Annotated in this window: 106 protein-coding genes and 2 tRNA genes; 56 read left to right on the forward strand and 52 right to left on the reverse strand. The window is 71.5% G+C overall.

Features of this window, described 5'->3' with window-relative positions:
- Positions 1 to 292: 292 nt before the first annotated feature.
- Complete coding sequence (locus tag Acy02nite_RS20090) at positions 293 to 964, forward strand: MerR family transcriptional regulator (protein WP_203742697.1); 672 nt, start codon at positions 293 to 295, stop codon at positions 962 to 964.
- Here Acy02nite_RS20090 and Acy02nite_RS20095 read toward each other — a convergent pair whose 3' ends face one another.
- Positions 965 to 1,342, reverse strand: a complete 378-nt coding sequence (locus Acy02nite_RS20095) for an SgcJ/EcaC family oxidoreductase (protein WP_203742698.1) — start codon at positions 1,340 to 1,342, stop codon at positions 965 to 967.
- Positions 1,343 to 1,561: 219 nt separating this feature from the next.
- Here Acy02nite_RS20095 and Acy02nite_RS20100 point away from each other — a divergent pair, with 219 nt between their 5' ends.
- Positions 1,562 to 2,434, forward strand: coding sequence for a class I SAM-dependent methyltransferase (locus Acy02nite_RS20100; protein WP_203742700.1), 873 nt, complete (start codon positions 1,562 to 1,564; stop codon positions 2,432 to 2,434).
- 4 nt (positions 2,435 to 2,438) lie between these two features.
- On the forward strand, positions 2,439 to 3,200 hold the full coding sequence (locus Acy02nite_RS20105) for a sugar phosphate nucleotidyltransferase (RefSeq protein ID WP_203742702.1): 762 nt from the start codon (positions 2,439 to 2,441) through the stop codon (positions 3,198 to 3,200).
- Positions 3,201 to 3,219: 19 nt separating this feature from the next.
- Here the strand turns inward: Acy02nite_RS20105 and Acy02nite_RS20110 are convergent, their stop codons facing one another.
- The 11 genes from Acy02nite_RS20110 to Acy02nite_RS20160 form a co-directional block, all read right to left on the reverse strand.
- On the reverse strand, positions 3,220 to 3,657 hold the full coding sequence (locus Acy02nite_RS20110) for a MaoC family dehydratase (RefSeq protein ID WP_203742704.1): 438 nt from the start codon (positions 3,655 to 3,657) through the stop codon (positions 3,220 to 3,222).
- Complete coding sequence (locus tag Acy02nite_RS20115) at positions 3,654 to 4,556, reverse strand: transglutaminase domain-containing protein (protein WP_203742706.1); 903 nt, start codon at positions 4,554 to 4,556, stop codon at positions 3,654 to 3,656. Before Acy02nite_RS20115 ends, Acy02nite_RS20110 begins: the two co-directional genes overlap by 4 nt.
- Positions 4,547 to 6,355, reverse strand: a complete 1,809-nt coding sequence (locus Acy02nite_RS20120) for a beta-galactosidase trimerization domain-containing protein (RefSeq protein WP_203742708.1) — start codon at positions 6,353 to 6,355, stop codon at positions 4,547 to 4,549. Before Acy02nite_RS20120 ends, Acy02nite_RS20115 begins: the two co-directional genes overlap by 10 nt.
- Positions 6,352 to 7,308 carry an NAD-dependent epimerase/dehydratase family protein gene (locus tag Acy02nite_RS20125; RefSeq protein ID WP_203742711.1) on the reverse strand — a complete coding sequence of 319 codons (957 nt, stop codon included), beginning with the start codon at positions 7,306 to 7,308 and terminating at the stop codon, positions 6,352 to 6,354. Before Acy02nite_RS20125 ends, Acy02nite_RS20120 begins: the two co-directional genes overlap by 4 nt.
- The gene (locus tag Acy02nite_RS20130; protein ID WP_203742713.1) at positions 7,301 to 9,976 is read right to left on the reverse strand and encodes a nucleotide sugar dehydrogenase; all 2,676 of its coding nucleotides are present in this window, start codon (positions 9,974 to 9,976) and stop codon (positions 7,301 to 7,303) included. Before Acy02nite_RS20130 ends, Acy02nite_RS20125 begins: the two co-directional genes overlap by 8 nt.
- A complete protein-coding gene (locus Acy02nite_RS20135; RefSeq protein ID WP_203742715.1) occupies positions 9,969 to 10,247 on the reverse strand; it encodes a phosphopantetheine-binding protein in 279 nt (92 codons plus the stop codon). Before Acy02nite_RS20135 ends, Acy02nite_RS20130 begins: the two co-directional genes overlap by 8 nt.
- A gap of 95 nt (positions 10,248 to 10,342) precedes the next feature.
- Positions 10,343 to 11,023, reverse strand: a complete 681-nt coding sequence (locus Acy02nite_RS47220; protein ID WP_203742717.1) for a 4'-phosphopantetheinyl transferase family protein — start codon at positions 11,021 to 11,023, stop codon at positions 10,343 to 10,345.
- Positions 11,020 to 12,156 carry an acyl-CoA dehydrogenase family protein gene (locus Acy02nite_RS20145; RefSeq protein WP_203742719.1) on the reverse strand — a complete coding sequence of 379 codons (1,137 nt, stop codon included), beginning with the start codon at positions 12,154 to 12,156 and terminating at the stop codon, positions 11,020 to 11,022. Before Acy02nite_RS20145 ends, Acy02nite_RS47220 begins: the two co-directional genes overlap by 4 nt.
- Positions 12,149 to 12,733, reverse strand: a complete 585-nt coding sequence (locus Acy02nite_RS20150; RefSeq protein WP_203742721.1) for a hypothetical protein — start codon at positions 12,731 to 12,733, stop codon at positions 12,149 to 12,151. The genes Acy02nite_RS20145 and Acy02nite_RS20150 overlap by 8 nt, the downstream gene beginning before the upstream one ends.
- A complete protein-coding gene (locus Acy02nite_RS20155; RefSeq protein ID WP_203742723.1) occupies positions 12,730 to 13,575 on the reverse strand; it encodes a hypothetical protein in 846 nt (281 codons plus the stop codon). Before Acy02nite_RS20155 ends, Acy02nite_RS20150 begins: the two co-directional genes overlap by 4 nt.
- A 5-nt stretch (positions 13,576 to 13,580) precedes the next feature.
- Positions 13,581 to 13,853 carry an acyl carrier protein gene (locus Acy02nite_RS20160; protein WP_239175037.1) on the reverse strand — a complete coding sequence of 91 codons (273 nt, stop codon included), beginning with the start codon at positions 13,851 to 13,853 and terminating at the stop codon, positions 13,581 to 13,583.
- Between the two features lie 156 nt (positions 13,854 to 14,009).
- On the opposite strand from Acy02nite_RS20160, the gene Acy02nite_RS20165 reads away from it, so the two are divergent.
- Positions 14,010 to 15,365 carry an aldehyde dehydrogenase family protein gene (locus Acy02nite_RS20165; RefSeq protein ID WP_203742725.1) on the forward strand — a complete coding sequence of 452 codons (1,356 nt, stop codon included), beginning with the start codon at positions 14,010 to 14,012 and terminating at the stop codon, positions 15,363 to 15,365.
- Positions 15,366 to 15,370: 5 nt separating this feature from the next.
- Positions 15,371 to 16,876, forward strand: coding sequence for an aryl-sulfate sulfotransferase (locus tag Acy02nite_RS20170; RefSeq protein WP_203742726.1), 1,506 nt, complete (start codon positions 15,371 to 15,373; stop codon positions 16,874 to 16,876).
- Here the strand turns inward: Acy02nite_RS20170 and Acy02nite_RS20175 are convergent.
- Both Acy02nite_RS20175 and Acy02nite_RS20180 read right to left on the reverse strand, forming a co-directional pair.
- Complete coding sequence (locus Acy02nite_RS20175; RefSeq protein ID WP_203742727.1) at positions 16,857 to 18,167, reverse strand: preATP grasp domain-containing protein; 1,311 nt, start codon at positions 18,165 to 18,167, stop codon at positions 16,857 to 16,859. The two genes, Acy02nite_RS20170 and Acy02nite_RS20175, sit on opposite strands and share 20 nt — an antisense overlap.
- Positions 18,164 to 19,582, reverse strand: coding sequence for an amidase family protein (locus Acy02nite_RS20180; RefSeq protein ID WP_203742728.1), 1,419 nt, complete (start codon positions 19,580 to 19,582; stop codon positions 18,164 to 18,166). Before Acy02nite_RS20180 ends, Acy02nite_RS20175 begins: the two co-directional genes overlap by 4 nt.
- A gap of 123 nt (positions 19,583 to 19,705) precedes the next feature.
- On the opposite strand from Acy02nite_RS20180, the gene Acy02nite_RS20185 reads away from it, so the two are divergent.
- Together Acy02nite_RS20185 and Acy02nite_RS20190 are read left to right on the forward strand one after the other, a co-directional pair.
- A complete protein-coding gene (locus Acy02nite_RS20185; protein WP_203742729.1) occupies positions 19,706 to 20,734 on the forward strand; it encodes an alcohol dehydrogenase catalytic domain-containing protein in 1,029 nt (342 codons plus the stop codon).
- A gap of 158 nt (positions 20,735 to 20,892) precedes the next feature.
- On the forward strand, positions 20,893 to 21,384 hold the full coding sequence (locus Acy02nite_RS20190; protein ID WP_203742730.1) for a GyrI-like domain-containing protein: 492 nt from the start codon (positions 20,893 to 20,895) through the stop codon (positions 21,382 to 21,384).
- 176 nt (positions 21,385 to 21,560) lie between these two features.
- Here the strand turns inward: Acy02nite_RS20190 and Acy02nite_RS20195 are convergent.
- Both Acy02nite_RS20195 and Acy02nite_RS20200 read right to left on the reverse strand, forming a co-directional pair.
- A tRNA-Met gene (locus tag Acy02nite_RS20195) sits at positions 21,561 to 21,637 on the reverse strand.
- A 194-nt stretch (positions 21,638 to 21,831) separates the two neighbouring features.
- A complete protein-coding gene (locus Acy02nite_RS20200) occupies positions 21,832 to 23,292 on the reverse strand; it encodes an MFS transporter (RefSeq protein WP_239175038.1) in 1,461 nt (486 codons plus the stop codon).
- A gap of 102 nt (positions 23,293 to 23,394) precedes the next feature.
- Between Acy02nite_RS20200 and Acy02nite_RS20205 the strand changes: the two genes are divergently transcribed.
- On the forward strand, positions 23,395 to 23,775 hold the full coding sequence (locus tag Acy02nite_RS20205) for a MarR family winged helix-turn-helix transcriptional regulator (RefSeq protein ID WP_203742732.1): 381 nt from the start codon (positions 23,395 to 23,397) through the stop codon (positions 23,773 to 23,775).
- An 85-nt stretch (positions 23,776 to 23,860) separates the two neighbouring features.
- Here the strand turns inward: Acy02nite_RS20205 and Acy02nite_RS20210 are convergent, their stop codons facing one another.
- From Acy02nite_RS20210 to Acy02nite_RS20230, 5 genes are all read right to left on the reverse strand, one after another.
- Entirely contained in the window at positions 23,861 to 25,972 is a 2,112-nt protein-coding gene (locus Acy02nite_RS20210) for a galactose oxidase-like domain-containing protein (RefSeq protein ID WP_239175039.1), read from the reverse strand.
- A gap of 448 nt (positions 25,973 to 26,420) precedes the next feature.
- Positions 26,421 to 27,623: a thioester domain-containing protein gene (locus Acy02nite_RS20215; RefSeq protein ID WP_203742734.1), complete on the reverse strand. Its 1,203-nt coding sequence runs from the start codon at positions 27,621 to 27,623 to the stop codon at positions 26,421 to 26,423.
- A 1,252-nt stretch (positions 27,624 to 28,875) separates the two neighbouring features.
- Positions 28,876 to 28,949 (reverse strand) — tRNA-Met (locus Acy02nite_RS20220).
- A 73-nt stretch (positions 28,950 to 29,022) separates the two neighbouring features.
- The gene (locus Acy02nite_RS20225; RefSeq protein ID WP_203742736.1) at positions 29,023 to 31,989 is read right to left on the reverse strand and encodes a UPF0182 family membrane protein; all 2,967 of its coding nucleotides are present in this window, start codon (positions 31,987 to 31,989) and stop codon (positions 29,023 to 29,025) included.
- 62 nt (positions 31,990 to 32,051) lie between these two features.
- Complete coding sequence (locus Acy02nite_RS20230; protein ID WP_203742738.1) at positions 32,052 to 33,083, reverse strand: YlbL family protein; 1,032 nt, start codon at positions 33,081 to 33,083, stop codon at positions 32,052 to 32,054.
- Positions 33,084 to 33,173: 90 nt separating this feature from the next.
- On the opposite strand from Acy02nite_RS20230, the gene Acy02nite_RS20235 reads away from it, so the two are divergent.
- Complete coding sequence (locus tag Acy02nite_RS20235; protein ID WP_203742740.1) at positions 33,174 to 34,427, forward strand: zinc-dependent metalloprotease; 1,254 nt, start codon at positions 33,174 to 33,176, stop codon at positions 34,425 to 34,427.
- Between the two features lie 204 nt (positions 34,428 to 34,631).
- Here Acy02nite_RS20235 and Acy02nite_RS20240 read toward each other — a convergent pair whose 3' ends face one another.
- Complete coding sequence (locus Acy02nite_RS20240) at positions 34,632 to 35,228, reverse strand: hypothetical protein (RefSeq protein ID WP_203742742.1); 597 nt, start codon at positions 35,226 to 35,228, stop codon at positions 34,632 to 34,634.
- Between the two features lie 459 nt (positions 35,229 to 35,687).
- A complete protein-coding gene (locus tag Acy02nite_RS20245) occupies positions 35,688 to 36,218 on the reverse strand; it encodes a M48 metallopeptidase family protein (RefSeq protein ID WP_203742744.1) in 531 nt (176 codons plus the stop codon).
- A 465-nt stretch (positions 36,219 to 36,683) separates the two neighbouring features.
- On the opposite strand from Acy02nite_RS20245, the gene Acy02nite_RS20250 reads away from it, so the two are divergent.
- From Acy02nite_RS20250 to Acy02nite_RS20260, 3 genes are all read left to right on the forward strand, one after another.
- Positions 36,684 to 36,842, forward strand: coding sequence for a DUF5679 domain-containing protein (locus tag Acy02nite_RS20250; RefSeq protein WP_203742746.1), 159 nt, complete (start codon positions 36,684 to 36,686; stop codon positions 36,840 to 36,842).
- 211 nt (positions 36,843 to 37,053) lie between these two features.
- Positions 37,054 to 38,133, forward strand: coding sequence for a hypothetical protein (locus Acy02nite_RS20255; protein WP_203742748.1), 1,080 nt, complete (start codon positions 37,054 to 37,056; stop codon positions 38,131 to 38,133).
- A 405-nt stretch (positions 38,134 to 38,538) separates the two neighbouring features.
- Complete coding sequence (locus Acy02nite_RS20260) at positions 38,539 to 39,885, forward strand: ABC1 kinase family protein (RefSeq protein ID WP_203742750.1); 1,347 nt, start codon at positions 38,539 to 38,541, stop codon at positions 39,883 to 39,885.
- 630 nt (positions 39,886 to 40,515) lie between these two features.
- On the opposite strand, the gene Acy02nite_RS20265 is transcribed toward Acy02nite_RS20260, so the two are convergent.
- From Acy02nite_RS20265 to Acy02nite_RS20275, 3 genes are all read right to left on the reverse strand, one after another.
- Positions 40,516 to 40,878: a WhiB family transcriptional regulator gene (locus Acy02nite_RS20265; protein WP_203742752.1), complete on the reverse strand. Its 363-nt coding sequence runs from the start codon at positions 40,876 to 40,878 to the stop codon at positions 40,516 to 40,518.
- Between the two features lie 145 nt (positions 40,879 to 41,023).
- The gene (locus Acy02nite_RS20270; protein ID WP_203742753.1) at positions 41,024 to 41,326 is read right to left on the reverse strand and encodes a hypothetical protein; all 303 of its coding nucleotides are present in this window, start codon (positions 41,324 to 41,326) and stop codon (positions 41,024 to 41,026) included.
- A gap of 117 nt (positions 41,327 to 41,443) precedes the next feature.
- Entirely contained in the window at positions 41,444 to 43,585 is a 2,142-nt protein-coding gene (locus tag Acy02nite_RS20275; protein ID WP_203742755.1) for an ATP-dependent DNA helicase UvrD2, read from the reverse strand.
- Between the two features lie 83 nt (positions 43,586 to 43,668).
- Here Acy02nite_RS20275 and Acy02nite_RS20280 point away from each other — a divergent pair, with 83 nt between their 5' ends.
- Complete coding sequence (locus Acy02nite_RS20280; protein WP_185037753.1) at positions 43,669 to 43,911, forward strand: mycoredoxin; 243 nt, start codon at positions 43,669 to 43,671, stop codon at positions 43,909 to 43,911.
- A gap of 58 nt (positions 43,912 to 43,969) precedes the next feature.
- Here Acy02nite_RS20280 and Acy02nite_RS20285 read toward each other — a convergent pair whose 3' ends face one another.
- From Acy02nite_RS20285 to Acy02nite_RS20300, 4 genes are all read right to left on the reverse strand, one after another.
- Complete coding sequence (locus Acy02nite_RS20285; RefSeq protein ID WP_203742757.1) at positions 43,970 to 44,851, reverse strand: phytanoyl-CoA dioxygenase family protein; 882 nt, start codon at positions 44,849 to 44,851, stop codon at positions 43,970 to 43,972.
- An 88-nt stretch (positions 44,852 to 44,939) separates the two neighbouring features.
- Positions 44,940 to 45,896 (reverse strand): NAD(+) diphosphatase, encoded by a 957-nt coding sequence (gene nudC, locus Acy02nite_RS20290; protein WP_203742996.1) that lies wholly within the window; start codon positions 45,894 to 45,896, stop codon positions 44,940 to 44,942.
- Between the two features lie 83 nt (positions 45,897 to 45,979).
- Positions 45,980 to 47,296, reverse strand: coding sequence for a M16 family metallopeptidase (locus Acy02nite_RS20295; RefSeq protein ID WP_203742759.1), 1,317 nt, complete (start codon positions 47,294 to 47,296; stop codon positions 45,980 to 45,982).
- Positions 47,297 to 47,357: 61 nt separating this feature from the next.
- Positions 47,358 to 48,665 (reverse strand): M16 family metallopeptidase, encoded by a 1,308-nt coding sequence (locus tag Acy02nite_RS20300; protein WP_203742761.1) that lies wholly within the window; start codon positions 48,663 to 48,665, stop codon positions 47,358 to 47,360.
- Between the two features lie 212 nt (positions 48,666 to 48,877).
- On the opposite strand from Acy02nite_RS20300, the gene Acy02nite_RS20305 reads away from it, so the two are divergent.
- The 4 genes from Acy02nite_RS20305 to Acy02nite_RS20320 are packed head-to-tail and all read left to right on the forward strand — an operon-like array spanning position 48,878 to position 52,134.
- The gene (locus Acy02nite_RS20305) at positions 48,878 to 49,291 is read left to right on the forward strand and encodes an RrF2 family transcriptional regulator (RefSeq protein ID WP_203742763.1); all 414 of its coding nucleotides are present in this window, start codon (positions 48,878 to 48,880) and stop codon (positions 49,289 to 49,291) included.
- Positions 49,292 to 49,303: 12 nt separating this feature from the next.
- A complete protein-coding gene (locus Acy02nite_RS20310) occupies positions 49,304 to 50,386 on the forward strand; it encodes an ABC transporter substrate-binding protein (RefSeq protein WP_203742766.1) in 1,083 nt (360 codons plus the stop codon).
- A 28-nt stretch (positions 50,387 to 50,414) separates the two neighbouring features.
- The gene (locus Acy02nite_RS20315; RefSeq protein WP_203742776.1) at positions 50,415 to 51,191 is read left to right on the forward strand and encodes an ABC transporter ATP-binding protein; all 777 of its coding nucleotides are present in this window, start codon (positions 50,415 to 50,417) and stop codon (positions 51,189 to 51,191) included.
- Positions 51,181 to 52,134, forward strand: coding sequence for an ABC transporter permease (locus Acy02nite_RS20320; protein ID WP_203742778.1), 954 nt, complete (start codon positions 51,181 to 51,183; stop codon positions 52,132 to 52,134). The genes Acy02nite_RS20315 and Acy02nite_RS20320 overlap by 11 nt, the downstream gene beginning before the upstream one ends.
- A 31-nt stretch (positions 52,135 to 52,165) precedes the next feature.
- On the opposite strand, the gene Acy02nite_RS20325 is transcribed toward Acy02nite_RS20320, so the two are convergent.
- Positions 52,166 to 53,044 (reverse strand): hypothetical protein, encoded by an 879-nt coding sequence (locus tag Acy02nite_RS20325; RefSeq protein ID WP_203742780.1) that lies wholly within the window; start codon positions 53,042 to 53,044, stop codon positions 52,166 to 52,168.
- A gap of 101 nt (positions 53,045 to 53,145) precedes the next feature.
- Between Acy02nite_RS20325 and Acy02nite_RS20330 the strand changes: the two genes are divergently transcribed.
- Positions 53,146 to 53,859 carry a lysophospholipid acyltransferase family protein gene (locus Acy02nite_RS20330; RefSeq protein ID WP_203742782.1) on the forward strand — a complete coding sequence of 238 codons (714 nt, stop codon included), beginning with the start codon at positions 53,146 to 53,148 and terminating at the stop codon, positions 53,857 to 53,859.
- A gap of 487 nt (positions 53,860 to 54,346) precedes the next feature.
- On the opposite strand, the gene cspE is transcribed toward Acy02nite_RS20330, so the two are convergent.
- Entirely contained in the window at positions 54,347 to 54,550 is a 204-nt protein-coding gene (cspE, locus tag Acy02nite_RS20335) for a transcription antiterminator/RNA stability regulator CspE (protein ID WP_014447450.1), read from the reverse strand.
- Positions 54,551 to 54,783: 233 nt separating this feature from the next.
- Here cspE and Acy02nite_RS20340 point away from each other — a divergent pair, with 233 nt between their 5' ends.
- Entirely contained in the window at positions 54,784 to 55,182 is a 399-nt protein-coding gene (locus tag Acy02nite_RS20340) for a pilus assembly protein CpaE (protein WP_239175040.1), read from the forward strand.
- A 69-nt stretch (positions 55,183 to 55,251) separates the two neighbouring features.
- On the opposite strand, the gene Acy02nite_RS20345 is transcribed toward Acy02nite_RS20340, so the two are convergent.
- From Acy02nite_RS20345 to Acy02nite_RS20360, 4 genes are all read right to left on the reverse strand, one after another.
- Positions 55,252 to 58,794: an ATP-dependent helicase gene (locus tag Acy02nite_RS20345; RefSeq protein ID WP_203742786.1), complete on the reverse strand. Its 3,543-nt coding sequence runs from the start codon at positions 58,792 to 58,794 to the stop codon at positions 55,252 to 55,254.
- The gene (locus tag Acy02nite_RS20350) at positions 58,791 to 62,774 is read right to left on the reverse strand and encodes an ATP-dependent helicase (RefSeq protein WP_239175049.1); all 3,984 of its coding nucleotides are present in this window, start codon (positions 62,772 to 62,774) and stop codon (positions 58,791 to 58,793) included. Before Acy02nite_RS20350 ends, Acy02nite_RS20345 begins: the two co-directional genes overlap by 4 nt.
- 154 nt (positions 62,775 to 62,928) lie before the next feature.
- Positions 62,929 to 63,477: an LOG family protein gene (locus Acy02nite_RS20355; protein WP_203742790.1), complete on the reverse strand. Its 549-nt coding sequence runs from the start codon at positions 63,475 to 63,477 to the stop codon at positions 62,929 to 62,931.
- Entirely contained in the window at positions 63,477 to 64,256 is a 780-nt protein-coding gene (locus tag Acy02nite_RS20360) for an LOG family protein (RefSeq protein ID WP_203742792.1), read from the reverse strand. The genes Acy02nite_RS20355 and Acy02nite_RS20360 overlap by 1 nt, the downstream gene beginning before the upstream one ends.
- 198 nt (positions 64,257 to 64,454) lie before the next feature.
- Here Acy02nite_RS20360 and Acy02nite_RS20365 point away from each other — a divergent pair, with 198 nt between their 5' ends.
- On the forward strand, positions 64,455 to 64,640 hold the full coding sequence (locus Acy02nite_RS20365; RefSeq protein ID WP_203742794.1) for a hypothetical protein: 186 nt from the start codon (positions 64,455 to 64,457) through the stop codon (positions 64,638 to 64,640).
- A 15-nt stretch (positions 64,641 to 64,655) separates the two neighbouring features.
- Here the strand turns inward: Acy02nite_RS20365 and dapE are convergent, their stop codons facing one another.
- Positions 64,656 to 65,726 carry a succinyl-diaminopimelate desuccinylase gene (gene dapE / locus Acy02nite_RS20370; RefSeq protein WP_203742796.1) on the reverse strand — a complete coding sequence of 357 codons (1,071 nt, stop codon included), beginning with the start codon at positions 65,724 to 65,726 and terminating at the stop codon, positions 64,656 to 64,658.
- Between the two features lie 76 nt (positions 65,727 to 65,802).
- Here dapE and dapD point away from each other — a divergent pair, with 76 nt between their 5' ends.
- A complete protein-coding gene (gene dapD, locus Acy02nite_RS20375; protein ID WP_203742798.1) occupies positions 65,803 to 66,750 on the forward strand; it encodes a 2,3,4,5-tetrahydropyridine-2,6-dicarboxylate N-succinyltransferase in 948 nt (315 codons plus the stop codon).
- A 1-nt stretch (position 66,751) separates the two neighbouring features.
- Here the strand turns inward: dapD and Acy02nite_RS20380 are convergent, their stop codons facing one another.
- The gene (locus Acy02nite_RS20380; RefSeq protein WP_203742998.1) at positions 66,752 to 67,576 is read right to left on the reverse strand and encodes a LysR family transcriptional regulator ArgP; all 825 of its coding nucleotides are present in this window, start codon (positions 67,574 to 67,576) and stop codon (positions 66,752 to 66,754) included.
- A gap of 70 nt (positions 67,577 to 67,646) precedes the next feature.
- On the opposite strand from Acy02nite_RS20380, the gene Acy02nite_RS20385 reads away from it, so the two are divergent.
- From Acy02nite_RS20385 to Acy02nite_RS20420, 8 genes are all read left to right on the forward strand, one after another.
- Positions 67,647 to 68,249 carry a LysE/ArgO family amino acid transporter gene (locus Acy02nite_RS20385; protein WP_203742800.1) on the forward strand — a complete coding sequence of 201 codons (603 nt, stop codon included), beginning with the start codon at positions 67,647 to 67,649 and terminating at the stop codon, positions 68,247 to 68,249.
- Positions 68,250 to 68,350: 101 nt separating this feature from the next.
- Positions 68,351 to 69,400, forward strand: a complete 1,050-nt coding sequence (locus Acy02nite_RS20390; RefSeq protein ID WP_203742802.1) for a DNA polymerase III subunit beta family protein — start codon at positions 68,351 to 68,353, stop codon at positions 69,398 to 69,400.
- A gap of 106 nt (positions 69,401 to 69,506) precedes the next feature.
- A complete protein-coding gene (locus Acy02nite_RS20395) occupies positions 69,507 to 70,256 on the forward strand; it encodes a class I SAM-dependent methyltransferase (protein ID WP_203742804.1) in 750 nt (249 codons plus the stop codon).
- 431 nt (positions 70,257 to 70,687) lie between these two features.
- Positions 70,688 to 71,170 (forward strand): hypothetical protein, encoded by a 483-nt coding sequence (locus Acy02nite_RS20400; RefSeq protein ID WP_203742806.1) that lies wholly within the window; start codon positions 70,688 to 70,690, stop codon positions 71,168 to 71,170.
- Between the two features lie 60 nt (positions 71,171 to 71,230).
- Positions 71,231 to 71,710: a hypothetical protein gene (locus Acy02nite_RS20405; RefSeq protein ID WP_203742808.1), complete on the forward strand. Its 480-nt coding sequence runs from the start codon at positions 71,231 to 71,233 to the stop codon at positions 71,708 to 71,710.
- Entirely contained in the window at positions 71,707 to 72,375 is a 669-nt protein-coding gene (locus Acy02nite_RS20410; RefSeq protein WP_203742810.1) for a hypothetical protein, read from the forward strand. Before Acy02nite_RS20405 ends, Acy02nite_RS20410 begins: the two co-directional genes overlap by 4 nt.
- A gap of 386 nt (positions 72,376 to 72,761) precedes the next feature.
- Positions 72,762 to 73,364, forward strand: a complete 603-nt coding sequence (locus Acy02nite_RS20415) for a hypothetical protein (RefSeq protein ID WP_203742812.1) — start codon at positions 72,762 to 72,764, stop codon at positions 73,362 to 73,364.
- A 36-nt stretch (positions 73,365 to 73,400) separates the two neighbouring features.
- The gene (locus Acy02nite_RS20420; protein WP_203742814.1) at positions 73,401 to 74,402 is read left to right on the forward strand and encodes an SDR family oxidoreductase; all 1,002 of its coding nucleotides are present in this window, start codon (positions 73,401 to 73,403) and stop codon (positions 74,400 to 74,402) included.
- 460 nt (positions 74,403 to 74,862) lie between these two features.
- On the opposite strand, the gene Acy02nite_RS20425 is transcribed toward Acy02nite_RS20420, so the two are convergent.
- Genes Acy02nite_RS20425 through fdxA form a run of 4 tightly spaced genes read right to left on the reverse strand, consistent with a single transcriptional unit; the run spans position 74,863 to position 78,230 of the window.
- A complete protein-coding gene (locus Acy02nite_RS20425; RefSeq protein ID WP_203742816.1) occupies positions 74,863 to 76,110 on the reverse strand; it encodes a DUF4407 domain-containing protein in 1,248 nt (415 codons plus the stop codon).
- Between the two features lie 50 nt (positions 76,111 to 76,160).
- Positions 76,161 to 76,808, reverse strand: a complete 648-nt coding sequence (locus Acy02nite_RS20430; protein WP_203742818.1) for an SIMPL domain-containing protein — start codon at positions 76,806 to 76,808, stop codon at positions 76,161 to 76,163.
- 1 nt (position 76,809) lies between these two features.
- Complete coding sequence (gene dapC, locus Acy02nite_RS20435) at positions 76,810 to 77,907, reverse strand: succinyldiaminopimelate transaminase (protein ID WP_239175050.1); 1,098 nt, start codon at positions 77,905 to 77,907, stop codon at positions 76,810 to 76,812.
- Positions 77,904 to 78,230, reverse strand: a complete 327-nt coding sequence (gene fdxA, locus Acy02nite_RS20440) for a ferredoxin (RefSeq protein ID WP_071804777.1) — start codon at positions 78,228 to 78,230, stop codon at positions 77,904 to 77,906. The genes dapC and fdxA overlap by 4 nt, the downstream gene beginning before the upstream one ends.
- A gap of 82 nt (positions 78,231 to 78,312) precedes the next feature.
- Here fdxA and Acy02nite_RS20445 point away from each other — a divergent pair, with 82 nt between their 5' ends.
- The gene (locus Acy02nite_RS20445; protein ID WP_203742822.1) at positions 78,313 to 79,272 is read left to right on the forward strand and encodes a GNAT family N-acetyltransferase; all 960 of its coding nucleotides are present in this window, start codon (positions 78,313 to 78,315) and stop codon (positions 79,270 to 79,272) included.
- A gap of 7 nt (positions 79,273 to 79,279) precedes the next feature.
- On the opposite strand, the gene Acy02nite_RS20450 is transcribed toward Acy02nite_RS20445, so the two are convergent.
- From Acy02nite_RS20450 to mshB, 3 genes are all read right to left on the reverse strand, one after another.
- The gene (locus tag Acy02nite_RS20450; RefSeq protein WP_203742824.1) at positions 79,280 to 79,747 is read right to left on the reverse strand and encodes a hypothetical protein; all 468 of its coding nucleotides are present in this window, start codon (positions 79,745 to 79,747) and stop codon (positions 79,280 to 79,282) included.
- A 155-nt stretch (positions 79,748 to 79,902) separates the two neighbouring features.
- Positions 79,903 to 80,379 carry a hypothetical protein gene (locus Acy02nite_RS20455; protein WP_425548152.1) on the reverse strand — a complete coding sequence of 159 codons (477 nt, stop codon included), beginning with the start codon at positions 80,377 to 80,379 and terminating at the stop codon, positions 79,903 to 79,905.
- 2 nt (positions 80,380 to 80,381) lie between these two features.
- Complete coding sequence (gene mshB, locus Acy02nite_RS20460) at positions 80,382 to 81,278, reverse strand: N-acetyl-1-D-myo-inositol-2-amino-2-deoxy-alpha-D-glucopyranoside deacetylase (protein WP_203742826.1); 897 nt, start codon at positions 81,276 to 81,278, stop codon at positions 80,382 to 80,384.
- 153 nt (positions 81,279 to 81,431) lie between these two features.
- Between mshB and Acy02nite_RS20465 the strand changes: the two genes are divergently transcribed.
- From Acy02nite_RS20465 to Acy02nite_RS20495, 7 genes are all read left to right on the forward strand, one after another.
- The gene (locus Acy02nite_RS20465; RefSeq protein ID WP_425548155.1) at positions 81,432 to 83,186 is read left to right on the forward strand and encodes a S9 family peptidase; all 1,755 of its coding nucleotides are present in this window, start codon (positions 81,432 to 81,434) and stop codon (positions 83,184 to 83,186) included.
- A 37-nt stretch (positions 83,187 to 83,223) separates the two neighbouring features.
- Complete coding sequence (locus Acy02nite_RS20470; protein WP_203742830.1) at positions 83,224 to 84,651, forward strand: TldD/PmbA family protein; 1,428 nt, start codon at positions 83,224 to 83,226, stop codon at positions 84,649 to 84,651.
- On the forward strand, positions 84,648 to 86,102 hold the full coding sequence (locus Acy02nite_RS20475; protein ID WP_203742832.1) for a TldD/PmbA family protein: 1,455 nt from the start codon (positions 84,648 to 84,650) through the stop codon (positions 86,100 to 86,102). The genes Acy02nite_RS20470 and Acy02nite_RS20475 overlap by 4 nt, the downstream gene beginning before the upstream one ends.
- A 206-nt stretch (positions 86,103 to 86,308) precedes the next feature.
- Positions 86,309 to 87,100: a succinate dehydrogenase subunit SdhC gene (sdhC, locus tag Acy02nite_RS20480; RefSeq protein WP_203742834.1), complete on the forward strand. Its 792-nt coding sequence runs from the start codon at positions 86,309 to 86,311 to the stop codon at positions 87,098 to 87,100.
- Between the two features lie 11 nt (positions 87,101 to 87,111).
- On the forward strand, positions 87,112 to 89,001 hold the full coding sequence (locus Acy02nite_RS20485) for a fumarate reductase/succinate dehydrogenase flavoprotein subunit (protein WP_203742836.1): 1,890 nt from the start codon (positions 87,112 to 87,114) through the stop codon (positions 88,999 to 89,001).
- Positions 88,998 to 90,002: a succinate dehydrogenase/fumarate reductase iron-sulfur subunit gene (locus tag Acy02nite_RS20490; protein ID WP_203742838.1), complete on the forward strand. Its 1,005-nt coding sequence runs from the start codon at positions 88,998 to 89,000 to the stop codon at positions 90,000 to 90,002. The genes Acy02nite_RS20485 and Acy02nite_RS20490 overlap by 4 nt, the downstream gene beginning before the upstream one ends.
- Before the next feature lie 185 nt (positions 90,003 to 90,187).
- Positions 90,188 to 90,874 carry a GNAT family N-acetyltransferase gene (locus Acy02nite_RS20495; RefSeq protein WP_203742840.1) on the forward strand — a complete coding sequence of 229 codons (687 nt, stop codon included), beginning with the start codon at positions 90,188 to 90,190 and terminating at the stop codon, positions 90,872 to 90,874.
- Positions 90,875 to 90,886: 12 nt separating this feature from the next.
- On the opposite strand, the gene Acy02nite_RS20500 is transcribed toward Acy02nite_RS20495, so the two are convergent.
- A complete protein-coding gene (locus Acy02nite_RS20500) occupies positions 90,887 to 91,411 on the reverse strand; it encodes a GNAT family N-acetyltransferase (protein WP_203742842.1) in 525 nt (174 codons plus the stop codon).
- 41 nt (positions 91,412 to 91,452) lie between these two features.
- Here Acy02nite_RS20500 and Acy02nite_RS20505 point away from each other — a divergent pair, with 41 nt between their 5' ends.
- Positions 91,453 to 92,019, forward strand: coding sequence for a helix-turn-helix domain-containing protein (locus tag Acy02nite_RS20505; protein ID WP_203742844.1), 567 nt, complete (start codon positions 91,453 to 91,455; stop codon positions 92,017 to 92,019).
- A 9-nt stretch (positions 92,020 to 92,028) separates the two neighbouring features.
- Here the strand turns inward: Acy02nite_RS20505 and Acy02nite_RS20510 are convergent, their stop codons facing one another.
- Positions 92,029 to 92,772 carry a TetR/AcrR family transcriptional regulator gene (locus Acy02nite_RS20510; protein ID WP_203742845.1) on the reverse strand — a complete coding sequence of 248 codons (744 nt, stop codon included), beginning with the start codon at positions 92,770 to 92,772 and terminating at the stop codon, positions 92,029 to 92,031.
- 122 nt (positions 92,773 to 92,894) lie between these two features.
- Between Acy02nite_RS20510 and Acy02nite_RS20515 the strand changes: the two genes are divergently transcribed.
- Both Acy02nite_RS20515 and Acy02nite_RS20520 read left to right on the forward strand, forming a co-directional pair.
- Positions 92,895 to 94,391, forward strand: a complete 1,497-nt coding sequence (locus Acy02nite_RS20515) for an MFS transporter (RefSeq protein ID WP_203742846.1) — start codon at positions 92,895 to 92,897, stop codon at positions 94,389 to 94,391.
- Positions 94,388 to 95,020 (forward strand): alpha-ketoglutarate-dependent dioxygenase AlkB, encoded by a 633-nt coding sequence (locus tag Acy02nite_RS20520; protein ID WP_203742847.1) that lies wholly within the window; start codon positions 94,388 to 94,390, stop codon positions 95,018 to 95,020. The genes Acy02nite_RS20515 and Acy02nite_RS20520 overlap by 4 nt, the downstream gene beginning before the upstream one ends.
- A 23-nt stretch (positions 95,021 to 95,043) precedes the next feature.
- On the opposite strand, the gene Acy02nite_RS20525 is transcribed toward Acy02nite_RS20520, so the two are convergent.
- Positions 95,044 to 96,150: a DUF4328 domain-containing protein gene (locus Acy02nite_RS20525; RefSeq protein ID WP_203742848.1), complete on the reverse strand. Its 1,107-nt coding sequence runs from the start codon at positions 96,148 to 96,150 to the stop codon at positions 95,044 to 95,046.
- 211 nt (positions 96,151 to 96,361) lie between these two features.
- Here Acy02nite_RS20525 and Acy02nite_RS20530 point away from each other — a divergent pair, with 211 nt between their 5' ends.
- From Acy02nite_RS20530 to Acy02nite_RS20590, 13 genes are all read left to right on the forward strand, one after another.
- Positions 96,362 to 97,201, forward strand: coding sequence for an ABC transporter ATP-binding protein (locus Acy02nite_RS20530; RefSeq protein ID WP_203742850.1), 840 nt, complete (start codon positions 96,362 to 96,364; stop codon positions 97,199 to 97,201).
- The gene (locus Acy02nite_RS20535) at positions 97,198 to 97,968 is read left to right on the forward strand and encodes an ABC transporter ATP-binding protein (protein ID WP_203742852.1); all 771 of its coding nucleotides are present in this window, start codon (positions 97,198 to 97,200) and stop codon (positions 97,966 to 97,968) included. The genes Acy02nite_RS20530 and Acy02nite_RS20535 overlap by 4 nt, the downstream gene beginning before the upstream one ends.
- A gap of 10 nt (positions 97,969 to 97,978) precedes the next feature.
- Positions 97,979 to 98,857, forward strand: coding sequence for a branched-chain amino acid ABC transporter permease (locus Acy02nite_RS20540; RefSeq protein ID WP_203742854.1), 879 nt, complete (start codon positions 97,979 to 97,981; stop codon positions 98,855 to 98,857).
- Complete coding sequence (locus tag Acy02nite_RS20545) at positions 98,854 to 99,873, forward strand: branched-chain amino acid ABC transporter permease (protein WP_203742856.1); 1,020 nt, start codon at positions 98,854 to 98,856, stop codon at positions 99,871 to 99,873. Before Acy02nite_RS20540 ends, Acy02nite_RS20545 begins: the two co-directional genes overlap by 4 nt.
- Positions 99,870 to 101,129, forward strand: coding sequence for an ABC transporter substrate-binding protein (locus tag Acy02nite_RS20550; RefSeq protein ID WP_203742858.1), 1,260 nt, complete (start codon positions 99,870 to 99,872; stop codon positions 101,127 to 101,129). Before Acy02nite_RS20545 ends, Acy02nite_RS20550 begins: the two co-directional genes overlap by 4 nt.
- Positions 101,130 to 101,172: 43 nt before the next feature.
- On the forward strand, positions 101,173 to 101,916 hold the full coding sequence (locus Acy02nite_RS20555) for an SDR family oxidoreductase (RefSeq protein ID WP_203742860.1): 744 nt from the start codon (positions 101,173 to 101,175) through the stop codon (positions 101,914 to 101,916).
- Positions 101,913 to 102,692 carry an SDR family oxidoreductase gene (locus Acy02nite_RS20560; protein WP_203742862.1) on the forward strand — a complete coding sequence of 260 codons (780 nt, stop codon included), beginning with the start codon at positions 101,913 to 101,915 and terminating at the stop codon, positions 102,690 to 102,692. Before Acy02nite_RS20555 ends, Acy02nite_RS20560 begins: the two co-directional genes overlap by 4 nt.
- Positions 102,689 to 103,669, forward strand: coding sequence for a phosphotransferase family protein (locus tag Acy02nite_RS20565; RefSeq protein ID WP_203742864.1), 981 nt, complete (start codon positions 102,689 to 102,691; stop codon positions 103,667 to 103,669). The genes Acy02nite_RS20560 and Acy02nite_RS20565 overlap by 4 nt, the downstream gene beginning before the upstream one ends.
- Complete coding sequence (locus Acy02nite_RS20570; RefSeq protein WP_203742866.1) at positions 103,669 to 104,874, forward strand: acyl-CoA dehydrogenase family protein; 1,206 nt, start codon at positions 103,669 to 103,671, stop codon at positions 104,872 to 104,874. Before Acy02nite_RS20565 ends, Acy02nite_RS20570 begins: the two co-directional genes overlap by 1 nt.
- Complete coding sequence (locus Acy02nite_RS20575) at positions 104,871 to 105,446, forward strand: TetR/AcrR family transcriptional regulator (RefSeq protein WP_203742868.1); 576 nt, start codon at positions 104,871 to 104,873, stop codon at positions 105,444 to 105,446. The genes Acy02nite_RS20570 and Acy02nite_RS20575 overlap by 4 nt, the downstream gene beginning before the upstream one ends.
- A gap of 544 nt (positions 105,447 to 105,990) precedes the next feature.
- Positions 105,991 to 106,797: a hypothetical protein gene (locus Acy02nite_RS20580; protein ID WP_203742870.1), complete on the forward strand. Its 807-nt coding sequence runs from the start codon at positions 105,991 to 105,993 to the stop codon at positions 106,795 to 106,797.
- Between the two features lie 78 nt (positions 106,798 to 106,875).
- Complete coding sequence (locus tag Acy02nite_RS20585; protein ID WP_239175042.1) at positions 106,876 to 107,454, forward strand: phosphoesterase PA-phosphatase; 579 nt, start codon at positions 106,876 to 106,878, stop codon at positions 107,452 to 107,454.
- A 46-nt stretch (positions 107,455 to 107,500) separates the two neighbouring features.
- Positions 107,501 to 107,986 carry a GNAT family N-acetyltransferase gene (locus tag Acy02nite_RS20590; RefSeq protein ID WP_203742874.1) on the forward strand — a complete coding sequence of 162 codons (486 nt, stop codon included), beginning with the start codon at positions 107,501 to 107,503 and terminating at the stop codon, positions 107,984 to 107,986.
- Positions 107,987 to 108,057: 71 nt separating this feature from the next.
- Here Acy02nite_RS20590 and Acy02nite_RS20595 read toward each other — a convergent pair whose 3' ends face one another.
- Positions 108,058 to 108,516 (reverse strand): MarR family winged helix-turn-helix transcriptional regulator, encoded by a 459-nt coding sequence (locus tag Acy02nite_RS20595; protein WP_239175043.1) that lies wholly within the window; start codon positions 108,514 to 108,516, stop codon positions 108,058 to 108,060.
- Positions 108,517 to 108,769: 253 nt separating this feature from the next.
- On the opposite strand from Acy02nite_RS20595, the gene Acy02nite_RS20600 reads away from it, so the two are divergent.
- The 3 genes from Acy02nite_RS20600 to Acy02nite_RS20610 are packed head-to-tail and all read left to right on the forward strand — an operon-like array spanning position 108,770 to position 111,197.
- Positions 108,770 to 109,600 carry a G5 domain-containing protein gene (locus tag Acy02nite_RS20600; protein WP_203742876.1) on the forward strand — a complete coding sequence of 277 codons (831 nt, stop codon included), beginning with the start codon at positions 108,770 to 108,772 and terminating at the stop codon, positions 109,598 to 109,600.
- Between the two features lie 20 nt (positions 109,601 to 109,620).
- A complete protein-coding gene (locus Acy02nite_RS20605) occupies positions 109,621 to 110,454 on the forward strand; it encodes a DNA polymerase subunit beta (protein ID WP_203742878.1) in 834 nt (277 codons plus the stop codon).
- Positions 110,451 to 111,197: a Type 1 glutamine amidotransferase-like domain-containing protein gene (locus Acy02nite_RS20610; protein ID WP_203742880.1), complete on the forward strand. Its 747-nt coding sequence runs from the start codon at positions 110,451 to 110,453 to the stop codon at positions 111,195 to 111,197. The genes Acy02nite_RS20605 and Acy02nite_RS20610 overlap by 4 nt, the downstream gene beginning before the upstream one ends.
- 35 nt (positions 111,198 to 111,232) lie before the next feature.
- On the opposite strand, the gene Acy02nite_RS20615 is transcribed toward Acy02nite_RS20610, so the two are convergent.
- From Acy02nite_RS20615 to Acy02nite_RS20625, 3 genes are all read right to left on the reverse strand, one after another.
- Positions 111,233 to 111,436 (reverse strand): hypothetical protein, encoded by a 204-nt coding sequence (locus Acy02nite_RS20615; protein WP_203742882.1) that lies wholly within the window; start codon positions 111,434 to 111,436, stop codon positions 111,233 to 111,235.
- Between the two features lie 185 nt (positions 111,437 to 111,621).
- Positions 111,622 to 111,984: a PH domain-containing protein gene (locus Acy02nite_RS20620; protein WP_203742884.1), complete on the reverse strand. Its 363-nt coding sequence runs from the start codon at positions 111,982 to 111,984 to the stop codon at positions 111,622 to 111,624.
- 23 nt (positions 111,985 to 112,007) lie between these two features.
- A complete protein-coding gene (locus Acy02nite_RS20625) occupies positions 112,008 to 112,322 on the reverse strand; it encodes a pterin dehydratase (protein ID WP_203743004.1) in 315 nt (104 codons plus the stop codon).
- Positions 112,323 to 112,324: the final 2 nt, after the last annotated feature.

Below are 112,324 nucleotides of genomic sequence, written 5' to 3' on the forward strand. Positions count from 1 at the left end.
TCGTACGTCGGGATGATCACCGAACAGCGCGAGGTGTTGACCATGCCAAGCAGCGTCACAGGAGGACCGGCGCCCCGGCATCTCGCGAAATGCGCCGTTGTGGGCAAGCTGGGAGGCGAGGCCGGCCGCCCTCGCCCGCACACTGGAGAGGCTGTGGAGACAACGGTCCAGGCGGCGCGCACCGGCGTGCCGGTGCATCCGACTCACGCATCGAGCCGCGATTCCGCGGCAGGTTCGGGGGTAGGATCAGGTGATCGTCTGAACTATGTGGAGGGACGTTACGGGGGATTTCATGCGCATCTCCGATCTCAGCCGGGAAGCCGGAGTTCCGGTGCACACGATCAAGTTCTATCTGCGTCAGGGACTTCTGCCCCCGGGTGAGCGCACCAGCCGCAACCAGGCCATCTACGGCACGCCACACGTCCACCGGCTGCGGCTGATCCGTGCGCTGACCACCATCGGCCGCCTCGATCTGGCGTCGGTTCAGATCCTGCTCGCCGCGATGTCCGATCAGAGCCTGCCCCTGCCCGGCCTGTTCGATGTGATGAACCGCGTGATCGATCCGTTGGAGGAGGACGCGGCCGAGGACGACGAGGTCCTCGCCGAGGTGCGCCGCGATGTGAACGACTTCATCAGCGCGCGCGGCTGGAACGTGGCTCTCGACGCTCCGGCCCGGCATCGTTTCGAGGTCATCTGCACCACCCTTCGCCAGCTCGGTTGCGAGCACCCGATGGACTACTTCACGGCGTACGCCGAGGCTGCTGAGCTGCTCAGCCGCATGGAGCTCGACCTGCTGAACCCCGGAGCGGCCGACCGGGGTGCGACGGTCGCCCGCGACGTGCTGTTCGACGGCGCCTTCTCCGCCCTGCGCCGGATGGCTCAGGAGCACCAGCTCGTCTCCTACCACGACCCGGGCAAGGGCGCCGCCTATGACCCGGGCAACGGCACCACCGGCTGGGGTTGATCAGTCGCGCGCGCAGTTGTGATAGACCGCCACGCGCCAGCTCCCGTGTCCGCGCACCAGCGTCCACGACGCCCGCACCCTCCGCTCCGGCGCGGGCTCACTCTCGCCGGGCAGCAGCACCTCACCGGCGATCACCATCACCGCGGCCTCCGGCCCGAGACGCCGTACGCTCTCCGGCCGGCCACGTAACCGGGTCCCTCGCAGCGGCCCGGCGAACCGCGCGGCCATGAGGGCGCGGATCTCCGGACGCCCGATGACGTGGACGCCGGGCTGGATCAGCGTGCCGTCGGCGGTGAACAGGTCCGCGTAGCCGTCGGCGTCGCCGTCCGCCCAGCTCCTCGCCATGCTCGCCACCATCGCGGCGGGGTCTTCGGTCATCTCTCTCACCCCTGTTCCAGGCGGTTGTGTGTCGATTGTCGGTGGGCCGCCCGGCTGCGGGCCACTCCCGGCTTGCGCTACCCGGCGGATCGCCGAGTCCGGTTACCGGCCCTTCGGCGTGGCCCGACGGCTACCTCCGCACGGCGAGCTTTCCGCAGGTCGTACGGCGCCCCGAGAATCGGGGATCAGATAGCCGCGGCCGAGAACGGGAGTTGTCGCATGAGCCTCGACGTCGCATCTCAGGAAGCACCCCTGCACGGGGTGGCCCGGACCGCGCTGTGGACCGCCGCGGCACGGGCACGCGAGAGCCGGCGACCCGACCGGTTGTTCAGCGATCCGTTCGCCGCCGGCCTGGCCGGTGACGAGGGCGTGGCCTGCCTGTCGTACTTCCACACGCCGCGGGCGGCGGCGGACGGCAACCCCGTGCTGCCGATCCGTACCCGCTGGTTCGACGACTTCCTCGCCGCTGCCCACGGCACCCAGATGGTCGGCCTGGGCGTCGGCCTGGACACCCGGGCGCACCGCCTGAGCTGGCCCGCCGGCGCCGAGCTGTACGAGGTGGACCAGCCGCACGTGCTGGCCTACAAGGAGGAACGGCTGCGCCGGGCCGGGGCGCTGCCGCGCTGCCGCGTCCGCCCGGTGGCGGCCGACCTCCGGGACGACTGGGTCGCCGCGCTGCTCGCGGCCGGCTTCGACCCGGCCCGGCCGACCGTGTGGTTCGCCGAGGGCGTGCTGTTCTACCTCCCGGAGAAGCCGGCCGCCCGCATCCTGACCGAGGCGGCGCGGTTGTCCGCGCCGGCCAGCCGGATCGCGTTCGACCTGGTCGGCACCGGCGTGTTCCGCCTGCCCTACATGCGAACGCTGCTGGATCGGCTGGCGGCGGCGGGCAGCCCGTGGCGGTTCGGCACCGACGACCCGGCCGCCTTCACCGCCGGCACCGGCTGGCGGGTCGACCGGATCGTCGAGCCGGGCGCACCGGGCGCCGCGTACGGCCGCTGGCCGGCGCTTCCCCCGGCCGGCCCGGCCAACCTGCCGCGCAGCTATCTGGTCGCGGCGAGCCGGCCCGGCCCCGCCACCGCAGAACCGAGGTGACCCCGTGCACGCGATTCTCCTCGTCGGCGGGAAGGGCACCCGGCTCGCCGCGCTCCTGGACAACCTTCCCAAGGCGCTGATCCGGGTGGGCCCACACCCGATCCTCGAGATCGCGCTGCGCCGCCTGCGGGCCTGCGGCTTCGACCGGATCACGCTGTGCGTGTCGCATCTGCGGGAGATGATCGAGGCGGAGATCGGCGACGGCAGCCGGCTGGGCCTGAGCGTCGACTACGTCGTCGACCACAACTCCCTGGGCACCGCCGCGCCCCTGAGCCTCGTGCCCGACTGGACCGAGCCGGCCGTCGTCATGAACGGCGACGTGCTGTCCGTGGTGGACTTCGCCGCCCTGCACCGGTCGCACGTGGCCGACGGCAACGCGATGACCGTCGCCTATCTGCCCCGCGCGGCGCGCGTCTCGGTGGGGCTGCTGGAGATGGCCGGCGACCGGGCGGTCGCGCTTCGCGAGAAGCCGAGCTTCGACTGGAACGTGAGCTGCGGCATCTACGTGGCCGACCCGCTCGTGCGCAAGTATCTGCCCGAGGGCGAGCGGACGGACATGCCCGCGCTCATCAACACGCTGATCGACAAGGGTGAGCCGGTCCGCGGTTACCGGGTGCCGGGTGCCTGGCACGACGTCGGCACGCCGGACCGCTACCGCCGGGCCTGCACGGAGTTCGAGGCCGATCCGCAGTTGTACCTGGACCCGGCGGCCGGCCGGGCGGCGCCGCCGACGGGCCGCACGATCATCGATGTCGAGCTGACCTGATCGGGCGGCCCGGCCCGGGTCAGTCGTAGCAGCGGATCAGGAGCCGGGCCGCGCAGGCCGGGACCCGCTGGTCCTGGACGAGGACGGTGGTGGCCAGCTCGAGCCGGCTGCCACCCGGCGCCGGCTCCGCCACGTCCAGCGTGGCGCCGACCCGCAGCCGGGCCCCGACCGGCACGGGCGTGAGGAAGCGGACCCGGTCGGTGCCGTAGTTGACCCGCATGCCGCGCTTCGGCACCGGTCCGAGCAGCTCGGCCACCAGCGGGGAGACCAGCGACAGGATCAGGAAGCCGTGCGCGATCGGGGCGCCGAACCGCGTCCCGGCCGTACGGCGCTCGTCGAAATGGATCCACTGGTGGTCGCCGGTGGCGTCGGCGAACTGGGCCACCCGCTGCGGCGTGACCTCGAGCCAGCTGCTGTAGCCGAGGTGCTGCCCGGCTCGGGTCAGGAGGTCGCTCATTGGATGAACAGGTAGCCGGGACCCGAGCGCTGCGGCGTGGCCGGGACGGTCGTCAGGGCACCCACATGGGTGATGAGCTGCTCGCCCGGGGCCAGGTCGAGCCGCCAATAGGCCCCGAGCGGCGAGCGATGCGGCGGCCACTCCGCGGCGTCGAGCACCCCCCAGCGGGCGAGAGCCGTCAGGTAGAACGGGTCGGCCGGCCACCATCCGTCCTCGCGGCGCAACTCCACCCAGTGGTGCGTGGTCGCGAACGGCTTGGCCAGGAACAGGCCGGTGGCCGGGCGAATCGCCACGCCCAGCTCACGTCCCCGGGCCACGAGGAAGTTGGTGGCCAGCGTGCAGTCGGCCAGACCGGAGTCGGCCATGAAGCGCAGGCTGCGGTTCAGCTCGTACGGGACGTGGTGGAACTGGAACCGGCACACCTCGTCGAACAGCCGGCGCTCGGCCGGCGTCAGGTCGAAGAGCCGATGTCCACCGGCCAGCCGGATCTTGACCTCGTACGTGTCGGTGCCGGCCGGTCGCGCGCCCGCGGCGAACAGCGCCGGTGCGAGGGTGAAGGCGCAGCCTCCCGGGTGTCCCGGCTCCGGGCAGACGCCCTGAACGGTGAGGGTCCTGTTCACCTCGGCCCGGCCGCCGGCAGCGAGGGTCCGGGCCATCACGGTCAGCGCGGCCCGGTTCGGCGATGGCAGGCCCAGCATCAGCACGACCGTCTTGAGGTCCTCCCGGTCGAACAGCGGGCCGCCCGCGCCGCCGGTGTGCGGCAGCCCCAGCTCGAGCAGGTGTTTCAGCACGTCCCGCGGGACCCGGTACTTGTGCAGGGCGCCCGAAGCCGGTATCGCGAAGCGGCGATACCGGTCGGGTACCTTCGCCAGGCGCTCCATGACCGTCGTCAGCTCCACCCGTCGGCTCCTCTCGTCACGATCCGCCACTGCTTGGGTTCCAGCGGCACCGGGCGCTCCTCGCCGCCCCAGCGCAGGTCCGGCCGCACCGCTCCGGCGCCGTGGTTGATCAGCACGGCACGCCGCCCGGCGCCGCGATCAGGGACGATCTCCACGTCCGGATCCACGCAGTCGGGGTCCGGCACGATCCCGGCCAGCCCCGCAAGCTCGCGATACCACCACTCCCAGGGGTACGCGGCCAGGCGTCCCGGCCGGTCCAGCTGGCGTTCCACCGGTGCGGCACAGAAGAACACCCGGTCCCGGTTCTGGAAGACGGCGCCACTGCCGTCCGCCCAACGGCCCACCGTGCGCGCCGTGGTGGCCCGGACGTCGACCGGGCGGGCGGTGGCCGGCCACTCCAGCGGCCACTGGCGACCGGCCCAGTCCAGCGTCGTGCGGCCGTCCGGAAGGAGCGAGTAGTCCACCAGTTCCACGCCTGCGAGGTCAGCCCCGGGAAAGCCGTGCAGGTGGTCGCCGAGCGAGTACCAGAGCAGGCCACCGTCGTCCACGTGGCGGGTCAGCCGGTCCAGGTCGGCCGCGATGACCCGGGTGACCGACGGGCACACCACCATGCGGTATCCCGACAGGTCACCGGCCACCACGTCGAAGTCCAGGTGGGCCCGCTTGAGGAGCAGATAGGCGTAGAAGGTGGCGACCGTATCCGGTCCGCTGTCCAGGTAGGACGCGCCGGAGCCGCGCTGCCGCTCCGGCACGTACAACGCGATGGGGGCCCGAGCCCGGCCGGGGACCAGCCCGGAAGCGGCCGACGCCACGCGGCGCAGCGCGGTCATGGCGGGCTTGGGGCTGCCGTCGAGCCGGTGCAGCCCGACCTCGCGCTCCCCCGGCCGGTCCTGGTACGGCTCGTCTCGCGAAGCGATGTCCTGCCAGCACCACGGGACGATCCCGGCGGCGCCGTTGGCCAGCGCCGAGGCGGCGGCCGCGCCCAGATAGGCGGCTGCCGTCGCCTCGTCGACGCCGTAGCTGCCCAGCTCGTCGACGATCGGCACCCCGTAGGCGGCCGCGTAGCGCACCAGGAACGGCGCCAGGCTGGTCGCCTTGTAGGACAGGGTGCTCTCGATCGACCCCGCCGCCCAGGTCGGGAAGCCGTGCACGGCGACCAGATCGAGGCCGCCGGCGTTGTCCGGTCCGAACGGCGCCGGGCCGAGCACCCCCGACGCGTCGTTGGCCTGGACCACGAGGGTTCCCGGCCGCTCGTCCCGCAGCGCGCCGGCCAGACGGGCCTGCCACGCGGCGACCTGCTCCCGCGTCGGCGCCGGCCCGGTCCGCACGTTGCCGATCTCGTCGCCGAGGTCGATGGCGAGCAGTCCCGCCACGCCGTGCAGCGTGGTCGCGACGGCACGGGCGAACGCCTCCTGGCGATCCAGCATCTCCTCGTCCCGCCACAGGTCTCGGCCGTGCCGCCAGGGCAGATCGAGGAGCTGGCCGTTCATCCAGATGGTCAGCAGCGACACCACGCAGGACAGCCCTTCCTGCCCGGCCGTCTCGACGGCCTCCCGCAACCGATCCAGGGCCTTCTCGCGGTAGCGGCCGGGCTCCGGCTCGAAGTCGCGCCAGAACACGAAGAAGCGCACCGTGGTGAGCCCCGCACCGGCCATGCCGGCGAAGTCGCGGCGCAGGGCCACCGGATCCCAGTCGATCCAGAGGCGGCACCCGGCCCGCGAGGGGTGATAGTTCACCCCGATCGCGAGGAACGGCTGCCCGTCGCGCAGCAGCCGCCCCTGTTCCACGGTGAAGCTCATCGCGTCGCGTACCAGTCGAAGGTCGCCCGCAACCCGCGGTCCAGACCGACCTCCGGCTGGTATCCGGTCAGGGCGCCGATCGTGGTGAGGTCCGGCAGCCGCCGGTCCGGTGAGCCGGCCGGCGGCTCGTGCGCGACGAACACCGGGTCGTAGCCGGCCAGCCCGGCCACCTTCACCGCGAGGTGATCGATCTTGATCTCCTCCCGGTCGTTGCCGATGTTGGCCACCAGCGGATCGGCGGCCGGCAGGCGCAGCAGGTCCACGCTGGCCCGGACGGCGTCGTCCACGTGGCAGAACGCGCGGGTCTGGGTCGCCCCGTACAGCGGGAACGGGTCGGTGCGCGCGAGGGCACGCCGGATGAACTGCGGAATGACGTGATCCTCGCCCATGCGCGGGCCGTAGATGTTGTGGTAGCGGCCGATGCGCACCCGGAACTGGTCGCGGTGCGCGAGGACCAGCGCCTCGGACGCGGCCTTGCCCAGCGCGTAGGAGGCTCGCGGAGCGGCCAGGTCGGGCACCAGGAACGGCACCCGCTCGGCGATCGGGTACGAGGCCAGGCCCAGGCGGCCCGCGCCGTCGGCCACCTCGCTGGTGGAGCTGAGGAACAGCGCGCCGGGCCGCGCCGTGCGGCACCAGTCCAGCACGTGCAGGGTGGCCCGGACATTGGCGTCGAGCACCCGCGCCGGTTCGCTGTTGGCCCGCGCCACCCCCACCACGGCGGCCAGGTGGAAGACGCCGTCGAACGAGCCGCGCAGCGCTTCCGGCGGGATGGGAGTGGTCAGATCGTGCGTGATCAGCTCGATGTCGCCGGCCACCGCGGCCAGCTCCGGGTCGTGCCGTCCCCGGGAGAAGTCGTCGAGCACGACCACCCTGGCGCCCCGGCCGAGCAGATGCCGCACCAGGTGCAGCCCGATGAAGCCGGCGCCGCCGGTGATCAGGTACCGCTCAGCCACGACCGAGCCTCCGGTAGTCGACGCCGGGCTGACCGGACAGCGCGGTCTCCAGCGTGCCCCACATGTCGAACACCACCGCCGGGCGGCGCATCGCGCCCAGCACCACCGCCGCTGTCAGGTCGCGCTGGTAACCGGGGTGGTCGCTGAGCAGGATCAGCGCGTCCGCGTCGGCCAGCCCCGCGGCGAGCTCCACCGGGGCGTACCCGAGACCGGCGGTCCGGGCAGCGTCGACGATGTAGTCGTGCCCGGCCAGGACACCCACCCGCGGGCCCAGGGAGCGGGCGACGTCCACCGCGGCCGACCCGCGTACGTCGTCGGTCACCGGCTGCCCCTTGTAGGCCATGCCACACACGAGCACCTTGGCGTCGGCGGGCTGCCGGCCCACCGCGGCCAGGCCCTTGAGCACCCGGTCCACCGCGGCGAGCGGCACCCGCTCGTTGACCCTGCGGGCGGCGGCCACCATCTCCGGGTGGTAGCCGACCTGCTCGGCCGAGTGCAGCAGCAGGTACGGGTCCTTGGTGAGGCAACTGCCGCCGACGAACCCGGGCCGGGACAGGTCCGGGCGCGGATAGCGCAGGTTGGCCGCCGCGATCACCTCGTTGCCGTCGACGCCGAGCGCCTCGGCCAGCAACCCGAGCTCGTTGCCGAACCCGTAGATCAGGTCGGTGTGCGCGTTGCAGGCGAGCTTGACCAGCTCGGCGGACTCCAGCGTGCCGACCACCACCTGATCCGGCGCGAGCGGTGCGAACAGCTCCTGGGCACGGCGGGCCGACCGCTGGTCGACGCCACCGATGACCTGCGGCAGCGACGCCAGCTCGGCCAGCGCGCGGCCCTGGATGGTGCGCTCCGGGCACATGGCGAGCAGCGGTTCGGCGATGCGCTCGCGCAACTTGGCGTACACCACCTGGCGGGAGGTGCCCACCGGCACGGTGCTGCGCACCACGACCAGCGTCTCGTCGGCGATCCGCTCGGCCACCTGGTCCACCGCGGCGTGCAGGTCGCGCAGCCGCGGGCGGCCGGTGTCCGGCTCGACCGGGGTGCCCACGCAGATGACCACGGCCCGCAGCGGCGTCTCGGGCAAGCGCTCGGCGACGCTGAACCGATCGGCCGGCAACTCCCGCAACGCCTCGGCGACACCCGGCTCGAACAGCACGGTGCGGCGGGCCGCGAGCGCTTCCCGTACCCGCGGATCGGCGTCCACGCCGACGACCGGGACCCCGGCCCGGGCCAGCGCGACGGCAAGCGTCAGGCCCACATAGCCCAGGCCAACCACGGCGACCCGGTCCGGCGCCGCGGTGTCGTCGTTCCCGGCGGTCGCCTCGGCCACCCGGCGCCGGTCCACCTTGCCCATCGGGCCGCGCGGCAGCCGGTCGAGCACCTGGAACCGGTGAGGCACCTCGTACGGGCGCAGTCCTTGCCGCCGGCAGAAGGCCGCCACCTCGGCGACCGTCGTGCCGGGCGTGAGCACCACCGCGGCGACGACCCGCTGTTCGCCGTCCGTCTCGCTGCCGTAGACGTAGACGTCGGACACCCCGGGATGCTCGCCCAGCAGGCGCTCGACCCGCCGCGGGTTCACCTTGCGGCCGCCGACGTTGACGAAGGTGTCCTTGCGGCCGGTCAGGTAGATCCGGTGGGCCGCGTCGATCCGCGCCTCGTCGCCGGTCGGGTAGAAACCGTCCGCGGTGAGTTTCGGCGGCGGCCCGTCCAGATAGCCGCTGAAGAGCGTGGGCAAGCGCACGAGCAGTTGCCCCGACTCGTCGACCCGCACCTGGACGCCCGGCGCCGGCACCCCGGCCGACCCGCTGGGCCACGGCGTGGTGCTCTCCGGCTGGTAGGCGATCAACCCGGTCTCGGTGCTGCCGTAGATCTGCCGGACCGGGGTGCCGAGCCCGGTCAGCACGGTCGCTGCCACGTCGGCCGGCAGCGGGCCGCCGGAGGACAGCACGGTGCGCAACCGTGGATGGGCCGTGTTGCCGCGCACCACGGGCAGCAGCAGCCGGTAGACCAGCGGCGTGCCGAGCATCGCGGTGGCACCGTCGGCCAGCGCGGTCACCAGCGTCCGCAGGTTGAACCGCTGGCTGGTCCAGAGCGCCGCACCGGACACCAGCGCCGCGGCGAGCCCGCCGACCAGGCCGAAGGAGTGGGCCAGGGGCACCGCGGCCAGGATCGCGTCCTCCTCGCCCCAGCGGAACGCCTCGGCGTACGTACGTCCGCCGTGCCGGATGTTGGCCATCGGCTGGCGCACCAGGCGGGGCTCGCCGCTGGAGCCGGAGGTGAGTTGCAGAACGTCGCCGGTGCGCTGGGGCAGCTCCCCGATCGGGCCGCGGCAGCGCTCGTAGGGCAGACCCGAGCCGCCCACCACGACCGACACCCCGCTGCGCGAGACAGCGGACCGGGGATCGGCCAGGTACGAGCTGTCCGCCTCGAGGAGGACGGCGTCCACCCCGGCCAGCAGGCAGCCGAGCAGGGTGGCCAGGGCTGCCGCGCTGCCGTCGACGACCACCGCCATGCGCGGCCCGGGATCGAGCGCGCGGACCCCGGCCGCCGCCCGGAGCGTGTCGTCGTGGAACTCCGCCCACGTGGTCTCGATCCACCCGGTCGGGGTGCCCGTGCGAATGGCCACCGCGTCGGGGCGGGTGGCGCTGCGGTGGGCGAGCTCGTCAAGCACCGCGGACCTCCGAGGGGACGCGGCCGGCCGGGGCCAGCACGGCTTCCAGCGCCGCCGGGGACGCGTCGTCGAACAGCGCCTCGAGCAGTTCGGCGCGTTGCTCGTCGGTCGCGTCGATGCGCTCGGCGAGCAGTTGCAGCACCTCGATCGCGCGGACGGAGTCCCCGCCGCAGTCGAAGAAGTCCTCCTCGGCGCTCAGCGGGTCACGCACCAGCACGCGGCCCATCACCTCACCGATCACGGTGCGGAGGGCTACATCCGGGTTGGTCATGACACTCCTTCTTCCCCTCAGGCCGTGATCTCCCGGCACAGCGGTCGTCTCATCGTGGCGGTCGGCGCAGCGGCGGACATCTCACCGTGTGCGCACTACGCTCGGCTTCTGGCCGAGGCACGGGCCGGGTGCCAGTCGCGCATCCGTACCCGATAGGGGTCCGCTCCGGCCAGCGCGACCGCGGCCGCATATCCAGCCGGCGCGGGCAGGTCCCGCACGGTCCAGTGGCCCGTCAGCCGCCCCCGTGGATCGGCGACGACCGGGGTGCCGACCGGCAGCCGGAGGCCGTCGATCAGCCGGCCACCGGCCGCCTTGACGCACGCCTCCTTGCGTACCCACAGGCCGACGTAGGTGGCCGAGCCGCCGTCGCGCACGGCGGCGGCGTCGGCGGCCGACAGGAAGCGGCCGGCCAGCGTCGCGGCGGTGCTCCGGTACCGGTCGTGCTCGATGTCCACGCCGACCTCGCGGTTCCGGCAGAGGGCGAGCAGCGCGGCGTGCCGGGTGTGCGAGACGTTGAAGTGCACCGGCCGACCGTCGACCTCCGGTTTGCCGTACGGGCCGGCGACCAGCGGAACCCGGTCCGGCGGCACGGCCAGGTGCGCGCCGAGGACCAGCCGCGCGGCGGCGCGCACGACCAGGAAGGTTCGTCCCGCCACCGGGTCCCGGTAGGCGCCGGCGCGGTCGCGTTCGTCCGGGGTCAGCGCGGCCGCGAGCCGCGCGGCCGATCGGGACGGCAGGTCGAGGGGGATCCGCCAGATCCGGACGCCGTCCGTCACACCAGGCTCCGGAGGTACGCGGTGGCCAGGCTCAGCCGCTGGACGTTGCCAGTGCCCTCCATCAGATCCAGCGCGCGGGCGTCCCGGGCGAGCCGCTCCAGCCGCGGGTGCTCCACCCGGGCGCCGGGTCCGAGCCGGCCGAGGACGTCCCGGGTCACCTCCGCGGCCAGGTCCGCCGCGGTTAGCTTGGCGGCAGAGGCCTGTGCCCCGTTGCCGGGATCGCGGTCGACGGACTCGGCGGCCCGGACGGTCATCCGGTGCACGGCCTCGATCCGCCGGCGGGTCGGCTCCAGGGACTCCCGGCCGGCGTGCGAGAGGGCGTCCCGGTGCTCGCGCGCGTAGTCGTACGCCGCCCACGCCACCCCGACCGCCATGCCCGCCACCGTCGGGCGCAGCAGGTTGAAGGTGCGCAACCAGCCCCACATCCCGCGGCGTACCGGAGACCGATGCCGGCCCAGCACCCGGTCCGCCGGGATCCGGGCGGCGTCGAGGGTGATCGCCCCGAGCTGGGCGCCCCGCACGCCGATGGTCTCGATCGGTGCCACCCGCAGACCAGGAGTGCCCGCCTCGACGAGCGCCGCGCCGACGCTGAGCGGGCTGTCGCCCGAGCGGAAGAACACGACGCCCAGGGCTGCCCGGACAGCGTTGCTCACGTACCGCTTGGCGCCGGTGAGAACCACCTCGTCACCGCGGGTCACGCCCCGGGTCCGCAGGGCCGCCGCGTCCGATCCCCCGCCCGGTTCGGTCAGCCCGAAGAACGTCCAGGTCGGACGCTCCCGCAGGCGGCCGTAGAACCATGCCCGCTGCGCCTCGTCACCGATGACCGACACCAGCGTGCCCGCCATCGACGCGCCCGGCAGCGCGAGCATCATGCCGAGGTCGGCCCGGGCCACCTCGGCGCAGAACACGGTCCGCTCGGCGGAACCGGTCAGATAGAAGGTCTCGCCGCCGAGGACGAGCGGGTCGGGGTTGTAGGCGGCCGGGATCTGCAGCCGCGCCGACCAGGCCATGATCGGCAGGTGGAGCAGCCGTTCCACCACACCGGGGTCGCGGTCGAGCGCGTCGCCGTACGGGCGCAGGTCCTGGGCCCAGTCACGCACCTGGTCGCGCAGCAACCCCAGCCGGTCAGCCACGGCACACCCGCGCGTCCGGGAGGTAGACGTCGGCCAGCAGCTCGGACACGTGGGCGTCGAGGCCCGGACCGGGCACGGTGTAGCCGGCGGCGCCGGACAACCGCAGCAGGGCACGGTCGGCCACGGAAATCCGCTCGTGGGCGTCGATCAGGGCGTCCGCGGGGTCCGGCGCCGCGGCGTCGTCGAGGGCGGCCGCCACGGTCAGGTGCTCGGCGACCACCTCGGCCAGGGCGGCCCGGACGAGCTGGTGCCCGATGAGGCCACGCCCGGTCAGGAACCCGGTCGTCGCCTCCAGCAGGGCACGGCCGAGCCCGAGCCGCAGCCGGGCCAGATCGAGCAGCCAGCCCGGGTGGCGATCGACGGTGGGCGGGCCCAGACCGGCGACGACCCGGATCCCGGAGCCGGCCAGCCACGGCAGGTCCACGGGGCGGCCGGCTGACCGCCGGTCCTCAGGCGTCACCGCGTGCCCGCCGGGACCGACCACCACGCCGGCCGGGACCCGGCTCGCGTAGAGGGCCCGCACCGCGGCCGCCGCACCGGCCGGGCGGGCAGTGTCCTGCTGTACCGCCGTCGTCATGGCGCCAGCTCCACGGTGCAGGCGCCCAGCCGCTGCTGGTCGGCGTCGTAGTCGGCCAGCAGCACCCGGCGGCCACGCCAGGCGGTGGCGTGGGCGGCCAGCGTCAGCCAGGTCCCGGTGGCCGGTAGTCCGGGCACGGCGGCCGGCGAACCCTCGACGCGGTGCGCGGCCAGGCCGGGCCCGGCCACCACCACGTCGACGGCCAGCTCCCTCTCGATCGCGGCGAGCCGCGCGGCCTGTTCGCCGGCCGGCACCGCGACCGTGCCGAGCGGCCGGATCGTCCCCAGCTCGCCGTCGCCGCCGAGCACCACGGCCACGGCGCCGTCCCGATCCACCCGCAGCCGGCCGGGAACCGGCTCGCTGTGCAACAGCGTGGACTGGTCGAGCACGAACAGTGCGGCGTGCCGGGTGGTGTCGGCCGGGACGGTTCGGGCGAGCACGTCCAGCGCGGTGTACGGGCCGGCCAGTCCCTGGTCGAAGAGGGCGAACGCGAGCGACAGGCCCGGTACGAGGTCGGCCAGCCGCCCGCCGGGAAAGCCGGGCTGGACGTCCGGCGTGACGCCGCAGAACACCGCCAGCTCCAGGGACCGGGCCGCCGGGCCCAGCCGGGCCACCAGTGCCTCCACCATTTCGGTGAAGGAGTTGCGCGGCCGGTCGAACTGCTCCGGCGCCGGGGCGGGCAGGCCGTAGCTGGTCAGCAGATCGGTGAAGTAGATCCGGTCGTCCCCGCCGAACGGACCCCCCGGGCCGAAGATCGCGGGCTCGATCCGGGCCAGGGGCAGGACGACCGGCGGCGCCGCCGTCCCGGGCGCCGCCGGTGTGGGTGGAGTGGCCGTGTACATGGCGCTTACGCCGCCGCTTCCTTCGCCACGTAGGCGGCCAGTGCCCCGACCGTCTCGAAGTCGTTGGGCTCCAGCGTCTCCGCGTCGAACTCGACGTCCAGCTCCGCCTCCAGCTGCATCAGCAGCTCGAGCACGCCGGTGGAGTCGATCCCGAGGTCCTCGAACAACCGGGAGTTCGCGTCGATGGTCGCGGCGTCGCGGTTCAGCAGTTGGGCCAGAGCCGCGATCATGGTGGCGGTCACGTCCGTCCCGACCTGCTGACTTCCGTTCATCGTCATGCTCATCCTCCGTCGATGGCGGCACAGAACATCCATGAGCTTGGCGATCACGTCGCGGGCCAGGAAGGTGCAACGGCCCGACCGGTGCACCTGACGTCCCGGGCATGACCGAAGGAGGACTTCCGGCCCGGCGACGGACACCTCGATCATGGCGCGGTGACCACAGAGACGATCGCGGTGGAGAATCCGGCAACCGGCGCCGTCATCGATTGGATCCCGGCGACAACCCCCGCCGGCCTCGACGCCGCCGTCCGTGCGGCCGCCCGCGCCTGGCCCGGCTGGGCCGCCGGCGGTCCTGCCGCACGCCGGGACGCCCTGATCGCCGCCGGCGAGGCGCTCCGCGGCCGGGCCGGCGAGATCGCCGCGCTGCTCACCGCCGAGCAGGGCAAGCCGCTGCGCCAGGCGACCGCCGAGGTCGAGCTGGCGGCCGACTGGTTCGGGCACACCGCGGGGCTGTCCCTGGAACCGGAGCGCCCGGACGGGTCGGTGACCGTCGAGCGGGTTCCGCTGGGCCCGGTGGCCGCCATCGCCCCGTCGAACTTCCCGATCATCCTGGCCGTGGCCAAGCTCGCCCCGGCCCTGCTGGCCGGCAACACCGTGGTGCTCAAGCCCAATCCGCTCACCCCGCTGACCGCCCGGCGCCTCACCGAGGTGCTCGGTGCTGTCCTGCCCCCGGACGTCCTGATCACCGTCTACGGCGACGGCGCCCTGGGCGCGGCCCTCGTCGCGCACCCGGAGATCCGCATGGTGTCGTTCACCGGCTCGGTCCCCACCGGGCGGGCGATCGCCGCGGCCGCCGCCGAGCGGTTCCTTCCGGTGGTGCTGGAGCTGGGCGGCAACGACGCCGCAGTGGTGCTGCCCGGCGCCGACCTCGCCCGCGTGGCGGCCGGCCTGTTCGGCGGTGCCATGGTCAACAGTGGCCAGTTCTGCGCCGCGATCAAACGCGTCTACGTCGACCGCGGCCAGGCCGCCGAGCTGACCGAGGCGCTGGCCGCGGCGGCCCGCGCGACCGTGCTCGGTGACGGCGCCGACCCGGCCAGCGACCTGGGTCCGCTGGTCGACCGGGCCGGCCGGGACCGGGTGGACGACCTGGTTCGCGAGGCCGAGCGGGCCGGGGCCCGTACGGTCGCCGGCGGCCGTACTCCCCGGCGGGCCGGCTGGTTCTACCCGCCCACGGTGGTCACCGACCTCCCGCCCGGCACGCGGCTGGAGCAGGAGGAACAGTTCGGACCGGTCATCCCGGTCATCGCCTGCGACGACGTGGCCGAGGCGGTGACCCGGGCCAACGGCACCGGCTTCGGCCTGGGCGCGTCGGTCTGGGGCGACCCCGCCCGGGCGGCCGAGACGGGACGCCACCTGGACGCCGGCACCGTCTGGCTCAACACGCACGGCGAGCTGCGCCACGACGTGCCCTTCGGCGGGACGCGGTGCTCCTCCGTGGGCGTCGAGTACGGCTACTGGGGACTGCTGGAGTACACCCGGATCCGGGTGTCCCACGCGTCGCGGGCCTGACCGCAATGCCCGTGGTGATCGAGCCGAACCCGGGCAACGTGCTCAGCGCGCGGGTGTCAGTGCACAGCCAGGTCCCGGTGCCGGTCACGCTGACCGCCCGCGCTCCGGGGCACACCGTCACCGTGCCCTGCACCGGCGGCGCGCGCCGCGACCACCGGCTGGCGCTGGTGGGTCTGCGCGCGGACACCCGCTACGAGGTGTGCGCGCACCATGCCACGACCGGCCGCCCGCTGGGACCGGCGATGCCGTGGCGATCCGGCCCGCTGCCCGCGGACCTGCCCACCGTGACGGTCCGGCGTGATCCCGGGCGGGCCACACCCGGCCTCACGCTGTTCAACGTGCGCCGCTGGCACCGGGCCACCAAGCTGCGCCCGGCCCGCCCGGTCGAGCTCGCCACCCAGCCGATGCTGGGTTACCTGATCGCCGTCGACGAGGCCGGCCAGGTGGTCTGGTATCACCGCAGCGAGCTGGGGATCGAGGACGCCCGGCAGCTACCCGGCGGCGACCTCCTCTACAACTACGACTACTGCGCCGCCCGGCGCATCGACGTGCTCGGGCGGCCGGTGGCCGACTGGGCCGCCCGGGTGGCCACCGAGCTGTTCCCGCTCGACGAGCTCGGCCGGCCCCGGGTGCCGGCGGGCTCGGTGCCTCTCGACGCCGACACCGTCCATCACGATGTCACGCTGCTGCCCAACGGGAACCTGCTGTTCCTCGGCACCGAGCTGCGCGAGGCGGTCGATCCGGCGCTGAGCATGTGCGACGGCACCCTGCTCTACAACCTGATCGGCGACGTGATCGTCGAGGCCGACCCGGCCACCGGACGGACCGTGCGGGAGTGGCGCCTGCTGGACATGCTGGACCCGATCCGCCGGCCGGGCGGCCGGCTGCGCGACGGCGGCCTGGTCACCGCTCCCCCGGGCCGCTTCTACCGGCACCGCCGGCACCATCCGCGCGACTGGTCGCACGCCAACGCCGTGGTGCTCGACGCGGACCGCAACGCGTTGCTGGTCTCGCTGCGGCACCACGACGCGGTGCTGGCCGTCCGCTACCGCGAGGACGCGGGCGGCCCGGCCGGATCCCGGCTCTGGGAGCTGGGCCGGGAGGGCACGTTCGCGCTCGCGTCCGGCCGGTGGTTCAGCCACCAGCACGCGCCGGAGGTCCAGCCGGACGGCCGGATCCTGCTGTACGACAACGGCGTGGGGCAGCGCGAGCCGGTCAGCCGCGCCGTGGAGTACCGCCTGGAGGGCGACCGCGCCTGGCAGGTCTGGTCGCACGAGCTGCGCGACGGCGACCGTCCCGTCCACTGCAGCCGGCTCGGCGACGCCAACCGCCTGCCCGGCGGCAACGTGCTCGTCACCCACGGGAACATCCTGGACGACCGGGGCCGCCTGCACGCCCGGATCGTGGAGGTCACGCCGGGCGGGAACGTGGTGAGCGAGCTGCGGGTCGCCGACGAGCAGTGGGGCTGGTGCGTCTACCGGGCGCAGCGGATCAGCTCCCTCTACGGCTGAACGCGGCCACCGTCTCGGTCACGGTCGCCTCCGCCTCCTTGGCGGTGGGTGCGGCCACCAGCACGCCCAGGACCGGGGACGCCGCCCGCAGACCGCGCGTCGCCACGGGATAGACCGCGACGTCGCGCTCCCACAGCCGCCGGAACACCGGCCGTACGTCGCCGGCGTAGGACAGACCGGGGTCGACGGAGGCGGTGTCGTGCGCGGCCGCCGTGAGTCCCTCCCGGCCGGTCGTCGCGGCCAGATGGCGCAGCAGCGCGATGCCGTGCATGGCGCCGCTGCGCCGGGCGTTGATCTCGGTGACGTAGAGCTCGCCGTCGGCGCCCAGCACGAAGTCGATGGCCATCCAGCCGCGGTAGCCCAGCGCATGGGCCGCCTCACCGATGGCGAGCGCGACGCGCATCGTGCGCTCACCCTCGACCGGCGGCAACGAGCCCGGCCCGATGACCACGCTGCGGAACCGGGATCCCTCCACGGTCATGGCGGTGGGCACGGCCTCGGTCACCCCCTCGTCGGCCACGCACAGGTCGACGGCCGGGCAGCCGACGCCGGGCGCGTGCCGCACGTACTCCTGCACCAGCAGGGGGTAGCCGCGGAGGAAATCGTCGCGCTGCAGATCGAGCCAGAACGCGTCCAGCGCGCGCCCTCCGCCGAACCGGATCACGGACGAGCCCTCCCCGGACACGCCGTACGCGCCACGGACGATGACGTGCCGGTGCCGGCGCAACATGAGCTCCACGGCACCGCGCAGCTCGGGCAGGTTCGACACGGTCAGCCCGCGCGGCACCCGTACGCCCGGAATCTCCCGGGCCAGGTCCAGGCAGCTCGGCTTGGCATCGAGATAGAGACTCGTCCAGTAGCCCGCTTCTCCCAGCCCGTCGAGCTCGACGGTCAGGCCCCAGCCGGTCAGGGCCGCCGCGAGCTGATAGATCTCCGGCGTCGCCCCCCAGGACAGCAGCCGCACCGGTCCCCGGCCGGCGAGCAGGTCGCGCAGCCGGGCCAGGGCATGGCCGTCGTGCAGCAGGTCGCGCACCAGCAGCCCGGTGCGGGCATCCGGGCTGACCACCGGCGGGGGCGTCAGCCGCAGCGCTTGGTGCAGGTCGGCGAACCAGTCCGGGTCGGCTCCGGCGGGCAGGACGAGAACCCGGTCGCCGGTGCTCCACAGCGCGGCGCAGTCGGTCACGTGGTCAGCCCGCTCGACGGCGACCCGGCGGGTGACCGGACCCAGCTGGGCACCGGTGTTACGCAGGTTGAACTCGGCGATGTTGGGCACCACCAGGTCGACGCTCATCGTGCCACCCCGCCCGCCGTCAGCATCAGGTCCAGGTCCGGGTGGCCCGGCGGCTCGCTCACCCCGGCCAGCATCCGGGCCGCGGCCAGGGCGGTGCGGTCGAGCAGGTAGTCGGAGGCCACGGCGACCCCGATCGGCAGGCCGCGCGAGTCGTGACCCACCGGCACCACGGTGGACGGCAGGTGGCCGACTCCGGTCAGCCCGGCCCACACCAGTTGATCCCAGTAGGGACGGGCGACGCCGTCGATGAGCACCTGACGCTCGGCGAACGGACGCAGGTCGTGCGGGATGGTCACGTTCGGCGCCACCGGCAGCAGCAACGCGTCGTACTGGGCGAAGAACTGCTTCCAGTACTCGCGGAGCCGGGCCCGCCGGTCGTCGGCGTCCAGCCATTCCTGGTACGACTGCTCGACGAACTCGGCCGCGAACTGGGCGCCGGTGGCGCCGGCACGGGAGCCGGCCCCGGCGAGCAGGCGCCGGAAGACCTTGTCGCTCGCGGCCAGGCGGATCCCCGACGGGCGCGCCGGCTCCACCGTGACGCCCGCGGCGGCGAGCCGCGCACCGGCCGCCTCCACCGCCTCACGCACCTCCCGGTCGACCGGGCAGTACGGGTCGTCGGACCAGATCGCCACCCGCCGGATCGGCCGGGCCGGGGGCAGCGAGACCTGCCATCCCGGCCGATCCATCGGATGCGGGCCGGCCAGCACCCCCAACGTCAGTTCCAGGTCCTCCACACACCGCGCGATCGGACCGATCACGGCCAGGTCCGGCGGGGTGACCCGGTAGGGGAACGGGGGCACGTGACCGGTCATCGGCACCAGCCCGAAGCTCGGCTTGTGCCCGAGGACGCCGCAGAACGCGGCCGGTACCCGGATCGACCCGGCGACGTCGGATCCCAGCTCCAGCGGGGTGAAGCCGGCCGCGACGGCGCCGCAGGCCCCACCCGACGACCCGCCGGTGGTGTAGGCCGGGTTCCACGGATTGCGGGCCACCCCGAAAAGGTCGTTGTAGGACTGCAGGTCGGCCGAGCCCGCGGGCAGGTTCGTCTTGCCGAAGATGTTGGCCCCGGCCCGGCGCAGCGCCGCCACCGAGCCCGCATCGGCACGCGGGACGTAGCGCGCGAGCTGCTCCATCCCGCCCGTGGTCGTCAGCCCGGCGGTGGCGAGGCAGTCCTTGACGGTCATCGGCACCCCGTGCAGCGGTCCGAGCGGCTCCCCGCGCACCACGGCCTCGTCGGCCTCCCGAGCCCGGTCACGCGCACGTTCGTCGATCGTCACCACGAGGTTGAGCCGGTCGTTGTAACGGTCCACGCGCGCGAGCAGCTCGTCCAGGTACTCCCGGGCGGACATCGTGCGCGCGGCGATCGCGGCGGCCACCCGGTGGGCGGGCCACCAGATCGGATCATCACTCTGCATGGCACGAGTCTGGGGCGCCGGGCAGCCCGGCGGCAGACGGCTTCTCGGGCGCACCGTAGGGCCAGGCCCATCGGGCGCCCATCGGCACTGGGCTCACCGGTGGCCCGGCGGCATGGTGGTGCCATGCGTGGGATCACCTTCCAGGAACCGGGCCGGGTCAGCGTGACCGAGCTGCCGATGCCCCGGATCACGCACCCCCGCGACGCGATCGTGCGCGTCACCCGGACCGCGATCTGCGGCACCGACCTCCATCCCTATCGCGGCGAGATCCCCGGGTTCGCGGCGGGCACCGTGCTCGGCCACGAGTTCGCCGGCACCGTCCACGAGGCCGGCGACGAGGTGCCGTTCGCGCCCGGACAGCGGGTGTTCGCCTCGGACATCGTCGCCTGTGGACGATGTGCCAGGTGCGCCCGGGGATGGCACTACCACTGCCCGCAGGTCAGCCTCTTCGGGTACGACAAGGTCGTCGGCAGCTGCCTGCCCGGCGGCCAGGCCGAGTTCGTCAGGGTGCCGTTCGCGGACGTCGTGCTCGCCGCCACCCCGGACGCCGTCTCCGACGAGCAGGCGCTGTTCGTCGGGGACGTGCTCACGACCGGCTACACGGCGGTCCGCGCGGCCGGGGTGCGTGCCGGGGACACCGTGGCGGTGGTCGGCGCCGGGCCTGTCGGCCTGCTGGCGGCCCTCTGCGCGCGGGCGGCCGGCGCGACAACAGTCACCGTCGCCGATCCCGACTCCGGCCGCCGATCCCTGGCGCGTTCGCTGGACCTGCTCGCGGTCACCCCCGGGGAGCTGGTCGCGGCGGCTGACAGGGGCGGCGCGGCCCGGGTCGTCGAGGCGGTGGGCAGCGACGCGGCCCTGGACGCCGCGCTCCGGGCCGCGGCGCCCCGGGCGACCGTGGCCGTGGTGGGTGCCCACCAGTCGCCCGGCATGCCGTTCCCGACCGGCCTGGCCTTCGGCCGCGAGCTGACCGTGCGGTTCGCCGTCGGCAATCCGCTGAGCTCACGTGAGCCGGTGCTCGCGCTGGTGGCCGCGGGACGGGTCGACCCGTCGATCGTTGTTTCGCACCGGCTCCCGCTCAGCGAGGGCCCCCTCGCCTATCGGCTGTTCGACTCGCGGGAGGCGACCAAGGTCGTCCTGGACCCGCTGAGCTGACCCCGGACCACGGCGCCGTGACGACGCGCGGCCGGCTTCACCCCGAGCCGGGCGCGGCGCCAGGAGCAACTCGCCGTTCGCCACCGATGGCGACGTGACCGCACACCGTGGGAGACTGCCCATCTCACGGCCTGCTGTCGTCGCACTCGGAGGTGCCGGTGGAAGTCATCGATGGCCCCTCGACCAGGACGTGGCCCGATCGGCACAGCGTCGGCATCCGGCTGGTCACCCCGTTTCGCGGCATGTTCGCCGTGCGGGACCAGCTCATGGAGGAGCTCTACGCCTGGGTCGACGAGCGGAAGATCGTCCATGGCACCACCTTCTTCCGCCTCCATGTGGTCGACATGGAGGGTCCGATGGACATCGAGGTCGGCGTCCTCACCGACGAGCCGGTCAAGGGCGACGACCGGGTCGTCGCGGGCGTGCTGCCGGCCGGGCGCTACGCGGCGATGACATACGTCAACCACGGCCGCCGGGCGAACGGCATGCTGCGCGACTGGATGCAGGAGCAGGGTCTCGAGCTCGACCGCGTGGACAGCCCCGAGGGCGAGCGATTCGGCTGCCGTTACGAGGCCTACCTCACCGACCCGCGGTCGGAGCGCAGAAAGACTCGATGGCAGACCGAGTTGGCGTTCCGGCTGGCCGGCTGACTCCCGGGTCCCCCACGCCGGCGTCTGAGCCGCGACCGGTCCCACCGAAGCCGAGTCGTTGATCTCTTCGACCGTGTCGTGATGCTCGCGGTTGCCGCGTCTTCTGCCCGGACCGTGCGTGGCCGAAAAGCAAAAACGCGGTCCGTCACGAAGACGAACCGCGTTCTGACCTGCATTGGTAGCGGGGACAGGATTTGAACCTGCGACCTCTGGGTTATGAGCCCAGCGAGCTACCGAGCTGCTCCACCCCGCGTCGGTATGGGTAAAGCTTAGCCTGCCTTCCCGGAGGCCTTGCAGGGGGGTCCACCGGACCCTTCATCCGCAGGTCACCGGCCCTTCACCGCCCACCGCGCCCGGCCGGAGACGATCCGGCCGGGCGCGACTCTCACACGCCGGGAACAGTCCGGCCGAGAGGCGACGGCTGAAGCAGACCCGGAACGGCCCGGCTCAGAGGGCAGTGGCCGGAGCCGGGCGCCGCGAGCGAGCCCTGGCCGCGGCCAGCGCCACGAGATTCAGCACCAGCCCCGCCACGGCCACTCCGGTCACCAGGTTGACGCCGGGCCGGAAGGGGGTGAAGCCGCCGGAGGCAGCGGTCGTCGCCGACGCGATGAGGCCGGTGACCACGGCCAGCACCAGTGCGGTCCCGACCTGCCCGGACGACTGCACCAGCCCGGACGCCAGGCCCTGCTCCGAGTCGTCGATCCCGTCGGTCGCCTGGGCCATGATCGAGCTGAATCCGAACGCGAACCCGCCGCCCAGCAGCAGCATCGCCGGCAGCACCGTGATCAGGTAGCCGGGCCGGCTGCCCGCGGTGGCCAGGAACCAGAGGTATCCGGCGCTGAGCGAGGTCATGGCCGCCACGATCAGCGGCGCCGTGCCGTGCCGGTCGATGAGCCGACCCATGAACGGGGAGCTGAACGCGACGAGCAGCCCGGCGGGCAGCAGGGCGAGCGCCATCCGCAGCGGCGTCCAGTGCAGCACGTCCTGCAGGTAGAGCGTCATCATGAACTGGAAGCTGACGTACGACCCCATCAGCGCCACCATGCTGGCGTTGGCCCGCACGATCGACCCGATCCGGAAGATGCTCAATCGCACGAGCGGGTGCCGCACCCGGTTCTCGGCCAGCACGAACGTGACGAGCAGCAGCACCGCGAGCACCGTGATCCCGGCCGTGAACAGGTCGAATCCGCGCTGCGGGGCGGTGACCACGGCGTACACCGCAAGAAGCATCCCGCCGACGAGGGTGACCGCGCCGATCAGGTCGTGCCCGCCCTCGGCCGCGGCCTTGTCACGCGGGATGAGGAAGATGCCGGCGATCAGCGCGGCGAGCGCGAGCGGCACCGGGACCAGGAACGTCCAGCGCCAGCCGAGGCTGGTCAGCAGGCCGCCGAGGATGAGGCCGGAGGAGTATCCGCTGGCGCCGAAGACCGTGAAGATGGAGAGCGCCCGGTTGCGGGCCGGCCCCTCCGGGAACGTGGTGGTCAGGATGCTCATCGCGGTCGGCGCGGTGAACGCCGCCGCGAGCCCCTTGACGAATCGGGTGGCGATCAGCAGGGTGCCGTCGTCGACGAGGCCGCCGATCAGGGAGGCGACAGTGAAGACGCCGAGCGCGATCAGGAAGACGCGGCGGCGTCCGAGCAGGTCGGCGGTGCGCCCGCCGAGCAGCAGCAGACCGCCGTAACCGAGCACGTAGCCGTTGACGATCCACTGCAGCGAGGTGGTGGACAGGCCGAGCTCGGCGCCGATCGAGGGCAGCGCCACCCCGACCATCGAGACGTCCAGGCCGTCGAGGAAGAGGACGGCGCACAACACCGCGAGCACGCCCCAGAGCCGCGGAGTCCAGCGGTGCTCCGCGGCGGCGCGCTCGGCGGCCGCCGCGGACGGGGTCAGGGGTTCGGTGATAGTCACGAGCCAGACGTTATATGCGCACGCATCTAATGTCCATGCAACCCATGCTGGCGCATAAAATTCAGGTGCAACTACCCTGGCGTACGGCGTAGAATGCCCCGCATGGAGCCGGAAACTGATCTCGTCGATCGCTGGCGATCGCTCCTGAGCTGCTACAACGAGATCGCATGCCACCTCGAGCGGGCCCTCGGTGACGCCCACGACCTCACCCTCAGTGAGTACGAATCGCTGGACCGTCTCACCACCCAGGAGTGTGGCAAGCGCCGCATGCAGGACCTGGCCGAGACGATGTATCTGAGCCAGAGCGCGCTGTCCCGCACGGTGACCCGCCTGGTGAAGAGCGGCCTGGTCGAGCGCACCCACTGTGAGGATGATCGCCGCGGCGTCTTCGTCGAGATCACCGCGGCGGGACGGCAGCGCTGGGCCGAGGCGCGCAAGACCCACCTGGCCGTGCTGGCCGAGCATCTCACCCCGGCCGCCTGAACCACGCGCCGGCCAGGCCACGCGCCGCCGCCACCAGCGGCAACGCCGCGCAGCCCGTCGCCGGCGGGAACGCCACGCCGGCCGGTCACCAGCTCCACTTCGTGACCGCGGCGCCGTCGCACGCCGCGAGCCGGAGCTGGGCCTTGATGGCGGTCGATGCCGGGGCCAGGCACAACGTCGGCGCGAAGGTCGGCTTGATCGTGCCGTCCCGGTTGAACGTCCACCGCTGCGGATCGCTGCCGTTGCAGCCGTAGGTCCAGATCCGCTGCCCCGCGACGTAGTTCCCGAACGGCACATCGAGGCAGTTCCCCATGACCCGGATGCTCCGGTCGTCGAGCAGCCAGGTCAGCGCCTGGGCGTTGCCGCCGTTGCAGTCGTAGGTCCACAGGTAGGTCTGGGTCGTGATCGACGAGAACGGCACGTCGACGCACCGCCCGGTGCTGTTCTTCACCGCGTTCATCAGCGGGCGGATGTTCTTGCCGACGAGAACCATCTTGGCGACCGACGGAACGCCGTCGGCGCCGACGATGAACAGCATGTAGTAGCCGGGCGGCGCCACGCCCCCGGTCTGCGGGCCAGTGACCGTCAGCGTCGTGCCGGACTTCGAGAACCGCAGCGGGATGTAGCGCTGTCCCTGATCCTGGCTGTGCGTCACGTCACTGAGCCCGACCAGCGCGACCTTCGCCACGCTCGCCGCCTGGTCGGAGGTGACGGTGAACGGCGTGTTGATGCCGACCGAGGCCGGCGCAGCGGAGATCACCGGACGGGTGGCGAGCTCTCCGCTGCCGTCCTTCTTGTAGAGGTACGGCGGCGTGAAGTACTCGATGTTCTTCTCCAGGTAGCCCTGCGTGACACAGCCACCGCAGATGCCACCACCGCCGGTCATGACCCGCCCGTCCGGCAGCAGCACGGCCGTCGAGTGGTACTGCCGGATCCGGCTCGCACTGGCCAGCGTCGTCCACCCGCCGGTCACCGGATCCCAGACCTCGGCGGCCGTGACAGCGTGCTCCAGGTCGAACCCGCCGCCGTTGGCCTCCGTGCTCATCCCGCCGGTGACCAGCACCTTGCCGTCGGCGAGCAGGGTGGCGTTGGCCTGCCGCCGGCCCGTCGACATGGACGCCCCCGCCGTGTAGACGGGCGTGTTCCACGGGTTGGTGTCGATCACGACGGAGGTCTTGGTGGGTACGTTGCTCCGGCCGTCCTCGGTCACGGTGCCGCCCCCCACGACGAGCGTCTTGCCGACGTCGTACGTCGCGAAGCTGCCGTAGTCCCGGTTGATCGCGTCCCGCGTGGTGGTCGCGGTGATCACGCCCGTGCCCGAGGTGTTGATCGTGTACCCGGTCGCCGTCGGGCCGTAGAGCCCGACCTGGGTGTCCGGCCGTGAGCCCAGGAACGGATAGATCCGCGCGCTGTACTTCGTGAACCCGGTGAGTGACCGGAGCCTGTTGTCCGTTCCGAAGACCTCCGCCGTCGCCGGGCCACCGCCCACGATCACGCCCTCACCCAGGGCGTTCTCCGCGACCGACGGGTACCAGCGCCCGGCCGCCATCAACCGGCCGACGCTCCACCGCTCCTCCTGCCACACGAAGACGTACGTGGTGAGCGTGCCCTCCAGCTTGGAGTTGAGATTCCCGCCGGCCACCAGGATGTTGCCGTTCGACAGGTGCGCGAACCCGGCGCAGAAGATGTTGGTGCCCTGCAGGTCGACCCGCTTGGACGTGTTGTCGGCCGGATTCCAGAGCATCACCCGGGTGAAGTCGTGCTTCGGGTACGTCTCGGTGGCGTTGTCCCCGACCGAGTCCCAGATCAGCACCTTCCCGTTCGGCAGGACCGCCTGGAAGACCGGGACCACCGGCGTGTCCACCACCGGGCTCCACGTCCCCGCGACACCCGGATCGGCCGCCACCTTGGCCTTGGGCGGTGCCAGCCCTGGTCGCCGGCCGGTCGCCTTCTGGATCCGCGCCGCGTTCGCCCCGGTCTGCCGTTCGATCTCCGACATCGGCGTGCCGACCAGGTCGAACTCCATGTGCTCACGGGAGTCCTCGTCCAGCCCCTCGCCGTGCTCGTGCTCGTGCACCTGCTGCTCGGCGGCCACCGGCACGCTCCCGGCGGCGATCCCCGGATCGACCGCCGACGCCCCGAACAGAACCAGAATCGCCAGGACACCACAGGTGATGAATTCGCGTCCCCTACGCATGCCGATGCGCCCCTCCCCCGAAGTCGGCCACGATCGACCACGGCGGCGCACCAACCCATTCCACACCGGACGGCGAATTCATTTCTCGGCGCAGGCCGGCATCAATCACATGGGTTCCGCGCGATGACCTCCAACGCCGCTGATCTCCCGCGTCCAGTCCGGTCACCTTAACGCGCGCTTAGGCGATCTTCAATGTTTACCAGCTGTTAATCTGCACCCCGAACACCCAGCCGAGCCTCTGAGCAGGCAGGACGGGTGAACAAAACCCGACTCACCGTCCACTCTCGCCATTTGAAGATCAATTCCTGACGTACGGCGATGAAGGTTTTGGGGTCAATAACGACCCGTCCGCCAGTTTCGTTCCCGGAAACGGCAATGGCCAGAACCGCAATCGCGCGGTTCAGGCCATTGTCGTCAGATCGGCCGACCCCGGGTCAGCCGAAAGGCGTCAGCTGATGAAGCGGGTCCGACGGCGACGGACCATCAGCAGCAGGCCGGCGCCGACGACGAGCAGCAGCGCGCCGCCGCCGATGACCGGGCCGGTCGCCGAACCGGTCAGGGCCAGCGCCCCACCGGACGTCGGCGAGGTGCTCGCCACCGGAACGTCAGCGGACGAACTCTCCGACGCACTCTGCGACGGGCTCTGCGACGGGCCGCCGGTGGCCGGCGGGACCGAAGAGGACGAGCTGGCGGCCGGGGCCGACGACGAGGAGCTGGCAGCCGGAGTCGGCGTGAAGGTGGCCTCGGCACCGGCGGTCACGGTCTTGCCGATGCTGGAGCCCAGGATGATCTTCTGGTGCCGGTCCTTGCCACCGCTGTACAGGAAGACCCGGCCGAAGGAGACGGAGTCCTCGGCGGTGAGCTTGACGGCGACCTTGCCGGCCCCCGTCGCGGTCAGCCAGAACTGGCCGCCGTTGCTCGTCGTGGTGACCGGCTTGCCGGCCGCGTCGACGGCCGAGCCGCCGCTGACGACGACCTTGACGTCGCTCGCCGGGCCGGCAACCGTGAACGGACCGGCCTTGTCGCCGACCTTCGCGGTGGCGGCGGCCGGGGTGACGGCCAGCTGGGCGGCCGGCTCGGGCTGGTCGCTCGCGTGCGTCGTCAGGTAGTCGTAGAGACCCTTGATGACCGCGTAGTCCTTCTGGCTGCCCAGCCGGGCAGAGGCGTTCCAGTCGCCCAGCGTGATGTTGTCGCTGAAGTGCCAGATGGCCGTCTGGGTGCCGAAGTAGAGCAGCGCGTTCTGGCGCTTCTGGTCCACCTGGGGCATCTGCACACCGGCCGCCTTGAGCAGCGCGGCGGAGTCACCGTTCGGGTAGCTGTGGGCCAGGACCCACTGCACCTTGGCGAGGTTCTTGACCTCGGACTCGCCCCAGGTGCCCTCGGAGTACGGCTTGTTCGTGCCGAGTGGAGTGTGGAAGTCGATGCAGAAGGCCGGCACGGTGCCCTGGCCCTTGATCTCGAACGAGATCCCGGCGGTGTTAACGGTCTTGCCGTCCAGCAGCAGACTGACCGAGCTGTCCCGCGTGGTCTGCGGGATGCCCGTGGTCGCCTCGTCGGCGGCGGCCGGGGCGGCGGAGCCGATCAGCAGCGCGCCACCGGCGGCAGCAGCCAGCGCGGCATGCGCCCAGCGTCGTCCTCGTGATCCGAGCATGACGTAGTGCACCTCTTTCAGGTAACGGCCCGCTCCTGGCGGGTGGCAGAGGTCGATCTCCGAGGGGGCCGTTGACGCCCGCACGCAAAGAAGCCGACTCGGCATTCTGTGCAGACGGGTATCCATTTGTCATCCCGCAAACAGCAATTCCCCGAATCTAAGTCCCCACTTATACGCAGCGCAATGACATAGTCACCCATAGACCCACGAATGCTAACTGTAAGCAATCCTTAGAATCCGCACAGTAACCCCCAACGCCCCCGCCCCCAACCGGCCGCCAAACCCCGGCACCAACACACAGGATCGACAGACCACGATCGACACAGCGCTCAGGGAGCCCACGCAATCCACACCCACCGGCCCCTCCCCAGAGACCCCGGACAACCCTCAACACCACCCACCCGCTGGCACAACACACGAATTCCCGCCAACAGCCGCCCCCACCAACACCTCACCGCCCCGACCGCCCCCGACAGCCCACCCCACCCGCCCCACCGCAGACCCCAGCACCCCAACGCACATCACCTGAATGACGCGTTTCGCTTCTATCCGTCACGGACCCCCACACGGACATCCCCCAGACAGTTCCCGCCTCACCCCCACGCAATACACCAACAATCGAGCTTCACCCCCGACGAAAATGCCCCACCAAAGCCCACTCACCACCCCGAGTAACCACCCCTGAATTCACCAGATGCCGCCCCCGAAATGCCCCACCCAAATACCACCGAACACCCACCCCTCCCCGTTGACCTCGCCCCCCACAGCAAGAATCAACCAGCCAAGGTCCTGATATCGCCCCCCAAAACACCCCACCCACCCATTCCACACCCACCGCCCAATCCCCCCAAAGCCCGCCATCTTCCAAACCACAGCCAGCGATGGCGCCCACAACAGACACCACCCCACACACCAAAGAAAGAGCCGCCCCAGAACCAGCCCGCCCCAACGATCAACAGCCAGCGGTGTCCACCTGAACGCAGTCCGGAGTAACGCGGCGGCCCCGCCCGCCAGCGCATCAATCAGCAAGCAAACCGAAGCACCCACCCCAGCGAGCGAAGCGAAGCACACAGCCCAGCCCAGCGAGCGAAGCGAAGCACACAGCCCAGCCCAGCGAGCGAAGCGAAGCGCCCGCACCAGCCCGCAAGCGCCCACCGTAACGCGGGGTTTCAGGGGGCTCGGCCCCCTGAGCAAAATGCGAAGAGGGCCCCCTGTCCGCGCTTTCTGCGGACAGGGGGCCCTCAATCCCTCGTAGCGGGGACAGGATTTGAACCTGCGACCTCTGGGTTATGAGCCCAGCGAGCTACCGAGCTGCTCCACCCCGCGTCGGTATGTGTAAACCCTAGCGCACTGCCTCCGGATGCTGCAAAACGGCCTCCGGAGGCAGTGTTCGCGCTGGTCAGCCTCCTGCGCTCGGCGAGGGGGCAACGGAGGGCGCCGTGCTGGCGGTGGCGCCCTGGGCCTGCTGGAAGCGGTTCATGGCCTCGTCGAGCTGCTTGAGCGCCTCGCCGTAGGTCGCGAAGTCGCCGGACTTCTGGGCGTTGCGCACGTTCTCGATGGCCTTGTCCACGTCGGCGGCCGCCGTGGCCAGGTCACCGGGCAGTCCGGTGGGCGGCGTGGTGGGCTGGGTGGACGGTGGCGTGGTGCCGGGGTTGGTGGTGGTGCCCGGGTTCGTCGTGGTGCCGGTCTTGCCGAGTTCGGCGAGGGCTTTCAGGCCTTCGGTGAGGTTGTCCTCCAGGACGACCTTGGACCCGTCGCCGTACGACATCAGCACCTTCTGCAGCAACGGCGGCGCGTTGGCCTGGGTGCTCTTCACGTAGACCGGTTCGACGTACAGGATGTCCTTGTTCAGCGGCAGCGAGATGAGGTTGCCGTAGAGGACGGTGGCCTGCCCGTTGCGGCTGAGCAGGGTCAGGTCCTGCGAGATCCGCGCGTTGTTGACCATGAGCCGATGGACCTGGATCGGCCCTGGCACGACTGTCTGGTCGGGCAGTTCGAGGACTTCCAACTTCGGATTGCCCTTGTCGTACGACGCGGAGATCAGGGCGGACATGTTCTCCCGGTTGGCCGGCGTCACGCCCGAGGTGAGCTGGAACGAGGTGTCGGTCTGCGTCGGCAGTTTCACGTTCAGGTAGAACGGCGGCTGCTTGACGCCGCTCTGCGGAGCGTCCGGAGCGTTCGGCACCTGCCAGAAGTCGTCCCCGTTGAAGAACGTCTGCGCGTTGGTGACGTGGAACTTGGTGAGCAGGTTGCGCTGCACCTTGAACATGTCGGCCGGGTAGCGGAAGTGCTCCGTCAGCTCGGCGGGGATCTTCGACTTGGGCTGGATCAGGTTGCCGCCGAAGGCCTTGTTCCACGCCTTGAGGACCGGGTCCTGGTCGTCGAACTGGTAGAGCGTGACAGTGCCGTCGTACGCGTCGACGGTCGCCTTGACCGAATTGCGCATGTAGTTGACGTCGTCCCGGGCCAGCGGGAACGACCCGGTGCCGGTGAGCTCGTCACGGGTCTCGGTGGCCAGGTTGATCTTCTGCGAGTAGGGGTACGTCTGAGCGGTCGTGTACCCGTCGAGGATCCAGACGATCTTCCCGCCCACGACTGCCGGGTACGGGTCGCCGTCGATGGTGAGGAACGGCGCGACCTTCTGGACCCGCTCGCGCGGCTCACGGATGTACATCAGCCGCGAGTCGGAGTTCACCGCGTCGGAGAGCAGAAAGTTGCTCTCGGTGTTCTTGACCGCGAACACCAGCCGGCGGAAGAACGAGCCGATCTCGACGCCGCCCTTGCCGTCGTAGGTGTAGTTCACCGAGGCGTCGGCGTTCTGCTCCTGCGGGCGGTCGAACTCGACGGGGTTCTTGTTCTTGTCGGACTGGCCGACGATCGCGTACTCCGTGGACTGCTCGCCGTAGTAGATCCGCGGCTGGTCGGTCTTGATCTGGTCGCTCGCCGCGGAACAACTGCCGGCCGTGGTGCTCTTACCGAGGAAGCCGGAGACGAAGTACGGCAGGCCGGTGCCGCCGCACACCTCGTTCGCCGGGGCGGCCACCAGGCCGTACCCGTGGGTGTAGACGGTGTGGCGGTTCAGCCAGTTCCGCTGCTGCGCGGAGAGCTTGTCGTCGTTGATCTCCCGGGCGCCGACCACGTAGTCCTGGGTCTTGCCGTTGACCGTGTAGCGGTCGACGTCCAGCTTCTCGCCGAAGTCGTAGAAGCCGCGGGACTGCTGCGACTGGGTGAACGCCTGCGAGACGAGCTGCGGGTCGATCAGCCGCACGTTCTGCGCGCTGGTGTCGGCGGGCAGGTCGGCCGGTGGATTGCCACTGGTCGGCGTGTACTCGTTGACCTTGGTGCCGGCCAGCCCGAAAGCGTCCCGGGTGGCCGCGATGGACTTCTCGATGTATGGCCGTTCCTTGTCGAACAGGCTCGGCTTGACCTGGAAGTTCTGCACCGCCAGCGGGTAGATGCCGCCGATCGCCACGGCCGAGATGGCCAGCAGCGCCAGCGAGACGCCCGGCCACACCAGGTTCCGCATCACCGCGTTGGAGAAGACGATGATCGCGACGGCGACGACGATCGAGATGTAGGCCAGGATCTCCTTGGCCGGCAACAGCGCGTTGACGTCGGTGTACCCGGCGCCGTACAGCCCCGGGGAGACGTGCTGCTCGAGCAGCAGCGCCCGCCTGTCCAGCACGTACGCCACGGCCTTGAGCAGCACGAAGACCGCGACCAGCGTGGTCAGGTGAGCCCGCGCGGCGGTGGTCATCCGGTCGCCGACGCCCTGCAGGCGCACGCCGCCGAAGATGTAGTGCACGGCGAGCGCGCCGAGCACCGACAGCACCACAGCGGTGAAGGCGACGCCGAGCAGGTATCGAAGGAGCGGGAAGTCGAAGACGTAGAACCCGATGTCCACGTTGAACTGCGGGTCGGTCTGACCGAAGTCACCACCGTTGCGGAAGAGCATCCAGTCGCTCCACCGGCTCTGCGCGGAGAGGCCCGCGAAGAAGCCGATGATGATGCTGACCGCGGTGATCCAGGTGCCCAGCCGGGGCGCGAGGACCATCCGGTAGCGCTCCAGCGTGGCCTGTTCCTGCGAGTGCGGCCGCAGCAGCGGGCGCAGGCGGTAGGCCAGGTACAGGTTGGCGCCCACGATCAGGGCCATCGCCGCGCCGACCGCCAGGAACAGCAGCAGCTTGGTGACCAGCACCCCGGAGAAGACCTGGGTGAACTGGACCTCGGAGAACCACAGATAGTCCGTGTACGCGTCGATGCCCCAACCGAGCAGCGTGAAAAGTATGAAGACCCCGACCAGGACGCCGACGGTGACGCGACCGCGCCGGCTCATCCTCGGTAAGGGACTGTTACGCATTACCAACGTGGGCTCCACACTTCGTCGGGCCGGTGACTCACCTTACGATCTCCGGTCACTGCCAGTGGTCATGATGTCGAGCACGGCGTCGGGGTGCCACCCGACGTGAACGTCTTGAGAGCGGTGAGCGCGTCATCCACGGTGGCCACCCGCGCCATCGGCAGGCCGTCGACCGCGTTGCGCAGCGCTTCCGCGCAGTTGTCCTTCGGGACCAGGAAGAGCTTGGCGCCGGCCGCCTTCGCGCCGTTCAGCTTCTGCGGGATGCCACCGATCGGCCCCACGTTGCCGTCGTCGTCGATCGTGCCGGTGCCGGCGATGACCTTTCCGCCGGTCAGGTCCTCGTCGCGGAGCTTGTCGATGATGCCGAGCGAGAACATCAGGCCGGCACTCGGGCCGCCGATCTTGTCCAGGTCGATCTTGATGTCGAACGGGTGCGGCTGCTTGGTGTCGATCTCGATGCCGAGGCGCGGGGTCTTCTTCTCGTCGTCACCGGCCTTGGTGGTGACTTCCACGGTGCCGGCCTTGCCGTCGCGCGTGTAGCCGACCGCCATCGCGGTGCCCGCCGGTTTCGCCCGGACCAGCTCGGTGAGCTGGGTCGGCCCGGTCACCGCGGTGCCGCCGATCGAGGTGACGACGTCGTTCTCCTGGAGCTTGCCGACCGCGGCGCCACCGGGGGTGACCTTACGCACGTACGTCTGCACGGGGTAGCCCAGCTCGCGCAGCGCCACCGTCTCGGCGCTGGTCTGCGAGTCCTTCCACTCCTGCGCGTTCTGCTCCTGGACCTGCTGCTCGCTGCGGTCCGGCGGGTAGATCAACTCGCGCGGGACGACCGCGTCCTTGCCGCTCAGCCAGCCCTGCACGGCCTGCACCAGCTCGACCTTCGACTGCACGTTCACGGTGGTGAGGCGCAGCTCGCCCGTCGACGACGTGGTCTTGGCGCCGGTCACCTGGATCACCTCGGTGCCCTGCGCCGAGCCGAGCGTGTTCACCGTCGGGCCGGGCGTGAGAACCACGTACGGCAGGTCGGAGATCATGACACCGGCGGCCAGCAGGGCAGTTACCAGGGCGCCCAGGATGACGGTGACACCGCGTCGTCTCATGCGCGTGAGACTACCCACCCTGTCTGAGTTCTCTCTGAGCTGACACCTCCATCAGTCCGCTACGAGCGTTTCGCGCGTACCGTGGGGGTCGTGCCTGATATCCCGTTCGGCTTCTCCCTGCCGGGCGCGCAGCCGCCCGACCCCTCCGACCCGCAGCAGATGCAGCAGTTCATGGCGCAGCTGCAGCAGATGTTCGCTGCCCCTGGCAGTGGCCCGGTCAATTGGGACCTGGCCCGGCAGGTCGCCGCCAGCCAGCTCTCGGCCAGCGGCGACCCGGCGGTGAACATGCACGAGCGCCACCAGGTCGAGGAGGCTCTGCGTCTCGCCGACCTCTGGCTCGACCCGGTCTGCTCGCTGCCCACCGGCATCCACAAGGCGGTCGCCTGGAACCGCAACGAGTGGATCTACAACACCCTGGACGTCTGGAAGAAGCTGTGCGAGCCGATCGCCGGCCGCATGGTGGGCGCCATGGGCGACCTGGTGCCCGAGGAGGCCCGCGCCCAGCTCGGGCCGATGCAGTCGATGGTCGCGACGCTCGGCGGCGCGCTCTTCGGCGGCCAGCTCGGCCAGGCGTTCGGCCAGCTCGCGGCCGAGGTGCTCTCGGCCGGCGACATCGGCCTCCCGCTCGGCCCGGCCGGCACCGCCGCGTTGATCCCCGCCAACATCAAGGCGTATGGGGAGGGCCTCGAGCTCCCCGAGGACCAGGTCCGCCTCTACGTGGCCCTGCGCGAGGCCGCCCACCAGCGGCTCTTCGGGCATGTCCCGTGGCTGCGGGCCCACGTGCTGAACGCCGTCGAGACGTACGCCAACGGCATCACCGTCAATCGGGAGGCGATCGAGGAGGCGATGAGCCGCGTCGACCCGACCGATCCGGAGTCGATGCAGGCCATGGCCCTCGAAGGCATCTTCACGCCGGAGGACACCCCGCAGCAGAAGGCCAGCCTGGCCCGTCTGGAGACGGCGCTCGCGCTGGTCGAGGGCTGGGTCGGCCACGTGGTCGACGACGCGGCCGGTGACCGGCTGCCGTCGGTGGCCGCGCTGGGCGAGGCGTTCCGTCGCCGCCGTGCCGCCGGTGGCCCCGCCGAGCAGACGTTCGCCGCACTGGTCGGCCTGGAGCTGCGGCCTCGCCGCCTGCGCGAGGCCGGCGCGCTGTGGACCGCCGTCACCGAGCAGCGCGGGACAGCCGGGCGCGACGCCCTCTGGGACCACCCCGACCTGCTGCCGACCGACGACGACTTCGCACACCCGGAAGTCTTCGCCCGCAGCCAGTCCGACTGGGACATCAGTGAGCTGGACGGTCTCGAGGGCAACCCCGAGCCCGGCCCGGAGGACCAGCAGAAGTAAGTCCGCGTCCAGGTTGAAGGCGGTGCCACCCGGCGCCGCCTTCTCAGCCACGACCGGCGCTCGAGCTCGCCGACCCGAGAAATCGCATCCCCGCAGCGACGGCGTCGGGCCCACCGGCGCGCCAAGCCGCATGCCCGCAGCGACGATGCGCGGCGCCCAGCGCGAGAAACCGCATTGCAGCAAGCGACGGCGCCTCGTGCCGGATCAGCCGCCGAGCAACGCCCGAGTGTTGTCCCAGCCCTCCAGCGCGACGTCCAGCGTCGCCAGGTCGGCCGGGCCGCGCAGACGGCGCCACGGCGGCGTCGACGTGACGTCGCCTGGCGCCGGAGCGGTCCTGCGCAGCAGCTGCGCGGTGGCGCCGTCCAGGTCATGATCGGCAAGCCACCCGGGCGCCGGCAGGCTCGTCGCGACACCGAACACCCCACCGCCGGGACCTCCGGGCGCGACCGCCACCGCCTTGCTCTCCAGGGGCCGCAGAAGCTTTCCCAGGATCATTCCCGGTACGTCGGGAGCATCGCCCGCAATCACGGCGGCCTGGTCGAAGCCGTCCGCGGCGGCAGCGGCGAGCACCGGGAGCACGGTCGCCCGCGGCACCTCGTAGATCCGCATGCCCGGCCAGGCGATCTCCTCGGCGAGCGGGCGGTCCTCCGGTGTCGTGGCGATCGCGGCTTCCGCCTGGGCGAGGCGGGCGAGCAGGTCGACGACGTCCTCGGCGAGGGCGGCCCGCCAGGCAGCGAGCTCCACTCCTGGCGGACTCCACGGCACCGGCACCAGCATCGCCACCACCACACGCCGCGTCACGCCCAAACCCTACTCAAGTGCGGGGCGCCCCGGCCGGCTGGTGCTCACGGTCGCCTCCGAGCGCCGTCACAACCCTCACCACCAGCCCGAGCCGTCACACACGGGGCCGCCGCCGGGGCCCGGCCGACCGGCGCCGGGTCGGCCGGCTGGCGCTCACGGTCCTGTCCGAGCACCGTCACAAACCCTCACCACCAGCCGGAACCGTGGCACACGCCGCACAGCAGCCGGCTGGTGCTCACGGTCGTGTCCGAGGCTTGTTCACAACCCCTCAGCGCCAGCCGGGGGCGTGCGTCGCGGCTGAAGCCCGGGCCGGCGAGCACGTCGCGCGGGATCATCAGGGGCGGAATCCGGGGGCAGCACTGCCATCGCCGTACGGGGAAATCGCCGGAGGCGCGGGAGAGCAGTGACCGGACAGCGGATCTTGCACCGAGCGTAACCGGCGTGGCGCCGCCGCAGGCGTTATTCGGCCATCACCAGCGAGCCCGCGGCGGAGACGCCCTCCAGGTAGCCGCGGGCGCGCTCGGCTTTCGGGAAGCGGTCGACCAGTTCCCAGAAACGCGCGTTGTGGCTGGGCACGACGAGGTGGGCGAGCTCGTGCAGGAGCACGTAGTCGATCACCCAATCGGGCATCTCCTGGATCCGGTGCGAGATTCGGATGGTGGCGTCGTCCGGCGTGCACGAGCCCCAGCGGCCGTTCTGGTTCGTCACCCAGCGCACACTTGCCGGGGCCACCTGGTCGGCATGGTCGGCGAGGTAACGCGCGGTGAGCCGGCGGGCGCGGTTGAGCAACTCGGCATCGGTGCACCGGAGACGTTCCTCACGGGCAGCCAGCCGGGCCAGCATGCGCTCGACCCACTCGGTCTCCTCGGCGCGCGAGAACCGGTCCGGGATGAGCACGACCACGCGCTCTCCGTCGCGATACGCGGACACCGTCCTGCGCCGGCGCTGACTGCGCCGCACTTCCACGACAGGCTTGCGCACGCGGGCCATTACCGGCTCGCGTGGCCCAGATTCGGGTTCACGTTGAGACGCTAAACCGCGAGACCCTGGTCACCGCAAGAGTACGCCCAATGACTGTCACGGAATACGGCCGGTTCGTCCGCAAATACCCGAAAAAATTTTCCCCAGCCGCAACATCGGAGACAGCCGTCAACCTAGACCATCGTCGACTCAGTGGCTAACTCGGGCCGCACGTCCCTTTCGTGCCGTTATGGAGCCAATCGTCGGCGTGTCCCGGCAAATCTGTACGAAAAGGGCACTTCGGACCGGCACACTCACGTCGTCGGTGACACCGCCGACACTGCGCTGACATGGAAACGGCCTGACCTGGGTAAGTCCACGCCCCGGACGAGGGCCACGCCACATGGCGGCCCAGCGCCGCAGACAGGTTCGCGCCCGTCGCCGCGAACAGGCACGGGGCCCCAGCGGCCGACGACACGAACACGAGGAGGAACCGTGGCCGACAACACATACAACGGTTACTGCGTCAAGTGCAAGGAGAAGCGTGACTTCCAGGGCGAAGTGGCAGTCTCCAAGACCGGCATGAACATGGCCAAGGGCAAGTGCCCGGTGTGCGGGACGACGATGAACCGGATCCTGGGCAAGGCCAAGTAACGACACCGGCACTCCTGGGGAGGCCGGCCCGATGACCGCCCTCCCCAGGTGTTCCGTAAACGGTATCCGGATGACCACGTTGAGTCATCCGGATACCGGTGTACCGACCTGTGGATAACTCGCCTCAGCTTGTGGATAACGCTGCGGGGTGAGCCGCAGGCCTGTGGATAACGAACTCGCTCCGCAGCCCCGCAGTGACAACCTGTCACTCATGACTGCCGAGCCTCCTACGCCGCCACGCGCCCCGCTGCCCCGGCCCACCCTGATTCCGGGGCTTGCGCGCGTCTGGCGGGGGCCCGTCGAGCTGCAGCTCGGGCTCGATCCGGCCCGTGCCGTGCGCCTGGAGCTGCCCGACCCCCGCCTGGCCCGGGTCCTCGACCTGCTCGACGGCAACCGGCCCGAGCGCCAGGTCCTGCTGCACGCCGCCGAGCTGGGCGTGTCACCGGACGAGGCCCGGGAGTTGCTCGATCTGCTGCACCGCGCCGGTCTCGTGCTGCCCTCGTCGGCACTGCTGCCCGCCGGGCTGCCCAGCGCCGAGCGACGCCGCCTCACCGGTGAGGCCGCCGCCCTGGCCCTCGGCGCCCCGATCTCGTCCCCGGCCCGAGCCCTGCGCCGCCGGCGGGCCGCCCGGGTCGTCCTGGCCGGTCGTGGCCGGCTCGGCTCCTCCGTCGCGGTCGCCCTCGCCGAGGCCGGCGTCGGCCACGTCTTCCCGGACCTGTCCGGCATGGTCGGGCCCGGCGACCTGGCTGGCAGCGCGCTGCTGGCCACCGATCTGGGCAGCCCGCTGCGCACCGCGGTGGCCGCCGCCGTGGCCCGGGCCGTCCCCGGCACCGACGTGCGCGAGATCCGTCGCGGGCCGATCAGCCTGGTCGTCCAGCTCGCCCACGACGAGCCGGCCGCACTGATCGCCGCCGCGCACGCCGGTCGTCGCCAGCCGCACCTCGCGGTCCGGCTCCGGGACGGCGCGGCGGTCATCGGGCCGTTCGTGCCGGCCGCGGGCGGCCCCTGCCTCAACTGCATCGACCTGCATCGCCGCGATCGTGACCCGGACTGGCCCGGCGCGCCCGCGCCGCCGGGCCCGGACGCCGCGGAGCCGTGCGCGGTCGCGACCGTCCTGACCGCGACCGGGTTCGCGACAGCCGAGGTGCTGACGTTCCTGGACGGCGGGACGCCGGAGACGCTGGGGGTGGCGGTGGAGATCAGCGCGCCGGGGAAATCACGGCGGCGCACCTGGCAGCCGCATCCGGGGTGCTCATGCCAGCGCCGCTCCCGCCGCTCGCCCGGCCACTGATCCGTCCCGCAGCACCACACCCCGCCCGCCCGGCATGCCGCCTCCCAGCACCGTCCCCGGCCGCCCGGCAGCCACCTCGCATGCACCTCGCCGCCCGCCCGGCAAGCCGCTGACCCGCCCGCCCGGCAAGCCGCCCCGCAGCACCACGCCCAGCCGCCCCGCAGCACCACGCCCAGCCGCCTGCCGAGCCCGCTGACCCACCCGGCAGCGCCGCTGACCCACCCACCGAGCCACCGGACCCGCCTCACAGCGCCCGCCCGACATCCCCGACACCCCGCCGATAATGGGATTCCGGGCCTCAAGTGTGAAAGAAATGTGGATCCCTAATCGAACCTTTGTCGCATAACCTGGCAAACCGAGGCTCGACCGGCCGAGTTAGGCCCGGCCGTCGGTCACAATGATCTGGTGACGGACATACCGCGCCGCGCGGCCTCCCGGACAGCCAAGCTGGCCGCCCTGCCCCTCGGCTTCGCCGGCCGCACCGCGCTGGGCCTCGGCAAGCGTGCCGTCGGGATCGCCGCCGACGTCATTTCCGCAGACATTCAGCAACGCACCGCCGAGCAGCTGTTCAGCGTGCTGGGCCAGCTCAAGGGCGGCGCGATGAAGTTCGGCCAGGCGCTCTCGGTGTTCGAGGCCGCCCTGCCCGACGAGATGGCGGGGCCCTATCGGCAGGCGCTGACCAAGCTGCAGGAGGCCGCGCCGCCGATGCCGGTGGCCAACGTGCACAAGGCGCTCGCCGAGCAGCTCGGGCCGGATTGGCGGGACAGGTTCGCCGAGTTCGACGACAGTCCGGCTGCCGCGGCCAGCATCGGCCAGGTGCACCGCGCGGTGTGGAAACTGCCGCCGGCCCGGAAGAACGGCAAGCCCAAGCTGTTGCCGGTCGCGGTGAAGGTGCAATATCCGGGTGCCGGGGAGGCGCTGGTCTCGGACTTGAAGCAGCTCTCCCGACTGGCCGGCATGTTCAAGATCATCCAGCCGGGCATCGACGTGAAACCGCTCCTCGCCGAGTTGCACGAGCGGGTCGTCGAGGAGCTGGACTACGAGATGGAGGCGGAGACGCAGCGCGCCTTCGCCGCGGCGTACCAGAACGATGCGGACATCTTCGTGCCCCGCGTGGTGGCCTCCGCGCCGCGGGTGCTGGTCACCGAGTGGGTCGAGGGCACCCCGCTGGCGAGCGTGATCGCCGACGGCAGCGTCGCCGAGCGCGACGAGGCCGGCCGGCTCATGGCGACCCTGCACTTCTCCGCGCCGGGCCGGGCCGGGCTGCTGCACGCCGACCCGCATCCGGGCAACTTCCGGATCCTGCCGGACGGGCGGCTCGGTGTCATCGACTTCGGCGCGGTGGCCCGCCTCCCCGAGGGCCACCCGGAACCGATCGGGCGGCTGGTCAGGCTGGCTCTGGACGGTGACGCCGAGGGGGTCGCCGACGGGCTGCGTGACGAGGGCTTCATCCGCCGTGACGAGAAGATCGACGCGGAGGCGGTGCTCGGCTTCCTGCGCCCGATGATCGAGCCGGTGGCGGTCGAGCGGTTCCGCTTCACCCGCAGCTGGCTGCGCGGCGAGGCGACCCGGATCGCCAACCCGCGGTCTCCTGCCTACTCGCTGGGCCGCAAGCTGAACCTGCCCCCGTCGTACCTGATGATCCACCGGGTGACGCTGGGGTCGATCGGGGTGCTGTGCCAGTTGGAGGCCGAGGCGGCGTATCGGGAGATCCTGGAGGAATGGTTGCCGGGCTTCGCCCCGATCACCTAGACCGCCGTGCGCCGCGGCGCAGAAATGGTCACGCCGTCGATGAGCCGCCCCATTTCCGGCGGTTCTGCGCCCGGCCCTGGCCATGTCGGCAATCACGACGATGCACATCGCACGGAAGACACCTCCACCGCCGGGACATCCGCCGGTCCAGCTGTTCAGGCGGTCTCGCAGGAGCGTATAAGCAGTAGCCGCAGTGATGACAGAAAGCGGCCACTCGAGCAATGACAAAGACGTCCCCCAAGCGATCGCCAAAGGGTTCGCCCAGGTGACAGGCGCTGAAGCGGTCACTCACGGGACAGGCGAAAACGGTCGCCCCGGCGACGGATCAACCGCAACGGCGAAAGCCCGGCCGCGAGAACGGCCGGGCTTTCGTCATTTCCCGGGTAGCGGGTCTATTCGGGGATTCAGTAACGGCCGACGCCGAGTTCACGGGCGGCCTGTTTGCGGCCTTCCATCGCGATGCGGCGGGCGGATCGGTAAGCCTCAGGTGCACGGTCACTCTGAGGCCGACGCATTCGAGCCCGCGACAAGGCCTCTTGGATAAGTCTCACTTTGGTGGCTCCATTCGGATGTACGTTTTCGGTGCTCGGCATTCGGCTATCGGTTTCGGGGCGGGTCAGGACGGTCATCTCAGGCCGCCAGCCGCACGCTGTTGCGGGAGTCGAGACCGTTCGCGGCGAGCCGCTCCTCGACCTCGACGGCCAGCTCGGCGTCGCGAGCCACATCCGCCTTACGCGGACGGCCCCGCGGCCGCTTGCGCGGCACGACAGCGCCACGCTCGAAGATCTCGCCGCCCCAGACACCCCAGGGCTCGCTCCGCTCCACCGCGCCGGCGAGGCACTCGACGCGCAGCGGGCAGTCCCCGCAGAGCGACTTGGCCAGCTCCAGCTGGGCCGGGGAGTCGGAGAACCACAGGTCCGGGTCGAACTTCCGACAGGGCAGGTTCGCCTCGATGTCGACGGGAATGTCGATCGGGGCCAGCGCCAGACTCATAAAGCCCGGTCACCTCTCTCTTCTTCGCGATCTTCTGGATCGTCTTCCGGGTCGATACACCGGCCGGTGAGCCGGAAAAACAATTGAGGCCGCGGATCCCGGTTAGGGGTTCCGCGGCCTCGAGGTGAGCCGGAGGTCTGGTCTGTCAGACCGGCCTTCCTCGAGGCGGGGTGCCGCTGCCACCATCCGTGTAGCGCTTGCTGGAGATGGAGTCGTCGCCCTTGAAGCCAGTGGTGCCATTGATGCCAGTGATTCCGACGAGCACGCGCTCGGCAGCCCATGCGCCCCGCTCGGCCTGGGGCTGGCTGACGACCTGGTGCGCCTGCGGAACCAGAACCCGCGCGGCAGCCAGCAGCGCCGACGGAGCAGCGACAGGCAGCAGCGAGGACGGAGCACAGGCAGCGGACGGCAGCAACGGCGTGCGCATCAGCATGGTGTTGATCCTCATCGGTGCCACCTCCTCCAAACCTGCACTCGTAGTTCGATCTTGCCCGGGAAGGCTCCCGGCCAAGGTGTGTTCTGAGGCTATGCCTGCCCTACACGGGAGGGCAAACGAATTAACGGACTAGTTTTCAAAGTTTTTTCGGCCAAGGTCATCGGGGCTTGCGCCGCCCACCAGAGCGAAGACCGCGTCGCCGTACTGGCCCAGCTTGCGGGGGCCGATTCCGGCGATCGCCAGCAACTGGGCCGGATCGGTCGGACGGCGTTCCGCGACGGCGACCAAGGTGGCGTCGGTGAAGACGACGTACGCAGGAACTTTCAGCTCCGCGGCGGTCGTCGCCCGCCAGGTCTGGAGACGCTCGAAAAGGTCCTCGTCCATGTCCGACGGACAGGTCGGGCAGCGGCCCAGTTTGCGGTCGGCGCCGGCCAGCAGGGTCGACCCGCAGATCCGGCACGACGACACCTTCGGCGGGCGGCGGTCGGGTTTCCGACTCGGCTCGGCCGAGGGGCGCGAATAGCTCGCGCCGGAACGTTCGAGCTGCGGCAGGAAACGGCACGGCCGCCGGGCACGGCCGCCCGGCGCCCGCGACTGGCCGAACGAGAGCCACAGGAGCCGGCGCGCGCGAGTCACCCCGACATAGAGCAGTCTTCGCTCCTCCTCCAACTGCTCAGAGCTTTTCGCGTACGTCGTGGGCAGCGTCCCGTCCGCGAGCCCGACCAGGAACACCGCGTCCCACTCCAGGCCCTTCGCCGAGTGCAGCGACGCCAGGGTGACCCCGGCCACGGTCGGCGCGTGCTGCTGCTCGGCGCGACGGAGCAGCTCGTCGTTGAACGCCGAGAGGGTCACCTCCCGCTGGACCCGGCCGCCCTCGCCGATCGGCAGCACCTCCGGCTCGGCGGCGTACTCCTCGGCGAGTGTGACCAGCGCGGCCAGCGCCTCCCACTGCTCGCGGGCGGCGCCGCCGGTCGGTGGCTGCGACCTGCTCCACCCGGCCCGGGCCAGGCCCTCGACGACCGCGTCGACCAGCGGGGTCTCGCCCGGGATGGAGCGCACGGCGGCGCGCAGGGCGACCATCGCCTGCCGCACCTCGGCGCGCTCGAAGAACCGGTCGGCGCCCCTGACGACGTACGGCACCTGGGCTTCCGCCAGGGCTTCCTCGTACGCCTCGGATTGCGCGTTCGTCCGGAAGAGCACCGCGATCTCGCTGGCCGGGGTGCCCGCCGCGATCAGCTCACGGCACCGCCGCGCCACCGCGCCGGCCTCCCCCGGTTCATCCGGGAAGATCTTGAGCTCGGGCTCGGGGCCGGGTGGCCGCTGGCCCTCCAGTTCCAGCCGCAGTTTCGCCTCGGTGCCGCGGGCCTGCCGGATCACCGCGTTGGCCAGCCCGACCACCTGCGGGGTGGAGCGGTAGTCACGGACCAGGCGGACCACCGTGGCGCCGCGCCACTTGCGCGGGAACTCGATCAGGTGCGAGGAGCTGGCGCCGGTGAACGAGTAGATCGTCTGGCTGGCGTCCCCGACGACGGTCAGGTCGTCCCGGCCGCCCAGCCACGCCTCCAGCAGTCGCTGCTGCAGCGGGTTGACGTCCTGGTACTCGTCGACGACGAAGTGCCGGTACTGCGCACGGATCTGGTCGCCGACGTCCGGGTGCTCCTCGATGCCCCAGACCGCGGCGCGCAGCAGGTCCTCGAAGTCGATCACGCCCTGACGGCGTTTGAGCGACTCGTAGGCCGCGAACACCTCAGCCACCCGGTCCGCCTCGAACGGCGGCTCACGCAGCGCCTTGGCGGCGGCAACCGCGTACTCCGAGGGCTCGACGAGGGAGGACTTGGCCCACTCGATCTCGCTCGCCAGGTCACGGGCGATCGCACGGTCGGCGCGGACCCCGGCGCGGGCGGCGGCCAGGCCGACCACCCGGACCTTGCTCTCCATCAGCTCGGGCATGCCGCGCCCCTCGAGCAGACGGGCGGCGAAGTAGCGCACCTGGCGCAGCGCGGCCGCGTGGAACGTGCGTGCCTGGACCCCGCCGGCGCCGAGCGCGGTCAGTCGCGCGCGCATCTCGGCGGCGGCCCGGGCCGTGAACGTCACCGCCAGCACGTGCCGCGGGTTGATCTCGCCGGAGAGCGTCCGGTACGCGATCCGGTGGGTGATCGCCCGGGTCTTGCCGGTGCCGGCGCCGGCCAGGATGCAGACCGGGCCGGCCGGGGCCGTCACCGCTGTCCGCTGGTCCGGGTCGAGCCCGGCCAGCACCGCTTCAGTCCGCACGGTAGGGAATCATGACACCCCGCCGGGGCGTTGTGCTTTTCAGCCGCACCGCCGTGTGACCTGTCTCGAAGGAGCCCTGACCGATGCTGACCATGTACTCGACGTCCTGGTGTGGGTATTGCCACCGGCTGAAGAGCCAGCTCGACCGGGAAGGCATCGCCTACGACGTGGTGGACATCGAGCAGGACGAGGCCTCGGCCGCGTTCGTGCGCAGCGTGAACGGTGGCAACCAGACCGTTCCGACGCTGAAGTTCGACGACGGGTCGGCGCTGACCAACCCGTCGATCGTGCAGGTCAAGCAGCACTTGGCCGCTCTCTCCGCCTGACTCCCGCAGCGAAAAGGGGCCGTCCCGAAGGACGGCCCCTTTTTCGTCGTGACGATCCTTACGGGATCAGCGCCGGGATGCTGGAGTCGAGCAGGCCACGCTGCTTGAGCTCGCCGTAGAGCGGGGTCGTCTCCGGGTAGTGGCCCCACTGGTGGTCGCCGTCACCCTTGCCGAAGCCGCCGAGCAGCTGCTTCTGCACCTCGGTCTTGCCGTCCCACTCCGGCTTGCTCGGCAGGTCGGCGACCTCGTCGCGGATGGCGATCCACCGCGGCGTGTAGCCGAAGAACGCGCCGACCCGGGTGATGTCGGAGTAGTTGTCCGACCGGGCGTGCCAGATGCGGCGGTCGAACACGACCAGGTCACCCGCGTTCGCGGTGATCTGGACGGCGCCCTCGGGCTGCGGCCACGGAACGCCACGGCTCGGCGGGCCGGGCAGCCAGTTGGTCTTGTGGCTGCCGGGCAGGACGGTGAAGTTGCCCCGGCCGGTCTCGCTGACGTCGGAGAACCAGTAGGCCAGCTTCACGGACAGCATCGGACGGGGATCGGTCTCGATCTCCCGGTTCTGCCGGCCGCCGTCCTGGTGCCAGTGCCACCATTCCTTCTGCTTCTCGTGCAGCTGGGGGTGCACGTCGATGTGCGAGTGGTACACGTGGATGTTCCACCCGAGCAGCGACCAGATGTACTTGAAAGCCTTGGGGTGGTCGAGCAGGAAAGCCAGCTCGGGCACGTAGGCGATCGGCGAGAGCTGGTGCAGGGCGCCGGTCGCGCTCAGCTTGCCCTCGGCCTTGGCCTTCTCGTAATACCCCAGGATCGCGGCCCGACCGGCCTCGATCTCGCTCTCACTGAGCACCGACGGCACGACGATGTAACCGTCGCGGTCGAACGCCTCCCGCTCCTCCGCGGACATCGGCGTCCACGCCGGCGCTTCCACCTGGGTCATCGGATCCCCTCTCGTCTTTGTAAGTCTGACGCATCGGGACGGTACCCAGGTTGCCTCCTAAACGAGAAATTCTCTGATCAGACGTTTATCAGTGATCTTGGGCACGACTGTTCAGCCATTTGTCGATGAGGTAGAACGCGATCGAGGACCGCCCCGGCAGCGCCATCGGGACACCGGAATCGGGATGGACGAATCCGCCGGCGATCATCTTGGCGATCTGCTCCCTGGTGAACCAGTGCGCCTCGTCGATCTCCTCCGGATCCAGCCGGAGCGTCTGCGTCGGGTCGGCGGTGGCCAGGAAGCCGAGCATCAGGGAGCCCGGGTAGGGCCAGGACTGACTGCCCTCGTACCGCAAGGAACTGATCGTGATGCCGACCTCCTCGGCAACCTCCCGGCTGACCGCGGCCTCGGCCGACTCGCCCGGCTCGACGTAACCGGCCAGGCAGGAGAAACGGGTCAGCCCGTCCGGGCCCCGGCCCCAGCCCGAGTTGTGACCGAGCAGACAGCGACCGGCCGGGCCCGCGACGCCGTCGTGCACCACGACGATCATCGCCGGGTCGGTGCGCGGCCACATCAGCTTGCCGTCGGGGTCGGCGCGCGCCCAGCCGGCCTCGACCGTGACCGTGGGCTTGCCCGAGCGCGGCGAGAACTTGTGACTGGCGTGCCAGTTCGCCAGCGCCGCGGCGGCGGTGAAGATTCCCGCGTCGCGGTCGTCGAGCAGATGCCCGACCTCCCGCAGCGTCACCGCGCGAGCCCCCTCGACGGGTGGCGGGGTGGCGTCCATGGCCCAGAGCGGGGTGCCGTCGGCGTCCACGCCCAGGAACCAGCGCTCCGCCTCCGGCGCGTCGGCGGCGGGCACCAGGACCAGCTCGGCCCCGCCGTCGGGCTGCTCGACGACCTGGGCACGGCCGCCCGCGCCCAGGTCCACCACCAGGACCTGGCCGCGGGGCCAGGCCTCGGCCAGCCAGGCGTCGTCCTTACGCCGGTGGGCGGCGCGGTCCAGCGTGGTCCGCGCCAGCGGCGGGGTGCCCGGCTGTTCACCCAGATCGGGCTGCTCCGCCTGCTCCCGCGAGAAGCGCTGCTCCGGTTGACCGGCCTGCCCGGGCCGCTCCGGTTGATCGGTGCTTGTCACTGCGCGCTGCGCTCCACCACGGTCAGGGCGGTGAGCTGGGCCTCGATCTGCTCGGCATCGCCGAGGACCACTGTCACCGCGCGGGACGGGGCGAGGTGTCTCGCCGCGACGGCCGCGACCTCCTCGCGGGTGGCCGAGGCGAGCCTGGCCGAGTGCTCGCGCAGGTGGTCCAGCCGCAAGCCGAAACCGGCGTAGACGGTGGCCAGCCCGGCCAGCCCGGTCTGCGTGGACATGCCCAGGCGCAGGGTGCCCAGTGCGTACCTCCGGGCCTGTTCCAGCTCTTCCTCGCCGGGCGGGAGGCTGGCGATGCGGCCCAGCTCATACGTCGTCTCGAGCAGCGACGGCCCGGTCACGCCGGTCGCCACGTCGGCCGCCGCGATCAGCGCGGAACCGGCCGCGAAGTGCTCGATCACCGAATGCGAGCCGTACGTGTAGCCCTTGTCCTCCCGGATGTTCTCCACCCAGCGGGACGAGAAGTAACCACCGAAGACCAGGTTCGCCAGGGTCAGCGCGGCGTAGTCGGGGTCGGTACGGGTCAGCGCCGGCAGCGCGATCCGCAGCGAGGACTGCACCGAGCCGGGCCGGTCGACCAGCAGCAGCGAGCCGGGCGTCAGCGCCGGGGCAGGCGGGATGTCGCCGTCGCGGGCCGTGCCCGTCCAGCCGCCGAGCATCTTCTCCGCCACGTCGATGGCCTGGTCCGGGTCGATGTCGCCGACCAGGACCAGGATCGAGCCGTCCGGGCGGACCCGGTCGGCGTGCAGCTCGCGCAGGGCGGCCGGCTCGATCGCGCGGACCTCGTCCGGGGCGGGGGTCTGCACCGCGTACGGGTGGTCGGCGAACATCCGCTTCAGCAGCGCGACCCGGGCCAGGTGGCTCGGCTGGCTCAGGGCGACCTGGATGTTGTCGACCAGGCGTTCCCGCTCGGTGCGCACCTCCTCGGCCGGGTAGGTGGCGTCGGTCAGCACGCCGGCCAGGATCTCCAGCGTCCGGCCGAGGCCACCGGCCAGGGCGTTACCGCTGATCTGCAGCCTGTCCGGGTCCAGCCCGGCGCCCAGGCTGCCGCCGACGGCCTGCAGCTCGGCGGCGATGTCGATGCTCGACATCGAGCTGGTGCCGGTGAACAGGGCCTGCGACAGCAGGGTCGCCGCGGCCAGCGGGGCCCGGCCGAACGGGATGCGCAGCCGCACCTCGGCCAGCGGCACCGCGGCGCGGCGGATGGCGATCACGGTCAGCCCGTTCGGCAGTTTGCGCTCGGCCTGCGGGGGCAGCGTCAGCTCGGTGTCCGGAATGAGATCCGGCAGGGTTTTCGTCATGCTCCGGCTCCCGGGAGAACGTCGACAACGGCGCGGCGCTCGGGCCGCGGGAAGGGCTTCGTCATGCTCCGGCTCCGGGCAGGACCTCGACGACGGCGCGGCGCTCGGGCCGCAGGGTGGCGGCGGCGGTCACGATCTGCTCCGCGGTGACCTCGCTGATCAGCTTGGGCAGCTCGTTGAGCAGGCCCGGGCGGCCGCGCTGCAGCTCCAGCACGGCCATCGGCAGCGCCCGGCCGAGCACCTCGTCGGTGCCCTGCAGCAGGCGGGCCGACATGCGCGCCTGGGTGCGCTCCAGCTCACCGGGCTTGAGGCCGCCGGTGGTGAGGCGGTCCAGTTCCTCGTCGATCGTGCGCAGCACCTTGCCGGCGTCGCCGCCGGGCGGCATGTGGGCCTGCAGCAGCAGCGCGGTGGGGTTACGCACCTGGTACTCGTCACCCATGAAACCGAGGTAGCCCCCGACGTTGGTCACCGAGCGGTCGCGCTGGACCAGGCGCTCGACCAGGCGGGACGCGTCGCCGTCGGTCAGCACCTCGGCGAGGACCGAGAACGGCAGGTACGCCTCGAAGGCCGCGATCGGGTCGGGCACCCGGTAACCGGCGGCGACCGCCGGGAGCGGGGCGATGCGATCCGTGTACGACTCGCGGCGCTCACCGTCGATGTCCGGCTCGTCGAAGGCGGGCAGCACCGGCGCCGGCCGGGCCGGGACGTCCCCGAAGTGCCGCTCGATCATCGCGGTCGCCTCGGCCACGTCGAAGTCGCCGGCGACCGAGAGCACCGCGTTGCCGCAGGCGTAGTAGCGGTCGAAGAAGCCCTGCGCGTCCGCGACGGTGGCGCTCTCCAGGTCCTCGAACGAGCCGTAGCCGTCGTGGGCGTTGGGGAAGGTCTCGAACATCACCGGCGGCAGCTTCAGCCAGGGGAAGCCGCCGTAGGGCCGGTTCAGCACGTTGACCCGGATCTCCTCCTTGACCACGTCGACCTGGTTGCGCAGGTTCTCCTCGGTCAGGCGGGGGCCGCGCATCCGGTCGGCCTCGAGGAAGAGCGCCCGCTCCAGCGCGCCGGCCGGGAGCACCTCGAAGTAGTCCGTGTAGTCCAGGTGGGTGGAGCCGTTGAAGCTGCCGCCGGCGCCCTGCACGTGCCGGAAGTGGGCGAGCTTCTCGAGGTTCTCCGAGCCCTGGAACATCAGGTGCTCGAAGAGGTGGGCGAACCCTGTCCGCCCCTCGGGCTCGCTGCGGATGCCCACGTCGTAGACGACGGCCACGCCGACGACCGGAGCGCTGCGGTCCGGTGACAGGACCACGCGCAGGCCGTTGGCGAGCGTGAACCTTTCGACCGGGTATTTCGTCGCGGGGATCTGGATTCTGGACGCCACGAGGTGACATTAGCGCGCTCCGTGACCACCCGCGGGAGTACATGTCGCGGCCGGGTCGGCCCCGGGTCGCGGCGTGGCGCCGCTGCCGGGCCGGGCCGCGGCCACGTCCCGTCATCCGGTCGGGCGCTTGACGCACCAAACCCATCTGTTCCACTATTCCCATCCAGCAGATAGATTAAGCGAAGATTGATCCGCTGGGAGGGAGCACCGCTGTGTACGTATCGGCACGCACGGACTACGCCGTCCGCGCCATGCTCGCCGTCACCGCGGAGCAACCGCGTCTGGTCAAGGCCGCCGGTCTGGCGGCCGCGCAGGACATCCCGCTGAGCTTCCTGCAGGGCATCCTGCTCGATCTGCGCCGCGCCGGGCTGCTGCACAGCCACCGCGGTGTGGACGGCGGGTATGCCCTGGCCCGCCCGGCCGAGGAGATCACCGTCGGCGACGTCGTCCGCGCCGTCGGCGGAGCGCTCACCACGGTCCGCGGGCTGCCGACCGCCACCGCGACCTATCACGGGGCGGCGACCGCGCTGCACGACGTGTGGATCGCCGTCGAAGCGGCCATCGAGGGCGTGGTCGACCACCGGACCCTGGCCGAACTCTCCACCACCTCAATAAAAACCAACTAGGAGTTGTTGAGCATGCGCTCCCGCACCCTTCGTGCGCTCGCCCTTGCCACGGCCGCCGTCGCGGCCACGACTGCTCTGGCCGCCTGCGGATCCGACGACGACAGCAACAAGAAGACCGACACCGCGGCCGGGGCCGAGGCCGAGGCGAAGACCCTCAAGCTCGGTTACTTCCCGAACATCACCCACGCGCCGGCCCTGGTCGGCGTGAACAAGGGCCTGTTCAAGGACGCGCTGACCGGCACCGACCTGCAGACGCAGACCTTCAACGCCGGCCCGGCCGCCCTGGAGGCGCTGCTCTCCGGCGCGATCGACGCCACCTACATCGGCCCGAACCCGGCGATCAACGGCTGGGCGAAGTCCAACGGCCAGGCCCTCAAGGTCATCGCGGGCAGCACCTCCGGCGGCGCCGGCCTGGTCGTCAAGGACACCATCAACAGCCCGGCCGACCTCAAGGGCAAGAAGATCGCCACCCCGCAGCTGGGCAACACGCAGGACGTCGCGCTGCGCGCCTGGCTCAAGCAGAACGGGCTGAACGCCGACACCAACGGCGGCGGCGACGTCTCGATCCTGCCGCAGGACAACGCGACAGCGGTCCAGGCGTTCGCCCAGGGTGCGATCGACGGCGCCTGGGTGCCCGAGCCCAACCTGAGCAAGCTGGTGCTGGAGTCCAAGGGCAAGCTGCTGGTCGACGAGGCCACCCTCTGGCCGAACCAGCAGTTCGTCACCACGCACCTGATCGTCAGCCAGAAGTTCCTCAAGGAATACCCGGGCACGGTCAACAAGCTGCTCAAGGGCCACATCGCGGCGGTGAAGTACATCAACGACAACAACGCCGACGCGCAGAAGGCGGCCAACGCCCAGATCGAGTCGCTGACCGGCAAGGCCCTCAAGGACGACATCCTGGCGGCCGCGTTCAAGAACCTGAAGTTCACCAACGACCCGATCGCGTCGTCGCTGTACACCAGCGCGCAGCACGCGGAGGAGGTCGGTCTGCTCAAGAAGGTCGACCTGAAGGGCATCTACGACCTCGGCCCGCTGAACGAGCTGCTCAAGGCTGACGGTCAGCCCGCGGTCAGCGACGCCGCGGCTTCCTGACGCATCGAGAAGGAGGGCGGGTAAGAGCATGAGCATCCTCGAAACCAGCGGCGTGCGGACCGCCTCGGTCGTACGCATCGAGAACGTCTCCAAGACGTACGGATCGGGGAGCAATGCTCTGCTCGCCCTCGACCGTGTCTCCCTCGACGTCCAGCAGGGCGAGTTCGTCTGCCTGCTGGGCGCGTCCGGCTGCGGCAAGAGCACGCTGCTCTCGCTCGTCGCCGGCCTCGACAAGATCAGCAGCGGCACCCTGGACACCGGCGGGCGCAAGGTCGCGCTGATGTTCCAGGAGGCCGCCCTCTTCCCCTGGCTCTCCGTGATCGGCAACGTCGAGCTGCCGCTGCGGATGCAGGGCGTCGGCAAGGCCGAGCGGCGTCAGCGTGCCCTGGAGCTGCTCGAGGTCGTCCGGCTCGAAGGGTTCGGCGACAAGCGGCCGCACGAGCTCTCCGGCGGCATGCGGCAACGGGTCGCGCTGGCCCGGGCGCTCGCCCAGGACGCGGACATCCTGCTGATGGACGAGCCGTTCGGCGCGCTGGACGCGATGACCCGTGACATCCTGCACGACGAGCTGGAGCGGATCTGGCGCGAGCAGAACCTGACAGTGCTCTTCGTGACCCACAACGTGCGCGAGGCGGTCCGCCTCGGCGACCGGGTCATCCTGCTGAGCAGCCGGCCCGGCCGGGTCATCGAGGACTTCGCGATCAAGCACCCGCGCCCCCGTCGCATCGACTCCCCCGAGGTCTCCGGCCAGGCCGCCGAGATCACCGACCGGCTGCGCGCGGAGGTCGCCCGTCATGCCAACTGAACCCGCTCCGATGAAGTACGCGGGCGCCCGCGCCGGCCTGGAAGGCGCGCTGGGGGCCGAGGGCGGCCCCGGCCCGGAGCCACAGAAGATCAAGAAGCCGGGGTACGAGGAGGTCAGTGGCCTCGACGCGCTGGATCTCGCCCCGAAACAGGACAAGGACCGCCTCGGCCCGCGCATCTGGCGGAGTGCGTGGCCGAAGCTGCTGGCCATCCTCATCGTCCTGCTGGCCTGGGAGATCGCCTACCTGAGCGGGTGGAAGCCGTCGTACGTCTTCCCGTCGCCCGCGGAGACCTTCAAGACGCTCGGGGACCTCGTCACCACCGCGGACTTCTGGGGCGGCGTGCGCCTGACCATGACCCGCGCGATCACCGGCTTCGCCCTGGCCGTGGCGATCGGCACCGTGATCGGCGCGGCGGTCTCCCGCTTCGCGCCGCTGCGGGCCGCGATCGGCTCGCTGATCACCGGCCTGCAGACGATGCCGTCGATCATGTGGTTCCCGCTGGCGATCCTGCTGTTTCAGCTCGGCGAGCAGGCGATCATGTTCGTGGTCGTGATCGGCGCCGCGCCCTCGGTGGCGAACGGCCTGATCAGCGGCATCGACTACGTCCCCCGTACCTGGCTGCGGGTGGGCCAGGTGATGGGCATGAAGGGCTTCGCGCGCTACCGGCACCTGATCCTGCCGGCGTCGCTGCCCAGCTTCGTCTCCGGGCTCAAGCAGGGCTGGGCGTTCTCCTGGCGCAGCCTGATGGCCGGCGAGCTGCTGGTCATCGTGCCCGGGACGATCTCCGTCGGCGTCCGGATGCAGAACGCCCGGGACCTGTCGGACACCCCGCTGGTGATCAGCTACATCCTGGTGGTGCTGGTCATCGGCATCCTGATCGACCAGCTGTTCAACCTGGCCGACAACGCGCTGCGCAAGCGCTGGGGCCTCACCGGCAGCTGAGGCGCGTCTGCCGTCCGGCCGGAGGCGCGCCTCAGATCGGCCGGACCGACTCCAGCACCTCGTCGATCACGGCGTCCAGCTGCTGGTGCGTGCCCGGGATCGAGATGTAGAGGACGGCAGCCATCGGCTTGCCGACGTCGATGACCGCCACCGCGGACAACTCCGAGGTGGCGGTCAGCCCCGCTTCGTGGAAGTGCAGCCGGAACTTGTTCACGTAGGCCGGCCGCCCGCCGAGCGTGGTGACCTCGTCGCGGAGCACGTCGAGCGTGTTCGGCTGGGGGTAGTAGTTGGCGCGCACGTCCGCCGCGACCTGCCGGCCCACGCACTCCAGGTCGAGCGAGACCGCGTCGTTGTCGGCCGCCGGGACCGCCGCGGACAGGATCGAGGCGTGATACTCCCCGCCGCTGTAGAGCTCGGTGACGAAGTGCTGCCCCACCCGGTACGGCACCTGCAGCGTCCCCGCCTTCCACACCTCGTTCCAGGTGAGCCAGGGCGCCCCGTACTTCTTGTAGGAGATGCCGGCCTGCTCGTCCACCGTCCGGTCGCCGGTGACGGCCGGCGGCGCGGGAGCCCGGGTGGCCGCGCCGCTGGGCGAGTCGCTCGGTGGCGGGCAGGCCTGGGCCAGCGGCGGGCGGACATCGGTCGGCGCGGACGCCCGATCACCGAACGGGTTGCCGTCACTGCCGAAGAGGAGCACCAGCAGCACGATCAGGCCGCCGGCCAGGATCACGCCGGCCGCCCCGCCGAAGATCATCAGCTGCCGGCGGCGCTGCTGCCCGGGATCGACCCGCTTCGGTGGCTCGGGCGCCGGGGGCGGCGGCGTGAGCGGGGGAACGCCGGTCACCGCGCCCGACGACCACGGCCCGCCCGGCCGGGACCAGAGGGGCTCCTGCGGGTGCGGCTCGGACATGACCACCAGTGAACACCACAAGGCCGGCAACCGGCGAAACGCACCTGTGGAAAGTGCACCCGGCCCAGTCGTTTCCCAGAAATGTCCGCTACCGTGCTGCCATGGAGCTGGTGTATCCCCCGGTTGTCGCCCTGGCCAAGACAATGTTCCGCGTGCTCGACCTCAAGATCGAGATCGAGGGCGGCGAGCACATCCCGGCCACGGGCGGGGCAGTGCTGGCAAGCAACCACTCGAGCTACCTCGACTTCATCTTCTGCGGCCTCGGCACGCAGCCGGCCAAGCGCCTGGTCCGCTTCATGGCGAAGAAGCAGGTCTTCGACCACAAGGTGAGCGGTCCGCTGATGCGCGGCATGCGGCACATCCCGGTCGACCGCAAGGCCGGCACCGCGGCGTTCCGCGAGGCCATCACCTCGCTGAAGAACGGTGAGGTCGTCGGCGTCTTCCCGGAAGCGACGATCAGCGAGTCGTTCACCATCAAGGAGCTCAAGACCGGCGCCGCGCGGATGGCGCAGGAGGCGGGCGTCCCGCTGATCCCGATGGCCGTCTGGGGCCCGCACCGGCTCTGGACAAAGGGCCGCAAGAAGGAGCTCACCAAGCGGCACGTGCCGGTCCTCATCAAGATCGGCGAGGCGATCCACCTGCCCGAGGGGGCGACCCCCGAGGCGATCACCGCGACGCTCAAGGAGCGGCTGTCCGGGCTGCTCGACGCCGTCCAGCACGCCTACCCGGAGAAGCCGTCGAGCGACGACGACCGCTGGTGGCTCCCGGCGCACCTCGGTGGCACCGCACCGCTCCCCCAGTCGGCCACGGTCTGACCGAAAACGACCAGCAAGGCCCCGGGCGTGTCCCGGGGCCTTGTTCGCTTTCCGCTCACGGCCGCTCTCCAGGGCCTTCCCGATTTCGCCGTACGGCCGCAGCCCGCGACTCCGCAGAAGCGGAACGCCCGGCCGGTCTCGCGCGGCTCGCCGTCCCCCAGGCCCGCACGCGCTCGCCGGCTGGCTCTGACGGGTGCTTCAGACCCGTGAAGCACCCGTGAGAGTCAGCCCGACCCCCGCCGGCCACCGCTCGGCCCCGGAACCGAGCGCACCTCGCGCTGCCCGGCTGGTTGTCATGGTCGTTCTGAGACGCGAATAACGACCATGACAACCAGCCGGAACCGGGAGCGCGCTTCGGGTCTGACCGACGCGGACCTCGCGTCGCGGGGTGGGGACGGAAACGGCGCCGCACCCGGGTGGGTGCGACGCCGTGTCACAGTCACACGTTGTCAGCGGCCACCGCGAGGCGGCCGGTGATCAACGCGAATCAGACGGAACGGATGTTCGCGGCCTGCGGGCCCTTCTGGCCCTGGGTCACCTCGAACTCAACCCGCTGGTTCTCCTCCAGGCTGCGGTAGCCCGACATCTGGATCGCGGAGAAGTGGGCGAAGACGTCGGCGCCGCCGTCGTCCGGGGTGATGAACCCGAAGCCCTTGTCCGCGTTGAACCACTTCACAACGCCGGTAACCATGATCGTCTCCTCGACGGTCGATCGTTCCTGCCCATTATGGACGGGAACGAGGTAATAAGACCCGCAATTCACGGGACTCGTGTCGCCGTACTGATCGCCCGTACCGGAGAAACCCGGGTTACGACAAAGAGCGCCTGGGGCAGACTTCCCCACAGGCGCTCCTGAGTACTTGGGAACCAAACTGACAACGCCGATGACTCTATCACGGGTACGGAGGTCAAAAAGTGCTCGGCATGCACATGGCACGGCAGCTCAAGGCAGCCGGACTGACCTGGAAGCCCCGGCTCGGGGACCGGTTCGCCATCCCCGACCGGGACCTGGACGACGAGATGTTCGTGCTCAGCAACATGACGATCCAGGTGCACGACCGGCCGGAAGGGCGGATCATCGGGTTCAACGGCACGACCGAGTGGGCGCTCGACGATGTGGAGCTCGACGAGACCGTCTGGCTGCCGCGCGAGGATCAGCTGCGGGAACTCCTGGGCGGGACGTTCCACGCTCTGGATCGGGCCGGCGCGGGCTACCGGGTGCGGATCGTGCTGCTCGGCGAGACGCTCGCGTTTCCCGGGTCGTCCGCCGAGGAGGCGTACGCGGCGGCGCTGCTCCACCTGCTGGAGGCCGCGGGACTCTGAAGCGCTCCGAACGTGCTTGGAGGCCGCGGGACTCCAGAGCGCTCCGAATGTGCTGGAGGCCACGGGAGTCTAGAGCGCCTCCTCCGGGATCTCGGTGAGCAGGGCGGCCAGCGCGGTGGCGTCCATCAGGTCGGCGGGCCGGACGGTGACCTGCTCGCGGACATAGTGGAACCCGGCCCGGACCCGGTTGACCGGGACACCGGCCAGGGTGGCCCAGGCGATCCGGTACGCCGAGAGCTGAACCGCGGCAGCCTCGGCCTCCGCGCCGGTCGGGCGGCGGCCGGTCTTCCAGTCGATCACGTCGAAGCGGTCGTCCGGGTCGGCGAAGACCGCGTCCATCCGGCCACGAACCACCACGCCACCGATCGTGGTGGCGAACGGGACCTCGACGTCGAGCGGGGTGCGATCGGCCCACTCACCGGTCAGGAACGCCTGCTGCAGCTCGGCCAGTTCCTCGTCACCGGCCGCGCTGTCATCGGCGGCGCCGGGCAGCTCGTCGATGTCGATCAGCCGCGCGGCGCCGAACCGCTGCTCCAGCCACACGTGGAAGGCGGTGCCGCGGCGGGCGTGCGGGGCCGGGCGCTGCGGGAGCGGGCGGCGCAGCGAACGGGCCAGCACCTGCGGGTCACGGCGCAGCACCACGAGCTGGGAGACCGAGAGGTGCGGGGGCAGGGCGACCTCGATCGGGCCGTCCCGGCGGGTGCGCTCGGCACGCTCGGCCAGCAGGAGTTTCGCCTCCTTGCGCCAGCGGGCGATGTCCGGATCGGTCTCCGCTGCCACCCGGTCCACCGACGAGGCCGCGGCCAGGACCGACGCGCGGTCCAACGTTCCCGCTCCGGAAGGGGCAGGCTCATCGTCGTCCGCCGCTCCAGTCGGCTCCGCCCCGGCGCCTTCGGCTCGGGTCGGCTCCGCACCGGGGCGCTGGGCGGCCCCGGCGGCGTCCCGGTCGGCGGGCTCACGCCGTACGGGCAAATCTGGATCTTGGTTTTGGGCGAGACCGGCCAGGTCGGCGGCGAGACCGGCCCGCGCCGCGACCTCGGGGTCGGACGCCGCGAGATCGGCGAAGGCCTCGGCGGCGGACGCGTCCGGAGCGGCGATCATGCGCCGGATGAGGTCGGCGGCCGCGGCCATCGCGGGACGGCGCAGGCCCAGCGGATCGGCCGGCCACTCGGCGACCGACACCACCTCGTCGCTCGGATTCGTCTCGCCGGGCGCCGGCTCGGGCGCCCAGACGGCCACCACGCCGGCGCCTTCCGCGCAGGTCGCGCGCACCTCGTCGAGGAAGACCGACGGGCCGCGCGGGCGTTTCACCCCGTCGCCCCACCAGTAACCGGAGCAGAGCAGCAGGCGGCGCGGGCGGGTCATCGCCACGTAGGCGAGACGCCGCTCCTCCCGCTCGTCGTGCTCCCGCCAGGCGCGGCTGAACTCGCTGAGCGCGGCGTTCACGTCCTTCTGCTCGACCGCCTCGTCGAGGTTCAGCTCGGGCAGGCCGGACGCGTCGCCGCGCAGCGGGAACGGCAGCACGCCGATGCCGCCCAGGTAGTGGTCGGAGCCGCGAACCAGGCCCGGCCAGACGCCCCGGCACAGGCCCGCGACCGAGACGACGTCCCACTCCAGGCCCTTCGCGGCGTGCGCGGTGAGGATCTGCACCGCGCCCTCGGCCACGTCGACCTGGCCCGGCTCGAGCCCGCGCTCCTCCTCCTCGGCAGCCGCCAGGAACGCCAGGAAACCGCTGAGCGTGCCGGTCTCGTTCTCGCTGACATACCTGGTCGCGGCCTCGCCGAGAGCGTCCAGGTGAGCCCGGGCCAGGCCGGCGTCACCGGCCGCCCAGCCGCGGACCGCGACCTCGACGTCCAGCCCGACAGTCCGCTCGATGTCCGCGAGCAGGTCGGGAAGTGGCTGGTCCAGGCGCTGGCGGAGGGCGCCGAGTTCCCTGCTGTACGCCGCGAGCCGCTGGAAGCCCTCCACCGAGTACTGCTGAGGGCTGCCGAGGTCGGCCATCGCCTCGACCAGGGTCGCGTCGTCGAGCCGGTCGGCGACCGCGTCCTGGTCGTCGTCCTCGGTCCTGGTCGCCCGGGCCGCGGCGATCGCGCGTGATCTGCGGTGCAGGGCGACCAGGTCACGCGGGCCGATCCGCCAGCGGGCGCCGGTGAGCAGCCGCAGCAGCGACGCGCCGTCGGTCGGGTCGGCGAGCACCCGCAACGTGCAGATCACGTCCCGCACCTCGGGCGTGTCGAGCAGGCCGCCCAGCCCGACGACCTCGACCGGCAGGCCGCGGGCGCGCAGCTCCTCCTCGATCACCGGGATCTGGCTGCGGACCCGGACCAGCACCGCGCTGGTCGGGCGACGCTCCAGCGGGATCTCCTCCGGCAGCGCGCGGGGCATCCCGGCCGCGATCCGCCAGGCGGTCAGCATCGAATCGGCGATCCAGGAAGCCTCTTCGGCGTACGTCCTGAGCAGCGCACACGTCACGGTCCGCCCGCCGACCGCCTCGGCCACCCGGTCCGCCGGCCGCAACACGCCGACGCTGGCCCGCAGGGGCGCCGAGATCACGTTCGCCACCTGCAGGATCTCGGGGCGGTTCCGCCAGCTCCGGGTCAGGCTGTGCACCCAGGCCGGGCGGCCCTCCGCGTCCGGGAACTCGGACGGGAAGCGCTCCAGCGTGCCGGCCGACGCGCCGCGCCAGCCGTAGATCGACTGACACGGGTCACCGACCGCGGTCACCGGGTGGCCGCCGCCGAACAGGTTGTTCAGCATCGTCACCTGGGCGTGGCTGGTGTCCTGGTACTCGTCCAGCAGGACCACCTTGTAGCGCCCGCGCTCGGTCTCGCCGACCGCCGGATGGTCCCGGGCGACGATCGCGGCCCGAGCCATCTGGTCACCGAAGTCCATCGCCTCCAGATCGAGTTTGCGCTGCTCGTAGAGGCGGACCAGGGGCAGCAGGGTGAGCCGGTGCTGCTGACGGCGCAGCATCTCGGACACGTCCTTGTACATCCGCCCCGGGAACGACTGCACCTCGGCGAAGAACCGGCCGGTCCACGCGGCCAGGTCGTCCGGGGACTTCAGGTGCTCGGCCAGCTCGGCGGAGAGCGCGAGCACGTCGTCGGTGACCGTGCCCGGGGCGCGGTTCAGCCCGGTCATCTCCCCGGTGTACGCCCGGACCAGCGAGTCGACGATCTGCCAGCGGGCCGCCTCGGTGAGCAGCCGCGCCGACGGCTCGAAGCCGCCGCGCAGGCCGTGCTCGGTGACGACCCGGGCCGCGTACGAGTGATAGGTCGAGATCGTCGCCTCGCCGACCAGCGCGTCGTCCCGCCCGCCCAGCCGCCGGGCCAGCTGACCCAGCCTCGTCCGCACCCGGTGGGACAGCTCACCGGCCGCCTTCCGGGTGAACGTGAGGCCGAGGATCTCGCCGGGATGCGCATACCCGTTCGCGACCAGCCACACCACCCGGGACGCCATCGTCTCGGTCTTGCCGGAGCCGGCGCCGGCGACCACGAGCAGCGGCTTCACCGGGTGCGCGACGATCGCCGCCTGCTCGTCCGTGGGCGGCGGCAGCCGTAGCAGTCTCGCCAGCTCGACAGGGGTGTACCTGGGTCCGGCGTCGGCCCTCATCGTGGCGGCTCCACTACCTGCCGGCCCTTCCCCGAGATCGGGCAACTCGTGCGGACCGGGCAGACCCGGCAACGACTGTTCGCCACCGCGGAGAACGTCGAGGCCGCCATCGTCTCGGCGGTGCGGCGAACCATCGCGTACGCCCACTGCGGGTCGGTGGCCTCGGTCATCGGCACCTGCATCTGCTCGCGGGCGTCCTTGCCCGGGCCCAGCTGCACCAGGGCGGCGCCACCGGTGTCGGTTCCGAAATCCTCGAAAGCGCCCGCGTCGACCGCCGCCTGATAGCCGGCGAGCTGCGGATTCTCCGCCACCTCCGCGGACAGGGCGGTGGACTTGCCGGTCTTCAGGTCGATCACCACGAGCCGGCCGGCCTCGTCGACCTCCAGCCGGTCGACCCGGCCGGTGAGCTGGATCGGGTGCCGCTCGTCCTCCAGCCGGACGGTGAACTCGTGCTCGATCGCCAGCAGCCGGCGGGGATTCGCGGCCAGCCAGCGCAGCAACTTGTCGACCATCGCCTCGGCGCGCTCCTGCTCGGGGCCGGCCATCCAGCGGGCCGCCAGCTCGATCGAGTCGAACCGGGCCGACACGTACTCCACCAGCTTCTCCCGGTCGGCGTGCGCGTCCTCGGCCAGCATCGCGGCGGCGTGCACCAGGTTGCCGATGCCCTGCGCGGGGCCGGCCGGGGGCGCGCCACCGTGGCGTTCCAGCAGCCAGCGCAGGCTGCAGCGGAGCGCGGACTCCATCGCCGACGGGGTGACCTTGACCGGGTCGCCGTCGTCGACGAGGGGCCGCTCGTCGGAGAGCGCCCGCAGGCCCCACCACTCGTCCGGATGTGCCCCGGGCACACCGGCCGCGGCGAGCCCGGCGAGCTCGGCGGCCGCGGCGCGGCGCCGGCTGGGCGTTTCGCTTGCCGAGACCACGACAGTACGGAGTTCGGCCACGAGCGCCGCGAGCGTCAACGCCCGCGGCGCGCGGCCGACGAGCAACTCGCCGTCGCTCTCGTCGTCGACTGCCGCATGCTCGTCGCCGCGGTCGTCGGCTGGCGTCGGCTCTTCACCACCGTGGTCGGCTGTCGCCCGCTCTTCCACACCGGTGTCGGCTGTCGCCTGCTCCTCACCACTGCCGCCGAGCGCCGCCCGCTCGCCAGCGCCACGGCCGAGCGCCGCCCGCGCTTCGCTGCCGTCGTCGGATGCTGCCCGATCTTCGCCGCTGTCGCCGGGTGCCATCTGCTCACCGTCGACGTCCATGGGCTCGACGGGCGTGGCCACGGCCGGCTCAGCCGCCAGGATCTGTGCCGTGGCCTCCGCCTCCGACGGGTCGATCCCGGCAGGAGGCGGCGTGTCGTCCGGGGAGTCAGGCGAATCCGGGGAGTCCGGGGAGTCCGGGTCCCACGGGTCCTGATCCGGGGGCTCGTCCGGCGGCGGCGGATCATCCGGGGGCGGGACGTCCGCATACGGGTCGTCGCCCGGACCCGACCGGGCACGGGAGGCCAGCTCGCTCAGGAAACGGCTGGGCTGCTCCTCGACGGCCGCCCCGCCGGTGCTCGCCGAGGCGACCGCGGTGGCCACCAGGCGGCGTCGTGCCCGGGTGGCCGCCACGTAGAAGAGCCGCCGCTCCTCGTCGAGCAGCGCGGACGTCTCGGCGACGATCGCCTCCGAACCCGAGGCGGGACGGCCGGCGACCGCGTCGACCAGGCGTTCCGACCCGAGCAGGCTGCCCCGCAGGCGCAGGTCGGGCCAGATGCCCTCCTGCACGCCGGCCAGCACGACCACGTCCCACTCCAGGCCCTTCGCGGCGTGCGCGGTGAGCAGGCGGACGGCGTCACCCCGGTCGGCGCTGGGAGCGATCGTGTCAGCCGGGAGGTCCTGGCCGAGCACATGGTCCAGGAACACGCCGACGCCCGCGCCGGGCAACCGGTCGACGAACCGGGCCGCGGCGTCGAAGAGCACCACCATGGCGTCCAGGTCACGGTCGGCGGCCTCGGCGCGCCACTGCCGGGCACGGCCGGCCTGGGCCGGGTCGGTCACGCGCAGGTTGCCGGTGCTCATCGCATACCACCGGTCGGCCAGGCCGCTCGCGCGCCAGACCGTCCACAGCACGTCCTCCGCGGAGGCACCGGGCTCGGCGGCGGCCGTGCGGGCCACGGTGAGCAGGCGGGCGATGGTCTGCGCCGGGCGGGCCCAGCGGCGCTCGACCAGGTCGAGCCCGGCCGGGTCACGGACCGCGTCGACCAGCAACTCCCCGGAGGGCCGCCGATCACCGGCCGCCAGCGCGAGCGCCCGGAGGCCCTGCCGCAGCCGGCGCTCGGCCAGCGGGTCGGCCCCGCCCAGCGGCGAGTGCAGCAGCGCGACCGCGGCTTCCTCGTCGAGCGTCTCCGGATCCAGCGCGCAGCGCAGCAGCAGCAGGAACGGCGCGACCGCCGGCTGCAGGTGCAGTGGCAGATCCTCGGCGTGGATCACCGTCGGCACACCCGAGGCGGCGAGCGCCCGCTGCACCGAGGGCTGCTGCAGGGTGGCGGAACGCATCACCACCGCCATCCGTGACCAGGGCACGCCGTAGAGCAGATGCGCCTCCCGCAGCGCGTGCGCGATGAACGCGGTCTCCGCGGCCGGCGACCGGAACGTCCGCACCACCGCCCCCGCCACCGGCCCGGACGGCGAGATCTCCTCCCCGGTGACCACTCCCGTGCCCGCCCCGTCACCGCCCGCCGCAGGAACGGCAGCCTCGTCGCCGACCACCGCCGGAACAGCCGCGTGGCGCCTTGCCGGTGGAACGACGACAGCGTTGCCCCCGCTCCCGGCAGGAGGCAGCGCCGCGGCACTCGCTCCTCCAGCGACCGGTGCCGCGCCGCCTGGGGCGGCATCAACATCAGCAGCGCCGGCCGCGGCGGCATCAACCGCAGCGTCGGCCGGGACAGCGTCGACCGGGGGTGGCGGGACCATCAGGCGGCGGGTGATCGGCCCGCGCATCCGCCGGGCCACCCCGGAAGCGGCCGCCAGCAACGAGGGCGCCGACCGATAGTTCGTATGCAGGACGACCGTCTCGGCCAGCGCGCCCGACGGGCTCCGGAAGCGCTCCGGAAAGTCCGCGACCACTTCCGGGTCCGCCCCGCGGAAGCCGAAGATCGACGAATCCGGGTCGGCGAAGGCGACCAGCGGCTTTCCCCCGCCGGCGACCTGGGCCAGCAGGTCGACCTGGGCCGGGTCGGTCTCGGCGAGCTCGTCGACGAACACATACGCCAGGCGGCGTCGCTCGGCGGCCAGCAGGCCGGGCTCGTCGGCGAGCAGCCCGGAGGCGGCCCGGACCAGCTCGGCCGGGTCGTAGGCGACCGACCCGCGCGTGGTGGCGTCGCGGAGCGAGAGCACCTCCACGTATTCCCGGAGGAAGCGGGCGGCCGCCGCCCAGTCGCTGCGGCCCAGCCGGGCGGCGTGATCGGCCAGCTCGAACGGGCCGACGCCACGCTCGGCGGCACGCTGCATCAGGTCACGCAGCTGCTGGGCGAAGGCACGGGTGGGCAGCGCGGGGCGCAGCTCGTCGGGCCAGCCGACGGTGTCGGCGGAATCCGGATCCTCGACCACGGCCAGCAACTCGCGGATGATCAGATCCTGCTCGGGGCCGGTGAGCAGGCGCGGGGCGGGCTCGCCGCGCTCTGCCGCGGCTCGGCGGAGCAGGCCGAACGCGTACGCGTGGAAGGTCCTGACCAGCGGCTCGTGCACGATCCGCGCGGCATCGCCGGCGACGCGCGCCTCGATCCTGTCGCGCAGCGCGGCGGCGCCCCGGCGGCCGAAGGTGAGCACGAGGATCCGCTCCGGGTCGACGCCCTCGGCGATCCGCGCGGCGACCGACTCCACCAGCACGGTGGTCTTGCCGGTGCCGGGACCACCGACGACCAGCAGCGGCCCGGCGGTGTGCGCGGTCACCCGGGCTTGGATCGGGTCGGCGCGCAGCTCGGGCGCGGCCGGGCGGGGGCGCCGGACCAGGCGGTAGGCCGGCCGGCGCACCGGGGACGGGGGGGCCGGCGTGCTCACGGCATCTATGAGAGCACGCCGGTACGACGTTTCCGCCGCCTCACCCGTCCGGTGAAGGCGCGAGCGTAACCGGCGTCACCCGGCGCGGGCGGAAGCGGACAGGGCGTCACCCCGCGAGGGCGGCCTCGATCGTGTCCAGCGCCTCCGGCACCGACCGGGCCACGAGCACGGTGTCCATCACCGCGGGGCGGACGAACTTCGTCGCGACGAGCCCGTTCAGCCAGCTGATCAGGCCGTCGTAGAAGCCGTCCGGGTCGAGGACCACGATCGGTTTGCGGTGCACCTCGAGCGCCGACGTCGTCCACACCTCGAAGAGCTCGTCGAGCGTGCCGAGCCCGCCGGGCAGGGTGAGGAACGCGTCCGACCGGTCGATCATCAGGTTCTTCCGGGCGGCCATGTCATCGGTGACGACCAGCTCGTCCGACGAGGTGTCGGCGACCTCCCAGTCCACCAGGCACTGCGGGATGATGCCGAGGGTGTGCGCGCCACCGGCCCGGGCGCCGTCGGCGACCGCGCCCATCATGCCGACGCAGCCGCCACCGGAGACCAGGGTGTGCCCCCGCTCGCCGAGCGCCCGGCCGGTCTCGGCGGCCAGGTCGAGCCAGCGCTGCTCCAGGGTGCTCGACGAGCCGCAGAACACGCAGATCGCGGCCATCAGGACGACGCCTGCGGGTCGGCGAGGGCGGCGCCGGCGTCCACGATGATCTGGACCGCCTCGGCGACGTCGTCGGTCACCTGGATGAGCTCCAGGTCGGCCGCGCTGATCTTGCCGTCGTCGAGCATCCGCTGCTTGATCCAGTCGAGCAGGCCGCTCCAGTAGTCGGCGCCCATCAGGATCACCGGGAACCGGGTCACCTTGTGCGTCTGGACCAGCGTGATCGCCTCGAACAGCTCGTCCAGGGTGCCGTAACCGCCGGGCAGCACCACGAACGCCTGCGCGTACTTCACGAACATGGTCTTGCGGACGAAGAAGTAGCGGAAGTCGATGCCGATGTCGACCCAGTCGTTGAGGCCCTGCTCGAACGGCAGCTCGATGCCGAGCCCGACCGACATCCCGCCGGCCTCGGTCGCGCCGCGGTTCGCCGCGGCCATCACGCCCGGGCCGCCGCCGGTGATCACCGCGTAGCCCGCCTCGGCGAGGGCGGCGCCCAGCCGGGCGGCGAGCTCGCACTCGGCGGACTCCGGCTTGCTGCGCGCCGAGCCGAAGACGCTGACCGCGGGCGGCAGGTCGGCCAGCGTGTCGAAGCCCTCGACGAACTCGGACAGGATGCGCAGGGCTCGCCAGGCGTCCTTCGTCTTCCACTCACCGCGATGATGCGAGTCAAGCAACTTCTCGTCCGCGGTGCTCAGGGGCACGGCTTCGCGTCGTAGCGTGACCGCACCCCGATGACGCTGCGGCGCGGCCGTCGGTCGCCCGTTGGTGCTCTCCGTCATGCGCCCAAGGTAGTGCGGACGGCCATTCTCCGGTGAATAACCGGCCGCGTTTCGACAAGAGGATTGCGACCGGGAGACCTTTTTGCCAGATTGAAGCAACGGACGGTAGCTCTGGCACGTCTATACAGTTACCGCACCGCGTATGCACGGCAGGCACGGCGCCCGGAGCCCGGGTGTCCCGGTGAAAGGGCGGCCACCGTGGCGAACCGATACGAGCGCCTCAAGCTGCACCGCCGCATGCAACGGCGCATCCAGCTCGTGGTGGAGGAACGCCGGGTCGCGTTCGCGGCGCGGCAGCCCGATCCGGCCTACGACCCGGAGACCACGATGGAGGTCTCGGTGCCGCAGCGCGCGATCGGCCGGGCGGCCATCCCCCAGCTCTGACCCGGGCAAGCGGGCCTAGCGGGCCAGCCAGCGGTGCAGCGTCGCGGCGCCGTCCCGGATCCGGCCGATCTCCACGTGCTCGTCCGGCGCGTGCGCCAGCGACGGGTCACCGGGGCCGTAGTTCATCGCCGGGATGCCCAGCGCCGCGAACCGGGCCACGTCCGTCCAGCCCAGCTTGGCGGCCGGTTCCACACCGATCGCGGTGAGGAACTCGCGGGCCGCCACCGCGTCCAGGCCGGGCAGCGCGCCCGGGGCGGAGTCGACGACCTCCAGGTCGAAACCCTGGAAGACCTCGCGCAGGTGCTCGTGGGCCTGCTGCTCAGACCGGTCCGGGGCGAATCGCAGGTTCACCTCGACGGCACACTCGTCCGGGACGACGTTGCCGGCAACCCCACCATTGACGCGTACGGCGTTGAGCCCCTCCCGATACGTGCATCCGTCGATCGTCACCGTCCGCGGGTGGTAGTCCTCCAGCCGGCGCAGCACCTCCGCGGCGGCGTGGATCGCATTCACCCCGCGCCACGCCCGTGCGGTGTGCGCCCGCCGCCCGTGCGTGCGGACCACCGCCGTGACCGTCCCCTGGCAGCCGGCCTCGACCGCCCCGTACGTCGGTTCGAGCAGCACCGCGAAGTCGGCCCGCAGCCACTCCGGCCGGCTGTCGGCGACCAGTCTGAGCCCGTTGAACTCGGACTCGATCTCCTCGGCCTCGTAGAAGAGGTACGTCACGTCGTACGCCGGGTCGGGCAGTGTCGCGGCCAGGTGCAGCGCGATCGCCACCCCGGACTTCATGTCGGACGTCCCGCAGCCGTAGATCAGGTCGTCGACGACGGTGGACGGCCAGTTGTCGTTGATCGGCACCGTGTCCAGGTGACCGGCGAGCACCACCCGCTGCTCACGCCCCAGGTCGGTGCGGCCCATCACCGTGTTGCCCAGCCGCTCGACGGTCAGGTGGCCGGCACTGCGCAGGACGTCCTCGACGCAGTCGGCGATCACCTTCTCGTCACGGGACACGGATTCGATGTCGACCAGGGCACGGGTCAGTTCGACCGGGTCGACAAGCACGTCCGGGGTCAGCGGGTTGGCCATGTGCGCACCATACAAGGCCGTCCCGAGCAGCGGACGCACCCGATCCACGCCTCACGGGACTAGTAGGGTTCACCCTGTGGATACCGCGATCTCGACTTCGCCCGCCTGGGGCATCGGTTTGGCCACCGTCACCGCCGAGGGGCAGGTGCTGGACACCTGGTTCCCGGCCGGCTTCCTGGGCCTGGGCGAGGAGCCGGCCGACCTGCCGGCGCTGCCGGCCGGGCTGACCGGCCCGAAGCTGCTGCCCGGACTCTCGACGGTCGAGGTCCGCGCCACGATCAAGTCGCTGGCCGAGCCGATCGCCGACGCCAGTGAGGCCTATCTTCGGCTGCACCTGCTGTCGCACCGCCTGGTCCGGCCGAACGAGTTGAACCTGGACGGCATCTTCGGCCTGCTGGCGAACGTCGCCTGGACCTCGGCCGGCCCCTGCCCGCCGGAACGGGTGGACGAGCTGCGCTTCCTCGAGCGCGCCGCCGGCCGCCACCTGGCCGTCCACGGCATCGACAAGTTCCCGCGGATGACCGACTATGTCGCGCCCTCCGGCGTCCGGATCGCCGACGCGGACCGGGTCCGGCTCGGCGCCCACCTGGCCGCCGGGACGACGATCATGCACGAGGGATTCGTCAACTTCAACGCCGGCACGCTCGGCACCTCGATGGTCGAGGGCCGGATCGTGCAGGGCGTGGTGGTCGGCGACGGGTCCGACATCGGCGGCGGGTCGTCCATCATGGGCACGCTCTCCGGCGGCGGCAAGGAGAAGGTCCGGATCGGCGAGCGCAGCCTGCTCGGGGCGAACGCCGGCGTCGGCATCTCGCTCGGCGACGACTGCGTGGTCGAGGCCGGTGTCTACATCACCGCGGCGTCGAAGATCACGCTGCCCGACGGTCGTGTGGTGAAGGCCATCGAGCTGTCCGGTGTGAACAATCTCCTGTTCTGGCGCAACTCGGTGAGCGGCGCCCTGGAGGCCCGCCCCCGTAAGGGCACCGGCATCGAGCTGAACAGCGCCCTGCACAACAACGATTGAGCTAGCTCCGCAATGTCCGGGCGGCCGCCGTGCGAACGGCGGCCGTCAGTGCGTTCAGCAGGCCTGATTCGATCCGCCAGTACTGCCAGTGGAGCGGGACGTCCAGGAACGCGCCGGGGAAGATCTGGACGTACTCCCCGGATTCCAGGAGCGGCCCGGCGTTCTGCTCCGGCACCGTCCCCCAGCCCAGGCCCAGCCGGATCGCCTCGTTGAAGGCCGCGGCCGCCGGCACGTAGTGGACCTGCTCGGCGGGGCGGCGGCCCACCAGCGTCAGGAACCGATGCTGCAGCTGGTCCTTGCGGTTGTAGACGATCATCGGCGCGGAGGCGGGATCCAGGCCCGGCGCGGCGACCGCGAGGTAACGCATGGCGCCCAGCCTCTCCACCCGGCAGCCCTGGACCGCCACGTTCTCGGCGGTCACGGCGGCCATCGCGGTACCCGATCGCAGCAGGTCAGCCGTGTAGTCCTGGTCATCGGTGTGCAGCTCGAAGGCCGCACCCGGGACCTGGGTCAGCACCGGCAGGAACCACGTGTTCAGCGAGTCGGCGTTCACCACGATCGAGATCCGGGTGCCGCCACGGGCCTGGGCCAGCGCCTCCCGTTCCAGCAGCGCCACCTGCCCGGCGAACCGGACCAGCGCCTCCCCCGCCACCGTCGCCGTGCACGGCTTGGCCCGCCGGACGAGCACCTGGCCGACCGCCCGTTCGAGCGCCTTGATCCGCTGGCTGACCGCCGACGGAGTGACGTGCAGCGCCCGCGCCGCCGCCTCGAAGCTGCCGTGCTCGACGACAGCCTGGAACGTCTGCAACTGCACCTGGTCCACGATTAAGTATCGCTAATTCATCCTTAGAATCATTAGCTGGCCTACACGTACGGGGGAATCTAGCGTCGACGACGTGCTCACCTCCGCTCTCGCCGGTTTCGCCGCCTCCGCCGTCCTGATCATCGCCATCGGCGCTCAGAACGCGTTCGTCCTCCGTCAGGGCCTGCGCCGCGAACACGTCCTGCCCGTCGTCCTGACCTGCGCGCTCTCCGATCTCGCGCTGATCTCGGCGGGCATCGCGGGGCTCGGCGCGATCATCGCGGCGCAGCCCGGGCTGGTCACTGTCATCCGCTGGGCCGGGGCCGCGTTCCTCATCGGGTACGCCGTGCTCGCCGCCCGCCGGGCCCTGCGACCCGCCGGCAGCCTCGACCCGGCCGGCAAGGCCCCCGCGACGCTCCGCGCGACCCTGCTCACCTGCCTGGCCCTGACCTACCTCAACCCGCACGTCTACCTGGACACCGTGCTGCTGCTCGGCTCGGTCGCCCAGCAGCACGCGCACCGCTGGATGTTCGGCCTCGGCGCGGCCGCCGCGAGCCTGGCCTGGTTCGCGGCGCTCGGCCTCGGCGCGCACAGGCTCGGCCCGCTGCTGGCCCGGCCGAACGCGTGGCGCGTCCTGGACGGCCTGATCGCGGTGGTCATGGCCGCGGTGGCCGCGACACTGTTGCTGGGCACCTAGGGTCTGCCTGGCCGCGACACTGCCGATCGGCAACAAGGACCGGTACCGGCTTGACCCTCGACCAGGTCGAGACACCAGGGTCATCGGCTGTGAGGAGTGAGATGCGGACGATCGGCGAGGCGGCCCGGGCCAGTGGCCTGTCGGTCAGCGCGCTGCGCTGGTATGACGGCGCCGGCGTGCTGGTCCCGGCCGCGGTGGACCCGGGGACGGGCTATCGCCGGTACACCGCCGAGCAGATCAGGGCGGCCCGCCTGATCGCGGGACTGCGCCGGGTGGGCATGCCGGTCCCGGAGATCGCGGAGGCGGTGCGTGACCTCGACCACCCCGGCCGCGTCCGGGCCCGGCTCGACGCCCATCTCGCACGCCTGGAAGCCGGCCTCGCCGACGCCCGCCGCGAGCTCCTCCGCCTGCACACCCTGCTGGACCTGGAGGAGAACCTGATGACCCGCATCACCCTGTCCGCTTCTGATCTCAAGGCCGCGCTCACCGCCGTCCGCTTCGCGGTCACCGACCCGATCCCCGGCATGCCGTTCCCCGGAGGTGTCCTCTTCGAGACCGGCGAGGGAACGCTGACCCTGGTGGCGACGGATCGCTACCGGCTCGCGGTGGCCACGACGCCGGCCACCGTCGAGGGCCCTGACGTCCGGCAGTACCTGCCGCTGACCTTCACCGACGAGCTCCTGCGGCTCGGTTCCGGCTCAGCGACCCTCGACGTCGATGCCGATGCGGTACGTACGGATGTGGCCGGCGCCGAGCTCCGGACCGCCCCGCTCGACGTGGACTTCCCGGACTACCGCCGGCTGATCAGCCCCGCCGGCCCGGGCACCCAGCGGGTCACCGTCGACCGTGACGACCTGCGCGAGCTGGTGTCGTCGGCGCCCGAGGTCCGCCGGGAGCACGACGGCTCGGCGTACCGGGTCGCGATCCTCGCCCTGAACCCGGACGGTGGCCTGCGCGTCGCCGAGGAGTCGGAGTGGACCGCCGGAGACACCGCGCACGTGGCGGTCAACCGGGAGTTCCTGCTCCAGGCCGCCGACGCGGGCGGGCCCGGCCAGCTGCTGCTGGAACTGGACGGGCCGGTGCAACCACTGACGATCCGGGCGGCCGGCGACGACTCCCGTTTCTCCCTCCTCATGCCCGTCCGTGCCTGACCGTCCCACCGCGCAGGGTCGCGGATTGAACACGGTTCAGCCACGACTTCCGTGAACGGTGAGACCATCGCGACTTTGAGCGCAGCCGCTGGCTACCGTCGGCGTTGTGCGCAGCAGCCCGCCGGATGACGACCTCAACACCGCGGCGGCCGGCGCGTCCATGACCGGGTGGGAGTTCGCCTGGCTGGACGGGCTGGCCGTCGCGTCCGAGCCGTCCTGGTCCTACCCGGAGATCGCTCGCCCGCTCGTGCGCCCGGCCGGCAGCCTGCTCGACCTGGACACCGGCGGCGGGGAGCTGCTGGCGGAGCTGGCGCCGCTCCCGGCGTACACGGTCGCGGTGGAGAGCTGGACCCGCAACACCCCGATCGCCCGGGAGCGGCTCGCGCCGTTCGGCGTCGAGGTCCTCACCGAGCTGCCCGCCGGGGAGGACGAGTTCGACGTCGTCCTCAGCCGCCACGGGCGCCTGCCCGCCGCCGACGTCGCCCGCCTGCTCAAGCCCGGCGGTGTCCTGCTCACCCAGCAGGTCGGCAGCGACGACCTGGCCGAGCTGAACGACGCGCTCGGCGCCCCGCCGCCGTCCCCCCGCCGCTGGGACGCCGAGGTCGCGGCGGCCGCCCTGACCGCGGCCGGCCTGCTGGTGACGGACGTGCGCGAGGAGCACCCCGGGCTCGCGTTCCGCGACATCCGGGCGGTCGTGCACCACTTGCGGACCGTTCCGTGGCAGGTGCGGGACTTCACGCCCCAACGGTACGAACGTGAGCTCGCCCGCCTCGCCGCGGTCATCCGTGCCCGTGGAGAGTTCACCGTGCGGGCGCACCGATTCCTGCTCCAAGCTCAGCGACCGACAGAGGCATAGCGCGAAAGCCTCTTTCAGGGGAACGCCGGTTCGATCGGCTTACCCCATTCGGGGCCGAGGGCCGAAGATTCTCGCCCTCTCCATCAACGACAGGCCGCCGTTCCAGGCCCTTTCCGCCACGTGAGCAGAACTCGGGCTTGACCGGCTCTGACCTCATCGATGCAGCTCAAGGACCTTCCCGGGTTACGGGATGAACGCTTTGTTCATGCTTGCGGGTTAAGCGCATCAGACACCGGTAGGTACCGGATCATCCGTGACAGGGCGTCTGGAAGCCCTATCGCCGCGTGTGCGCCGTTAGGTCATCTTTGTCCCAGCGCCGCGACGCCAAACGGGCTCCGGCGATCACCGAACCAACGACGCGCTCACCGTTTCCGTCGCTCCGCAACCGCCGGAACCGGGTGCCGCGACATCGTTCCAGGAGGAACTCCCCCATGCGCAAGCTTTCCAAGCGTTCCACCGCTGTCATCGCCGGCGTAGCGGTCGTCGCCATCGGCGGAGGCGCGGCTTGGGCCGCCAACGGATGGAACATCGGCGGCTCCGGGTCGGCCGACGCCGAGGCGGCCACCATCACCGACCTGACGGCGACGTCGACTCTCGCGGGCAAGATCTACCCTGGCGTCACGACCAAAGTCAACAGCGGGGTGATCAACCTCAACGACTTCCCGGTCCAGCTCACCGCCTCGTCCGCCGCGGTGACCAGCTTCGACGGCACCGCCGACCCCACCTGCAAGAGCGCTCTGGCCGCCAACCCCGGCATCTTCACCACCACCTTCCCGGACAGCCCGACGATCCCCGCCAAGGCCACCAGTGCCGTGCCGATCGAGTCGACCGTGACGATCGGCGACCTGCCGCAGGCCTGTGCCGGCAAGGCCATCAAGATCAATTACACGTTCCAGGGTGTGAGCAAAGCCTGATCCGGTCGCCGAGGTGGGGCGGCCGGTCCGCCCCACCTTCTCGCTTGTCAGGGGCAGCTCATGTCGAAGATCTGGTGGACGGCAGCCGCGACGGCGGCGGCGGCCCTGATCACGGCGGCATTCGTCACGGCGACCGATTCGTCGGGAACGCCGGACGATGGAATGCTCGTCCTGGTCGGGCAGGGCACGCACCGGGACGATCCGCTCCATTTCCAGCTCAGGGGGAAGCCGGTGAAAGGGCTCTACCCCGGAGCGGTCAAGCAGATGCGGATCACGGTGGTCAATCCACTCGGGTTCCGGCTCCGCGTGCAGAGCCTGAGCGCCCAGGTGTCCGGCTCGAACCGGCGCGGCTGCCACGCCGAGTCGCAGAACCTGCAGATCCGGCAGTTCAGCAGGCCGCTGCCGATCACGGTGCCGGTCGGCCGGACCGACCTGAGCGGGTTCTTCCCGATCACCATGCCCCGCGGAGCCCCGCGAACGTGCGCAGGCGCCCGCTTCACCATCACGATCTCGGGGGTCGGCCGGCGGGTGACGCGATGAGGCGTACCGGGAAGGTCCTGTTGATCGTGGCGGTGGTGGCCTCGCTCGGAGTCGCCGGCACGGTCCTCGCCTACGCCGGGGGCTGGGTCGTCAGCGTCGGGCCAGCCCGGCTCACCGCGAACGTCGCCACCATGCCGCAGGGCGTCGAGCCGAGCGTGGCCAGGCAGGACGGGCAAGCCGTCGTCAGCTGGAGCGCCCAGGAGATCGCGCCGGGTGTCCGGATGGACCACTACGTCGTCACCGCGCACAGCGCCGACGATCCGCCCCGGCCGGACATCATCCACACGGTCGGCGCCGGGCGCGGGCCGGCCGAGACGCTCGTCTTCACCATGGCCGAGATGACCGGCGGGAAGTGGCGCTGGTCGGTCGCGCCGAAGTACCGGGGGTGGACCGGTGAGATGAGCCGGCTGAGCCAGCGGCTCGTCTTCCCGGCCGCGCCCGCCCCACGGGTGGCCGCCACACCCGGGAAGGGCCCGGCGACGAAGCCCGCTCCGGCAACCGCGGCAGCTTCGGGTGCTCCGGCGGGCGAGGCCGGCGCCGAACCGGCCACGCCGCCGCCGACCGCCCCGGAGCCTGCGCCGGCCACATCGGATAGCGAGCAGCCGGAGTCGGCTCCACAGCCGGTCCTGTCCGCACCGGACCCGGCGGGTTCTTCGGCGTCCTGATCCGCCGTGCACGCCTCGAGCCCTCGGTGTCCGCGCCCACCGGGGGCTCGATCCGTCCGTTCGGGCGGTCCCGGATCCGAGTCAGCGCTCGCCGGCCATCAACCGCGTGCCGGCGCTGATCCCGGTAGTCCCGAGGAGCACGGTGGACGCTTCGTCCGGCGCGTCGGAACAGGCCCGATCCCTCGGGCGGGGTAAACCGGTTGGGTGGATCGTTCCGATTTATGCGCCTACAACGGCGGACGGAAAACCGATCACATCGGACATCTCCATCAGGGAACGTTGTATGAAACGCCAGCCTGACCTTTCACCGGCGTCCGAGGAGGAGCAAGCCGCATGCCCGATCTGAGCGACCCGCCCGCGGCAGCCGCCTCGCGAGCCTGCTCGTGATGCGGCGGGACGTGCTGACCAACTCGCCGCACGGCGCCGGGCAGCCGGAGGGCCGGATCGAGTTGAGCGCCGCGGACCACGAGGAGCCGACCTGGGAGGTGCGGTCACCGCGCCGGCGCCGGTTCGACCGGCGGTCGCGGACCATCCTGGGGGTGGCGGCGCTCGCGGCGATCCTGGCGAACGCCGGGGCGGCCTGGGCCTACTGGAAGATCACCCAGCCGAGCCAGGTGGCCGGGCCGGCGCCGGTCACCGTCGACATGGTGCTGCGCGGGCGCAACGACCTGAGCCGGACACTGCGGCCGGGCGACACCGGGAAGCTTCTGGTCACGGTCAACAACGACAAGAACGTGCCGATCCGGATCACCTCGATCACGATGGGTCCGGGGAATGTGGTGGCCGACCCGGAACACCGGGACGCGGGCTGCGCGGGGCCCGGGGTGCGGATGAACCGGACGGTCTTCCCGGTCTCGTGGGAAGTGGCGCGGAACACCGTGGGCGCGTTCGCCGTCGACGGAGCGCTGACCATGCCGCATGGCGTGCCGAAAGCCTGCATCGGGGCGACGTTCACCGTGCCGCTGCGGGCCGACGGCGTCCAGCGCTGAGGTTTCTCCCCGGCGGATCCCGGTCATTCGTCTGTCATGACCAGGATTTCGGTAGTGACCGGCGCGAGCGGCGGCATCGGGCGGGCGGTGGCCCGGCGACTGGCGGCCCGGGGTGACACCGTCGCCCTGCTGGCGCGCGGTGAGGAAGGGCTGGACGGGGCGGCCGAGGACGTGCGCCGGGCCGGTGGCACAGCGCTGCCGATCGAGGTGGACATGGCCGACTACCAGGCCGTGGACGCGGCAGCGGAACGGGTGGAGAAGGAACTCGGGCCGATCGGGCTCTGGGTCAACAACGCCTTCTCCAGCGTCTTCGCGCCGTTCATGGAGATGGAGATGCCCGAGTTCGCCCGGACGACCGAGGTCTCGTACCTCGGCTACGTCTACGGCACGCGGGCGGCGCTGGCCCGGATGCGTACCCGGGACCAGGGCGTGATCGTGCAGGTCGGCTCGGCGCTGGCGTACCGGGGGATCCCGCTGCAGAGCGCGTACTGCGGGGCGAAGCACGCGATCCAGGGGTTCACCGAGTCGCTGCGGGTCGAGCTGCTGCACGCGAAGAGCAACGTGCACGTGACCATGGTGCAGATGCCGGCCGTGAACACCCCGCAGTTCGGCTGGGTGCTGTCCCGGCTGCCGCGCAAGGCCCAGCCGGTGGCGCCGATCTACCAGCCCGAGGTGGCCGCACGCGCCGTCGAGTACGCGGCGGACCACCCGAAACGGCGGGAGTACTGGGTCGGTGGGTCGACCGCGCTGACCCTCGCCGCGAACGCCGTCGCGCCCGGGATCCTGGACCGCTACCTGGCCCGGACCGGCTTCAAGGGGCAGCAGACCGACGAGCGCCGGCCCGCGGACCAGCCGGCGAACCTGTGGGCGCCGGCCGACGGGCCGCGGGGACACGACCATGGCGCGCACGGCGACTTCGACGACCAGGCGCACTCCCGCAGCCTGCAGCTGTGGGCGTCGCAGCACCACGGCCTGCTGGCCGCGGTCGGTGGCGGGCTCGCCGCGGCCGGCGCCGCCTGGGCCTTCGGCCGCCGCTGACCTCCGCAAGCCCAGCTGACTCCAGCACCAGCGGTGAGTCACGCCGGCCCCACCCACGCGAGCCCCGCGACGGCAGCAGGACCAGCCGCGACGCAGGGGTTCCAGCTGGTGCTCATGGGCGCTATTCGTGCCTCATTACGCCCATGAGCACCAGCTGGGAGAGGGGGCGCGCCGGTGCCGTGACCCGGCGACTGCGTCGCGGGCTCCGACGGGCGGGACTTCGCCGCGGGCGGGAGGCCGGGAGTCGCGGGCGCGCGAGTTGTGGGGGCGCGTCGTGGGCGGGTTTGCTGCTCTGAGCGGGACCACCCACGGACGTCGCCCTGGAGGGCTGAGCGTTCTGGGCGCCCCGCGCCCTGCTCGGCCCGGAAGGGTCCCCGCGGGAGCGACGATCTGGACCACAGCGGAGGCAGGCAATGAAGATCTTGACGTTGATCTTCTGGCTTGGTCTTGAGGTTGGGGTTCAGGCTTCGACGCGGTCGCGGCGGAAGGGGTGTTCGAGCTCGGCCGGGTCGACGATGACCGCGGTGTGCAGGACGGCTCGGGCGCGTTCGGTAGCGGCGTGCGCGAGCTGGACGTCGTGGCTGGCCGCTTCGATGCCGTCGGCGACCACCTTCGCGGTCGCGTCGCCGTAGGTGCGGGCGTCGTGCACCTCACGCTCGTGGATCAGCCCGGCCTCGTGTTCCCGCAGGCGCGCGGCCCGGGCCTCGTTGCGCTCGTAGGCGTTGCCGCGGGACGCGAACTTCAGCCCGATCGCCGCGCAGTCGAGCGCTACCAGCAGTAACGCTATCCCCAGGTAGTAGATGCCGACCCCGGCGAAGTCGGCGGTGATCAGGTGCCACATCGCGGCGGTTCGCGCGCCGAAGCCTGAGTCGCCGCGTACCGCCGCCGCGTTGGCGACCCGCTCGGCGCTGACCAGTGCGGTCAGCCGGGACTGCTCGCCGGCCCGCGCCGCCCGCTCGGGACGCTGGTCGCGCTGCAGGTCGGCGGCCTGCCGGTCGAGCGCGGCGGCCTGATCGTCGAGCGCGCGGGAACGGCGGACCAGGTTGTCGCAGTAACCGCCGGCTGGGCAGCCGGGGCTGTGGGTGACGCCGGATCCCGCCGAGTCGGCGAGGGCCTGGCGATAGAGGGTACGGGCGTCGCGCCGCTTGCCGGCCGCACGGTCGCTGAGGGCGCGGACGGCGGCGTCGTCGTCCTTCGTCGCCTGTCGCAACTCCGCGAGGCGTGCCTGGTAGCCGGCGACCGCGCCACCCTGGTCGAGACGGCTGAGCTGGTCGCTGTGCGTGACCGCGAGCCGGGCGTCGATCTCGCCGCGGTAGCGTGCCAGCATCAGCGGCTCGGTCACCACCACCGCGAAGAGCAGCGCCAGACCGATCCGGCCCAGGTAGAGCCCGAGCGTCGGCGGGCGCAGCAGGTGGTGGGGGTCGGTGGAGTCCAGGTTCTCGTAGCTGATCGACACCCGGCCGACGACCGCGCGGTCGTACGCCACCACGCCGATCGCCACGAGCGGGCCGACCAGCCACTGGTACCAGGGGTGCCGATAGCCGCTGCTGGCGTCGATGAACGCCGCGCCGCCGATCGTGGCGTACAGCAGGTAGAGCAGGATGAAGACGCCGATCGAGCGGTACAGCACGCGATCCGAATGCGTCGTCACACTGCGCGGATTCACGTTCGCCACCCGCAGCAGCAGGTGCCCGAGGCCCGTGCGCATGCGGTCGAGTCTTGCCGAAGCGGCCGCCACGCGTGCCCGGAACGGCGAGATCAGGCCCCCGGCAGCGTCGGCTCGCTGATCGTGACCGTCACCTTGACCGTGGCCTGCACCGTCTGCAACTCCGGCTCGAGCTCCAGGGACTGCGAGTCCTGAGCGGCCATGGAGCGCATCATGCCCCCGCCGACCCCGAACCCGCCGCCGGAGAGCACGTCGCTGATCTCGACCAGGCGGTCCACCCGGGCGCCGACGGCGGCCGCATACTCCCCCGCCTTCTCCAGCGCGTCGGTGACGGCGGCCTGCCGGACGTCGGCGCCGGCCCGGCTGCCCGGCCGCATCCGCCACCACGGGCCGGACACGGTGGTCAGCTCCTCGGCGCCGAGCTTCAGCATCAGATCGCCCAGCACGGTGAAGTCGGTGACGATCACCTCGGTGGCGATGCTGCCGTGGTAGGCCAGCACCTCCTCGCCGCGCCGCTTCAGCTGCGGGCGGATGTGCAGGCCCGCGCTCTCGCGCCGCTCGACGGCGGCGGCGAACTGGTCGAGCACCGCGGCGATCGCGGCCGACCGCTGCGTGAGACGTTCCAGCACCGACTCGCGGCTGCGGCCCTTCGACTCCGAGCGCACCGAGACGACGGCCTGCTCGGGCGGCACCTCCCGGACGGCCTCGCCGGTGGCGACGACGATCGGGAGGCGCTCCACGTCAGAGGCCTGCGGCGAGACGGTCGGCGGCCGCGGCCACCCGCTCGTCGGTCGCGGTGAGCGCCACCCGCACGTGCTGGGCGGCGGCCGGGCCGTAGAACGCACCCGGCGCGGCCAGGATGCCCCGCTGGGCCAGGCGGTCGACGGTCTGCCAGCAGTCCTCACCCCGGGTCGCCCACAGGTAGAGACCCGCCTCCGAATGGCTGAGCTCGAAACCGGCCTTGAGCAGGGCGGCCCGCAGGGTGTCGCGGCGAGCCGCATAGCGCGCCCGCTGCTCGGCCACGTGCGTCTCGTCCTCCAGGGCCGCGACCATGGCCGCCTGCACCGGGGCCGGCGGGATCATGCCGGCGTGCTTGCGCACCGCGAGCAGCTCGCCGATCAGCGCCGGGTCGCCGCCCACGAAACCGGCTCGGTAGCCGGCCAGATTGGACCGCTTGGAGAGCGAGTGGACGGCGAGCACGCCGGTGTAGTCGCCACCGGTCACCTCGTCGGCCAGCACCGACACCGGCTCGGACTCCCAGCCGAGCGACAGATAGCACTCGTCGCTGACCACGATCGCGTCGCGCTCGCGGGCCCAGGCGACCACCTTGCGCAGGTGCTCGGCGGGCAGGACGCGACCGGTGGGATTGGACGGTGAGTTGATCCAGACGAGTTTCACCCGCTCCGGGCCGACAGCGGTGAGCGAGTCGGCACGGATCACCTCGGCGCCGGCGAGACGCACCCCGACCTCGTACGTCGGGTAGCAGATCCGGGGGATGACCACCTTGTCCCCGGGACCGGCGCCGAGCAGCGTGGGCAGCCACGCGACCAGCTCCTTGGAGCCGATCGTGGGCAGCACCCCGAGCTCACCGGAGGCGCGGCAGGCACGGGCCAGCCAGCCCGCGATCGCGGCACGCAGCTGCGTGGTGCCGGCGGTCAGCGGGTAGCCGGGCGTGTCCGAAGCCCCGGCGAGGGCCTGCCGGACCACCGCGGGAACCGGGTCGACCGGCGTGCCGACGGAAAGGTCGACGATGCCGTCCGGGTGGGAGGCGGCGAGGGTCTTCGCCGGCTCCAGCAGGTCCCAGGGAAAGTCCGGCAGGGCCGACGACAGAGCGCTCAGTGCGCGTCCCCACGCGGGGCCTGGGCGGCGACGAACGTGGCGTCCTTCTCGATCTTGCCGACCTTGGAGGCGCCACCGGGCGAACCGAGGTCCTCGAAGAACTCGTAGTTCGCGTTCGTGTAGTCCTTCCACTGCTCCGGGACGTCGTCCTCGTAGAAGATCGCCTCGACCGGGCAGACCGGCTCGCACGCACCGCAGTCCACGCACTCATCGGGGTGGATGTAGAGCATCCGGTTGCCCTCATAGATGCAGTCGACAGGGCATTCCTCGATGCACGCCTTGTCGAGAACATCGACGCAGGGCTCAGCGATGATGTAGGTCACGGGTCTTTCCCTTCAAAGCCACGCCGCGTGGACCGCCGACGACAAATGCAGAGCCTAGTATTCCCGCCGAAGGAGGTAATACGTGCTCCGACAGCAGGATGTGGGACACCGGGTGGTGGTACGGCGAATTGTAGGCGTATCCGGGGATCGCCCGCTGTACACGGATGCCCTGGGCGAGCTCGTCGACCTCACCGAGACCGAACTCACACTCGCCACCGCCAAGGGCACCGTCCGCGTGCCGTTGCGCGAGGTGCACCGCGCCAAGCGGGTGCCACCGGCCAGCCGCCCGCACGCCGCCGCGGTGATCGCCCTCGAGCTGGCCGCCGATCAGGCCTGGCCGGCCCCGGTGCGAGCCCGGCTGGGCAGCTGGCTGCTGCGCGCGGCGGAGAACTGGACCGGCCGGGCGAACTCCGCGCTCGCTGTCGGCGACCCGGACCGCCCGCTGGAGGCGGCGATCGACGCCGTCGAGAAGTGGTACGCCGAGCACGGCCAGCGCCCACTGATCAACGCGCCGATGCCCCTGGCCTCGCCGGTCAACGCGACCCTCGACGAGCGCGGCTGGTCGGCGCGGCCGCTCACGCTGGTGCAGACCGCGGCGCTGAACCCGATCCTGGCCGCCCCGGGACGCGGGGACCTGCCACCGGTCGACCTCGCCGACTCCCCCGGCGACGACTGGTACGCGATGGTCGCCGAGCACAAGGGCACGTTGCCGTCCGCGGCGATCCGGATCCTCACCGGCGTACCGGAGAAGGTCTTCGCTCAGGTCCGTGACCCCGACGGTGAGCTGGTCGCTGTCGCGCGCGGCGCGGTCACCGGCCCGGATCGCTGGCTGGGGATCTCGCTGCTCCAGACCGCCCCGGCGATGCGGCGGCGCGGCCTGGGGCAGCACGTCGTGCGCGGCCTCGCGCAGTGGGCCGTGCAGCGCGGCGCGACCAGGGCCTACCTCCAGGTGGAGGAGCGGAACACGGCCGCGGTGGCGCTTTACGGCCGGCTCGGCTTCAGCACCCACCACACCTATCTCACCCGGGAGGCGCCGCTCTGAACCGGCGTCAGCGGCGGACGACCCGGCGAGGCTTGACGGTCTTCGCCCGGCTGTAGGCCTGCAGCGAGCGGGAGCGGAAGTCCTTCGCCAGCATCACGGCGACCCAGTAACCGATCAGCGTGCCGACGATCGCGAAAGCGGCGTAAAGGAAGATCTGTGCGAAGAAGGCGCCGCTCCCGTTCGCGAACGGCTCGCTGCCGCTCAGGAACGGCCCGGCGAGAACGGTCAGCACCATTCCGCCGAGCGCACCGAAACCGACGTCGGGCAGCCAGTCGCTCGGCCGGCGGCGCTGGCACCAGACGAACGTGAGCGCGCCCAGCACGAGCGCCACCAGTGCGAACATCACGATCGAGCCGCGGCCCTGAGCGGTGTCCGTGCCGTCGAATCCGATGCGGACGACCAGTCTGGTCACCGCGTTGATCGCGAACAGGGCGACCGCCAGCACCGTGATCCGGAACCAGCGCTGCTGCCTCATCAGTCCTCCCGGGGAACGTTTCGTGGCCGGGATCGTAGCGCCCGGGAAACCCGCGGGGCTCGATCTCCCGGTCATCTTCGCGGATGGTGCGCGACAGTTCCTAAACGGGAGCTGTGAGTCGGCTGAAAGTCACCGCCGCCTGATGCGTTCCATGATCATTGTGCCCTTTTGATGGGTTTCATGATCCTTCGGTACGCATGGACGGCGAACGCCAGGCTCCCCGCCAGGATCATCACGAGGGCGACCCAGTTGTCCGCGCCGAGCAGATAGTCCCCCTCGGTGGTCTTGGTGCCGGCCGCCCCCAGGATCAGCAGCGTCCACAGCGCCCACGGGACGCCGATCGCCCAGCTGCGCGCGATCGTGGTGGTGGCGAACCAGGCCAGCGCCAGATTCGCCGCGACCGTCACCGGGATGGCCAGGCCGACCAGCGCCCCGGTGCCCTCCCAGACCGCCAGTCGCCCGTGGAACAGGCCGGTGACGCCGCCGACGCGCAGAACGCTCAGCTCCAGCTCGATGACCGTGACCACCACGGTGGCGACGACACTGACCAGGACACCGCCGACCCGGATCGCGAGGTCGGCCCCCGGCGCGGCCCGCTCCTGGGCCTTCTCCTCCACAGGTGCCTCGGTCACCGTCATCTGCCGTCCAGGTCCAGGCCCGCGAACAGGTCGCTCTCCCACTTGTGCGGGCCCTCGCCGGGGCCGCGCTCACCCTTGACCAGCGTGTAGTACTCCACACCCATGAACTCGCCGCCGAAGTCGCCGGCCATCCCGTACAGCCAGGAGTTGTCGGGGATCTGGGTGGCGTGGGCCCGCATCGCAGCGGTCTTCTTCGCGTAGTGCTCCGTGCCGTCGATCCGGGCGGCGATCTCCTCGTCGGGGGTGCCGAACGGCAGGTCCTCGACGGTGTCGACGTCGGCGAACGGGTTGCTCTCCGACTCCTTGAACGCCTCCATGCCGTCGCGCAGGACGCTCAGCGGCTGGGCCGTCCAGTAGATCTTCTGCGGACCGTCCTCGCCGGCGAGCTCGGCGGCGCGCATCGCGACCCGATGGGCCTGGATGTGGTCGGGATGGCCGTAGAACCCGTTCTCGTCATAGGTGATCATGACCTGCGGGCGGATCTCCCGCATGATCTCGACCAGGTGCGCGGCGGCCTCGTCCAGGTCGGCGCCCCAGAACGCGCGGGGGTGCTTGTTGGTCTCCAGGCCCATCATGCCGGAGTCCCGATAACGCCCCGGGCCGCCCAGCATGCGCCGGTCGGAGACGCCGAGCGCGTCGCACGCCCGCTCCCACTCGACCAGGCGCCAGCCGCCGAGCTGGTCGGCCTGACCGGCGGCGAGCTGTGACAGAGCGGAAACGTGGATCTCGCCCTCCTCACCCAGGGTGCAGGTCACCAGGGTCACGTGGGCGCCGTCGGAGACGTAGTGCGACATGGTCGCGCCGGTCCCGATGACCTCGTCGTCGGGATGGGCGTGCACCAGCAGGAGGCGGCGGGCGGGCAGCGAATCGGATGCGGTCCGGTCGAGCGTCACGGCGGATACTGTACGCGCGACCACCGACAGGTTCGCTCGACGAGCCCACCGTTTACCCGGCGGGAGCACACCGTGATCAGCGATGCTGAGATCGTGGACTACCCCGGACTCGCCGGTCGCACCGGCGACTTCAGCCACGGCGCGCCCCATGCCGTGACGGTCGGCGCCGACGGGGCGCGGGTCGCCTTCCTGCGCTCCTCGGGCCCCTTCGACCCGGCGGCCGCGCTCTGGGTGCTCGACGTGCTCACCGGTGCGGAGCACCTCGTCGCACCGGGGCCGATCAGCTCGTACGCGGTGGATCGGGACGCCCGGATCGCCGCCTTCGCCGGCGGTGGCAGGCTGTACCGCGCCGACCTGACCGCCGGCGCGGTGACCGCGATCCCGACCGGTGAGCCGGTGCACGACCCGCGGCCCGACCCGCAGGGCGTCCGGATCGGCTACGTCACCGACCCGGCGGGCTCCGCGTCGCTGCGGGTCACCGGGCCGGACGGGGACCGGCTGCTCGCCGGCGAGCAGGGCTTCGCCTGGCGGGAGCACGGCGGCACGATCGCCTGGGGCATCGCCGGTGCGGGCGCGGCCCCGTTCGGGCGGACCCGGGGCTGGTGGTGGTCACCGGACGGGACCCAGGTGCTGGCCGTGCGCACCGCCGGGACGACCAGTCTGCACCTGCTCGACCTGGACGACGGCTGGGTGGACGTGCACTGGGACCGGGAGACGTACCCGCACCTGGCCCAGGTGCGCTGGTCCGGCGGGGGTCCGCTGATCACCGTGCTGCGCCGGATGCAGCAGCACGGCCTGGTGCTCTCGGTCGACCCGCGGACCGGGGAGACGCAGGTGCACGCGGAGCTGGCCGACGCCCGCTGGGTCGAGCCGATCCCGGGCACGCCGCGCCACCTGCCCGACGGCCGGGTGCTGGTCGGCGGCGAACTGGCCCACGACGGGTTCGACGCGCGCTGCCTCTTCGCCGACGGCAGCCTGCTCACCCCGCCCGCTCTCTACGTACGGCGGGTGGCCGGCACGCTGCCCCGCGCGGACGGCCCGGCCGGGACCCCGGATCTGATCGTCGAGGGCAGCCTGGGCGACCCCGCCGTGCGGGAGGTGTTCCGGGTGCGCACGGCACTGGGCGGCGGCGGACCCGAGGTGACCAGGTTGACCAGGCTCACCGGCACCACGCTGGCGACCGGCGGGGACGTTCTGGTCACCGGCGACGAGGTGTGGCGTGGCGACCGGCGGATCAGGGCGTTGCGGTCGTTGCGCGCGGAGCAGCCGTACCGTCCGGAACCGGTTCTGGAACGGGTCACCGATCGGCGTCTGCCGGCCGCCGTGCTCTACCCCACCGGCTTCGTCGGGGGCAGCCTTCCCGTTCTGGTCGCTCTCGGCGACGGTCCGGGATCCCAGGTGGTACGGGCTGAGACGCGCGCCTGGCAGGAACGCCAGTGGTGGGCGGACGCCGGGTTCGCCGTGGTCGGCATCGACCCGCGCGGCACGCCCGGGATCGCGCCCAGCTTCGAGAAGGCGGTGCACCGGCGGGTCGCCGACCTGGTCCTGACCGACCTGGTGGACGCGCTGCGGGCGCTCACCGGCAAGCATCCCGACCTGGACCTGACCCGGGTCGCGGCCCGGGGACGCGGACTCGGCGGATGGCTGGCGGCGCTGGCGGCGTTGCGCCGGCCGGAGGTGTTCCGCTGCGCGGTCGCCAGGGAAGCGGTGCTGGACTGGTCCACGCTGCCCCGGCCGGTCGCCGAGCGCTATCTGGGTGACCCGGCCGACTCGGCACACGTCTACCGCGACCACGATCTGACCGAGGAGCTCGCCGAGGCCGGCCCGGCCGGCCCGGTGCTGCTGACCGGCCCGGAGACCGAGCCGGCCGCCGAGTTGACCTGGATCCGACAACAATTGGCCGCCTGACGAGTTTCGTCGCACCCGACCCCTAGGGTCGACAGACATGAGCCACTTCGATGAGGCGGGTGCGGCGGTTCAGGCCGCGCTCGACGCCGGCGCCCGCTATGCGGACGCCCGTGTCATGGTCTGCCGCACCGAGTCGATGACGGCCCGCAACGGGTCCGTCGAGGATCTCGGCTCCGACGAGAGCGCCGGCCTGGGTGTGCGTGCCCTGGTCGGCTCGGGCTGGGGCTTCTACGCCGTGCCCGATCTCTCCGAGCCGTCCGCCCGCGCCGCCGGCCGCCGCGCCGCGCAGATCGCCGCGGCCAGCGCGCAGGTGGCCGGCCCGCCGGTCGAGCTGACGCCGTCCGCGCCGGTGACCGCGAGCTGGGCCAGCGAGTGCAAGGTCGACCCGCTCTCGGTCCCGCTGTCGGACAAGGGCGACCTGCTGGTCCGGGCCACCACCGCGGCCAAGGAGGCGGGCGCCGACCTGGCCCAGGCGAGCTACGCCGTCTGGGACACCCGCAAGTGGTTCGTCTCCAGCGAGGGCCACCGCATCGACCAGCACATCCGGGAGTGCGGCGGCGGGGTGACCGCCAACGCGATCGGCGACGGCGAGGTCCAGCGCCGGTCCCTGCCGGGGCAGTACGGGACGCGCGGCTGGGAGCTGGTCGAGGAGCTGGATCTGATCGGCAACGCTCCGCGGCTCGCGCAGGAGGCGCGGGAGCTGCTCACCGCACCGCTGTGCCCGTCCGGGGAGACCACCCTGATCCTCGGCGGGTCGCAGCTCGCACTGCAGATCCACGAGTCGGTGGGGCACGCCATCGAGCTGGACCGGATCCTCGGGTGGGAGGCCGCGTTCGCCGGCACGAGCTGGCTCGACCTGAGCAAGCTCGGCCAGTTGCGGTACGGGTCGGAGCTGATGAACATCACCATCGACCCGAGCTTCCCGGGCGCGCTGGGCAGCTTCGGGTTCGACGACGAGGGCACCCCCGCGGCGAAACGGCACGCGGTCCGGGACGGCATCTGGGTCGGCGTGCTGGCCGGGCGGGACTCGGCCGCCGTCGCCGGGCTGGACTACGCCGGCAGTGTCCGCTCCGACGGCTGGGCGCGACTGCCGATGGTCCGGATGACCAACGTCGGCCTGGAACCCGGCCCGCACACCCTCGACGAGATCATCGCCGCCACCGACGACGGTGTGTTCATGGAGACCAACCGGTCCTGGTCGATCGACGACCGCCGGCTGAACTTCCAGTTCGGCTGCGAGATCGGCTACGAGATCAAGAACGGGAAGCGCGGCCGGATGCTGCGGAACCCGACCTACACCGGGATCGGCCCGAAGTTCTGGCAGTCGATGGACATGCTCTCGTCCGAGACCGTCGCCTGGGGCACGCCGAACTGCGGTAAGGGCCAGCCCGGCCAGGTCGGGCACACCGGGCACCCGGCGGCGCCGGCCCGGTTCACCAACGTTCGGGTGGGGGTGCACGGATGAGCGCATCATCGGGCAGCGGCGTGAGCACCGAGTTGCAGGTGGCGGCGAAGGTCGTCGAGCTGGTCCGGGAGCTGGCCGGCCGGGCGGCCGAGGCCGAGGTCAACGTGCGGCACCGCGCGCTCGCCCTGACCCGGTTCGCCAACTCGGCGATCCATCAGAACGTGGCCGAGGCGACCACCGGCGTCCGGCTGCGGCTGCATCTGGACGGCCGGACGGCGGCCGGCTCCACCACGGTGACCAGCGTGGACGGGTTGCGCTCGCTGGTCGAGCGGACCCTGGCGGCGGCCCGGGTCACCCCGCCCGACCCGGGCTGGGCCGGGCTCACGCTGCCCGCCGCGCTGCACATCTCGGCCGGTCACCCGGGCTCGGGCGAGCATTCGGGGCTGGCCTTCGGCTTCGACGAGGCGACCGCCCGGGCCACGCCGGCGGAACGGGCCGAGCGGGTCCGCGCGTTCGTCGACGCGGCCGGTGGCCTGGAGACCGCGGGCTACTGCCGGACGGAGTACGTGTCGGCCGCCTTCGCGAACACCGCCGGCCAGGCCGTCGAGGGCCGCACCGCGGAGGCCGCGATGGACGGCATCGCCCGTAACAACGGCGCCGACGGGGTGGCCCGGCTGGCCGCGGCCCGGCTCGCCGACCTGGACGGCGCGGCGCTGGGCGCCCGCGCGGCGGCCAAGGCGCGCGCCGCGGCCGCCCCGATCGAGCTCCCCCCGGGGGAGTACGAGGTGGTCCTGGAGCCCACCGCGGTCGCCGACCTGCTGCAGAACTTCTCGGTCTTCGGGTTCAACGGGAAGTCGTACACGGAGAAGCAGTCCTTCGCCGAGCTGGGCAAGGAGCAGTTCGACCCGTCGGTGACCATCGTGGACGACCCGCTGGGCAGCCGCGGCGAGCCGGCCCCGGGCCTGCCGTTCGACGACGAGGGCACCCCGGCGCGGTCGCTGGTGCTGGTTCGTGAGGGGGTCACCAAGGCGGTCACCCACGACCGGACGTCCGCGGCCGAGGCCGGCGCCGAGTCGACCGGGCACGCCGCCGCCACCTCGCGTTCCTGGGGTGCGTTCCCCGCTCACCTGCGGATGGAGGCCGGCCCGCCGGTCACCGGCACCCCGGGCGAGCCGGCCGCGGTCGTCGAGTCGGCCCGCCCGTTCCTCGCCCACATGCGGCGCGGCCTGCTGGTCACCGACCTCTGGTACACCCGAGTGCTGGACCCGAAGACGCTGGTCGTGACCGGTCTGACCCGCAACGGCGTGTGGCTGGTGGAGGACGGCGAGATCACCCGCCCGGTGGGGAACCTGCGCTTCACCCAGTCCTACCCGCAGGCGCTGGGCCCGGGACGGGTGCTCGGGATCGGCGCCGAGTCGGTGCTGCTGCCGGATTCGTGGGGCGGCGCGCACTACGCCTCGCCGGCGCTGCACCTGGCGTCGTGGAACTTCACGGGCAACGCCTCCGGATGATCCACTAGTCCATCGGCGGTCGTCTTTGCGGACCGGGTTGATGTTTTTGTGAGCTACTTCGCATCCCCGGTCCGCAAAGCGTCCGACCTTCGGCGTAACGTGTGCTCCACATCACCGTCGCGCGAGGACGGCTGACTGTGGGCATCCGTGTGTCCGCTTCCGGTCGGCCCGCGCAGCACCTGGCGCGGCACCGGCAGGGAGATGACATGACGAGCACGGCAGCGAGGCCGGGCGCGGGAGGTTTCCGTGCGGCGATCTCGGCGCGGACACTGCGGACCGATCGATGGTGGATCGCGCCGCTGATCACGTTCCTGGGCCTGAGCGCCTGGGTGGCGTATGCGACGGTCCGCGTCTTCATGCACAAGTGGTTCTACGTGGGGGAGTTCCACTACCTCACGCCGTTCTACTCCCCGTGCATCACCGACCGGTGCGGCGAGGCGGCCGAGTTCGGCACTCCCCTGCCGAGCTTCTGGCTGATCCCGGAGGCGTCGTTCACCCTGCCGTTCCTGCTGCTCTTCCGGTTGACATGCTACTACTACCGCAAGGCGTACTACCGGGCGTTCTGGTTGTCGCCGCCGGCCTGCGCGGTGCCGGACGGGCACCAGACCTACTCCGGTGAGACCCGCTTCCCGCTGGTGTTCCAGAACGCGCATCGGTACGCGTTCTACGCCGCGTTCCTGATCTCGGTCATCAACACCTGGGACGCCGTCCGGGCGCAGGCCACCGGCCTCGGCCTCGGCAACGTGATCCTCTGGGTCAACGTGATCATGCTGTGGGCGTACACGTTGTCCTGTCACTCCTGCCGGCACATCGCCGGCGGACGGCTCAAGCACTTCTCCAGGCATCCGGTGCGATACCGCTTCTGGACCTTCGTGTCCAAGCTGAACACCCGGCACATGCAGCTCGCCTGGATCACCCTCGGGACGCTGGCGCTGACCGATTTCTACATCATGGCGGTCTCCGCCCACTGGATCTCCGACCTGCGGATCATCGGCTAGGAGCGGCGACGATGACGACCACTACCGAGCGGCACCTGTACGACGTCGTGGTGATCGGCGCGGGCGGGGCCGGGCTGCGCGCGGCGATCGAGGCACGGCTGGCCGGCAAGCGCACCGCGATCATCTCCAAGTCCCTGTTCGGCAAGGCGCACACGGTGATGGCCGAGGGTGGCGCCGCGGCCGCGATGGGGAACGTGAACTCGCGCGACAACTGGATGGTCCACTTCCGGGACACCATGCGCGGCGGGAAGTTCCTCAACAACTTCCGGATGGCGGAGCTGCACGCCAAGGAGGCCCCGGAACGCATCTGGGAGCTGGAGACGTACGGGGCGTTGTTCGACCGGACGAAGGACGGCAGGATCTCGCAGCGCAACTTCGGCGGCCACGAGTACCCGCGCCTGGCTCACGTCGGCGACCGCACGGGGCTGGAGTTGATCCGTACCCTCCAGCAGAAGATCGTCTCCCTGCAGCAGGAGGACTTCGCCGAGACCGGGAGCTACGACTCGCGGATCCGGGTCTTCCAGGAGACCACGATCACCGAGCTGCTGCTCGACGGTGACCGGATCGCCGGTGCCTTCGGCTACTACCGCGACTCCGGCGAGTTCCTGCTCTTCGAGGCGCCCGCGGTGGTGCTCGCCACCGGTGGCGTCGGGCGCAGCTACAAGGTCACCTCGAACTCCTGGGAGTACACGGGCGACGGCCACGCGCTGGCCCTGCGCGCCGGCGCCACGCTGATCAACATGGAGTTCCTGCAGTTCCATCCGACCGGCATGGTCTGGCCGCCCAGTGTGAAAGGCATCCTGGTCACCGAGTCGGTCCGGGGCGACGGTGGCGTGCTGCGCAACTCCGAGCAGAAGCGGTTCATGTTCGACTACGTCCCCGACGTCTTCCGCAAGCAGTACGCGGAGACCGAGGAGGAGGCCGACCGCTGGTACGACGACCCGGACAACAACCGCCGCCCGCCCGAGCTGCTGCCCCGCGACGAGGTGGCCCGGGCCATCAACAGCGAGGTCAAAGCCGGTCGTGGCAGCCCGGCCGGCGGCGTCTTCCTGGACATCGCCAGCCGCCTGCCGGCCGAGCAGATCGTCCGGCGGCTGCCGTCGATGCACCACCAGTTCAAGGAGCTCGCCGACGTCGACATCACCAAGGAGCCGATGGAGGTCGGCCCGACCTGCCACTACGTGATGGGCGGCGTCGAGGTCGACCCGGACTCCGGCGCCGCGTTCGGCACGGTGCTCGGGCTGTTCGCGGCCGGCGAGGTGTCCGGCGGCATGCACGGCTCGAACCGGCTCGGCGGCAATTCCCTCTCCGACCTGCTCGTCTTCGGCAAGCGCGCCGGGGAGCACGCCGCGGCGTACGTGGACACGCTCGGCAAGCGCCCCAAGCCGGACCGGGTGGACGTGGCCGCGGCGGCCGAGGTCGCGCTCGCGCCACTCACCCGCAGCGGGGGCGAGAACCCGTACACGCTGCAGCAGGATCTTCAGGCCGTGATGGGGGACCTGGTCGGCATCATCCGGCGCGAGGGCGAACTGACCGACGCGCTCAAACGTCTCCACGAGCTGCGGCTGCGCGTGGCGAACGTCGCGGCCGGCGGCGGTGGCCGGCGCTACAACCCCGGCTGGCACCTCGCCCTCGACCTGCGCAACATGCTGGTCGTCTCGGAGTGCACCGCGAAGGCCGCGCTGGAACGCGAGGAGTCGCGCGGCGGCCACACCCGGGAGGACTTCCCGGGGATGAGCCCGCAGTGGCGGCGGATCAACCTCGTCTGCTCGCTCGACGAGACCGGCGCGGTGCACCTGGAACGCAAGCCGGTGCCGGCCATGCGGCCCGAGCTGCTCGACCTCTTCGACCGCAGTGAGCTGTCCAAATACATGACCGACGAGGAGCTGGGGGAAGAGTGAACCGACACTTCCGCGTCTGGCGGGGCGACTCGTCCGGCGGCGACCTGGAGGACTTCGACGTCGAGGTGAACGACGGCGAGGTCGTGCTCGACATCATCCACCGGCTGCAGGCCACCCAGGCGCCCGACCTGGCCTGCCGGTGGAACTGCAAAGCCGGCAAATGCGGCTCCTGCTCGATGGAGATCAACGGCATGCCCCGGCTGGGCTGCATGACCCGGATGTCCACGTTCACCGAGCAGGAGACGATCACGGTCACCCCGCTGCGGACCTTCCCGGTGATCCGCGACCTGGTCACCGACGTCTCCTTCAACTACGAGAAGGCGCGCGAGACCCCCGCCTTCGCCCCGCCGGCCGGCGTCGCCCCCGGGCAGTACCGGATGCAGCAGGTCGACGTCGAGCGCAGCCAGGAGTTCCGCAAGTGCATCGAGTGCTACCTCTGCCAGAACACCTGCCACGTGGTCCGCGACCACGAGGAGAACAAGGAGTCGTTCTCCGGGCCGCGGTTCTTCATCCGCGCGGCCGAGCTCGACATGCACCCGCTGGACGATCGCACCGACCGTAAGCAGCACGCCCAGCAGAGCCAGGGCCTCGGCTTCTGCAACATCACCAAGTGCTGCACCGAGGTCTGCCCGGAACACATCAAGATCACCGACAACGCGATCATCCCGATGAAGGAGCGCGTCGTGGACCGTCGATACGACCCGCTGGTCCGCCTCGGCCGCAAGATCTTCCGCCGGGACCAGCTCGAACAGCCGGAGAACATGGCGCCGTCGACCAGCGAGGGAGTCTCCGGCGTCGGCGCCGGCATGACCTACACCAGCGCACGCCTCCCCGAAGGGCCACCGGTCGGGCCGGACGGCCGCCTCGAGATCGCCGAACTCGCCGCGACCACCCAGGGCGGGCCGTCGCCCTTCGGCGAGGACATGGAGTTCCCGCTTCCGATCGAACGCGTCTCCTACCACCACCCGGAGCCGGAGACGCCACCGCGGTCGCCGTCTTGAGAGCATTTCCCCTGGTACGAGGGGTGGAGCCCGGCCCGCCCCTCAGCGCAGGGCCCACCCTCCCTGGGGGTCCCCCACCTCGAGCCATCCTGCCGGAAACGGCCGGCCGCCGCGAGGCGGCCTGTGGACAACCCGCCACTGTGGATAACCGATCGGCGCCCTGACCGACGGCCTAGAGTTCTCGCATGCCATCGCTTGTCGCACCCGCCCTCCCCGCCGGAAAGCTGTCCGCCTCGGCCCAGCCGAGCATCCCGGGCGACGGGCTGCTGTTGCGGCCCTGGCAGGAGTCCGACCGCGCGGCGGTCGTCACGGGTTACGCCGACCCGGCGATCCAGCGGTGGCACTGCCACACCATGACCGACGACGAGGCTGCGGCCTGGATCGCCGTCTGGTCCCGGCACTGGCACGAGGAGACCGGCGCGAGCTGGGCGATCATGGACGGCGTGATGGCCGGTCGGACCAGCCTGGAACAGGACGGCACGGTGACCGGTCAAGCGGGCCTGCGACAGGACGGCGCGGTGACCGGTCAAGCGGGCCTGCGACAGGTCGGCGTCGGGGACGGCACGGTGGCCGGTCAGGTCGGCCTGCGGCGGGTCGATCTCGGGGAAGGGCTGGCCGCGATCTCCTACTGGGTGCTGCCCGAGTTCCGCGGCCGGCGGATCGCTCCGCGGGCCCTGGCGGCGCTGACCTCCTGGGCGTTCGGGCAGCTGGGGTTGCACCGCCTGGAGCTGAGCCACTCGACGGCGAACCAGGCGTCCTGTCGCGTCGCCGAGCAGGCGGGTTATCGGGTCGAGGGGGTGAAGCGCTCCGAGGCGCGGCACGCGGACGGCTGGCACGACATGCACCTGCACGCCCGTCTCGCCACCGACTGAGCGGTGAACGGGTCAGTGCGGGCCGGCGGGTGCGGTGATCTCCGGCGTGAGGAAGAGCTGGGTGATGGCCACGTCGTGCCAGGCGTCGTGTTTCCAGCCGATGCGGCGGTGGGTTCCGACGGGTTCGAAGCCGAAGGCGCTGTGCAGTCCCATGGCGGCGTCGTTCGGGAGCGTGGTCTTCGCGACCGCCACCCGATAGCCGCGGGTGGCCAGGCGCGGGAGCAGAACCTCGTAGAGGGCACGGCCCGCGCCGGTGCGCCGGCGACCCGTCCGCAGGTAGACGCTGACCTCGCAGGACCAGCGGTAGGCGGCCCGGGCGGCGAACGGGCGGGCGTAGGCGTAACCGATGACGACGCCGGCGTCCTCGGCGACCAGCCAGGCGTGGGTCGCGGCGGCCTCGGCGATCCGGGCAGCCATCTCGGCCGCGGCGGGTGGCTCGGTCTCGAACGTGATTGCGGTGTCCAGCACGTAGGGCTCGTAGATGGCGGCGCAGGCCTTCGCGTCGTCAGCGGTGGCGTCCCGGATCAGCAGCGGCATGCGCACCATAGTAACCAGAGACTTCTACTATAGTGTCATTCATGGCGGACGAACTCACTGACGAGCTGGCTGCGACGCTGCGCGAGGTGCGCGGCGAGCGGGGGCTCACCGTCAACGCGCTGGCCGAGCGGTCCGGAGTGTCCCGGGCGATGATCGCGAAGATCGAGCGGGGCGAGGCTCAGCCGACCGCGGCGCTGCTGGGACGGCTGGTGGCGGCGCTGGGGCTGACGCTGTCGGAGTTGTTCGCCCGCACCGAGAAGGAGTCCCGGCGACTGGCACGGCGCGCCGACCAGCCGGTGTGGGTGGACCCGGAGACCGGCTACCGGCGACGGTCGGTCTCCCCCGCGGGCGGGCCGGCGCAGCTCGTCGAGGTGGAGCTGCCGCCGGGGGCGTCGGTGGCCTACCCCGCGGACTCGTATGCGCTGGCCAGGCACCAGATCTATGTGCTCGGCGGGCGGTTGCGGTTCCGCGAGGGCGACGTCGTGCACGAGCTGGCGACCGGGGACTGCCTGGAGCTGGGGGCTCCGGCGCCGGGCGAATACCACAACCCGGGCGCGGAGACCTGCCGATATCTGGTCGTGCTCAGCGCTCGGCGGGCGGGCTCATGACGTACGCGATCAGGCGGCTCGTGGGTTTTCCGATTTCTGGCCGAGCCAGAGGGACAGGCCGTCGAGCAGGCGCTCCAGGCCGAAGGCGAACGCCTGCTCCATCACGTGATCGGGATCGGGGCCGGCGACACCGTTGAGGCGGCGCCACCTGTCGTAGTGCGGATACTCCCCCGCGACCCGCTCGACCAGCGGCTCGATCTGCTCGGCGAACTCGCTGAAACTCAGGCCGCTGCGCGTCGCGGCAGCGGCCAGGGCGGACTCGGTCGTCGCGGCGCCGAGCGCGTGGGCATGCAGGAGTGATCCCGCGTACGACACCTCGACGCCCGTGAAACCGGCGGCGGTGAGCAGCGCGACGGTCCGGTTCCCCATCCGCATCGCGTTCGGCCCCAGAGTGGGACGGGCGCCGAGCTGGCCGAGCACCCACGGGTGCCGCAACAGGGCCGCGCGTATGCCGTTGGCCAGGATCGACGCGCCGACCCGCCAGTCGGTGTCGCCCGGCTCGGGCACGTAGATCTCGCCGAGCACCTCGTCGACGGCGAGCTCGAGCAGCTCGTCCTTGTTCGCCACATACCAGTACACCGAGGTCGTGCCGGAGCCCAGCCTGGTGCCCAGACGGCGCATGCTCAGCCCGGCGGCGCCCTCCGCGTCCAGCAGCTCGATCGCGGCGCGCACGATCTGCTCACGACTGAGGGTGGGCTGGTCACCGCGGGTGGCGCGGGGCGGACGCGCCCACACCGAGTTCACTTCGGCCATGCTCAGATCCTAACTTCCCTCGTACGGTGTTCGAGGGTCTGGTACGTTGTACGAGCCCTCGAACGCCGTACGAGAGAAGGTGATCCATGCTAGAGAAGTCGTCCATGCCAGAGAAGTCCTCCATGCCTGAGCGTGATCCTCGACGTTGGCTGATCCTCGGCGTGCTGTGCCTGGCGATGCTCGTGGTCGTCGTCGACAACATGGTGCTGAACATCGCGATCCCGGCCCTGATCCGTGATCTCGGCGCGAGCACCGCCGACATCCAGTGGATCATCGACGCGTACATCCTGGTGTTCGCCGGTCTGCTGCTCACCGCCGGCAGTCTCTCCGATCGGCACGGGCGCCGCCGCGGCCTGGTGATCGGTCTGATCATCTTCGGCGGCGCTTCCCTGCTGGCCACGATGTGCCAGACCTCCGGTCAGCTGATCGCAACCCGCGCGCTGATGGGTGTCGGCGCGGCGTTCCTGATGCCCGGCACACTCTCGATCCTCACCACCGTCTTCGACGACGAGGAGCGGAAGAAGGCGATCGCGATCTGGGGCTCGGTGCTGATGCTCGGCGCGCTCGGCGGGCCCAGCCTCGGCGGGCTGCTGCTGGAGCACTTCTGGTGGGGCTCGGTCTTCCTGATGAACATCCCGATCGCCGCGCTCGGCGTCCTCGCCGCCATCGTCATCATCCCGGAGTCGCGAGGCCCCGCGAGCCGGCCCGACGTGATCGGAGCGCTGACCTCGACGATCGGCATGACCGCCCTGGTCTGGGGCGTAATCTCGGCGCCGAAGGAGGGCTGGGGCTCGGTGCGGACGCTGGGCGGGTTCGCGGTCGCCGCGGTCGCGCTGGTCGCCTTCGGGCTCTGGGAGCGGCGCACCGAGGAGCCGATGCTGCCGCTCTCGCTCTTCCGCAACCGCAACTTCGCCGGGGCCAGCCTCTCCATCGTGCTGCTGTCGTTCTCGGCGGGCGGAGTGCTGCTCGCCCTGACGCAGTATGTGCAGTTCGTCCTCGGCTTCGAGCCGCTCCGGGCCGGTTTCGCGTTCGTGCCGATGATCGTCAGCGGGCTGGTGTTCAACGGGATCGGCGTGGTGATAGACAAGCGGCTCGGCACCCGGGTCGCCCTCGCGCTCGGCCTGCTGCTGATGGGCGCCGGGTTCGGGGTGCTGGCGTCGCTCGGGCCGGCCGACGGCTATCTGAAACTGGCGATCGCGCTGGTCGTCATCGGGGCCGGCAGCGGCACGGCGACACCGGCCGCGGTCGGGACGCTGCTCGGGGCGCTGCCCAAGGAGCGGGCCGGCGTCGGGTCGGCGGTCAACGACACGGTGCAGCAGATCGGGACTGCGCTGTCCGTCGCGGTCCTCGGCAGCGTGCTGACCACCGCCTACCGGGCGGCGATGCCACCGGACGCGCCGGCCGCGGCACGCGACTCGATCGGGGAGGCGCTGCGGATCGGGGATCCGTCGCTCGCGCTGGTCGCGAAGGCCTCCTTCGTCGACGCGATCGCCACGACCTCCTGGCTCGGCGTCGTCGGCGGGGTGGCGGCGGCGATCGTGGCCGCATCGATGCTGCGGCCGAAGTTGTCCACAGGCGTGCCCGAGGAGCCGAACATCAGTACTAATATCGCTGCATGAGCAGTGCCTATCAGCCTTCGATGCTCGACCTGATGACGGCGAGCGGCCCGACCCTCGAGCCACTGGCCGGGGCGACCCGGCATCACCTCACCGCCGGGGCGTGGGTCGACGTGCTGCCCGGGTGGCTGCACGGGTCCGACGAGGTCTTCGAGACGCTGCTCGGCATCGACTGGCGGGCCGAGCGGCGGCAGATGTATGACGGCGTGGTCGACGTGCCGCGGCTGCTGCGGTGGTTCCGTGAGGGAGAGCGGCTGCCGCATCCGGCGCTGACCGAGGCCCTGGCGGCGCTGAACGAGCACTACGCCGCTGAGCTCGGTGAGAAGTTCGCGACCGCCGGGATGTGTCTCTACCGGGACGGGCGGGACAGCGTGGCCTGGCACGGCGACACGATCGGGCGGTCGGCGACCGAGGACACGATGGTGGCGATCGTCTCGGTGGGGTCACCACGGAATCTGCTGCTGCGGCCGCGGGCCGGGGAGCACGAGACATTGCGGTTCCCGCTGGGGCACGGCGACCTGATCGTGATGGGCGGGAGCTGCCAGCGCACCTGGGAGCACGCGGTGCCGAAGACGGCTCGGGCGGTGGGGCCGCGGGTGAGCGTTCAGTTCCGGCCGCGCGGGGTGGCGTAAGGCGGTGCGGCGGCGGTCGATGGTCAGCGGAGCTGGGTAAATCGGTCGTGGTCGGCAGTGATCCGGCGGACCAGGAGGGCCGCGGCGACTCCGGCCACCGGCAGGGTGATCGCGGAGAGGAGGCCGACGCCGGCGTAGGGGGCGAGGACCCTGGACGTGCGCTCCAGGAGGAGGTCGAGCGTCCACGCCACGGCCCAGAGGGCGAAGAGGCCGGAGCCGTGGTCACGGGCGCTGCGGTCCACCTCGCGGATGACGAGCAGCGGGAGGACCAGATTGGCCAGTGGGATGAACCAGGCGCCGACGGTCCAGCCCGGGCGCCACTTCATCGCGTGACCGGTGTTCCAGAGGTTGGTCGACGCCCGGTGGAGCCAGACCAGGAACACGACGGCGGTGAAGAGGAAGGCGACGCCGTAAGCGATGAAGGCGGCCGCGGCCAGCCAGTCGATGCGGTCACCGGCGAGCGAGGTGCTGTAGGAATACGCCACGGCCTGCACGAGCAGGGACAGGACGGTGGTCACGGCCAGGCCGCCGATGGCCAGGCGGGCCGGGATCCGCAGTGAGCGGACCGGACCCGCGGCGTAGGGCGGCGGGGAGTAGTAGGGCGCCTGCGAGTGGGGCGACGGGACGGCGTCGACCGGCTGGGGGTAGAGCGACGGGACGGCGTTGAGCGGCTGCGACGGGTAGGCGGGCGGCGGGCGGTCGGCCGGCGACCAGGAATGGACCGGAGCCTGCGCGGGGTAGGCCGGTGGCGGAAAGCCCAACTGCTCCGGCATCGCCGACGTGGGCGGATACCACGGCTGTTGCGGTGCGGTCGGCCCATACGGGCTCGGCAGCGGGGCGACCGGCGGCCCCGGCTCAGCGGGCAACGACGAGGCGGGCGTGGACCAGGCGGACGACGGCGAAGCGGGCGGTCCCGACGGAGGCAAAGGCGAAGCGGGCGGTCCGAAGGCGGGCGGCGGCGAGGCGGGCAACGGCTCGGGCTGGGCCAGCGGGTCGGCGGCGGGGTGCGGCGACGTCGGGAACAGCGGGTCCGGCGTGGACAGCGGCGCGCCGGACCACGGGTCGGCCGGTGGTGTCAGGCCCGGGAAGTGGGGGTCGTCCGGGCCGGGGCGGGGCGGCTGCGCGCTCATCGGACTCCTCGTCGATGGACTGACCGCAGGGTATCCGCTCCGGACAACGGCGACCGACCGGAAGTTTTCGCTGTTCACGGCCGGATATCGAACATAACGGTCGCGTCAGGTAACGGGGATGTTGCAAGTAGTTGACGAGCCGGATCGGAAAGTTACACTCCTAGTGTAAATAGTTGACCATCACGCTCCACAATGGATGCATGAGGTGGCCATGCCGACGGAAACCCCTGCTCATGAGCTCTCGCTCGACCACATAACGGTTCGCTTCGGCGGGCTGACCGCTCTCGACGACGTCTCCCTGCGGGTGCCCGCGGGGCACATCGTCGGGGTGATCGGGCCGAACGGCGCCGGCAAGACCACGCTCTTCAACGTCATCTGCGGGTTCGTCACCCCGACGTCCGGTGAGATCAGCCTGGACGGCAAGCCGTGGCGGCCCCGCCCGCACCACCTGAACCGGCTCGGCATCGCCCGCACGCTGCAGGGGGTCGGCCAGTTCAGCGGCCTCACCGTCCTGGAGAACGTGCAGGTCGGCGCCCGCGGCCACCACCGCCGGGGACAAGACGCCGGGCACGACGCCGGCAAAGCCGCCGGGCACGACGGCGGGAAAGCCAGCGGACAAGACGGCCGCGAGACCGACCGGCCGGCGGGCCGCGGGTGGCGAGCCGGCCGCGAGAGACTGTCCCAACAGGACGCCCTCGCGACCCTGGAGCGATGCGGTGTCGCGGAATATGCGCACCAGCACCCCGGCGCGTTGCCGTATGCGATCCGTAAGCGGATCGAGCTGGCACGCGCCCTCGCCGCCCGTCCCCGGATCCTCATGCTCGACGAGCCGGCCGGCGGCCTGGACGCCGACGAGATCCACTGGCTGGCCGGACTGATCCGGGAGATCGGGACGACGGTTCTGCTGGTCGAGCACCACATGGACCTGGTCATGTCGGTCTGCGACCAGATCCTGGTCCTCGATTTCGGCAAGCCGATCGCGCTCGGCTCCCCCGCGGAGATCAGCACGAACGACAAGGTGACCGAGGCCTATCTGGGAGCCGCCGCATGAGCGCGCCCGAAACCGGCCGGCTGGACCGGTTGGACGAGCCGTACCGGAAGAAGAAACCGCTGCTGGAGGTCGAGGGCCTGACCGCCGGCTACGGCGCCGCACCGGTCCTGCACGACGTCTGCCTGACCGTCCGGCCGGGCGAGATCGTGGCGGTCCTGGGGGCGAACGGCGCCGGGAAGACCACACTCCTGCGGACCCTGTCCGGGCTGGTCAGGGCCGACGGCGGGCGCATCGCGTTCGACGGGGAGGACCTGCGCAAGGTCAGGGTGGAGCAGATGGTGCGGCTCGGCATCGCGCACGTCCCGGAGGGCCGGGGCGTCGTCACCGAGCTGACGGTGGACGAGAACCTGCGGCTCGGCGGCCTGTGGCGGCGTGACCGCGCGGATGCGACCCGCGCCCTGAGCGAGGTCTACGACCTCTTCCCGGCGCTGGCACAACGACGTGCCAGCGCCGGGCACCAGCTCTCCGGTGGCGAGCGGCAGATGCTGGCGCTGGGCCGCGCCCTGATCGGCCGGCCCCGGCTGCTGCTGCTCGACGAGCCGTCGCTGGGCCTGGCCCCGCGGATCACCGCGCAGATCCTGGCGCTGCTGCGCGACCTGCGTGAACGCACCGGCCTCGCGGTGCTGCTGGTCGAGCAGAACGTCCGCAGCGCGCTGGCGATCGCGGACGAGGGGATCGTCCTGTCACTGGGTCGTGTGGTGACCCGCAACTCCGCGGCGGATCTGCGTGACGACGCCGACCTGCGCCACGCCTACCTGGGGTTCTGAGGAACAGACGATGGACAGATTTATCTACCTGACCTTCGACGGGTTGAGCCGGGGCGCGGTCTATGCCGCGTTCGCGCTGGCCCTGGTGCTGATCTGGCGCGCGGCGCGGATCGTCAACTTCGCGCAGGGCGCCATGGCGGTCGCGGCCGTCTACGTGGCGTACTCGGTGACCGAGAAGACCGGCTCCTACTGGCTCGGCTTCGCCGCGGCGCTCGTCTTCGGGCTGCTGCTGGGCATCGCGGTGGAGAAGGCGGTGATGCGCTTCGTCGACCATTCGTCGCCGCTCAACGGCGTGGTCGTCGCGCTCGGCCTGGTGCTGGTCGTGCAGGGGGTGCTCGGCATCGTCTACGGCAACGAGTTCCGGCCGGTCGAGACGCCGTTCGCCCGGGACGCGTTCCAGATCGGCGGGATCGCGGTGCTGAGCCGCTACGACGTCTTCGTGTTCGCCGCGGTGGGCGCGGTGGTCGTCGCTCTCACGGTGCTCTTCACGCGTACGTCGGTGGGCCTGCGCATGCGTGCCGCGGCGTTCGCCCCGGACGTGTCGCGGCTGCTCGGTGTCCCGGTCGGCGGCATGCTGACGCTGGGCTGGGCGCTGGCCGCCGCGGTCGGGTCGCTCGCCGGGATGCTGGTCGTCCCGACCGAGCTGGGCCTGAATCCGAACGCCATGGACGTGCTGTTCGTGTCGGCGTTCACGGCGGCCGTGGTGGGTGGGCTGGACAGCCCGATCGGCGCGGTGACCGGCGGGCTGGTCGTCGGGCTGCTGCTCTCCTACGTCAGCGGTTACCTGGGCGCGACGGTCGCCCCGATGGCGGTGCTGGCGCTGCTGGTCGTGGTCCTGCTGGGCCGGCCGGGCGGGCTCTTCTCCAGTTCGAAGGCGAGGCTGGCATGACGGACATCAAGGAGAAGCGGCCGGTCACCACGACCCGGCCCACCACCCGGAAACCCAGAAGACACCCGCATCCGATCTGGTACGCCGTGGCCGGCGCGGTGCTCGTCGTGGCGCTCACCTACGTCCTGCCGCCGTTCCGGAACTACCAGCTGGCCACGGTCGGCGCGTACTTCACCGTGACCGCCGGCCTGACCGTCCTCACCGGACTGAACGGGCAGCTGTCGCTCGGGCACGGCGCCCTGATGGCCACGGGCGCGTACAGTTTCGCGCTCGCCCAGAACAAGTGGCTGAACATGCCGCTCAGCATCGTCGCCGCCCTGATCACCACGACTCTGGCGGGCGTGGTGATCGGGCTGGCGGCGGCTCGCCTGCGCGGCCCGTACCTGGCCGGTCTCACGCTCGCGGTGGCGGTCGTCGTCCCGTCGGTGACCAGCACGTTCGACGAGACGCTCGGCAGCGACATGGGCCTGTCGATCGCGCTGGACCCGCCACCCGGGGTGCTGCCGATGGAGCAGTGGCAGGCGTGGCTGTGCTGGGGCGGCGCGCTGGTCACGACGTTCCTGCTGGCCATGCTCGTGCGTGGACGGTTCGGGCGGGATCTGCGCGCGGTGCGCGACGACGAGACCGCGGCCCGGCTCGCGGGGGTGAACGTCGCCCGTACGCAGGTGCTGGCCTTCGTGGTGAGCGCCGCCTGCGCCGGCCTGGCCGGCGCCCTCTTCGCCTTCCTCGCGCAGAGCGTCTCGCCGGGGGCGTTCCCCCTGACGCTGTCGCTGTTCCTGGTGATGGCGATCGTGATCGGCGGCCTGGGCCGGCTGGCCGGCGCGCTCTGCGGCGCGTTGTTGCTGGTCCTGCTGCCGGCGCTGGCGCAGACCGCCGGTGAACGCTCCGGCTCGCAGCACCTGGAGGGAAACCTCGCCCTGGTGATCTTCGGCCTGGTGCTGGTGGTCGTCATGCTTGCCGCCCCGGGCGGCCTCGCATCAATCCGATTTTCCACGATATCCAGGAGGAAACGATGAAACGCACCACGGCGGTGTTCCTCGCCGTCCTCTTGTTCGCCGGGGCCTGCGACGGGTCCTCGACCTCCTCCAGCAGCGGAGGAACCACCCCGGGCGTGACCGACACCGAGATCGTTCTCGGCACGCACATGCCACTGACCGGGCCGGCCGCCGCGGGTTACTCCAAGATCGCGCCGGCCACCAAGGCCTACTTCGACTTCGTCAACGCGGGCGGCGGGATCAACGGCCGCAAGATCACCTACAAGGTCAAGGACGACGCCTACAACCCGGCGACCACCCAGCAGGTGGTGCGTGAGCTGGTGCTGCAGGACAAGGTCTTCGCGATCATGGGCGGTCTGGGCACCCCGACGCACTCCGGCGTGCTGGACTTCCTGAAGACCAACAAGGTTCCGGACCTGTTCGTGGCCAGTGGCAGCCGCAGCTGGAACCAGCCGGACAAGTATCCGGGCACGTTCGGCTTCAACCCCGACTACACCGTCGAGGGCAAGATCCTCGGCACGTACGTCAAGGAGAACCTGGCCGGCAAGAAGGCCTGCTTCCTCGGTCAGGACGACGACTTCGGGCAGGACAGCCTGGCCGGCATCGAGAAGATCCTGGGCGCGGTCGTGGCCAAGCAGACGTACGTGACCAGCAACCCGAACGTCGGCCCGCAGATGGGCGCGCTCAAGTCGGCCGGCTGCGAGGTCGTCCTGCTGGCGACGATCCCGGGCTTCACCGCCCTCTCGATCGGCACCGCCGCGAAGATCGGCTTCAAGCCGCAGTTCGTGGTCAGCAACGTGGGCTCCGACCCGGCCACGGTCGGCAAGGCGCTGGGCGCGGCGGCACCGCTGCTGGAGGGCGTCGTCTCGGCGAACTATCTGCCGCTCAACACCGACGACACCAGCCCCTGGATCCAGCTGTTCAAGAAGGTCAACGACCAGTACAACGCCGGTGCGGAGTTCGACAACAACGTCGTCTACGGCATGTCCGCGGCGTACCTTCTCGTGCAGTCGCTGCAGGCCGCGGGCAAGGATCTGACCCGGGACGGCATCACCGCCGCGGTCAAGAAGAACGGTTTCCAGGGCCCGGGGCTGGTCCCGCTGCGCTTCTCCGACAAAGATCATTCGGGGTACGGCGGTGAGCAGTTGACCAAGGTCCAGGGCGGCAAGGCGGTCTTCTTCGGCCAGGCGTACACCACCGACGACGGCGACGGCGCGGTGCAGCCCTTCACCGGTCAACCCGTGACACCCCCGCAGAACGGGATCCCGGCAGCGTAATATCCGCACTCTGAGTGCATAAACAAGCTATGGAGGTAGTGCGATGGCGGACCAAGTGGCGATCGTGACCGGGGCAAGCCGGGGAATCGGGTTCGCCATCGCGCAACGCTTCGTGGCCCAGGGCACGAAGGTCGCGATCACCGGACGCGACGCGGACGCCCTGGCGGCAGCGGTGAAGGAGCTGGGCGGCCCCGGGGTCGCCCTCGGGGTGGCGGGCAAGGGCGACGACGCGGGCCACCGGGCAGCCGTGATCGACCAGGTCAACGACGCATTCGGGCCGGTCACCACCCTGATCAACAACATCGGCATCAACCCGGCGTACGGGCCGCTGGCCCAGCTCGACCTCAACGCCGCGCGCAAGATGGCCGAGGTCAACCTGATCGGCACGCTCGGCTGGGTGCAAGAGGCGCTGCGCGGTGGCCTCGCCGGCGGCGGCTCGGTCGTCAACATCTCGTCGGTCTCGGGCGTGCGCCCGGCGCCCGGCATCGCGTTCTACGGCACCACCAAGGCCGCGCTGATCCACCTCACCGAGGAGCTCGCCGTCGAGCTCGCCCCGAAGATCCGGGTCAACGCGGTCGCACCGGCCGTCGTGAAGACCCGCTTCGCGGCTGCGCTCTTCGAGGGCCGCGAGGAGCAGGTCACCGCGACCTACCCGCTCAAGCGGCTGGGCGCGCCCGAGGACGTGGCCGGCGCTGTCGCGTTCCTCTGCTCCCCCGACGCGTCGTGGATCACCGGGCAGACCATCGTGATCGACGGCGGCGTCACCCTGAGCGGGGTGGTCGAGTGACCCGGGTCGTCGTCACCGGCGCCGGCGGCGGCATCGGCGCGGCCCTCGCACGGCGCTTCGCCGCGGACGGCGCGCAGGTCGTGGTCAGCGACATCAACCCCGCCGCGGCCTCCGCGGTGGCCGAGGAGATCGGCGCGGTCGCGGTCGCCGCCGATGTGGCTTCCGAGGCCGACGTACGCGCTCTGGTCGCGACCGCCGAGAAGGAACTGGGCGGCATCGACCTGTTCTGCTCGAACGCCGGCGTCCTCAGCGCCGGTGACGAGAACACCCCGGACCAGCAGTGGGACCGCGACTTCGGGGTGAACGTGATGTCGCACGTCTACGTCACCCGCGCCCTGCTGCCCACCTGGCTGGACTCCGGAACGCCGAAGCGGCTGCTGATCACGGTGAGCGCCGCGGGACTGCTGACGTTGCTGGGCAGCGCGACCTACTCGGTGACCAAGCACGCGGCTCTGGCGTACGCGGAATGGCTGCGAGCCACGTACGCGCATCGGGGTCTGATCGTCCAGGCCCTGTGCCCGCAAGGGGTTCGCACCGACATGCTGACCGGTGGAGACGCCCGTGGCAGCGGCAGCGCGGCCCTGCTCGCCGAGGGCGCCCTGGAGCCGTCCGCCGTGGCGGATCTGGTCGCCGGGTCCGTACAGGGGAATCAGTTCCTGATCCTGCCGCATCCCGAAGTCGCGGAGTACTACCGCTTGCGCGCGGCAGATCCCGACCGTTGGCTGGGTGGCATGAACAAGATGCAGCGTGGCTTCGAACAGCGAGCGTCGTCATGAAGGGTCTCGACCTGGAGAAACTCCAGGCCTATCTGGACAGCCCGCCGCTGACCGGGACGATGTTCGCGGGCGGCCGGTCGAACCTGACGTACGCGGTGACCGACGGGACGAACCGCTGGGTGCTGCGCCGGCCGCCGCTCGGTCACGTGCTGCCGACCGCGCACGACATGGTTCGTGAGCACAAGGTCCTCGACGCGCTGTCGAAGGCGGGCTTCCCGGTGCCGAGGCCGGTGCGGCTGTGCACCGACGCCGAGGTCATCGGGGCGCCGTTCTACCTCATGGAGCACGTCGACGGGAAGATCTACCGGGACGCCGCCGACCTGGAGAAGGTCGACATCGGCGCACTGACTATGACGCTCGTCGACACCCTGGCCGACCTGCACGCCCTGGTCCCCGGCGAGATCGGGCTGGGCGACTTCGGCAAGGCGGAGGGTTTCAACGCCCGTCAGGTGCGCCGCTGGAAGCAGCAGCTCGACGCGTCCCGCAGCCGTGAGCTGTCCGGCATCGAGGAGCTGCACGCGCGGCTGGCCACGGACATCCCGGCCGGTGGCCCGGGCGCCGTGGTGCACGGCGACTTCCGGCTCGACAACGTGCTAATCGGCGAGAACCAGCAGGTCAAAGCGGTGCTGGACTGGGAGATGTCGACGCTCGGGGACCCGCTCAGCGACCTCGCCCTGATGCTCGTCTACGCCGGCCGGCCGCTGCTCATCTCCGACGGCAAGCCGTTCGCCTCGATCGACCTGCCCGGCCATCCCTCGCTGGACGAGATGTCGGCCCGCTACGCGCAGCGCAGTGGCCGCGACGTCAGCGACCTGCACTGGTACGTGGGGTTCGCCGCGTTCAAGCTCGCCGTCATTCTGGAGGGCGTGCACTACCGCTACACCAAGGGCCAGACCGTCGGCGCCGGCTTCGAAACGGTGGGCGCGATGGTGCCCGCGCTGGTCGAGCAGGGCCACCGAGCGCTGGAAGGACACTGATGGACTTCGAGTTCGACGCGACCACCGAGGACTACCGTAAGCGGTTGCTCGCGTTCATGGACGAGCACGTGTACCCGGCCGAGGACGAGTATCACGCCGGCGGGGACGGGTGGGAGGCACCGCCCGTACTGGAGGATCTGAAGAACGCGGCGAAAGCCGCCGGGCTCTGGAACCTCTTCCTGCCCGGGGAGCACGGCGCCGGGCTGACGAACCTGCAGTACGCGCCGCTGGCCGAGATCATGGGCCGCAGCCCGGCGATCGCGCCGCCCGCCCTGAACTGCAACGCGCCGGACACCGGCAACATGGAGGTGCTCGCCGAGTTCGGCACCCCGGCGCAACAGGAGCAGTGGCTGAAGCCGCTTCTGGAGGGTTCCATCCGGTCCGCCTTCGCGATGACGGAGCCGCAGGTCGCGTCGTCCGACGCGACGAACATCGGCACCCGGATCGAACGGGACGGCGACGAGTACGTCATCAACGGCCGCAAGTTCTACATCACCGGCGCGATGAACCCGAACTGCAAGATCTTCATCGTGATGGGCAAGACCGACCCGGACGCCGACCGGCACGTCCAGCAGAGCCAGATCCTGGTCCCGCGGGACACCCCGGGCCTCACGATCAAGCGCGGCATGACCGTTTTCGGCTACACCGACGGCGACCACGGCGGCCACGCCGAGCTGCTCTTCGAGAACGTCCGCGTGCCGGCGAGCAACCTGATCGGTGTCGAGGGCGGCGGCTTCGCGATCTCCCAGGCGCGGCTCGGCCCCGGCCGGATCCACCACTGCATGCGGCTGATCGGCATGGCCGAGCGCGGCCTGGAGCTGATGTGCCGGCGAGCGCTGGAGCGCACCCCGTTCGGCAAGCCGCTCGCCGAGCAGGGCGTGATCCAGGACTGGATCGCCGAGTCCCGGGTCCGGATCGAGCAGGCCCGCCTGCTCGTGCTCAAGGCCGCGTGGCTGATGGACACCGTCGGCAACAAGGGCGCGCACACCGAGATCCAGGCCATCAAGATCGTGGTGCCGCAGACCGTCGAGTGGATCCTGGACAAGGCGATCCAGGCCCACGGCGCGCTCGGCACCAGCCAGGACACGCCGCTCGCCCACCTCTGGGTGTCGGCCCGCACGCTGCGTCTCGCCGACGGCCCCGACGAGGTGCACAAGCGCTCGCTGGCCCGGCGGGAGCTGAACCGTTACCGGAGTCGTCAGTGACCACACCACCGCGCGTCGACGGTCGCACCGCACGGTCCGAGAGGACACGTAACGCGATCGTCGACGCCCACCTCCGGTTGATCGCCGAGGGCGACCTGCGCCCCACGGCGGACCGGATCGCCAAGCTCGCCGGGGTCTCGTTGCGCGCGCTGTGGAGCCACTTCGCCGACATGGAGGCGTTGATGGCGGCCAGCGGGCAGCGGGTCCTGGAGCAGCGCGACGCGTCGTACCGGTCGATCCCGCCGGAGCTGCCGCTGGCCGAGCGGATCGAGACGTTCAGCCGGCAGCGGGCCCGGATGCTGGAGGAGATCGGCCCAACGGCGCGGGCGTCCGCGCTGAAGGAGCCGTTCTCCAGCGCGCTGCAGCGCTACCGCCGGTTGCACGTCGCCCGCGTCCGTGACGAGCTGACCAGCACGTTCCCGGAGGAGATCGGGACGGACGAGGATCTGCTGAACGCGCTGACCGCGATCAGCCTGTGGCCTACGTGGTCGACCTGGCGCGAGGCGATGGGCCTGCCCGTGGAGGCGGCGCAGGCGGCTCTCGCCCGCAGCGTGCGGTCGCTGCTGTCCTGACGGGTCGGGCTCCCGGGCTCGCTTCGCCAATGGTTGCTGCCCGGTGGCCGGCGGCCGGCGGCCGGTCGCCGGTGGCCGGTGGCCGGTCGCCGGTGGCCGGTGGCCGGTCGCCGGTGGCCGGTGGCCGGGGTGCTCGCCAGGCGGCGTGGGCTGGTGGTCGCGGTGGTTTCCGCCGGTCGCGGTGCCGAGATGCCACGGTCGCCGGCCCGCGGTGCGACCACGGCATCGCCGGCTGGCACTCACGGTCGGAAACCCGGCCGGAAACAACCCTCAGTGCCAGCCCACCACCCGCGGCTGGCACTCACGGTCGGAAACCCGGCGGGAAACAGCCCTCAGTGCCAGCTCACCACCCGCGGCTGGCACTCACGGTTGGAAACCCGGCGGGAAACAGCCCTCGGTGCCAGCTCGGCGACCCCGTTCGAGGGGAATCGGCGGGATCGGGGACTCCATCGGGTGACCCGGTGCACGCGGAGTGCGGCTGACCGCCCCCGGCTCGTGGGAACGTTCGTCCCGTATACGAACGACCGCTGCCGGGAGGTAACCGATGTCCGAATGGGTTCTGGTGCCGTGCCTGGTGTCGCTGCGGGCCGAGTTCACCGCGGTGGCCCCGCGGCGGGACCGGAGCTCGGACGGCGCGATCGGGGACGGCAACCACACGTCCGCTTCCGATCACACGCCGGACGAGGACTCGGACATCCTGCGTGACCATGACGCGGACTCGAAGAACGAGGTGCACGCGCTCGACATCGACAGTTCGGGGCCGTGGCCGGGTGGTCCGGCCTGGTTCGACGCGGCGGTCAAGGGCATCGTGGACCGGCACCGCCGTGGCGAGGACGACCGGCTGCAGTACGTGATCTGGAACCGGCAGATCGCCAACCGGGACATCGGGAACTGGAAGTGGCGGCCCTACACGTCGACGAAGGACCCGCACACCGGCCACGCCCACTTCTCGGCCCGGTACACGACCGCGCAGGAGCAGGACACCGGCCCCTGGGGGCTGGAAGGGGACGACATGCCGTTGAACAGCGATGACAAGAGCTTCATCACCGGCCAGGTCAAGGCCGGCTCGATCGACGCACTGACGTTCGTGCTGTCCGAGGCGTACCGGGCGGCCACCGGCAAGGCGTCCGGCCCGTCGGCCGAGGACCGGCGGGCGCGCAACTGGCGGGACTACCTGCACGGCATCCTCGGGGAGCCGGTCGACCTGTCCGGCGTGCCGGCCGCGACCGCGGCCGAGGTGCTGCGGGCCCTCGGCTCCGCGTCGACCCCGGAGGACGTGGCAGCCGTCCTGCGACCGGTGCTCGGCTCCAACGCGCCGGAGGTCGGCCGCATCCTGATCGGACAGCGCTGATCTGCGCCCCACGGCGATGATCATCGGGGAAACGGCCCCGGCCTGCCAGAATGAGGCGTGATCAACGCCGGGCCGACTGTGAGTGAGCGGATCGCTCGTATCGTCTCCGAAGTTCTCGCGCCGGCGGTGCTGGTCGCGGCGCTGCTGGTCACCGTGGGGTGGCACGCCGGGGAGGAACCCGGGGTCTCCCGCTGGTGGGGGCTGCCGGGCGCGATCTTCGCGGCGGTCATCCCGCTGGGTTACGTGTTGCACGGGGTGCGGACCGGTCGCCTCACCGACCACCACATCCCGGACCGGGCCGCCCGCCGGCTGCCGCTGCTCTTCGGGATCGCGTCGCTGGGTGCCGGGCTGATCGTGCTGGTGCTGCTCGGCGCACCCCGCGAGGTGCTGGCGCTGCTCGTCGCGGGCGGCAGCGGGCTGGTGATCTTCGCGCTGGTCACGCACTGGTGGAAGATGTCGATCCACGCCGGGGTGGCGGCCGGTGCGCTGGCCACGCTGACCGCGATCTACGGGCCGGTGGCGCTGCTCGGCGCGCCGCTGGTGGTGCTCGGCGGCTGGGCTCGGGTCCGGCTGACCGCGCACACCCCCGCCCAGGTGGTGGTCGGGGCCCTGGCCGGGGCGCTGGTGGCCGGCACAATCTTCCCCGCGCTGCGTTGAGGAAGACGAAACAGCGAAGAGCCGATTCGCCCGTACGGTGGCAGCCATGACCTTGACGATCGAGGAACGGCCCTGGGACGACCCGGCCGGCGTCGCGCTCCGTCAGGCGCAACGCGCCGAGCTGGACGCCCGTTACGGTTGCGACGACCACGAGCCCGGCGGCGCCCCGGAAGCGTCCGAGATCGACGTCTTCCTGGTCGCGACGCGCGACGGCGAGCCGGTCGGCTGCGGCGCCCTGCGGCAGCTCGACGACCACAGCGTCGAGATCAAGCGGATGTACGTGTCACCGGCGAGCCGTGGCTCCGGCGTCGCCACCGCGGTCCTGCGGGCGCTCGAGGACGCCGCGAGGCGGCGCGGCTGGACGACGATGCGGCTGGAGACCGGGACGGCGCAGCCCGAGGCGATCCGCTTCTACGAGCGCGAGGGCTACCGGGAGATCCCGTTGTACGGCAAGTATGTCGGCGCGCCGATGTCGAAGTGCTACGAACGCGTCCTGGTCACCGCGCCCCGCGCATCCGCGGCGACGGGTTAGGCGGGTTACGTGGTGCGACCGGGGCTGCGGCCTGGCCCGGAGCACGCTCGGAAGCGGCCGCGAGACACCGGCTAGTCCGTCGCCATCGCGGAGAACGCGGCCGCGAGCTTCTTCAGGTCCAGCTCGCCCAGGTGGTCGAAGATGTGCCGCCGGACGCTGTCCAGGTGGGTCGGCCACGCCTCGCGCAGGCGTGCCAGGCCGTCGTCGGTGAGCACCGCGTTCGCGCCGCGCGCGTCCTCCTCGCACCGGATCCGCTTGAGGTAGCCCAGCGACTCCAGTTTCGCCGCGAGCCGGGTCATCCCGCTCAGTGACATGTCGCACGCCGCGGCGAGCTCGCTCATCCGCATCAGCCGGCCGGGTGTCTCGGAGAGGTGGCGCAGCACCGAGTACTCACTGAGGGACATGCGCTGCTCGTGCATCAAGTCGGCGTCCAGCGCGCGCGGCATGACGAGCAGGAACCGGCCGAGGGCGCGCATCACCGCCTCCTCCTCCGGGCTCAAGGGGACGGGAGTTCCGGATGCTGGTGGCATCCTGCGATCGTACGGCGACCCCGCATCCGCCTGCCCCGGGCGCGAACGGCGAGATTTCGCCTCGTAGAGGGAACGCGCCAGAAGGGTTGCGGGCACCGGCGGTCAGCATTTCGGGGGACTGTCGTTGCGTTGTCTTTCCTTCCGGACAAGTCACAATGCTTTGGTGCAAAACCAGACAACTAGTGACTCAATGCAGCATCTGCTCGAGGTGCCACGAAAGTCTTGGTGGGCCCGTCTGCCGTTCGGTGTCCGCATGCTCGCCGGAACCAGCGCGCTGCTGGCACTGATCAGCGGCGGTCTGGCCACCGCGGCCGTGCTGGACAACAGCGACGAACCCGCCCAGACAGCCGAGCAGACCCTGGCCGCGGACCCCGGCGCCGCACGCCTGGAGGAGGACCCGGAGATCGTCAGCCGGGAAGCGGCCGCCGCCGAGCCGCCGCCCCGGCGGCAGGCACACGTCCCTGTGCAGCCCGCGCCGCCCGCGCCGCCGGTCGCCGGCCGGCCCGCGGGAACCGGCAGCGAGCTCAGCCGGGTCCGGGCCGAGGACCCGGCGGACCGGACCGCCCCGCGCGTGCCCCGATCGTCCCGCACGACCGCGGAGAAGCCGGCGGCGGACAAGCCGGCCGGGGCGAGCCGGACAGCGGCGAAACCGGCCGTCACCACCCGGACCGACGTGGAGACGCAACCCATCCCGTTCCGCACCCGGGTGGTCCGCGACGACACGCTGCCGCAGGGCTTCCGCCAGGTGCGGACCATGGGAGCGCCGGGCGAGCGCACGATCCGTTACCAGGTCACCCTCGTCGACGGGAAGCCGTCCGGCCGGCGGCTGCTGGACACCACGATCACCCGGCAGCCCGAGGAGCGCGTGATCGTCCTCGGCGTCCAGAGGAGCTGCGAGAACCTGCTGGACTGGTGCCTGCCGCTGTCCCGCAGCGCCTGCCCGCAGGAGACCGGCCCGACCGACCCCACCCCGTCGGCCACGATCGACGAGACCGGCCCGCGCGTGCTCACCGACGAGGACCTCGCGCTGCTCGACCCGGACGCGGTGGCCGACACCAGGCTGGAACCCGCCACGACGTGCTGAACCGGTCATAGGCTTGCCGCATGGCCCTCACCGACGCCGAACTGACCGAGATGGCCCAGCGCCTGCTCACCGTCCCCGGGGTGGTCGGGGTCGTGCTGGGCGGCAGCCGGGCCCGGCAGACCCACGCGGCGGAGTCCGACACCGATCTCGGCCTGTACTACCGGGCCCCGTTCGACACCGACCGGCTCGGCGAGCTGGCCGTCGCGGTGGCCGGGGACAAGGCGCGGGTCACGGCGCCCGGCGAGTGGGGGCCGTGGGTGGACGGCGGCGGCTGGCTCCGGATCGGCGATCACCCGGTGGACTGGATCTACCGAGACCTGGACCGCGTGCATCAGTGCTGGTCACAGGCGGAGCAGGGCCGGTACGAGTTCCACGCGCAGGGCGGCCATCCACTCGGGGTGCCGGATTTCGCGTACGCGGGCGAATTGGCCCTGGGGCGCGTCCTGAGCGACCCGACCGGGGAGCTGACCACGCTGCGACGCCGCGTCCAGGTCTATCCGGGGCCGCTGGCCGAGGCGCTGGTCTCCGGGCTCTGGGAGGCGGACTTCCTGGTCGGGCTGGCCCGCAAGGGCGTCTCGCGCCTCGACACGAGTTACGTCGCGGGCTGCCTGTTCCGGCTGGTCGGCGTGTGCGCGCACGCGCTGCACGGCGCGGCCGGGCAGTGGCTGATCAACGAGAAGGGCGCGGTGGCCGCGGCCGGGCGGCTGCCGGGCGCGCCGGCGAAGTTCCCGCAGCGTGTCGACGCCGCGTTCGCCGCGATCACCAACGATCCGCTGCGCCTCACGCTCGCCATCGACATCGCCGCGGATCTGGTGCTGGAGACGACCGAGGCGTGCGCCATGATGATGCGATGACCGCGGACATTCCCACCATTCTGGCCACCAGCGCGAGTTTCCAGCGCGGCCGGCGTGGCAACTTCGACATCCAGCCGGGCCGGATCCACCACTTCGCGGCGGAGCTGGCCAACGCCACGAAGGCCCCGAAGATCTGCGTGCTGACCCAGGCCACCGGCGACCCCGACGCCCGCATCGGCGCGTTCTACTCGGCCTTCGCCGGGACCAAGTTCACCGTCTCCCACCTGCAGCTGTTCCCGATGCCGAACATCGAGGACATCCGCGCGCACCTGCTCGCGCAGGACGTGATCTGGGTCGACGGCGGCAGCGTGGCGAACCTGTGCGCGGTGTGGCGGGTGCACGGGCTCGACGAGATCCTGCACGAGGCGTGGCAGGCCGGCGTCGTGATGAGCGGCGTGTCGGCGGGGTCGATCTGCTGGCACCAGGGCGGCAGCACGGACAGCTTCGGGCTGCGGCTGCGCGGGTTCACGGACGGGCTGGGCTGGTTGCCGTACAGCAACGGGGTGCATTACGACGCCGAGGAGCAGCGCCGGCCGAAGATGCACGAGCTGATCGGGAACGGCACCCTGGGCGACGGTTTCGCCACCGACGACGGGGCCGGGCTGGTGTACCGGGGGACCTCGCTGGAGGAGGTCGTCTCGGATCGGGAAGGGCCTCGGGGGTACGAGCTCAAGCGCGCCGCCGACGGCTCCGTGGCCGAGACGCCGCTGCCGACCCGGGTGCTCCCGGAGTATCCCAACTGACCGGCCGGTGACGGCCGATCGACCCGCGCCGGAGGTCAGTGCAACGCGACGGTGGCCAGGCCGACGAGCACGGCCGAGAGCAGCAACGCCATCGCGACCGCGTGCGCGCCGGGGAACACGGCCGGCCGATGCGACGGGCCCCCTCCCCCGCCACCGGTCATCGGCGCGGGACTCGGATCGCTGCCGAGCAGTTCGCGGCTCGGTCGTCGCGTCAGCGGCTTCTGCAGGTGAGCCAGCATCGGTGATCGCCTCCAGGGGCGGAGCATCGACAGATCGGGATGGACCTCCCGGTAGCATGCTGCGACCCGGCCGGCACCGGCAACAGTTGCCGGCGAATCCCGCTCGCGGCCGGCCCGGTTTGGCATGCCGTATCCCCCGTCCGGCCGCCGGACGCGGGCCGAACGGCCGGCACCCCAGGCCGGGGTCAGGAGGCGAGGCTGAGGATCAGGTTGTGTGCGTGCTGGGCCTTGTCGGAGCCGCGGAACTCGACCTCGTACACGTGCTGCCCGACCGTGATGGCGATCTCGCCACTGGAGAAGAACTGGCCGGCCCAGCTCTTGTTGCTGACGACGCTGACCGAGCTCACCTTGCCGTAGGGGATGCTCGTGATCGCGAACTTCTTACCGACGAACGACTTGTCCTGGATGATGATCCGGCGGTTGGTCAGGCCGATGAAGCCGGTGCCCACCCCGATCGCGTCGTAGACGGCGATGACCGTCTCACCCTCGAGCAGGCCACTGCGAACCTGCTCCAGCTGGCCCTTGTTGTCATAGATCTCGTCTGCCATGCGGCGCAGCGTAGCCGGGATCCCTACGGATGTTCGAGCACGGTCCGGTAGAAATCCTCGATGCGGGCCGCCAGCGTGACCTCACCGTCCGTGATGGCCTCGCCGTCGCGGTCACCCAGGCAGATCTGCGTGTGCCCATCGACGCGCCGGATCACCGGCCTGATCGCGAGGGTGTCCGCCGCCACCTTGATCCGCTCGGTCAGCGCGGCATGCTGACTGTCGTCGCACGCGAGATCGCGACGTAGCTGCACGCCGTCCCGGGTCCAGCCGCCCAACACCGCAAGGGCGTCGCTCAGATAGTCCGAGCCGGTGTTGTTCCGGCGTTTTCTAGCCCGCATGG

Source organism: Actinoplanes cyaneus (genome assembly GCF_016862095.1).
Taxonomy (GTDB): domain Bacteria; phylum Actinomycetota; class Actinomycetes; order Mycobacteriales; family Micromonosporaceae; genus Actinoplanes; species Actinoplanes cyaneus.

Coding starts and splice junctions, on each gene's coding strand:
- Acy02nite_RS20520 (WP_203742847.1), top strand. CDS start 94,388: ATGAGCAGTGCCTATCAGCCTTCGATGCTCGACCTGATGACGGCGAGC.
- Acy02nite_RS20360 (WP_203742792.1), bottom strand. CDS start 64,256: ATGACGGAGAGCACCAACGGGCGACCGACGGCCGCGCCGCAGCGTCAT.
- Acy02nite_RS20325 (WP_203742780.1), bottom strand. CDS start 53,044: ATGTCCGAGCCGCACCCGCAGGAGCCCCTCTGGTCCCGGCCGGGCGGG.
- Acy02nite_RS20245 (WP_203742744.1), bottom strand. CDS start 36,218: ATGGCCCGCGTGCGCAAGCCTGTCGTGGAAGTGCGGCGCAGTCAGCGC.
- Acy02nite_RS20185 (WP_203742729.1), top strand. CDS start 19,706: ATGCGTGGGATCACCTTCCAGGAACCGGGCCGGGTCAGCGTGACCGAG.
- Acy02nite_RS20255 (WP_203742748.1), top strand. CDS start 37,054: ATGACTGCCGAGCCTCCTACGCCGCCACGCGCCCCGCTGCCCCGGCCC.
- Acy02nite_RS20580 (WP_203742870.1), top strand. CDS start 105,991: ATGTCCGAATGGGTTCTGGTGCCGTGCCTGGTGTCGCTGCGGGCCGAG.
- Acy02nite_RS20150 (WP_203742721.1), bottom strand. CDS start 12,733: ATGACGACGGCGGTACAGCAGGACACTGCCCGCCCGGCCGGTGCGGCG.
- Acy02nite_RS20280 (WP_185037753.1), top strand. CDS start 43,669: ATGCTGACCATGTACTCGACGTCCTGGTGTGGGTATTGCCACCGGCTG.
- Acy02nite_RS20400 (WP_203742806.1), top strand. CDS start 70,688: ATGCGCAAGCTTTCCAAGCGTTCCACCGCTGTCATCGCCGGCGTAGCG.
- Acy02nite_RS20450 (WP_203742824.1), bottom strand. CDS start 79,747: ATGAGGCAGCAGCGCTGGTTCCGGATCACGGTGCTGGCGGTCGCCCTG.
- Acy02nite_RS20475 (WP_203742832.1), top strand. CDS start 84,648: ATGAGCGCATCATCGGGCAGCGGCGTGAGCACCGAGTTGCAGGTGGCG.
- Acy02nite_RS20545 (WP_203742856.1), top strand. CDS start 98,854: ATGACGGACATCAAGGAGAAGCGGCCGGTCACCACGACCCGGCCCACC.
- Acy02nite_RS20210 (WP_239175039.1), bottom strand. CDS start 25,972: ATGCGTAGGGGACGCGAATTCATCACCTGTGGTGTCCTGGCGATTCTG.
- Acy02nite_RS20095 (WP_203742698.1), bottom strand. CDS start 1,342: ATGACCGAAGACCCCGCCGCGATGGTGGCGAGCATGGCGAGGAGCTGG.
- dapE (WP_203742796.1), bottom strand. CDS start 65,726: ATGGCCAACCCGCTGACCCCGGACGTGCTTGTCGACCCGGTCGAACTG.
- Acy02nite_RS20600 (WP_203742876.1), top strand. CDS start 108,770: ATGCTCGCCGGAACCAGCGCGCTGCTGGCACTGATCAGCGGCGGTCTG.
- Acy02nite_RS20495 (WP_203742840.1), top strand. CDS start 90,188: ATGCCATCGCTTGTCGCACCCGCCCTCCCCGCCGGAAAGCTGTCCGCC.
- Acy02nite_RS20175 (WP_203742727.1), bottom strand. CDS start 18,167: ATGAGCGTCGACCTGGTGGTGCCCAACATCGCCGAGTTCAACCTGCGT.
- Acy02nite_RS20160 (WP_239175037.1), bottom strand. CDS start 13,853: ATGACGATGAACGGAAGTCAGCAGGTCGGGACGGACGTGACCGCCACC.
- Acy02nite_RS20535 (WP_203742852.1), top strand. CDS start 97,198: ATGAGCGCGCCCGAAACCGGCCGGCTGGACCGGTTGGACGAGCCGTAC.
- Acy02nite_RS20215 (WP_203742734.1), bottom strand. CDS start 27,623: ATGCTCGGATCACGAGGACGACGCTGGGCGCATGCCGCGCTGGCTGCT.
- Acy02nite_RS20555 (WP_203742860.1), top strand. CDS start 101,173: ATGGCGGACCAAGTGGCGATCGTGACCGGGGCAAGCCGGGGAATCGGG.
- Acy02nite_RS20330 (WP_203742782.1), top strand. CDS start 53,146: ATGGAGCTGGTGTATCCCCCGGTTGTCGCCCTGGCCAAGACAATGTTC.
- Acy02nite_RS20155 (WP_203742723.1), bottom strand. CDS start 13,575: ATGTACACGGCCACTCCACCCACACCGGCGGCGCCCGGGACGGCGGCG.
- Acy02nite_RS20310 (WP_203742766.1), top strand. CDS start 49,304: ATGCGCTCCCGCACCCTTCGTGCGCTCGCCCTTGCCACGGCCGCCGTC.
- Acy02nite_RS20355 (WP_203742790.1), bottom strand. CDS start 63,477: ATGGCCGCGATCTGCGTGTTCTGCGGCTCGTCGAGCACCCTGGAGCAG.
- Acy02nite_RS20530 (WP_203742850.1), top strand. CDS start 96,362: ATGCCGACGGAAACCCCTGCTCATGAGCTCTCGCTCGACCACATAACG.
- Acy02nite_RS20620 (WP_203742884.1), bottom strand. CDS start 111,984: ATGGCAGACGAGATCTATGACAACAAGGGCCAGCTGGAGCAGGTTCGC.
- Acy02nite_RS20500 (WP_203742842.1), bottom strand. CDS start 91,411: ATGCCGCTGCTGATCCGGGACGCCACCGCTGACGACGCGAAGGCCTGC.
- Acy02nite_RS20610 (WP_203742880.1), top strand. CDS start 110,451: ATGACCGCGGACATTCCCACCATTCTGGCCACCAGCGCGAGTTTCCAG.
- Acy02nite_RS20340 (WP_239175040.1), top strand. CDS start 54,784: ATGCACATGGCACGGCAGCTCAAGGCAGCCGGACTGACCTGGAAGCCC.
- Acy02nite_RS20485 (WP_203742836.1), top strand. CDS start 87,112: ATGACGACCACTACCGAGCGGCACCTGTACGACGTCGTGGTGATCGGC.
- Acy02nite_RS20320 (WP_203742778.1), top strand. CDS start 51,181: ATGCCAACTGAACCCGCTCCGATGAAGTACGCGGGCGCCCGCGCCGGC.
- sdhC (WP_203742834.1), top strand. CDS start 86,309: ATGACGAGCACGGCAGCGAGGCCGGGCGCGGGAGGTTTCCGTGCGGCG.
- Acy02nite_RS20515 (WP_203742846.1), top strand. CDS start 92,895: ATGCCTGAGCGTGATCCTCGACGTTGGCTGATCCTCGGCGTGCTGTGC.
- Acy02nite_RS20420 (WP_203742814.1), top strand. CDS start 73,401: ATGACCAGGATTTCGGTAGTGACCGGCGCGAGCGGCGGCATCGGGCGG.
- Acy02nite_RS20100 (WP_203742700.1), top strand. CDS start 1,562: ATGAGCCTCGACGTCGCATCTCAGGAAGCACCCCTGCACGGGGTGGCC.
- Acy02nite_RS20605 (WP_203742878.1), top strand. CDS start 109,621: ATGGCCCTCACCGACGCCGAACTGACCGAGATGGCCCAGCGCCTGCTC.
- Acy02nite_RS20285 (WP_203742757.1), bottom strand. CDS start 44,851: ATGACCCAGGTGGAAGCGCCGGCGTGGACGCCGATGTCCGCGGAGGAG.
- Acy02nite_RS20270 (WP_203742753.1), bottom strand. CDS start 41,326: ATGAGGATCAACACCATGCTGATGCGCACGCCGTTGCTGCCGTCCGCT.
- Acy02nite_RS20180 (WP_203742728.1), bottom strand. CDS start 19,582: ATGCAGAGTGATGATCCGATCTGGTGGCCCGCCCACCGGGTGGCCGCC.
- Acy02nite_RS20230 (WP_203742738.1), bottom strand. CDS start 33,083: ATGAGACGACGCGGTGTCACCGTCATCCTGGGCGCCCTGGTAACTGCC.
- Acy02nite_RS20315 (WP_203742776.1), top strand. CDS start 50,415: ATGAGCATCCTCGAAACCAGCGGCGTGCGGACCGCCTCGGTCGTACGC.
- Acy02nite_RS20205 (WP_203742732.1), top strand. CDS start 23,395: ATGGAGCCGGAAACTGATCTCGTCGATCGCTGGCGATCGCTCCTGAGC.
- Acy02nite_RS20525 (WP_203742848.1), bottom strand. CDS start 96,150: ATGAGCGCGCAGCCGCCCCGCCCCGGCCCGGACGACCCCCACTTCCCG.
- Acy02nite_RS20295 (WP_203742759.1), bottom strand. CDS start 47,296: ATGACGAAAACCCTGCCGGATCTCATTCCGGACACCGAGCTGACGCTG.
- Acy02nite_RS20470 (WP_203742830.1), top strand. CDS start 83,224: ATGAGCCACTTCGATGAGGCGGGTGCGGCGGTTCAGGCCGCGCTCGAC.
- Acy02nite_RS20625 (WP_203743004.1), bottom strand. CDS start 112,322: ATGCGGGCTAGAAAACGCCGGAACAACACCGGCTCGGACTATCTGAGC.
- Acy02nite_RS20425 (WP_203742816.1), bottom strand. CDS start 76,110: ATGCGCACGGGCCTCGGGCACCTGCTGCTGCGGGTGGCGAACGTGAAT.
- Acy02nite_RS20170 (WP_203742726.1), top strand. CDS start 15,371: ATGCCCGTGGTGATCGAGCCGAACCCGGGCAACGTGCTCAGCGCGCGG.
- Acy02nite_RS20570 (WP_203742866.1), top strand. CDS start 103,669: ATGGACTTCGAGTTCGACGCGACCACCGAGGACTACCGTAAGCGGTTG.
- Acy02nite_RS20415 (WP_203742812.1), top strand. CDS start 72,762: ATGCGGCGGGACGTGCTGACCAACTCGCCGCACGGCGCCGGGCAGCCG.
- Acy02nite_RS20120 (WP_203742708.1), bottom strand. CDS start 6,355: ATGAGCTTCACCGTGGAACAGGGGCGGCTGCTGCGCGACGGGCAGCCG.
- Acy02nite_RS20595 (WP_239175043.1), bottom strand. CDS start 108,516: ATGCCACCAGCATCCGGAACTCCCGTCCCCTTGAGCCCGGAGGAGGAG.
- Acy02nite_RS20410 (WP_203742810.1), top strand. CDS start 71,707: ATGAGGCGTACCGGGAAGGTCCTGTTGATCGTGGCGGTGGTGGCCTCG.
- Acy02nite_RS20265 (WP_203742752.1), bottom strand. CDS start 40,878: ATGAGTCTGGCGCTGGCCCCGATCGACATTCCCGTCGACATCGAGGCG.
- Acy02nite_RS20565 (WP_203742864.1), top strand. CDS start 102,689: ATGAAGGGTCTCGACCTGGAGAAACTCCAGGCCTATCTGGACAGCCCG.
- Acy02nite_RS20390 (WP_203742802.1), top strand. CDS start 68,351: ATGCGGACGATCGGCGAGGCGGCCCGGGCCAGTGGCCTGTCGGTCAGC.
- Acy02nite_RS20505 (WP_203742844.1), top strand. CDS start 91,453: ATGGCGGACGAACTCACTGACGAGCTGGCTGCGACGCTGCGCGAGGTG.
- Acy02nite_RS20090 (WP_203742697.1), top strand. CDS start 293: ATGCGCATCTCCGATCTCAGCCGGGAAGCCGGAGTTCCGGTGCACACG.
- Acy02nite_RS20590 (WP_203742874.1), top strand. CDS start 107,501: ATGACCTTGACGATCGAGGAACGGCCCTGGGACGACCCGGCCGGCGTC.
- Acy02nite_RS20550 (WP_203742858.1), top strand. CDS start 99,870: ATGAAACGCACCACGGCGGTGTTCCTCGCCGTCCTCTTGTTCGCCGGG.
- Acy02nite_RS20540 (WP_203742854.1), top strand. CDS start 97,979: ATGGACAGATTTATCTACCTGACCTTCGACGGGTTGAGCCGGGGCGCG.
- Acy02nite_RS20135 (WP_203742715.1), bottom strand. CDS start 10,247: ATGACCAACCCGGATGTAGCCCTCCGCACCGTGATCGGTGAGGTGATG.
- Acy02nite_RS20615 (WP_203742882.1), bottom strand. CDS start 111,436: ATGCTGGCTCACCTGCAGAAGCCGCTGACGCGACGACCGAGCCGCGAA.
- Acy02nite_RS20405 (WP_203742808.1), top strand. CDS start 71,231: ATGTCGAAGATCTGGTGGACGGCAGCCGCGACGGCGGCGGCGGCCCTG.
- Acy02nite_RS20110 (WP_203742704.1), bottom strand. CDS start 3,657: ATGAGCGACCTCCTGACCCGAGCCGGGCAGCACCTCGGCTACAGCAGC.
- Acy02nite_RS20345 (WP_203742786.1), bottom strand. CDS start 58,794: ATGAGGGCCGACGCCGGACCCAGGTACACCCCTGTCGAGCTGGCGAGA.
- cspE (WP_014447450.1), bottom strand. CDS start 54,550: ATGGTTACCGGCGTTGTGAAGTGGTTCAACGCGGACAAGGGCTTCGGG.
- Acy02nite_RS20510 (WP_203742845.1), bottom strand. CDS start 92,772: ATGGCCGAAGTGAACTCGGTGTGGGCGCGTCCGCCCCGCGCCACCCGC.